Here is a 115343-nt window from a genome sequence, read left to right as displayed (position 1 = left end):
GAGCGGCGACGCGGTGTCGCGGTTGCAGTGACCAAATGTCGCAGCTGAATCAATCGGGCTGATTTTATGGGTAAACCCAGTGCAAGTAAAATTTCTGTGGCAAATTTATTCGTAGGATTAAGAACAAAAAATGTTCGTAAATGGCTGAAACCCTTGAGTTTCGGGCATTCCCGCCGCTTTTGTTAATTATGTTTCTTGCGTGGCGTAACGACACCCTGTTTATGTAATGATAATTACTATCATTTGAGGTGTTCTGCCATTTTTAACTTGGCCTGGTGCTTGCTAAGTTCATTTCAGCGGCGCCCCATCTTGCCAATGCGAAAGGGTCTCGTTCTAGCAGGCGTGCGCAGCCTTTGTACCGCTCTAGGTCAATACTTTATCGATTGAGCGGACGGCACCTGTGTGGTCTGTCCGCGCTGTGTATATAGAAGGTAGCGTAGCGCGGGCGTTCCGGGGGAAATCTTGTGGGCTGTGTGGTATGGCGACAGTCCTTTGTTGCCCTTCCGAGCGAGCGCCGCCCGCGCGGCGCATCGCGAGCTGCGCTCGCTCCTACGTTTGTTTACGGCCAGTAACGCCTGTGACAGGCGCGCGCGACCGCCTGGTGCGTACGTCACAATATCGCGTCATGCTCCAAGGCGTCCGCGCGAAAATCCCACAGGCATAATTGGCCCGAAACAAACGTAGGAGCGAGCGCAGCTCGCGATGCGCCGCGCGGGCGGCGCTCGGTTTCCCATACGGCGCCCATGGGCCGTTATGCGCCTCATCAGCCAGCAGCCCCACGGCAATGAAAAAAGCCTGAGATCCTTTCGAATCCCAGGCTTCTATTGGCCTCATTGCGCTATCAGTGGAACTGCTCTTCCTCGGTCGAGCCGGTCAGCGCGGTCACCGAAGACGCACCACCCTGGATCACGGTGGTCATGTCATCGAAGTAGCCGGTACCGACTTCCTGCTGGTGCGCCACGAAGGTATAGCCTTTGCTCGCGTCGGCGAACTCCTGCTCCTGCAGCTTCACGTAGGCGGTCATGTCGTTGCGGGCGTAGTCGTGCGCCAGGTTGAACATGCCGTGCCACATGTTGTGAATGCCTGCCAGGGTGATGAACTGGTGCTTGTAGCCCATGGCCGACAGCTCGCGCTGGAACTTGGCGATGGTGGCGTCGTCCAGGTTCTTCTTCCAGTTGAAGGACGGCGAGCAGTTGTACGACAGGATCTGGTCCGGGTATTCCTTCTTGATCGCCTCGGCGAAGCGGCGCGCTTCGTCCAGGTCCGGCTTGGCGGTTTCACACCAGATCAAATCGGCGTATGGGGCATAGGCCAGGCCGCGGGCGATGGCCTGGTCGAGGCCGGCGCGTACCTTGTAGAAGCCTTCGCGGGTGCGTTCGCCCACCACGAACGGCTGGTCGTACGGGTCGCAGTCGCTGGTCAGCAGGTCGGCGGCGTTGGCGTCGGTACGGGCCAGGATGATGGTCGGTACGCCAGCGACGTCGGCTGCCAGGCGTGCGGCAACCAGCTTCTGTACCGCTTCCTGGGTCGGCACCAGGACCTTGCCGCCCATGTGGCCGCATTTTTTCACCGAAGCCAGCTGGTCTTCGAAGTGCACGCCGGCGGCGCCTGCCTCGATCATGTTCTTCATCAGTTCGTAGGCGTTCAGTACGCCGCCGAAACCAGCCTCGGCGTCTGCCACGATCGGCGCGAAGTAATCGATGTAGCCATCGTCGCCTGGGTTCTTGCCGGCTTTCCACTGAATCTGGTCGGCGCGGCGGAAGGCGTTGTTGATGCGCTTGACCACGGTCGGCACCGAGTCGACCGGGTACAGCGACTGGTCAGGGTACATGGACTCGGCCGAGTTGTTGTCGGCGGCCACCTGCCAGCCAGACAGGTAGATGGCCTGGATGCCGGCCTTCACCTGCTGGACTGCCTGGCCGCCGGTCAGGGCGCCCATGCAGTTGACGAAATCTTTCTCGGGGCGGAAGGACGGGTGGGCACCTTCGGTGACCAGCTTCCACAGTTTTTCTGCACCCTGGCGGGCGAAGGTGTGTTCCGGCTGCAGGGAACCACGCAGGCGGACGACATCGGCGGCGGTATAGGTACGGGTCACGCCTTTCCAGCGCGGGTTCTCGGCCCAGTCTTTCTCAAGGGCTGCAATTTGCTGTTCGCGTGTCAGTGCCATGGAAATAAAACCTCGTCGCATCAGTCTTGTGAAGTAGGTGCTTGTGCTCGGCGCGGTCAGGGATCTGGCGGCTGTCTGCCCGGCGGGAAGCGCTTGCGAACGAGAGGCTCGAAGGGGGAAGGGGGAGCAGGCGGGCAGGGTGTGACTACAGGTCGGCTCGTGGTTGCCTTGCTGCGGTACGACAGGACTGCCGGTTGCTGCGGTGATGCGCTTCCGTCCCTCGGGACAACTTCTTCGTCGCAGTCGCAATCCCGTCGAACCGCCTTGTGGGCCGTATGGACACGAGACGCCTCCAAGGGGTAGGGAGGAGCGCATCTCGAAGGCCCTTGCCAGGGCCTCTGATTAGCGGGAGCGAGGCCATCATGCCCTTGGGAAAAAGTGCCTGTCAAATGTTTTGTAGTGCTTTTTTTCGCTTACTACATCTTTGGTCTAATGAGACTCTTCGGTCAGTTTCAAGGCCTTTGGTCGAGGCCTTGAATTGCCTGGGATCACTCTAGAAGGTCGACTTTGACCCGTAATGTCATGTTTTCACCCCGCTGGGTGCTGTAGGTGATGGCCGAGGCGCTTTGTCCGGCCTGGCTCTGCTGGTTGTGTCCGGCCAGGGTGATCCACTCGCCGAGCTTGCCGGTGACCGTCGTGTCGGTACTCTGGACTTTTACTACATCCTGTCGTTCGCTGCTCATTCGGTCATTATTGGTGCTTATTTGCAGACGAACCGTATCGCCGCTCAGGCTCGGGGTAACGTAGAAACCCTGGGTGACATTGCGGTATTCGGTGTCGCTCTGGAGGCGGCCGTAGCTGTCGGTGCTGGTACTTGTGATGGGGATGCTCTGGCCCACCTGGATCAGCGCCGGCTGACCTTCGCTGGCCTGTATCTGCTGCAGGCCGCCTTCGCGGTTGCTGGTGCCATATTGGATGACCCTGGCATTGCCGCGGTTGTCCTGGAAGTTGCTGTCGTCGTTGTCGACGCTGATCAGCAGGCGCTTGGGCGCGGTGTCGAGTTGCTGCAGCAGGGTGCGCAGGTCGTCGATGCGCTCAGGGCTGGCATTGACGATCAGTTTGTTCTCGAAGGCGCTGACGGTGCCATCCTTGCCCAGGAACGACTGGGCCGTCGGCAGCAGTTCGGCGCTGGTGCGGTGCTGCAGCGGCAGGACTTCGGTGGCGGCCAGCGCATTGAGGCTGGCGGCCAGCAGCAGGGAGGCGATGAGAGGGCGTAGCGGCATGTCCATGATCTCCGCGGGTGGAATGATCATGATGGCAAATTTGACGCAGATGTGCCGGGCCTGGATCACGGTGCCGGGCATTTTTGCCTGCCTGAGGCCATTCGCGGGTAAAACCATTCCCACAAGATTCTGTGGGAGCGGGCTTGCCCCGCGATAGGGCCCGCGCAGGCCACATGAACCTTTGCTCCGATCCGGCAGTCGCAGGCAGGGGAAGCCAACGGATTGTCACCTATGAAACCGGTTCTCGCGTTGCTGCTCTGCCTATTCGCATCCATCGCCAATGCCACCCAGGAGCCCCTGCGCATCAAGCAGCTGCAGCGTTGCGCCGACCTGCTCAGCGATGCTCCACAGCAATGGTGCCTGCGCGCCCAGGGCCTGGGGCAAGGCAAGCCGGCGGTATGGCTCGATGGCGTGCAGCTTTCCGAAACCCAGGTCCTTCGTGATGGCGACATGCTCAAGCTGACCCTCGATCGGCCTCGCCAGCGCAGTGCCCCGCTCTGGCTCCAGGCCCATGGCCAGCAGAGCAACCCGGTGTGGCTTACCCAACGGCGCAGCCACGTGATGGCAGCCGGCCCCGATCAGGTGGCGAAGAACATGGACGGCCTGACTACCTACCTGGACCTGGTCAGCCTGCTGATCGAGGAAAAGCACGACGGCCTGCCTGAGGCGCAGCGCATTGCCGCGAAGTACGGTGCCCAGGTGGTCGGTGCCATCCCGCCGTTGAACGTCTACCAGTTGCGCCTGCCGGTGCGCAACCTGGTGCAGCGCGATGCGCTGATCCTGCGTATGGGCAGCGAGACCAGTGTCGATGCCGTGATCATCGAGGAGTCCGCCGCGGAGCGGGGGGAGGAAAGCACCGAACACACGGCCAAGGCCATCGACCAGCAAGACGAGTGGGCGGCCAACCGCTTCCTGGATGCGCTGTATTTCTACCAGAGGCGCATCCCACTGTCGTCCATACCCGTCCAGCCGCTGCGCGTCGGTGTCATCGAGCGGGAGGTGGACTTCGATGCGCCGGCATTCAAAGCCTACCGCGGCAGTTGTGGCCAAGCGCCAGTGTGCCTCTACGCCCGCGATGGCGACCAGGCGGACAGCCATGGCAGCCATGTGGCCGGCATCCTGGCCGGGCGCGGGGAGGGTCTGCAGGGCGGTTTCTTCAGCGGCCTGGGCAAGGCCAGCCCGGGCTTCGAAGTGATCGTCGAGCGTAACGCGGATGCTGGCATCACGGCCAACATCGCCGCCTCGGTGAACCTGGTGGAAGATGGCGTGCGGGTGTTGAACTGGAGCTGGGGCATCCACCGCGTCGGCGCGAAAAATGTGCAAGGCGACGAGGTCGATTCCCTGGTGCGCTCGGGCCTGGCCATGAGCGGCTACGAAGAACTGCTGGAAGAATTCTTCCTCTGGCTGCGCAAGGCGCACCCTGATGTGGTGGTGGTCAACTCGGCAGGCAACGGGGCGTCCTGGTCCGGCACCGACGAGTACCGCTTGCCCTCATCGTTCGTCACCGAGCAGTTGCTGGTGGTCGGCGGCCACCAGCGCAGCGATCGCGCCGTTCCTGTGGAAGCCCCGGAACATGTGGTCAAGCGGCGCAGCTCCAACATCGACATGCGCGTGGATGTCAGTGCCGCGGCCTGCATTCGCCCGTCCCAGGCCGGCGACCCGCACTGTGGCACCTCCTACGCCACGCCGCTGGTGACCGCGACCGTGGCGGCCATGGTGTCGATCAATCCGCAACTGACCCCCGAGCAGGTGCGAATGCTGCTGCGCCGCAGTGCCCTGACCCTGGGCCCGCGGCAGGATTTCGAGGCCATGGATGCCGAGGACCTGACGGCGCCGATCCTGCCGTCGGAGCGCAACGGTCAGTTGCAGCACCCTGATCTGGGCCGCTCGGCACGCCTGGACATGCAGCGAGCCCTCGACCTCGCGATACAGAGCCGTGAGCGGGTGCGCTGAGGTCGCCGCGGTGGCTGCTCGAAGACAAATTTCGTAACATCGCGCCCCTCGATGTTCAGCCCGGGGGCCGTCGTCACATCCCCGGAAACCATAGGAAACCCATGAAACCCGCCCGACTCCGCGCCGACGTGCTCGCCGGCCTCACCACCTCGTTCGCCCTGGTGCCCGAGTGCATCGCCTTCGCCTTGGTGGCGCACCTCAACCCGCTCATGGGCCTGTATGGCGCCTTCATCATCTGTACCCTGACTGCGCTGTTCGGCGGCCGCCCGGGCATGATTTCCGGCGCTGCGGGCTCCATGGCCGTGGTCATCGTCGCGCTGGTGGTACAACACGGTGCCCAGTACCTGCTGGCCACGGTCCTGCTCGGTGGCGTGGTGATGATCCTGTTCGGTGTGCTGCGCCTGGGCAAGCTGGTGCGCCTGGTGCCGTACCCGGTGATGCTTGGCTTCGTCAACGGCCTGGCCATCGTCATCGCCCTGGCCCAGCTCGAGCACTTCAAGGACGGCGAGCACTGGCTCAGCGGCTCGCCCCTGTACCTGATGATCGGCCTGGTGGCCCTGACCATGCTGGTGGTCTACGTCCTGCCGCGCCTGACCCGTGCCGTGCCCCCGGCCCTGGTCGCGATCCTGGGGGTGGGCTTGCTGGTCTACCTGCTCGACCTGCCGACCCGCACCCTCGGCGACATGGCCCACATCGCCGGCGGCCTGCCGCAGCTGGCGTTGCCGCAGGTGCCCTGGAACCTGGAGACCCTGACGATCATCTGGCCCTATGCGGTGTTGATGGCCATGGTCGGCCTGCTGGAAACGCTGCTGACCCTGAACCTCACCGACGAGATCACCGAGAGCCGTGGCTATCCAGATCGCGAATGCGTAGCCCTGGGTGCGGCCAACATGGTTTCGGGGCTGTGCGGCGGCATGGGCGGCTGCGCGATGATCGGCCAGACCGTGATCAACCTCAGCTCCAATGGCCGAGGTCGGCTGTCGGGCGTGGTGGCCGGGGTGATGATCCTGTTGTTCGTGCTGTTCCTGTCGCCGCTGATCGAGCGCATCCCGCTGGCGGCGCTGGTGGGCGTGATGTTCGTGGTGGCCCAGCAGACCTTCGCCTGGGCGTCGCTGCGGGTGTTGAACAAGGTACCGGCGAGCGATGTGCTGGCGATCATCGCGGTGACCGTGGTCACGATCTTCACCGACCTGGCCGCCGCGGTGCTGTTCGGCATCGTCATCGCGGCGATCAATTTCGCCTGGCAGCACGCCCGCGAGCTGTATGCCGACAGCCATATCGATGACGAAGGCGGCAAGGTCTACCAGGTGCACGGCACCCTGTTTTTCGCCTCGACCACGCCGTTTCTCAACCAGTTCGACCCGGCGCAGGACCCGGCCAGCGTGACCCTGGACTGCAAGCACCTGAGCTTCGTGGACTATTCGGCAATCGCGGCATTGAAGACCTTGCGCGAACGTTATGCCAAGGCGGGCAAGCACCTGCGGGTGGTGCATCTTTCTGAACGCTGCAAGAAGCTGCTCAAGCGGGCGGGTGAGCAGCACTGACAAGCAGCCCTGTCTGACCTGATGCATTCGCGGGTAAACCCGCTCCCACAGGATTTCGCGATCCCTGTGGGAGATTACCCAGTCCTTCGGGCTGCGCTGTCGCGCACAGAACAAGCGGCCAATGCTGCCCCTGTGGGAGCGGCGGTGCGGCGGTCCGACTTGTCCCGCGATCAAGGGCGAAGCCCTTGTCAGGCGACGGTGATATCGGGTCCGGCCTAATCGCGGGACAAGCCCGCACAGGGATTTCGCAAATTTTGAGCGCGGCGCAATCTTGGTGGGAGCTGGCGACAGCCTGCGATGGGCTGCAAAGCAGCCCCAAGCCCTCAAACGGTGGAGCCCCTCCAGACTCAAGGGGGCCGCTTTGCGGCCCATCGCAGGCTCCGCCAGCTCCCACCAAGCACGCGGAGCCTGGGCCGTATTTGCACGGCTGGCTTGTTTAGCACCATAGAATCTCCCACAGGGTGCCGCAAATCAAATGGTCCTGCGTTGTTCTGTGGGAGCGGAGTTACCCGCGAATCGAGCGCGTAGCGCTCGCCTTATGACTCCCCGCGATTCTTCTTCACGATGGCATCGGCGATGCTCGCCGGCGCTTCGGCATAGCGGGTGAACTCCATCGAGAAACTGGCCCGACCCTGGGTCATCGAGCGCATCGAGGTGGCGTAGCCAAACATCTCGCCCAGCGGCACTTCGGCGCGGATCACCTTGCCCGCCGGGGTCTCGTCGCCGTCCTGGATCATCCCCCGGCGCCGGCTCAGGTCGCCGAGGATATCGCCCTGGTACTCTTCAGGGGTCACCACCTCGACCTTCATCACCGGCTCCAGCAGCACCGCTCCACCTTTTTGCGACAGCTGCTTGGTGGCCATCGATGCGGCGATCTTGTAGGCCATCTCGTTGGAGTCGACGTCGTGGTACGAGCCGTCGTACACAGCAGCCTTCAGGCTGATCAGCGGGTAGCCGGCTAGCACCCCGTTCTTCATCTGTTCCTCGATGCCTTTCTGGATCGCCGGGATGTACTCGCGTGGCACCACGCCCCCGACGATCTCGTTGACGAACTCCAGGCCTTCCTTGCCCTCGTCGCCTGGGGCGAAGCGGATCCAGCAGTGGCCATACTGGCCGCGCCCGCCGGACTGGCGCACGAACCGGCCCTCGATCTCGCAGGTGTTGCGGATCTTCTCACGGTAGGCCACCTGCGGCTTGCCGATATTCGCCTCGACGTTGAACTCGCGTTTCATGCGGTCGACGATGATGTCCAAGTGCAGCTCGCCCATGCCGGAGATGATCGTCTGGCCGGTTTCTTCATCGGTCTTGACCCGGAACGACGGGTCTTCCTGGGCCAGCTTGCCCAGGGCGATGCCCATCTTCTCCTGGTCGGCTTTGGTCTTGGGCTCGACGGCCACGGAGATCACCGGGTCGGGGAAGTCCATGCGTTCGAGGATGATCGGCTTGTCCATATCGCACAGCGTATCGCCGGTGGTCACGTCCTTCATGCCGATCAGTGCGGCGATATCGCCGGCGCACACGTCCTTGATCTCGGCGCGCTGGTTGGCATGCATCTGCACCATGCGGCCGATGCGCTCCTTCTTGCCCTTGACCGAGTTGAGCACGGCGTTGCCTGAACTGAGCACGCCGGAGTACACCCGGGCGAACGTCAAGGTGCCGACGAACGGGTCGGTGGCGATCTTGAAGGCCAGGGCCGAGAACGGCTCGTTGTCGTCGGCGTGGCGCTCCAGGTGCTTGCTCTCATCGTCCGGGTCGGTACCCTTGATCGCCGGAATTTCGCTGGGGGCGGGGAGATAGTCGATCACCGCGTCGAGCATCAGTGGTACGCCCTTGTTCTTGAACGACGAGCCGAGGATGGTCGGCACGATTTCGTTGTTCAGGGTGCGCTTGCGCAGACCGGCCTTGATCTCTTCGGTGCTCAGTTCTTCGCCTTCGAGAAACTTGCCGAGCAGCTCATCATCGGCCTCGGCTGCCGCCTCGACCATGTGCGCCCGCCATTCATCGGCCAGCGCCTGCAGTTCGGCAGGGATGGCTTCTTCGCGATAACTGGTGCCCTGGTCGGCGTCGTTCCAGTAGATGGCCTTCATCTTTACCAGGTCGATCTGGCCCTGGAAATTTTCCTCGCTGCCGATGGCCAGCTGGATCGGCACCGGATGGTGGCCCAGGCGCTGGTCGATCTGCCTGACCACGCGCAGGAAGTCAGCGCCCTGGCGGTCCATCTTGTTGACGTAGGCCAGGCGCGGGACATGGTACTTGTTGGCCTGGCGCCAGACCGTCTCGGACTGCGGTTCGACCCCGTCGGCGCCGCTGAACACCACCACCGCGCCGTCGAGCACGCGCAGCGAGCGTTCCACCTCGATGGTGAAGTCCACGTGGCCTGGGGTGTCGATGATGTTGAAGCGGTACTTGTTGGCGAACTGCTTGGTCGAGCCTTGCCAGAAGGCTGTGGTGGCCGCCGAAGTGATGGTGATGCCGCGCTCCTGTTCCTGGGCCATCCAGTCCATGGTGGCGGCGCCGTCATGGACCTCGCCCATCTTGTGGTTGACCCCGGTGTAGAACAGGATGCGTTCGGTGGTGGTGGTCTTGCCGGCGTCGACATGGGCGACGATGCCGATATTGCGGTACAGCTCGATGGGAGTCGTGCGGGCCATGGTCAGTCACCTGTGGGTGAACGGGTTCTCCCAAGGTAGCAGACGATGACGAACCTGACGGGGCCGTGGATGAGTATCCGACGGTTGCCAAGGCAAGGGCATGTGCCGCCTAATCCAAGGCTCGTTCGCTGACCTCCTGGAGTCGCCCATGGCCCTTGCCGTCCCGCTGGAAACCTGGTGCCAGCAGCACCCATTGATTGCCGACCTGGTGCGTCATGCGCAGGTTGCCTGGTTCAATCCGGGCGTCGTGCCCTGCGCCCAAGCGCTTGGCGATGTGCCGCTGGGCGCCGCCGATATCGCCCAGGCCAGCGCCCGACTTGAGCGTTTCGCGCCGTTCATCGCCTCGGCGTTCCCGCAGACGGCAGCGTCCGGTGGCCTGATCGAGTCGCCCTTGAGGCCCTTGCCCACGCTGCAGGCAGCGCTGTGCGACGAGCTGGGTATCGCACCCAGCGGCCGGCTATGGCTCAAGGCCGACAACCAGTTGCCCATTTCCGGTTCGATCAAGGCCCGCGGCGGTATCTACGAGGTGCTCAAGCATGCCGAGGACCTCGCCCTGGCCCACGGCCTGCTCAAGCCGGGCGATGACTACGCGGTGCTCGACAGCGACGCAGCGCGGGCTTTCTTCGGTCAATACAGCATCGCCGTCGGCTCGACCGGCAACCTGGGGCTGTCCATTGGCGTGATGGGGGCCCGGCTTGGGTTCCGTACCACAGTGCATATGTCCGCCGATGCCCGCCAGTGGAAGAAGGAGCGCCTACGCGCTTGTGGCGTGGAGGTGCGCGAGTACGAGGCCGACTACGGCGTTGCCGTGGCCCAGGGGCGGCGCGAAGCGGATGCCGACCCCAACTGCCATTTCGTCGATGATGAAAACTCCACCGACCTGTTCCTCGGCTATGCCGTGGCCGCCGAGCGCCTGTGCGGGCAGTTGCAGGGCGCAGGCATCCAGGTCGATGCCGATCACCCTCTGTTCGTCTACCTGCCGTGTGGCGTGGGCGGTGGGCCTGGCGGCGTGGCCTTTGGCCTGAAGCAGGCGTTCGGCGATGCGGTGCATTGCCTGTTCGCCGAGCCCACCCATTCGCCCTGCATGCTGCTGGGGGTCTATACCGGGTTGCATGAGCAGGTGTCGGTCTACGATTTCGGCCTGGATAACCATACCGCCGCCGACGGGCTGGCGGTCGGGCGGCCCTCAGGGTTCGTCGGGCGCAGCATGCAACGCCTGGTAGAGGGTTATTACACCGTCAGTGACGCAGAGCTGTTCCGCCTGCTGGCGCTGATGGACCGGCTCGAAGGCGAGCGGTTGGAGCCCTCGGCATTGGCGGGCGTGCCGGGCATGGGCCAGGTAGTGCTGGAAAAACAGGGGTTTCGCCAGCGCATGGGGCTGGACGAGCGGCGCATGGCCAATGCCACCCATCTGGTATGGGCGACGGGCGGCAGCATGGTGCCGGAGCAGGAGATGGAGGCGTACCTGGAGAAGGGGCGCGCCATCCTGCATGGCCGCCAGGGGCATTGAGCCCGAGCGGCCATCGGCGTGTGTCAGTCGGCCAGGGCCTGCAAATGCCACTGGCCGTCGCTTTCCCGGGCCAGGCCGCTGGCGGGCAGCAGGGCCAGCAGGCGCTCGTGCAGGGCAGCCTCGGTGAACGCCTTGACGGTGCCCAGGTCCAGCTCGCCCACTGGTTGCAGGTCGGTCTTGGTGTAGGACAGCCAGGCTTTCTTCAGCACCTGCAGCACATCGCTGGCGGCAGTGTTGGCGAAGCGCCGATGCAGCGTGCGGCCTTCCAGGGCGAAGGTGTGGCGGTGGGCGTAGCCGGTCTCGTCGCCGCTCAGGTCTATGCAGCGGTGGCAGCGGCAGGTGCCTTCAGCGAAGGCGTTGCGCAGGTAGCTGTTGAAATCCACGACGGGCTTGAGGGTCAGGCGTTTGTCGACCTCGAACAGGTCGGCGATCAGGGGTTCTTCGGCGCTCACTCGGAATCCTCGTGTGGTGTGGCGTGCATCGGCGGGCACCCTAACAGATTGAGGCGGGGGAGGCCATGTAGTAGGCAGAAGGATGTTGTCCTGCAATGCTGACCCAATCGCCGGCAAGCCGGCTCCCACAGGTTCGACGGTGTCTACAACTGCAGCACAATACAGGTGGGAATAACTGTCTTGAATTGCTTGCCTCCGACTCTATCGCCGGCGAGCCGGCTCTCACAGGTATGGCGGAGTCTTTGAAACAGCGCAGGACAGGTGGGAGCCGGCTTGCCGGCGATTGGGCCAATGCTGCCGGTGCAAATATTCCCGGCACCACTCGCGCCTGGTCGTCACCTGCCGTACCCTAGGCACCCCTGGCGCTTGCTGCGCCGTCCCAGTTCCCACGAGGCACCCTGATTGAGCAAATACCCGTACATCGCCACCGTAACCGTCAGCGCCGAAGACCGTGGGGGTGACGCCGAGGCGATGGAAAACCCAAACATGCGTGTCGGCCTGGAAGCGGTTACCGAGACCCTGAAGAAAGTGCATTTCGTCGGCACCCTGGCAGCGCCGGAAAAGCCCGCCACACATATCTGCGTGACCCTGGAAAACGGCCTGACCTACTACGGCCCAATCGTCAACGGCCACGCCGAGCTCGAAGGCGGCTGGATCGCCTTCGAGTCCGACATGCTCACGCCCGAGGAGCTGGGGCTTTAAGCGCAGCCCAGTTCGGCCAGGCACTGTTCGAGGATATCCAGGCCTTCCTCGAGCACATCAGGTTCGATCGTCAACGGGGCCAACAGGCGAATGATGTGTCGCGCCTTGCCGCTGGGCATCAGCAACAGCCCCTTGGCTCGCGCAGCCTCCATCACCTTGGCCAATTGCGCAGGTGCCGGGCTGCCGTCGGCATTGACGAACTCCAGGCCGCGCATGGCCCCGGTGCCTGTCAGGCGGCCCAGCGCCGAAGTCAGCCCGGACGCCTTCCAGCGTTCGTAGCGTGCGACGATGGCCTGTTCCTGGCGCTCGCCCCAGGTGGCCAGGTTCTCGTCGCTCATCTGCGCCAGGCTGGCCAGTGCCGCCGCGCAGGCGATCGGGTTGCCGGAATAGGTGCCGCCCAGGCCGCCCTTGGGCAGCGAGTCCATGATCGCCTTGCGCCCGACCACGGCCCCCAACGGCATGCCGCCGGCAATGCTCTTGGCCAGCAGCAACAGGTCTGGCTCGATCCCCAGGCGCGGGAAGGCGAAGCGCTGGCCGGTGCGGCCGAACCCGGACTGGATCTCATCGATGATGATCAGGATCCCATGCGCGTCGCAGAAACGGCGTAGCGCCTGGGCGAATGCCGGGTCCAGCGCCAGGAAGCCGCCTTCGCCCTGCACCGGCTCGAAGATGAATGCCGCCACGTCCTCCACGGCCAGCTCGACGCTGAATAGCCGGTCCATGGCCTTGAGCGCCTGTTCGCAGGTCACCCCGGTATCGGCGCTGGGGTAGGGCAGGTGGTAGACCGGTCCTGGCAGCTCGCCCACGCGTTGCTTGTAGGGCACCACCTTGCCGTTGAGGTTGAGGGTGGCCAAGGTACGGCCATGGAACCCTCCATCGAAGGCGACGATGGCGCGTTTGCCGGTCGCGCCACGCGCCACTTTCAGGGCATTTTCAGCCGCTTCCGCACCGCTGTTGGTGAGCATGCCCGCCAACGGGTAGCTGACCGGCACGAAGTGTCGCAGGCGTTCCATTAGCTCCAGGTACGGGCCATGGGGCGCTGCATTGAACGCGTAATGGGTCAGGCGGGTGGCTTGGGCCTGGATCGCCTCTACCACGGCAGGGTTGCAATGGCCCAGGTTGAGTACGCCGATACCCCCGACGAAATCGATATAACGCTTGCCATCGGTATCCCAGACTTCGGCATTGCGGCCATGGGAAAGTGTAATCGGGTGAACGATGGCAATGGAGTGGCTGATACTGTCCTGTTGCATAGGCACGCAAACCTTTTGTTTGGGTTTCTTATTATCGAAGCGTGCGGGCTCGGATTCGTGCAAACGAATTATTCGATTGCGGTCATTCCTTTAATTCTTGAATGAAGCAGGCCAGGTCGAACGGCTCCAGCGCGTTGAGGATATCTGGGTGCATGCATGGGTTATGTTCACCGGCCCCCTAAGCAAAAAAGGGAAGGAATTCATTCCGTAACGGAATTATGTGCTTCGAAAAGGTCGTTTGTTGACCTTGCCTTATAGATTAATACTGACCCGCGTCAACGATTACAACCCGCTGTCGATGTAGGAGAAAAACATGAAGGTTGTCGATCTGCCCGCGCCTGTTTCCGAATAAAACAACAACTCAGCAACTACGACTTACTCGCATCCTGCTCCATTTTTCAGCCGCCCCTTGCGGCGGCCGACCCATTCGAGGGTTCCCCATGGCATCGCAACAACAAAAGAAACAGCGTTCGCTGCAGCACGGCCTGACCTCACGTCAGGTATCCATGATTTCCATCGCCGGCATCATCGGCGCGGGCCTGTTCATCGGCTCCTCCAACGCCATCGCCACCGCCGGCCCGGCCATCCTCATCTCCTACGCCATGACCGGCCTGCTGGTGCTGCTGGTGATGCGCATGTTGGGTGAAATGGCCATCGCCAACCCCAACAGCGGTTCGTTCTCCACCTATGCCGCCGAGGCCATCGGCCCTTGGGCAGGCTTCACCATCGGCTGGCTGTACTGGTGGTTCTGGGTGTTGATCATCCCGGTCGAGGCCATTGCCGGCGCGGACATTCTCCACGCCTACTTCCCGGTGGTGCCGTCCTGGCTGTTCGCCTTCCTGATCATGATCGTGCTGTCGGGCACCAACCTCATCAGCGTGAAGAACTTCGGTGAGTTCGAATACTGGTTCGCCCTGGTCAAGGTGATCGCCATCCTGGCCTTCATCGGTATCTGCAGCTTGGCTGTGTTCGGTGTCTGGCCCCTGGCCGAGACCTCCGGCGTCAGCCAGCTGTGGGCCAACGGCGGTTTCATGCCCAATGGTTTTGGTACCGTGCTTGGGGGTGTGCTGATCACCATCTTCTCGTTCTTCGGCGCGGAAATCGTCACCATCGCGGCTGACGAGACCGCCAACCCCAAGGAGAAGATCCGCCGCGCGACCAACCTGGTGGTGTACCGCATCGCCATCTTCTACCTGGCGTCCATCTTCCTGGTGGTGTCGCTGGTGGCCTGGAACGACCCGGGCCTGAAAGCCGTCGGCTCGTTCCAGCGCGTGCTCGAGGTACTGAACGTGCCGGGTGCCAAGCTGATGGTCGACCTGGTGGTGCTGGTGGCGGTGACCAGTTGCATGAACTCGGGGCTCTACACCGCATCGCGCATGCTCTACTCCCTGGGCGCGCGGGGCGAGGCGCCGCGGATGATCAAGCGCATCTCAGGCAATGGCGTACCCACTGTGGCGGTGGTGCTGTCGACCCTGGCGGGTTTCGTCGGCTGCTTCGTCAACTACGTGTTCCCAGGCAAGGTGTTCGGCTTCCTGCTGTCGACTACCGGCGCCATCGCCTTGCTGGTGTACCTGGTGATCGCCGTGTCGCAGCTGCGCATGCGGGCCCGCGCCGAGCGCGAAGGCACGGAGCTGGCACTGAAGATGTGGCTTTTCCCCTGGCTGACCTGGCTGGTGATCGGCCTGATCGTCATGGTGCTGGGCTACATGCTGTTCAGCGATGCGTATCGCTACGAGACGTTGATGACCGCCGCAGTGACCTGCTTCATCCTGTTGATCGCCTTGACCCGTCGTCGTACGGCTGCAAGGGCCGCGCAGCCTGCCTGACTAGGTTCGTGAAGCAAGGCCCAGCTGCTGCAGGGCCTTGCCCGCGATCTGCCGGGTCAGCTCGCCCGCATCCAGGTGCTGCCCCAGGCGCAACGCCTGGCCTGCCCATAGGTTGCTGAAGTCGCTGTTGCCTTGGGGGTCGCGGATCGCCCGCAGTGGCATCAGCGCGCCCCCGGCAAGGGGGAAGCGCGGCGCCAGCGGGCTCATCGGCCCGAGCTCGCGCATGATGCGGTTGTTGATGCCCCGCGCCGGGCGGCCGGTGAACAGGTTGGTCAGTGCTGTGTCGCTGGCCGGGGCGCTGTCCAGCGCGCGGCGGTGGGCCGGCGATACCTTGGCCTGCGGGCAGAACAGATAGGCGGTGCCCACCTGTACCGCCGAGGCGCCCAGGGCCAGGGCGGCGACCAGGCCGCGGTGGTCGCCGATACCGCCGGCGGCGATCACTGGTACCCGCACCGCATCCACCACCTGGGGTACCAGTGCAAAGGTACCGACCTGGCTGGTGATGTCTTCGCTCAGGAACATGCCGCGGTGCCCACCCGCCTCGTAGCCCATGGCGATGACCGCGTCACAGCCATTGGCCTCCAGCCACACGGCTTCTTCCACCGTGGTGGCGCTGGACAGCACCTTGGCGCCACTGGCCTTGACTCGACGCAGCAGGTCGGCCTGGGGCAGGCCGAAGTGAAAGCTCACCACCTCGGGGCGCAGTTGCTCCACCAGCTGGCAGCTCTGCTCGTCGAACGGGGCACGGTTGGAGACCGGCGTCGGGGCGTCGAAGTCCGCGCCCACTTCCTCGTAATACGGCTTGAGCGCCTGCTTCCAGCGTCGGTCGCGCTCGGCATCGGGTGCCGGTGGCTGGTGGCAGAAGAAGTTCAGGTTGAGCGGGCCTTGGCAGCCGGCACGAAACGCCTCGATCTCGGCACGCACCTGCTCGGCACTGAGCATGGCGCAGGGCAGGGCGCCGAGCCCGCCGGCGTTACCTACGGCGATGGCCATGGCTGAGCCGGTGGCTCCCGCCATCGGGGCCTGGAGGATGGGCAACTGGATGTCCAGCAGATCGAGAATGCGTCGGTCGGGCCAGTTGCTCATGCGCTACTCCTTGTGGCGGGTTGTGGCGGGGTGGGCGAGGGATTACAGGGCCTTGCTGACCTGGATGTCGCTGATTTTCTCGGCGTCCTCGCCATGGATCTTGCGCAGCGCTTCCAGGGCCTGTTCCTGGGAGGCGTCGGGCATCAAGGCGAAGTCCCAGCGGCGCTCGCCGTCGAGCTTGTACTTGATCACGTATTTGATGGTCTGGGTCATGGCGGGGCCTTATCCGAGTCTGGAGGACGAACGGCGAATGATCTTGATCTTGTGGGTGAAGGTCGGCTTGCGCGTCACCGAGATCGGGCGCGGGCTCACGGTATCGATGGTGATGTTCCAGAAGCCGGTGCTGGGCACGGTGATCTTGGCCGGGAACTTGATGAAGTGCCCACCATGGTAGGTATGCCGGCCGCCGTTCTTGAAGCTGCGGAAGTTGGCGTCGTTCATCAGGCGGATATTACAGCGCTGGGAGCATTCGATGACGACCACGTCGTCCTCGTTCAGGTGCTCGCGCTGGTGTACGAATTTCATGGGGTGCTCCGCAAGGGTTGGTTCAGCAAAGGCAAACGATACCACGATGTCAGGATGGACTCGCGCCCGGATGGTCGGGCCGAAGATAAATCTGCCAAACCAGGGAGCAAATCCGCCCGGCTGTTGTCCAACCGTTTCTTGTCGATTCCGAGGGTGGTGCGAATGAAGTGGTTGGTGGCGGCGATGTCGGTGGTGGTGCTGGGCGGCTGTGTCAGTGTTTCGGAACTCGAACAATCCCGGGAGACCCTGGACGTGATGTCCGGCAAAACGCCTCGCCAGTATGCCGACTGCGTCAAGAACAAGCTGGCCGAAACCCGCGACCCTCTGGTCGAAGAGCCTCTCGGTGACGACGGCCTGCGCCTGATCGTGCCGCAGAAGCTCTCCGCAGGTGCCGGCCCTGCAGCCCTGGTGGATATCGACAAGCGTGGCAGCGGCAGCAGCATCAAGTTGCACGAGCGGCTGAACAACTTCCCGCTGCGCCTGGGTGACGTGCGCACCGCGGCGACCCAGTGCATCTCAGGATCTTGATCCAGCTCAGCCAATGAGCGATTAGCGGGCAAATTGCCATTTTCTTGTCCGGTGGGCGTTGTTCCCCATCGGGGATAGGCCTACTCTTTCTAGGCTTATATCGAATAAGCCTAAGCTTATAACAAGGAAAATGGAGCGTCCCTGATGAAACCGTTGAGTCGCGTCGTGATCGGCAGCCTGCTGATCCTGGCCTGGCCCACGGCGCATGCCGTCGATGGCCAGAAGATCTTCACCCAGGGTGGGCAAAACCCTGCCGCTATGGCTTGCTTGGGCTGCCATGGCCCGGACGGCAAAGGCATCGCTGCCGCCGGTTTCCCCCGCCTGGCTGGCCTGTCGGCCGGCTACCTGAGCAAACAGCTGGCCGATTTCCGCAATGGCAGCCGCAAACAGGCCGTCATGGAGCCGCTCGCCAAGGCCCTGGGCGAGGACGAAATCAAGGCCGTTAGCGCCTACCTCGCCAGCCTGCCTGCCGACCCCGCGCCAACCTTGCGCCGCCAGCAGATCGCCAAGGACCCGGTGTCGCGCCTGGCCTTGTATGGCGACTGGAGCCGCCAGATACCCGGCTGCGTGCAGTGCCACGGCCCGGGCGGTGGTGGTGTCGGTGAGCACTTCCCGCCGCTGGCCGGGCAGCCGGCCAGCTACCTGGTGGCGCAACTCAATGCCTGGCGCGACGGCAGCCGCAGCAACGACCCCAACCAGCTGATGGTCGGGGTGGCCAAGGCCATGACCGATGACGAGGTCAAGGCCATCGCCGCCTTCTTCGCCCAGCCCAGCAGCCAGGAGGCCCAGCCATGAAGCCGATTTACCCCGCCCTGTTGCTCCTGGCCCTGGGCACCGCCCAGGCGGCGCCGATCGCCATGGAAGACCAGTCGCAACTCAAGGTACCTGGCAGCCAGGCTGCACCAGTGTTCAGCCCGCCGGCCGAAAGCGACCTGCCCGACAATGCCTTCGGCCAGATGGTGCGCCAGGGGCATGCCCTGTTCGTCGACACCCGCCGGTTGATGCCCGAGGCGGTGGGCAATGGCATGAACTGCAGCAACTGCCACCTGGACCAGGGGCGGCTGGCCCATTCCGCGCCGTTGTGGGGCGCCTACCCGATGTACCCGGCGTATCGCAAGAAGAACGATAAGGTCAACACCTTCGCCGAGCGTATCCAGGGGTGCTTCCAGTTCAGCATGAACGGCAAGCCGCCGGCGGCCGACAGCCCGCAGATGACGGCGCTCAGTGTCTATGCCTACTGGCTGTCGACCCAGGCGCCTACGGGGGTCGAAACACCAGGGCGCGGCTACCCGGAGGTGGCGCAGCCGGCCGCCGGCTATGACTTCAAGCGCGGCGAGCAGGTCTATCGCGAGCAGTGCGCGCTCTGCCACGGTGACCAGGGCGAAGGCCAGAAGGTGGCCGGCGAGTACGTGATGCCGCCATTGTGGGGCAAGGATTCCTACAACTGGGGCGCCGGCATGCACCGGATCAACACCGCGGCCTCGTTCATCAAGCACAACATGCCCCTGGGACGCGCCGGCAGCCTGAGCGACCAGCAGGCCTGGGACGTGGCTGCCTGGATCAACCGCCATGAACGGCCCCAGGACCCGCGCCTGGTGGACGGCTCGATCGAGAAGACCCGGGTGAAGTACCACGCCAATGACGGCGTCAACCTGTACGGGCAGAAGGTCGATGGCGTGCTGATCGGGCAGGGCACCGGCAGCTGACGTGTCACACCCTTGACCCCGGCTTGTCACGGCCCTGCAATGGCCCCTGGGGTGCAATGGCCGCAATCTTCGAAAGGGAGTGCGGCCATGGAACTCTGTGTGATCGGGGCAGGGTATGTGGGGTTGGTCACGGCAGCCTGCTTCGCCGAAATGGGCAACCGTGTGGTATGCCTGGAGCGCGACCAGGCGCGCCTTGCGCAGTTGCGCCAAGGGCAGTGCCCGATCTACGAACCCGGGTTGCAAGCGTTGCTGCAGGCGGGCCTGGGTTCCGGCCAGCTGAGTTTCAGCGACCAGTGGGGCCAGGCCCTGGCACGTGCCGAGGTGGTGTTCATCGCCGTCGGCACGCCGAGCCAGGAGGATGGCTCGGCTGACCTGCAGCACGTGCTGGCCGTGGCCGACAGCCTTGGCCGTCACCTGGGCAGGGCATGCCTGGTGGTGAACAAGTCCACCGTGCCGGTAGGCACGGCCGAGCGCGTCGCCCGGCATATCGCCAATGGCCTGCGTGAACGGGGCGTGCGCTATGCCGTGGACGTGGCGAGCAACCCTGAGTTTCTCAAGGAAGGCAGCGCCGTGGACGACTTCATGCGACCCGACCGGGTCATCATCGGCAGCGACAGTGAGCTGGCCAGCCAGAGCCTGCAGCGCCTCTATGCGCCGTTCGTGCGCAACCGCGAGCGGGTGCTGCTGATGTCCACGCGCGCCGCCGAGTTCACCAAGTACGCGGCCAACGCCTTCCTCGCCACGCGCATCTCCTTCGTCAATGAACTGGCCGGGCTTTGCGCGCGCCTGGGCGTGGATATCGAACAGGTGCGCCGGGGTATCGGCAGCGACCGGCGTATCGGCAGCCATTTCATCTATGCCGGCTGTGGCTACGGCGGCTCCTGCTTCCCCAAGGACGTCCGTGCGTTGATCCATTGCGCCGAGCACCAGGGCTACCAGCCGGCCATTCTCCAGGCCGTACAGGCGCGCAACGAAACGCAGAAGACCTTGCTGTTCGAAGCCCTGCGCCAGCACTTCGGCGGTTTCCTGCGCGGGCGCAACGTGGCGATCTGGGGGCTGGCCTTCAAGCCCGGCACCGACGACCTGCGCGAGGCGCCCAGCCTGGTGTTGCTCGATGCCCTGCTGGCAGCCGGGGCGCGGGTGCAGGCCTGCGACCCGGCCGCCCTGGGCGGCGTCGCCGCGCGTTATCCGCAGGCGGTGGCCAGCGCCCAGTTGCGCCTGACACAGGACCCCTATGCCTGTGTCGAAGGCGCCGATGCGCTGGTGTTGGTGACCGAATGAAAGCAGTTCCGCCAACCGGATTTCTTGCGCGTACGGGGCCTTATGCGCATGCCGGTGCTGTTCGATGGTCGCAATATTTATGACCCATCGGAACTATCGGCACTGGGTTATCTCTATCATGGCATCGGTCGGCCAGGGGCAGGGCATTGTAAGGTGAGTGCCGCCTGATTAGACTGCGCCGAACTCCACAGGCCCAGCCTTTGTTTAAGGATGTATATGATCAAGAAATGCTTGTTCCCGGCAGCCGGCTACGGCACCCGCTTCCTGCCTGCTACCAAAGCCATGCCCAAGGAAATGCTGCCGGTGGTCAACAAGCCACTGATCCAGTATGGCGTCGAGGAGGCCCTGGATGCCGGCCTAAGCGAGATCTCCATCGTGACCGGCCGCGGCAAGCGCGCCCTGGAAGACCATTTCGACATCAGCTACGAGCTGGAAACTCAGATCAAGGGCACCGACAAGGAAAAATACCTGGTCGGTATCCGCCGTCTGCTGGACGAATGTTCCTTCTCCTACACCCGCCAGACCGAGATGAAAGGCCTGGGCCACGCCATCCTCACCGGCCGTCCGCTGATCGGCGACGAACCGTTCGCCGTGGTGCTGGCGGACGACCTGTGCGTCAACCCCGAAGGCGACGGCATCCTCACCCAGATGGTCAAGCTGTACAACCAGTTCCGTTGCTCGATCGTCGCCATCCAGGAAGTCGACCCGCAGGAAACCAACAAGTACGGCGTGATCGCCGGTGACATGATCCGCGATGACATCTACCGGGTGACCAACATGGTCGAGAAGCCCAAGCCCGAAGATGCCCCGTCGAACCTGGCGATCATCGGCCGCTATATCCTGACCCCGGATATCTTCGACATCATCCAGAACACCGAGCCAGGCAAGGGCGGCGAGATCCAGATTACCGACGCGCTGATGAAACAGGCCCAGGACGGCTGCGTGCTGGCGTATAAGTTCAAGGGCAAGCGTTTCGACTGCGGTGGCGCCGAAGGCTACATCGAGGCGACCAACTTCTGCTTCGAGAATTACTACAAGACCGGCAAGGCGTACTGATCCGTCCTGCGCTGGTACGAAAGCCACCCCTCGGGGTAATGCCTGTCAGTTAAGGCCTCATCGCCGGCAAGCCGGCTCCCACCTGTCCTGCGCTGCTGTTGTAGACACCGCGGAACCTGTGGGAGCCGGCTTGCCGGCGATGGACTGCGAAGCAGTCCAAATGCAGCCAATAAGGCTTAACTGACCGGCATTATCCTTCGGGGTGGCTTTTTTGTCCCCGGCGCGCAACGGCGGTATGCTGGGCGCCAGCCAAGGAGACTGAATGCATGGCCTACGATTTTGATCTGTTCGTGATTGGCGCCGGTTCCGGCGGTGTGCGTGCGGCGCGCTTCGCCGCGGGGTTCGGCGCCAAGGTGGCGGTGGCCGAGAGCCGCTACCTGGGAGGCACCTGCGTCAACGTCGGTTGCGTGCCCAAGAAGCTGCTGGTGTACGGGGCCCATGTGGCCGATGAACTCGAGCAGGCGGCAGGCTTCGGCTGGACCCTCGAGGAGGGGCACTTCGACTGGGCCACGCTGATCGCCAACAAGAACCGTGAAATCGAGCGCCTCAACGGTATCTACCGCAACCTGCTGGTCAACAGCGGTGTGACCCTGCTCCAGGGCCATGCGCGCATCACCGGCGCCCATGAGGTGGAGGTCGAAGGCCAGCGCTACAGCGCCCGGCATATCCTCATCGCCACCGGCGGCTGGCCGCAAATACCGGACATCCCGGGCAAGGAGCTGGCCATCACCTCCAACGAAGCGTTCTACCTCAAGGCATTGCCGCGACGCGTGCTGGTGGTCGGCGGCGGCTACATCGCCGTGGAGTTCGCCGGGATCTTCCAGGGCCTGGGCGCCGATACCACGCTGCTGTACCGCGGCGACCTGTTCCTGCGCGGCTTCGACGGCTCGGTGCGTACCCACCTCAAGGAAGAGCTGGAAAAGCGCGGCCTGAACCTGCAGTTCAACAGCGACATCCAGCGCATCGACCAGCAGGACGACGGCAGCCTCAAGGCCACCCTCAAGGACGGCCGCGAGCTGGTCGCCGACTGCGTGTTCTACGCCACCGGGCGCCGTCCGATGCTGGACAACCTGGGCCTGGAGAATACCGGTGTCGAACTCGATGCTCGCGGTTTCATCCGTGTCGATGAGCAGTACCAGACCACCGAGCCTTCGATCATCGCCATCGGCGACGTGATCGGCCGCGTCCAGCTCACCCCGGTGGCCCTGGCCGAAGGCATGGCTGTGGCGCGCCGTCTGTTCAAGCCCGAGCACTACCGGCCGGTCGACTACCAGAATATCCCCACCGCGGTGTTCAGCCAGCCGCCGATCGGCACCGTGGGCCTGACCGAGGAGCAGGCGCTGGAGGCCGGGCACAAGGTGCAGATCTTCGAGAGCCGCTTCCGTGCGATGAAGCTCACCCTGACCGATATCCAGGAGAAGACCCTGATGAAGCTGGTGGTCGATGCCGACACCGACAAGGTCCTGGGGTGCCACATGGTCGGGCCGGATGCCGGGGAGATCATCCAGGGCCTGGGTATCGCTCTCAAGGCCGGCGCCACCAAGCAGCAGTTCGACGAGACCATCGGTGTGCACCCGACGGCGGCCGAAGAGTTCGTCACCATGCGCACGGCCACGCGCTGACGCAAGGCCGCTCCCAGCAGATCCTGAGGGAGATTACCCAGCCCTTCGGGCTGCGCAGTCACGCGGAGAACCATTGATTAGCGCAGCCCTGTGGGAGCGGGCTTGTCCCGCGATCAAGGGCGAAGCCCTTGCCAGGCGACGGTGATATCGGGCCCGGCCTAATCGCGGGACAAGCCCGCCCCCACAGGGGGGCTACATTGGCCGCTTGTTCTCTACGCGACAGCGCAGCCCGAGGGCTGGGTAATCTCCCACAAGGACGCATCCCGTCGTGAATACCCGCAATCCTTTGCTCAGCCCAATCCCTTCTATTAATTATCCTCGCTTATAGCCAAAACCAATCACGAGCATGAGGTTTGCCAATGAGCGTTTATCGATCTCGTTGGTTAGGATTCTCTCCGTCAACTGATTTCAACCCCATGAAGGAGTGTCTCTCATGCCAATCATCAACAGCCAGGTCAAACCGTTCAACGCTACCGCCTACCACAAGGGCGAGTTCGTCCAGGTCAGCGAAGCCGACCTGAAGGGCAAGTGGTCCGTCGTGTTCTTCTACCCAGCCGACTTCACCTTCGTCTGCCCGACCGAACTGGGTGACCTGGCCGACAACTACGCCGAGTTCCAGAAGCTGGGCGTGGAAATCTACGGCGTGTCCACCGACACCCACTTCACCCACAAGGCCTGGCACGACACCTCGGAAACCATCGGCAAGATCCAGTACCCGCTGATCGGTGACCCGACCCACGTCATCGCCCGCAACTTCGACGTGCTGATCGAAGAAGCCGGCCTGGCCGATCGCGGTACCTTCGTGATCAACCCTGAAGGCCAGATCAAGATCGTCGAAATCAACGACGGTGGCGTAGGCCGCGATGCCAGCGAGCTGCTGCGCAAGGTCAAGGCTGCCCAGTACGTTGCCGCCCACCCGGGTGAAGTCTGCCCGGCCAAGTGGAAAGAAGGCGAGGCCACCCTGGCGCCGTCCCTGGACCTGGTCGGCAAGATCTGAGGCCATGCGTCAATCGCGGGCGGTAGCCAGCCGCCAAAGCTGAAGTAGCTGCCGCCCCGTCAAACGCCCGGGCGACCTCGCCTGGGCGTTTTTGTATCCGAGTTTTGAAAAAGGAATCGCCCGTATGTTGGACGCCACGCTTAAATCGCAACTGAAAACCTACCTGGAGCGGGTCACCCAGCCGATCGAGATCGTTGCTTCCCTCGACGACGGCGCGAAGTCCCGCGAATTGCACGACCTGCTGGTGGAGATCGCCGGCCTGTCGAACCTCATCACCCTGCGCGAGGACGGCAGCGACGCCCGTCGCCCTTCGTTCTCGCTCAACCGCCCGGGTGCCGACATCAGCCTGCGCTTCGCCGGCATCCCCATGGGCCATGAATTCACCTCCCTGGTGCTGGCGCTGCTGCAGGTCGGCGGCCACCCGTCCAAGGCCAGTGCCGACGTGATCGAGCAGATCCAGGCCCTGGAAGGCGAGTTCACCTTCGAAACCTATTTCTCGCTGTCGTGCCAGAACTGCCCAGACGTGGTCCAGGCGCTGAACCTGATGGCGGTGCTCAACCCCAACGTACGCCACGTGGCCATCGACGGTGCGCTGTTCCAGGATGAAGTCGAGGCGCGCAAGGTCATGGCGGTACCGAGCATCTACCTGAACGGTGAAGTCTTCGGCCAGGGCCGCATGGGCCTGGAGGAGATCCTCGGCAAGATCGACACCAACGCCGGCAGCCGCCAGGCCGAGAAGATCAACGCCAAGGACGCCTTCGACGTGCTGGTGGTCGGTGGTGGCCCGGCAGGCGCCTCGGCGGCCATCTACGCAGCGCGCAAAGGCATCCGTACCGGTGTCGCGGCCGAGCGTTTCGGTGGCCAGGTGCTCGACACCCTGGCGATCGAGAACTTCATCTCGGTGCAGGAAACCGAAGGCCCGAAACTGGCCACGGCGCTGGAAGAGCACGTCAAGCAGTACGACGTGGACATCATGAACCTGCAGCGCGGTGAAGCGCTGGTTCCAGCCACCGACGGCGGCCTGCACGAAGTGCGCCTGGCCAGTGGTGCGTCGCTCAAGGCCAAGACCGTGATCCTGGCCACCGGCGCCCGCTGGCGCGAGATGAACGTGCCCGGCGAGCAGCAATACCGCGCCCGTGGCGTAGCCTATTGCCCGCACTGTGACGGCCCGCTGTTCAAGGGCAAGCGCGTGGCGGTGATCGGTGGTGGCAACTCCGGCGTGGAAGCGGCCATCGACCTGGCAGGCATCGTCGCCCAGGTGACCCTGATCGAATTCGACAGCCAACTGCGTGCCGACGCCGTGCTGCAACGCAAGCTGCACAGCCTGGCGAACGTCAAGGTCATCACCAGCGCCTTGACCACCGAAGTGCTGGGCGATGGGGAAAAGGTCACCGGCCTGCGCTACAAGGACCGCAGCAACGACCAGGTGCATGACGTGGCGCTCGAGGGGATCTTCGTGCAGATCGGCTTGCTGCCGAACACCGATTGGCTCAAGGGCACCGTCGAGCTGTCGCCGCGTGGCGAGATCATCGTCGATGCCAAAGGCCAGACCAATATCCCGGGTGTGTTCGCCGCCGGTGATGTGACCACGGTGCCGTACAAGCAGATCGTCATCGCCGTGGGCGAGGGCGCCAAGGCCTCCCTGGCCGCCTTCGATCACCTGATCCGTACCTCGGCGCCGGCTTGAGGAGCCTGGGGCCGCCTTGCGGCCCTTTCGCGGGACAAGCCCGCTCCTACAAGAGGTGTAGGAGCGGGCTTGTCCCGCGAAAGAGCCTCGAGGCGTATCTGTCTATAGTGTTAGACAGACCCGCTGACGGACCACGCCCATGACCCTCATCAGCCGCGAACCCTGGTGGCTAGTGCCGCCCAAGCCCGGGCAGCAGGAGCAGGACCTGCACTGGGGCTATCTGGAAATCTATTCCGACGGCCGTACCGTGTTCGTCGACCAGCGCCCCAGCGATCGGGAGCTGGCCGAGCGCAAGAGCTGCCGCAACTTCCCCGACCCCGAACAGCCCTGACTCAGCCCTCGAGCTCGGCCAGGCGTGCCTCCAGCGCGGCGACCCGCGCCTCCAAGGCGTCGATCCGCTCTTGCGACACACTGCTGCCAGCGCTGCGCTCGCCGCCACCTTGCTGACGTGCGGCCAGGATCGCCTCGATGTCCGCCGGGTCGCCCAGGGCATGGGTGTAGCGGTCTTCACGCTGGCCGGCCTGGCGTGGCAGATGCAAGGCCAGGCCACGGGCGATCAGGCGCTCGAGCTGATGCTGGATCTGTTCCACATCGTCGAAGTCGTGCAGGCGGTTGCTGCGGGTCAGCAGTTCGCCGAGCGTCTGTGGCCCGCGCAGGAACATCAGCCCCATCAGCACCAGTTGCGCCGGCACCAGTTCCAGGGCCTTGTCTACCCGATGCTCCCAACGGTCGGCGCGGCTGCCCATCTGCAGGCGGGTCATGTCCTGGCCTTCCAGGATACGCAAGGCCTGGCCGACCTGGCCGGGCGAGAGGTTCATCACCGGCTCACGGCTGGTTTTCTGGTTGCAGGCCAGAACCAGGGCGTTGAGGGTCAGCGGGTAGGTTTCCGGGTTGGTGGCCTGTTTTTCGATCAGCGAGCCGAGTACACGGATTTCGATGCTGTTGAAGCGGCCTGCGCTTGCGGTTTCGTGTTCTGACATGGCCCTGTCTCATGGCGAGGAAAGGCCCCTAGCCTAGGTAATGCAGCTGCGTTAGGCAATCAGCTTGCCGTCTCGGCAGCCGGTTGCGGCGCACGATCGAGGGGAAAGCCCGCGCACGGCGCTAGCCGGCGCGGGAGGGGCGATCAGAAGCGATAGGCCACGCTCGCTTCCAGGGTCCGCGGCGCACCTGGGGTGATCAGGTCCACCGAACCGTGGGCGGAGGCGTAGTAGTCGCGGTCGAAGGCGTTCTTCAGGCGCAGCGCCATGTCCCAGTGTTGTTCGCTGTACAGCAGCGCGGCGTCGAAGGTGGTGTAGCCGGGCATCACCACCTGGTTGTCCAGGGCGGTGTAGCGCTCGTCCACGTAGTTGGCACCGGCGGCCACACGCCATTGCGGGGTGAGGGTGCGCACCAGCCACAGGTTCGCGCTGTTGCGTGGCGTCAGGGTCGGGGTCTGGCCCTCGTTGGAGACGCCGTTGGTCTTGGCGTTGGACTTGACGATCTCGGCATCCAGGAAGGCGTAGCCAGCGTAGACCTGCCACTTGTCCGAGAGCTGGCCGCTGATGGTGGCTTCGAAGCCGTCGGTGCGCTGCTCGCCGGCCAGGATGGTCAGGCCAGGGGTCACCGGGTCCGGAGTACGCATGTTGGTGCGTTCCAGGCGGAAGATCGCCGCGGTCACCGACAGCTTGCTGTCGAGCAGGTCCCACTTGGCGCCCAACTCGTAGTTGGTGGTTTTTTCAGGTTCCAGGTCGGCGTTGCCTGCGTTGACCGCGAACATTTCGCCCGAAGGCTGGTAGCTGCGGCTGACGGAGACGTAGTACGACTGGATCTGGTCCGGCTGGTAGACCAGGCCGACACGTGGGCTCCAGGTTTTGTCGGTGCGATCCAGATCGACGTCGGCTGCGCGGATGTCGTCGTATTCCTGGCCGAAGATGTCGTAGCGCACGCCGAGCAGGGCTTTCCATTGGTCGTTCAGCTCGATCAGGTCCTGCACATAGAAGCCCGCGGTCTGCTGATAGTTGGTGCCTTTGGACGACAGGTTGGCCGCATGTTCCGGTACCGGTACCAAGGCATCGCGATAGACCGGAACCTGGGCCACGTTGTTCTGGTTGAACACCCGCTGGTACTTGTCCTGGTAGCCCACTTCCACACCATAGAGCAGGTTGTGCTGCATGCCGGCCAGTTGTGCTTGCTGCTTGAGTTCGGTCTGGTTGAACACGCCGTACTCGTCGCGGGCTACGTTGCCGCGGTTGAGCTTGACCAGCAGTTCGCCGTTCGGCGCGGTGACGAAGCGAGTAGAGCTGCTGTCGGCCAGGGTGTTGTTACGGTCCAGGTCGTAGTGGTAGTAGCGGCTGGTATTGGTCAGCGTGAAATCGTCGTTGATGCGGTAGTCCAGGCTCGCGGTGAACGAGAACACCTCGCTGCGGGCATAGTCCTGGTCCGCATCGCCGGAGCCGAAGCGCTTGTCACGGTCGACGTCCACCGGGCGGTTGCCCAGGGCCGGGATGCCGAAGTCGATCAGGCGCTTGTCGTACAGGTAGGTGGCGCCGAGGTTCAGTTCCAGGTCGTCGGAGAGGCGGAAGTAGGCCGACGGAGCGATGGCCTTGCGGTCGATGTAGCCATCGTCGCGGAAGGTGTCGCTGTCTTCGAAGGCGCCGGTCAGGCGGTAGGCCTGGTTGCCTTGCGGGTCGGCCCAGCCGGTGTCGAACTGGGTACGGCGCTTGCCCTCGGTGTCCAGGGTCATGCCCACTTCATGCTTGGGGGCGAAGCCTGGCTTCTTGCTGACGCTGTTGATCAGGCCGCCGGACGAGCCACGGCCATAGAGCACGGCTGCCGGGCCCTTGATGACCTCGACGCGCTCGATGTTGGACAGGTCGCGGAAATACAGGGCGTCGTCGCGCACGCCATCGATGTACATGTCGCCAATGGCGTTGAAGCCACGGATGGTGACCTGGTCGCGCTGGCCGTCGCCGTTGGACAGGCCGACGCCAGGTACGTTCTTGAGTACGTCCTCCATGGACTGGGCACCCTGGTCCTTGATCACGCTTTCAGGGACGACATTGACGGTCTGGGGGATGTCGCGCAGGGGCGCGTCGATCTTCAGCGCGCTCTTGCTTTCGGTGGCCTTGTAGCTCTGCTGCTCGTAGGCACCGGTCACCGAAGTCGCCGGCAGGGCCAGCGTGTCCTGGGTTTCAGCGTGAACAGCAGGCACTGCCAGCAGGCCCAGCATCGACAGGGATGCTGGGGCGACGTACTTTTTTGCCATTGAGAATCACTCGCGTTGTTTTTATTGGGTGCGAATACTATCGATTCACAAATGTAAATCAAGTGTAAAGATGAACATTCGAACGAATACCCGGGCAATGGCGGGCACAAGCAAAACGGTGTCTTGAACAGTCAAGTCCGTGCGGGACAGGCACGCTGACCGCCTAGTCCGAATGGAGGGTGCGGGGTGGTTTTTGGAGGGGGTAGTGTCGGGCCCACAATCACCCGTCAAGGAAGGTGAACGCAGTGGACCTGGAACAACGCATCGACCGCCTGGAAGCCCTGGAGGCTATCCGCCAGCTCAAGCATCGCTACCTGAACGCCTGCGACCTGAAGGACGTGGCGGCCATCCGTGACTGCTTCGCCGGGGGCGAGGTGCTGATCGACTATGGGTCGCTGGGCCTCTTCCGCGACCGAGAGCCGTTCCTGGCGTTGTTCCGCGAGTTGGCCTGCGTGCCCAGGGTGATCGACCTGCACCATGCCGCCAACCCGGAGATCGACTTCCAGGACGCCGACAACGCCAGGGCCCGTTGGGCCCTGCATTACCAGAACCGCGACGGCGAGACCGGGGCGACCCGCCAGTTGGGCGGGTTCTACCAAGACCGCTACCAACGGGTGGAAGGGCAATGGCGCATTGTCGAAACGGTGTTTCGCGGTCACTTCGAAGTGGCTCGTCCAGGGATCGGTTGATCACTCCCTGGCCTTGTGGCCACCCTGGTCGCGGCCCACCTGGTTCGAGGCTTCCGGCAGCGAGGTCACCTTGATCGCCCGCGCCGGCACGGCGAATTTCGCGCCGATGCCGGCGAACTGTTCCAGCAGCTGGAAGTTGATCGCCTGCTGGATATCCATGTACAGGTTGTACCCCGGGTCGAGCACGATGTAGACGCATTCGAACTCCAGCGACTCCTTGCCGAAACCGCGCAGGTGGGCACGGTCGAAGCGCACCTTGTCCTGCTTCTGGATCACTTGCGCGACGATGCCCGGCGCCTTCTTCACCGCTTCGGTGGGGGTGTCGTAGGAAAGGCCGAACTCGAAGACGATGCGCCGCTCCTGCAGGCGCTTGTAGTTCTGGATGGTGCTGCTGATCATGCCGGCGTTGGCCATGACGATCTGCTCGCCGCCGAGGCTGCGGATGCGTGTGGTCTTCAGCCCGATGTGCTCCACCGTCCCGGCCAGCGGGCCGATGACGATGAAATCGCCCACTTCGAACGGCTTGTCCACGGCGATGGAAAGCGAGGCGAACAGGTCGCCGAGAATGTTCTGCACCGCCAGCGCCACGGCGATACCGCCCACGCCCAGGCTCGCGACGAAGGCGGTGATGTTCACCCCGAGGTTGGAGAGCATGGCCAGCAGCACCATCGACCAGAGCAGCACCCTGGCGCCCCAGGCGGACAGCGTGGCCAGGGCACTGCCCTGGTAGAGGCCGGCGCTGCTGTGCCGGGCGAAATAGCGGGACAGGCCAAGGGCGATGGCGCGGTTGGCCCACAGGCCGATCTGCAACGCTGCCACCACGAACCATAGGCTGCCGACCCGGTCCAGCCAGCGCTCCGGCAGGTCCAGCACGCTCAGGCCGATGAGCAGGGCGGCGAGGAACAACAAGACATTGCTGGTGCCTTCGAGCACCTTGGCCAGCACCTGGGCGAAGTGACCATCATGGGCGGACCAGCCCTGCACCCTGCGCTTGACGAAGCTGATGGCCCAGCGGGCGACCAGGAAGGTGACCAGGCTGACTCCCAGGGCCAGCAATCCGTTAAGGACAGAGATGCCAAAGATGGTCGAGTTCGTCAGCGAGTCCAACAAGCGTTCGTTCATTGTCGATTGCCCCTCCAAGGCGGTGATGCGCACATGGTCGTTAGAAGGGCGTGGGCTGCGGGGGTTGGGCTGGGTGGGTGGGAAGCTCGACGAATGGTCGAGTGTCGATCATGGGCTGTGCGGGCCGACAACCTGGCGCTGTTCGTGCCGCCTCGATCGCCGGCGAGCCGGCTCCCACGTGTATTGCGCTGCGGTCGTAGACGCCGCCGAACCTGTGGGAGCCGGCTTGCCGGCGATGGGGGCACGGGGCCCGCTAGGCTTCGCGCTTGGGCGCAAAGCGCAGGATGGCGCAGGCGATCAGTGCCGACAGCAGCGAGCCGAGGAGGATGCCGATCTTCGCTTCGTCGATACGCTCCGGCTGCCCCGGGAAGGCCAGTTCGCCAATGAACAGGCTCATGGTGAAGCCAATGCCGCAGAGCATGGCCACGCCATAGATCTGCAGCCAGCTGGCGCCGCGCGGTTTGGCCGCCAGGCCCGTCTTGACCGCCAGCAGCACCCCGGCGAACACCCCCAGTTGCTTGCCCAGCAGCAGGCCCAGGGCGATGCTCAGCGGCAGGGGGGCGAGTACGTCGCTCCAGCTCAGGTGGCTGAAGGACACACCGGCATTGGCGAAGCCGAAGGCCGGCACGATCAGGAAACCGACCCAAGGTGCCAGGCCATGCTCGAGCTTGAGCAACGGGCTGGCGTCGTCACCTTTGCCGGCCCCGGCGCTGTAGGGAATCAGCAGCGCGCCGACCACGCCGGCGATGGTGGCATGCACGCCGGAGAGCAGGGTCACGTACCACAGCGCGACGATGCCCAGCAGGTAGGGCCACAGCGGCACCACGCGCAAGCGGTTGAACGCCAGCAGGACAATGACGATCCCGGCTGCCGCCGCCAGGGCCATCAGGTTGATCGACGAGGTGTAGAACAAGGCGATGATCGCCACTGCGCCCATGTCGTCGATGATCGCCACCGAGACCAGCATCACCTTCAACGACAGCGGCGCATGCCGCCCCAGCAGCGCCAGGGCGCCGACGGCGAAGGCGATGTCAGTGGCGGCAGGGATCGCCCAGCCACCGGCAAGCCCCGGTTCGCTGCGCGAAAACGCCAGGTAGATCAGCGCCGGCACGGCCATGCCCATCAGTGCCGGCAAGGCCGGCAGGCGCCGTTGTTCCCAGGTGGCGAGCCGGCCGTCGACCAGCTCGCGCTTGATCTCCAGGCCCACCAGCAGGAAGAACACCGCCATCAGGCCGTCGTTGATCCACAGGTGCACGGTCATCGGCCCGAGCTTGTCGCTGAGCGTCGGCCCCACGGGCAGGTGCAGCAGGTGTTGGTAGGCCTCGGCCCAGGGGCTGTTGGCGATCACGATGGCCAGGGCTGCGGTGAACATCAACAACACGCCGCCTGCGGCTTCGCTGGCCAGCAAGCGGCGCAGCACCGATTGCGAGGTGAGGATGGGAAGGGGAGCATTCATCAAGGAGTCCTCGTTCATGGCGTCGCCTGCGCAAAAGCAGCGGTGCGTCGGAACGTGGACACAGCGAAACGATGGCGCCGGATGATCCGGACCACTGCAGCGAAAGGCGAGAAGAAGGGAAGGGTGTGGCGCATGGCCGTGCCGACCGCATGAAGGCGGAACAGCAAATGCCAGGAATGTGTGGAGGCTGCATGCAACATGGACTGACTCTCGGAAAACAAATGAATGTTCTCCGTATTCGGGAAGGCTCCCGGGCGCACGCAGCACACGCCAGGCAGCAATTCTACGGAGGCAGGTGGCGATTCGCCTGCGAAGTTTGCATCAAAATGTTGCCATTGCTATGCGGGTGGGGCGCTGCAGGGGTCATGCCGCTGTCATGCGCCCTTGGTAAGGTCCTGGCGCTTTTGCGTCCAACAACAAGAAGGTGGCCTTGATGGTGAGTACCGGCACGCTCCGCAAACAGATCATTCTCCGCTCCCGGGACATGCGCAGCGAGGCGTTCGGTGCTCTGTTCTCGCGCATGTTCGACAACCTCTACGCCGATTCGCTGGTGCTGTCGGACGACCTGCTCATCGGTGGCGTCTACGGTCGTCATGAGGGCGTCAGCTTTCGCCGCATGCACTACCAGGGCGATTGTTGCGTAACCTTCACCGACCCGCAGGACGAGATCACTTTCGTGTTGCCCAGCGCGGGCAAGGTGGTCTTCGGCCATCAGGGCGAAACCGTCGGGCTGCCTGGCATGGGCCTGGCCATCGAGAAAAGGGCGTTGCGTACCTTGCGCGTGAGCGACGGCCACGCCCAATGCGGCATGTCGATCCGCCGAAGCCTGATCACCGAGCGCTTGGCGACATTACTGGGCAAACCGGTGTTGCAGCCGATTCGCTTCGAGCCGGTGGTGTCGCTGGAGGTTGCTGCCTGTCATGGCATTCGCGCCTTGCTCGAGCTGGCCACCGGCAACGAGTTCGACCAGCTGATCCATGCCGGTGCGCTGATGCCGGTGCGTTTGCAGGAAATGCTGGTCGACGCGGTGCTCGAGGCTTGGCCGCACAACCATAGCCAAGCCTTGCGCCGGCCCGTGCCGCAGATCGCGCCACGGCATGTGAAGCTGGCCATGGACTGGATCCGTGCCCACCCATCGAGCGCGACCAGCGGCACGGACTTGGCGGCCCTCGCCAACGTCAGCTTGCGTGCGTTGCAGCAGGGGTTTCGCAGGTTCCTGGGGTGTTCGATCGTGGATTACCAACGGCAGGTGCGCTTGGAGCAGGCCTACGAGTCATTGGTGCATGGGGAGCCTGTTTCGGTGTCTCAGGTGGCGTTGCGTCATGGCTTCAGCAATGCGGGGCGGTTCGCGCAGTATTTCCAGCAGGCCTATGGCGTGAGCCCGGCGCAGGTTCGGCGCAGAGGGTAGGCCGTTGGGGGGCTGCTACGCAGCCCCGAACCGTCAAAACGCGTAGCTGGCCTTCAGGCTACCGCTCACCCCATGGCTGTCACCGCCACCGCCAGCCGCCACTTCAGCCCCCACGCTGAACGCTCCGAGGGAGGCCATCGCATTGACCCCGGCATTGAACAGGTCGCGGTTGTCGTACGCCGCGCGCTGTTCGATATCCAGCCCCAGCAGGTGGCCTTCGCTGTCGACCTGATGGTCGCCCAACACATGCTCGTACCCCAGCGTGAACCCCGGCACCAGCTGCCAGCCACCGCTCAGGTCCACCGGCGCCAGGCTGGCCTGGAGGTTGGCTACCGCGCTGCGCCGGGTTTCCTGGAGGCTGTCTACCTCCAGCGCCAGCTCGCTGCCTTTTTCCGTGAAGCCCGAACGGTCCACGTGGCTGACGCGTATGCCTAGGCTTGGCTCCAGCGTCAGGGTGCCCGCCTGCATCCGATAGCCCAGCGCCAAGCCGGCCCCGGCCAGGTTGCCATGGCTGTCGCCCTTGGCCCGGCCCAAGCCGTTACCCAGGTCGCGTTTGCTCTGGTAGTCGAACCAGCCGGCATGGGCATCGGCCTCGATGAACAGCCCTTGCTCAAGGCTGCCCGGCGCGAAGCGTGCGCCTGCGCTGAGGAAGGTCAGGTCGGTGTCCGCCTCGCCGCCGGCACCGCCGATGTTGCCGCGGCTGTAGCCGAAGCCTGCATGGGCGCTGAGCTGTTCGGAAAAGCGCTGGGTCAGGCCGATCATCAGGCCTTGGCTGTGCTCGTTGCTGCTGCGTGCGTGGGACGAGCCGTCGGTGCCCAGGTAGCTGGCCAGGGCTGTGCTCCACAACCGCGTCTGGCCGACCTTGAGGTCCGTGCCGCTGGCGAAGGGCGCGCTGGCCTGTTCGATCATCGTGCCCTGGCGCAGCAGGTAGCTGGCAGCGTCGGCATGCACCTGGCCACCGACGGTGGCCTCGACGCCGCCCAGGCTGCCGGCATCGATGGCCGATTGCAGGTAGTAGTTGTAGGCGCTGTAGGTGCCCGACAGGCGGCTGTCCTGTAGGCCCTGCAACAGCCGCGCGCCTGCCGCGGCGTTGCCTTGCAGGCCAGCCTGGCCGGGCAGGCTGTTGAAGCGGACCATCTTGCCACGCAGCACATAGAGGGTTTCCTGGGACAACCCCAGGCCTTGCTTGAGGTAGTTGTCCATGCTGCCGTAGCGTGCCTTCACCTCGTCCAGCCCTGCCTGCAGGTAGCTGGCCTCCACACCGATCAACGGCCCATAGATCTCGGCAAGGTTCGGCGGCAGCGAATCGAGGATCGCCGCCATGCGCTCGGCGGTGTAGGCGTTGGTGGCCAGGTAGTCCTGCATGATGGTGGCGTCGTCGACACCGGCGATGCTCTGCAGCAGCGCAGCGGTCCAGCCGGTGCGGTCCTTGCCGGCGGTGCAATGGAACAGCGCCGCGTCCTCGGTGCGGGCCAGCTCGTTGAACAGCACGGTGTACTGGCTGCGCATGCCGGCATCGTAGACGAAGGCACGGTTGGTCTCCTTCATCATCGCTTCGGCTTCGGCGGCGCTGTGGAACACCATGTCGGTGATGTTGGCCCCGGAGGTATTGTTGCCGATGATGTCGATGTTCCGGTAGGCCGCACCGGCCGGCAGGGTGTCGGGGGTGGCGGCGATCTCGCTGGGGGTTCGCAGGTCGAACACCGTGCCGATGCCCAGAGGGGCCAGGGCAGCCAGGTCCGAGGCGGTCGGGGTCACGGCGTTGGAGCGGTAGAACATCCCTGCGCGCAGGGTGCCGTCATGGGCGGTGCTGTAGGCGGTGGTGGTGCCGGCGATGTCACGGAAGTTGTCCATGCCCACCAGGCGCGGGGTATCGAGCGGCTCGGCGCCATGGGCGGCGGAAATGGCGAGGGTCAACAGGGACAGGGAGCAAAGGACACGTGGGTACACGGAGCTAGCCTCGTTGGTGTGTGATAGGCCAGCAACTATTAGCGTGATCGTCGACCGGTGTTAGCGCCTTGATCGCTGATGGCAACGATGAGTGCGCGATCGGTCCGCAGGGTGCGTGATTTGTCTCTCCAGACCCGGTTCGTGGGGTGTTTTTCGGGCCCTATCGCAGGCTGTCGCCAGCTCCCACGAAGTCTGTGGGAGTGAGCTTGCCCCGCGATAGGGCGCGTGCAATTACAGGCAGGCGTACACCACCAGCTCCACCAGCATTTCCTCGCGCGCCAAACCGGCCACCACGACGGCGGCGCGGTTGGGGTAGGGCGCCTGGAAATACTGGCCGTACAGGCTGTTGACCGTGGCCAGGTAGCTGCGGTCGGTGACGTAGATCAGCACTTGGGTCACGGCGTCCAGCGAGCTGCCTGCGGCGTCCAGGGTGTGGCGCAGGTTGTCCAGGGTCTGGCGGGTCTGTGCTTCGATGCCGCCGGTGACCACCTGGCCCTGGGCATCGATGGGGATCTGTGCGGTATAGAGCGTGCCGTTGCCGACGACCGCCCATTCCAGCGGGGCCTTTGAGGCGAACAGGTCGGTCTTGATGGCGTATTTCATGGGGACGGTTCCTGAAAAAAGTGGACGCGGGTCAGTCGGCATCGCTGCCGCCGCCGGCGCCATGTCGGCGTGAGGCTTCGGTGCTTTCGACCAGGATGTGCTCGGCCAGCTGCTTGAGCCGCTGCCAGGTCTGCTCGCTGACGGTGAAGCCGTCCGTGGGTAGGGCCAGGGGAACGGCTACGGGCCCGGTGTGCCGGGCAGGCCGGTTGAACAGCACTGTGATGCACTGTTCGGGCGTGGTGGAGGCGGCCTGTTCATCGCTGTGCAGCTCAGGGCGGACGGCACCGGCGGCGAAGGTCGCCACGTGTTGTTGGCGGGCATCGCCCCAGCGGGCCTGCACGTCGAGCCCCAGCTCTGCGGCCCGGCTCAAGTAGCCCAGCAGCAACAGGCGGTTGTGGCACCGGTGGATGCGCAACAGCGCCTGGCCAGTGCGCAAGGCCTTGCCCAGCGCCAGCTCCACCGCGGTCGCGGCACAGCGCAGCACGCTCTGGCCCTGGGCGTCGACCACCAGCACGGCGCTGTCCTCGTAGCGCAAGGCGTAGGGGCGGTCGGCTTCCCGTTGCAGGTAGTCCAGGGCTTTGGCCACGGTGCCGAGGCCATCGAGGCCTTGCAGGTGCAGCCAGCCGACCAGGTCGGCGGCATCCTCGCAATCGCCGGCGGCAAAGCCCATGCCTTCGAAGGCCTTGCGGCACATCACCTGGATTTCATTGAGCGATACACGCATGGTCACAGGTCTCCTTGCGGCATGACTGCGAAGTTCCAGTCGTCCGCGAACGGTTGGCCGATCTCGCTGACCAGCGGCGCGCCCTGGAACAGCGTGATGCGGACCCAACGGCTGGACTTGGGGTCGAACTTGCCGGCACCGAAGAACGCCAGCTTGCAGCGCAGCAGGTGGATCGGCAGCATGTCATGGGCCAGCAGGTTGGCGCGTATCTCGCCATAACGGGACTGCGCCATGCCTTGCAGGCGGCGCACCGTGCCCTTGAACGCCGGCTGGGCGATCAGGAAGTGCGCGGTCAGCGCCTGGGGCTGGGTGCGCAGGTGCTCGAGCACGGCGGCGTGGCAGTGCTGGAGATTGCGCGCGATGCCCAGCTGCATCTCCTTCTCGGCTCCCGGCTCCTCGGCGCGCATGCCGAGGCGAGGCTCTTCTTTTTCAGCCGAGCGATACCAGAAGAAGTGTTCGGCCTCCACGTCGCTGAAGTCATAGGCCAGGGCCCAGCCGTACTGCTGCTCGATCAGTGCCCGCAACTGCGTCAGGGGCATCTGCGCATCCAGGCGCCAGCCTTCGACCACGCCCATCTGGTCGGCCAGAGGGGTGACCTGTTCGGGGTACAGCTCCAGCAGCAGGCTGACCAACAGCTCCTGGCAACCCAGGCCCCCGTGGGCCTCGCTCCATGCCAGCAGACGAGGCCAGAGGTCGGCGCTCGCCGGTTGGCGTTCGAGCCATTCGGCCAGCGCGGCAAGCTCGGCCAGGGTGCACTGGTTTTGCCCATGCTGGCGCGGGTCTTCGGTCAAGGTCTGGGCGAGGTGCTGGTGGGCGCGCTGCAGCAGCGTATGCAGGCGTGCCAGGTGGACGGGCTCGGCCGCTTGCGACAGCACCTGGGCCAGTGCGGTTTCGCGCACGCTGACCCAACGTTCCACCAGTTGCGGGTGGTTGACCAGAAAAGGCGCCATGCCCAGCCCTGTGGCGTTGCCGACGCCCAGGTAGCGTTGCAGCGCCGGGGCCAGCTTCACCGCCCGTTGCGGGTCGAGCGCCCGGGCCATGTGCTCGATCTGCTCGATGCTGAAATGGCGCAGCAGGTACACGGTGAACATTTGCGCCGCGAATGGCTGGTCGAAGTCCGGGTTGCCTTGCAAGCAGGCAAAATCGGCGATGCCGAACTTGCCGTTGCCGTAGACGGCGGTGGTGCGGTAGAGGTAGCCGACCTCCGCCAGCTGGCGCGGGTCCGGCTGTCTGCCTTCGGCCAGCGCCGTCAGGAAGCGGTCGAAGTTGCGCAGGCTGCGGTTGGCCCGCGACAGCACCAGCACCCGGGCATCGAAGCGCCCGGCCTCCTGCAGCGGTACGTTGCGTGCAAGGTCGGCCTGTTGCGCCTCGTCCACATCCCCGGCCACCAGCACGAAGGTCACGTCCCACTGGTCGGCGATCACCCGGTCGCTGCGTTTCTCCGGCGGCAAGTAGGCCGAGAACAGCACGCAATGGTAGTGGGCGTTCGGTGTGTCGATACGATAGATGGCGGTGCCGAAGCCCTCACTGTCGAGGTCGAAGCGGCTGCGTTGGACCTGCCAGCGCTGGTTCATCATCCGCCGCATGCTGCTGCGCACGAAGCTCAGTGGGCTTTGGAAGTGGCTGCCCAGCCGGGCCAGGTCCATGACCTGGCTGGCGGGGCGCAGCGTGGGCGTTGCAAGCACGGTGTTGGACATTGTCGTTGTACCTGGATGCCTCATGTTCAGATGCCTTGTTCGCGGGCCATGTGCCGGGCGATGCGTACCGCATCCCACAGCGCTGGCAGGATCACCAGCGAAACCGGCACCGCGGTGATGACAATGAAGGACTGCAGGGCCGTCACACCGCCCGCGCCGATGGTGATCAGCACCACTGCCGCCAGGCCCATGCCGATGGCCCAGAAGCCGCACAGCCACTTCTTCGGTTTGTCGGTGCTGGACATCGCCAGCGCCACGGTGAACGCCATGGCATCGCCATTGGTGGCCACCGAGATGAAGCTCAGGAACAGGAACAGCGCGCTGACCAGGCCACCGAGCGGCAGGTTCTGGGTCACGCCCAGCAGCAGGTCTTCAGGCTGTGAGCCGTGGGCAGTGACGATACCTGGGGTCTGCAGTTCCAGGCCGATGCCCGCGCCGCCGACCACGGTGAACCAGAACATGGTCACCAGCGGGGCGATGATCGACAACGTCATGATGATCTCGCGAATGGTGCGGCCCCGTGAGATGCGCGCGACGTACAGCGCCACCATGGGCGCGTAGCCGATGAACCAGCCCCAGTAGAACACTGTCCACCAGTCCAGCCACTTAGGGTCGGCGCGGAACATCGTCATTGGGATGAAGTGCTCGATGTGCAGGGCGAACGCTGCCGGGAAGCCGCCGAGGATGAACAGCGTCGGGCCGAACACCACCATGAACACGGCGAGGCCAAGCATCAGCCACACGTTGATCTCGCTGACGAAGCGGATGCCCTTGAGCCCCACCAGGCACGAGACGGTGTACATCAGCGTGACCAGGATGATGGTGACCGACTGGGTGACGATGCCGTTGGGCACGCCCCAGACGGCATGCAGTGCGCTGCTGATCTGCAGGCCGAGAAAGCCGATAGGGCCGATGGTGCCGGCCACCACGGCGACGATCGAGGCGGCATCGGCCAGGGTGCCGATAGGGCCCTTGAGTGCCCGCTCGCCGAACAGCGGGTAGAGCAGGGTGCGCGGTGCCAGCGGCAGGCCCTTGTCGTAGTGCAGGTGCATCAGCACGATCGCCAGCAGGCTGCCGAGCACCGCCCAGGCCAGAAAGCCCCAGTGCACGAACGACTGCGCCAAGGCTGCGGTGGCCGCTGCTTCGCTGTGAGGCTGCAGGCCTGGGAACAGCGGGGGTGGGCTGGCGAAATGCATCAGCGGTTCGGCGGCGGCCCAGAAGGCGCCGCCACCGGCCAGCAGTGCGCACATGATCACCGCGATCCAGTTGAAGGTGCTGATATCCGGGCGTTGGGTCACGCCGCCCAGGCGTACGCGCCCGCACTTGGAAAAGCCAATGGCCAGACTGACCACGAAGGTCGCCAGCATCAACACCTGCCAGTACAGGCCAAAGGCCTTGGTCGACCAGGTGAACAGCGTGTTGACCAGGGCCGACACCCCATCGATGTCGATCAGGGCCGCCAACAGGAATGCGCCGAGGAAACCGCCGCTGATCAGAAACAGCGGCCAGTCGATGTCCCGCGACAGCGGCAGGCGCAGGGTCTGGTCGTCAGCCGGCAGGGTGGTTGGGTTTTTCATTTAGCCTCCGGAACCTGTGATTGTTGTTTTTGTAAGGCTGTCCGTGCGGGGGCTCAGGCCTGCGCCGTGGTGGCAGTTTCCAGCAGGCGCAACCAGTTCAGCCCCATGATCCTGCGCACGTCTTCCTCGGCAAAGCCTCGGGCGCGCAGGCCCTGGGCGATGTTGGGGAAGTCGCGGCTGTCGCGGAACCATTGCAACGGCGCTGGCCAGTTGGCGTTGTCCTTGGAGCCTTCGCCGTAGTCTTTCTCCTTGCTCCAGCGGCCGTTACGCATCCATTCGAGCACCGACAGCGGCTGTCCCTGGCACAGGTCGGTGCCGATGCCGATGTGCTCGACGCCCATCAGGTCGGCGGTACGCGCGACCATGTCGCAGAAGCTCTCCAGGGAGCACTCCGAAGCGCCCTTGAGGTGGAACGGGTAGGTGCTGAAGCCCAGCAGCCCGCCGGACTCGGCGATGGCACGCAGCACCGCGTCGGACTTGTTGCGCTTGGCGGCATGGAAGCTCGACGGGTTGGCGTGGGAAATGATCACCGGCCGGCTGGACAGTTCGATGGCCTCCAGGGTGCTGCGCTCGGCACTGTGGGACATGTCGATCAGCATGCCGACCCGGTTCATTTCGGCGATCACCTGGCGGCCGAAGCGGCTGATGCCGTTGTCTTCACGCTCGTAGCAGCCGCTGGCCAGCAGGCTCTGGTTGTTGTAGGTGAGCTGCATGACGAACACGCCCAGCTGGCGGAAGACCTCCACCAGGGCGATGTCGTCCTCGATGGGCGAGCAGTTCTGGAAACCGAAGAAGATCCCCACCCGGCCTTCCTCCTGGGCCAGGCGGATGTCGCTGGCCGTGCGCACCGGGCGGATCAGCTCGGGCCAGGTTTCGAAACGGCGGTTCCACTCGCCCAGGCGCGACAGGGTCTCGCGGGCGTTCTCGTGGTAGGCGATGGTGGCGTGTACCGCGCTCAGGCCACCGGCCTGCATCTGCTGGAATATCTCTGGGCTCCAGTTGGAATACTGCAGGCCGTCGATCATCAAGAGGTCGTGCATGGCGGGTATTCCTTTCAGGGGCGCAGGTAGGTGGTCTTGACCACGGTGTAGAAGTCGCGGGCGTACTGCCCCTGTTCGCGTGGGCCAAAGCTCGAGGCCTTGCGGCCGCCGAACGGCACGTGGTAGTCGGTGCCGGCGGTGGGCAGGTTGACCATCACGCAGCCGGTCTGGGCGCGGCGCTTGAACTCACTGGCGTGGCGCAGCGACTGGGTGATGATGCCGGCGGTGAGGCCGTAGCGGGTGTCGTTGAGCGTGGCCAGGGCCTCTTCGAAGTCCTGCACGCGGATTACGCAGGCGATGGGGCCGAAGACTTCCTCGCGGTTGATGCGCATGTCATTGCGGCTGTCGATGAACAGCGCCGGGCGCATGTAGTAGCCGTCGGTCTCCAGTTGCAGGCGCTCGCCACCCTCGACCAGGGTGGCGCCTTCGGCCTGGGCCAGGCGCAGGTATTCCAGGTTCTGTTCCAGTTGGCGGGCTTCGGCTACCGGGCCGATCTGCACGCCGGCGTGCAAGGCATGGCCGACCTTGAGCTGGCGCATGCGCAGGCGCAGGGCTTCGACGAAGCGGTCATGGATCGCGTCGCAGACGATCAGCCGCGAAGACGCCGTGCACTTCTGCCCGGTGCCGAAGAAGGCGCCGTTGAGCGCGCATTCCACCGCCAGGTCAAGGTCGGCGTCGTCCATCACCACCAGCGCGTTCTTGCTGCCCATCTCCAGCTGGCAGCGCACCAGGTTGCCGGCAGTGGCCATCGCCACGTGGCGACCGGTCTCCAGGGAGCCTGTGAAAGTCAGGGCGTCGATGTCGGCCGACTGCACGAGGGTTTCGCCGACGCTGGCGCCACTGCCCATGACCAGGTTGAAGGTACCCTCCGGCAGGCCCTGGCGGCTGATGATCTCGGTCAGCGCCCAGGCGCTGGCCGGTACCAGGTTGGCCGGCTTGAACACCACGGTATTGCCGAAGGCCAGGGCCGGGGCGATCTTCCAGGCCGCCGTGGCCATGGGGAAGTTCCATGGGGTGATGATGCCCACCACGCCCACCGGCTCGCGGTGCACTTCGATGTCGATGCCCGGGCGCACGGATGCGGCGGTCTCGCCCATCTGGCGCAGCACCTCGGCGGCGTAGTAGTGGAAAAACTGGCCGCTGCGGTGGACCTCGCCGATGCCTTCGGCCAGCGGCTTGCCTTCTTCTCGTGAGAGCAGTTCGCCAAGCTCTGCCTTGCGGGCGATCAGCTCGTCGCCGATGGCCATCAACACCTGCTGGCGAGCCTCCAGGCCGGTAGCGGCCCAGCGTGGCTGCGCGGCGCGGGCGGCCTGGATGGCCTGCCGGGTCTGTTCGGCGCTGGCCTGGTGATAGCGGCCGATCAGGTCGCCGGTGTCCGAAGGGCTGTGGTTGTCGACGGTGGCGTAGCCTTCGCACCACTGGCCATCGATGTAGTTCTTGTAGGTGTTGAGTGACATGGATGAAAGCCTCCGTTTGCCTGGCTTCCATCATGCGAGCATTATGGTGCAAATAAAAATTAATAAAAAAAATGCTTTGATAAGGATCGCTAACCATGTTGCCCGAGCTGAAGATCGCCCAGCTGCGCTATTTCGTGCTGGTGGCCGAGCTCAAGAGCTTCCACGCCGCTGCACGCCAGGCCTACCGTACCCAGCCCGCGATATCGCTGGCGGTGCGCGAACTCGAACAGAAACTGGGCCAGCCCTTGGTGGAGAAAGGCGGCGGCCGGGTCGAGCTGACGCCCTTCGGCGAGCATTGCCTGCCGCTGTTTCGCGGTTTGCTCGAACACCACGACCGCATCGCCCGTGAAGCCACGTTGCTGGCCCGGCACGAAATCGGCCAGGTCAGCATCGCCACCGTGCCGTCGGTGGCCAGCCGGCTGCTGCCTGGGCCATTGGCGCGTTTCGTTGCCGAGCACCCGAACGTTCAGGTGAGCATCCAGGACGGCACTGCCGAAAACGTCCAGCAGCTCCTGACCCAGGGGCGGGTGGATTTCGCGATCAGCAGCCTGTGGGTGACCGACGAGCAGATCGACTTCGCGCCGATCCTGCACGACCAGGTGGGCGTGGTCTGTCGGGCCGACCACCCGCTGGTGCAGGTGAACCAGGCGCTGCACTGGTCACAGCTGCGCGGCGTGGCAATGATCGGCAACGGTACCTCGCGCCTGCTCGAGGGCACCGAGGCCGAGTGCTTGCTGGAACACAGCCGGTTGTTCGTCTCGAACATGATTTCGTTGATCGCGATGCTGGAGGAGGGCGCGGGCGTCAGCACCTTGCCCTACTTGGCGTTCCCATTGGAGAACGAAAAACTCGCGTTCCTGCCCTTGGCTGAACCGAAGGTCGAGCGCCAGATCGGCATGCTGACCCGCAAGGGGCGCAGCCTGTCGCCGGCGGCGGGGGCGTTGATGGCGTTCTTGCGGGCCCACTTGCCTGGCGCCGAATGAAGCCAGGGCTACGCTGCCGTCAGCGAGCAAGTGGCTAACACTTCAGCCGGGCATATACGGCCCAGGCTCCGCTTGCTTCGTGGGAGATTACCCAGCCCTTCGGGCTGCGCTGTCGCGTAGGCCTCTGTGGGAGCGGGCTTGTCCCGCGATCAAGGGCGAAGCCCTTGCCCGGCGGCGGTGATATCGGGCCGGGCCTAATCGCGGGACAAGTCGGACCGCCGCACCGCCGCTCCCACAGGGTGCCGCAAATCAAATGGTCATGCGTTGTTCTATGAGAGCTGGCGGAACCTGCGATGGGCCGCAAAGCGGCCCCTTGGATCTGGCTCCACCGTTTGAGGGCTTGGGGCTGCTTTGCAGCCCATCGCAGGCTGTCGCCAGCTCCTACAGAGGGGGCTACAAATCCTGATCCGGATGGGTCAACGCGAGGTCTCGATGCGCAGTACCTCGGTATAGATCGCATCGACCGTCTGGCCGATCTGGAGGTTCTTCATGCGGGCCTGCAGGTCCGGGTCCTCGACCTTGACCACCTGCACCTTGCCCTCAGGCGGCAGCAAGGTCACCTCGTGCTTGTCCAGGTCGATCTTGCTGATCTTGGACGTCACCTTGACCTGGCGGAACGCCTCGCCGCCGGGGTTGGGGTTGTCCTTGGTGGCGCGGATGGTGCCGGCTTCCTCGCTCATCTTCGGTGCGCCACCGACGTCGGTATTGAGCTGGTAGGCCACCGCGCGGGTCACGTAGATGTCCACCTTGTCGCCGACTTTGAGGTTGGGCAGGGCCTTGGCCTTTTCGGTGAGCTGGAACGTCACCGGGTTCTTGTTGGCCCCTTCGACCGTCACCAGGTAGTTCGGTGCATCCACCGCCAGCACCTGGGTGGACACATGGCTTTCCAGGGCCTCGCTGCCCAGCGGCAGGTTGGCGGCGAAGGCCGTGGCGCAGGCCACGGACATCAGGGAGGCGAGGGCGACGGAGCGAATAGCGTTCATTGGGCTTCTTTCCATGTGATCGGTTCCAGTTAGGCGTGCGTTGCGCACGCCCACCAAGCATAGCCAGCCAATGGCGATATGCCCGCAGCGGTGCACCTGGGATTTTAACGAGGAATTATTTAGCGCCCCGTTGTATCTGATGCCATAGAACTCGCACAGCTACAGGGACTGGCCATGAAACCACGGAAAAAAACCGTCAAGCCGATCGGCTTGAAAGACATCACCATCGTCGACGATGCCAAGATGCGCAAGGCGATCACCGCCGCCGCGCTGGGCAACGCCATGGAGTGGTTCGACTTCGGCGTCTATGGGTTCGTCGCCTATGCCTTGGGCAAGGTGTTCTTTCCCAATGCCAGCCCAGGCGTACAGATGATTGCCGCCCTGGCGACTTTCTCGGTGCCGTTCCTGATACGCCCGCTGGGCGGACTGTTCTTCGGCGCCCTGGGCGATCGCTACGGTCGGCAGAAGATCCTGGCCGCGACCATCGTGATCATGTCCTTGAGTACCTTCGCCATCGGCCTGATTCCGTCCTACGCCTCGATCGGCATCTGGGCGCCCATTCTGCTGTTGCTGGCCAAGATGGCCCAGGGCTTCTCGGTAGGCGGGGAATACACCGGGGCGTCGATCTTCGTCGCCGAATACGCGCCCGATCGCAAGCGGGGCTTCCTGGGCAGTTGGCTGGACTTCGGCTCGATCGCAGGTTTCGTGCTCGGCGCAGGCCTGGTGGTGCTGATCTCCACCATACTCGGTGAAGCGCGGTTCCTCGACTGGGGGTGGCGCCTGCCGTTCTTCCTGGCCTTGCCATTGGGGCTCATCGGCCTGTATCTGCGCCACGCGCTCGAAGAAACCCCGGCCTTCCAGCAGCACGTCGACAAGCTCGAGCAGGGCGACCGCGAAGGCCTGGCCTCGGGCCCGAAGGTCTCGTTCAAGGAAGTCGCCACCCAGCACTGGCGCAGCCTGCTGACCTGCATCGGTGTGGTGATCGCCACCAACGTCACCTACTACATGCTGCTGACCTACATGCCCAGCTACCTGTCCCACAACCTGCACTATAGCGAAGACCACGGTGTGCTGATCATCATCGCGATCATGGTCGGCATGCTGTTCGTTCAGCCCATGATCGGCCTGCTCAGCGACAAGTTCGGCCGCCGGCCCTTCATCATCGCCGGCAGCGTGGGGCTGTTCGTCCTCGCCATCCCTGCCTTCATGCTGATCAACAGTGGCGTGCTGGGGGTGATCTTCGCAGGCTTGCTGATCCTGGCGGTGCTGCTCAATTTCTTCATTGGTGTCATGGCCTCGACGCTGCCGGCGATGTTCCCCACCCACATTCGCTACAGCGCCTTGGCCAGCGCCTTCAACATCTCGGTGCTGATCGCCGGCCTGACCCCGACCATCGCCGCCTGGTTGGTGGAGGGTACCCACAACCTGTACATGCCGGCCTACTACCTGATGGTGATCGCCGTGGTGGGCCTGGCCACGGGCCTGTCGATGAAGGAGACGGCCAACAAGCCTTTGCGCGGTGCGGCGCCGGCGGCCTCGGATATCGAAGAGGCGCGCGAACTGCTGCAGGAGCACCACGACACCATCGAGCAGAAGATCGAGGACATCGACGCGCAGATCGCCGAGCTCGAAGCCAAGCGCAAGCTGCTGGTGCAGCAGCACCCTCGCATCGAATAGCGGCTGGCACGAGGGTGCCGGGCTGCAGTGGGCTCGCCCGACACCCACCGTCACGGGGACATCCACTATGAAATCCAGGTGTGGCGAGGCTATGCATTAAAGGTCTCAAGTCTGTCGAATTATGACTTGGACGGTCTTGGTGGGCTGGGCTTAGGATTGCAGCCACTGGAGTTCACAACGACTCCCCACCAAAGGAAAACACTGCAATGAACCTCAAGTCCCTCATCGCCAACCCACTGGGCTTCGGTACCGCACCGCTGGGCAACATGTTCCGCAACGTGCCGGAAAGCGAAGTACAAGCCACCGTCGACGCTGCCTGGAACAACGGCGTGCGCTACTTCGACAGCGCCCCGTTCTACGGTGCCGGCCTGTCCGAAAGCCGCCTGGGCAATGCCCTGGTCGGCCGCCCTCGTGATGAGTACGTGCTCAGCACCAAGGTCGGTCGCATCATCCTCGACGAACTGGAAGATCCTACCAGCCGCGAGCTGGGCGAGAAGAGCGGCCTGTTCGAACACGGCAACCGCAACCGCATCGTCAACGACTACAGCGCCGACGCCACGCTGCGCTCTATCGAGGACAGCCTGCGCCGCCTGAAGACCGACCGCCTGGACATCGTCTGGATCCATGACATCGCCCAGGACTTCTACGGCGACGAATGGCTGAGCCAGTTCGAAACCGCCCGTACCGGTGCCTTCCGCGTACTGACCCGTCTGCGTGAAGAGGGCGTGATCAAGGCCTGGGGCCTGGGCGTCAACCGCGTCGAGCCGATCGAGCTGACCCTCGACCTGGAAGAAGCCCGTCCGGACGGCTTCCTGTTGGCCGGCCGCTACTCGCTGCTCGACCACGACCGCGCCCTGCAACGCGTCATGCCGCAAGCGGTGGAGCAGGGTGTAGGCATCGTCGTGGGTGGCCCGTACAGCTCGGGTGTCACCGCCGGCGGCGAGCACTTCGAGTACCAGAAAGCCACCCAGCCGGTGCTGGCCAAGCTCGAGCGCATCCGTGCCGTGGCCCGTGCCCATGGTGTGGATGTGAAGGCGGCTGCCCTGCAGTTTGCCCTGGCCCATCCGGCCGTGGTCTCGGTGATCCCGGGTGCCACCCGCCCGGCACACGCCAACGAAGACCTCGCGGCACTGAGCGACGTGATCCCGGCAGCCTTCTGGAACGAGCTGCGCCAACAAGGGTTGATCAATGCCCTGGCGCCCGTCCCGGCTGCTTGATGATGACAGGCAGGGCCGATTCGCGGCCCTGCCTGCGGTCGAACCATTCCTCACCGCGCCATACAGGGCGCGGTCCGCTTTCAAGGCCACTATGCTGGATTTCAGACAACTCCGTTATTTCGTCGCCGTGGCCGAGTTCGAGCACGTGGGCAAGGCGGCGGAGCACTTGCATATTTCCCAGTCACCCTTGAGCCGGCAGATCGCCCAGCTCGAAGAGCGCCTGGGTTTGCAACTGTTCGAACGCAGTCAGCAACGGCTGCGCATCACCTCGGACGGTCGCACCTTCCTTCACGAAGCCAAGGCCCTGCTCAAGCACGCTGAACGCCTGGAGTCGCTTGGCCGACGCTTGGGCCGGGGCGAGTCGGGCGGGCTGTGCATCGGCTATGTCAGCCACGCGATCCATGCCGGGGTGCTGCCCAAGGCGTTGCGCCAGGTACGCGAGGAGCGCCCGGGCATTCATATCGCTTTGTACAACCTCACCGCCCAGGAGCAGTTCGAGGGCTTGCGTCAACGCAGCCTCGACATCGCCCTGGTCTGCGAACCGATGCCGACAGACGATCCGGACCTGTTGGCAACGCCGGTATTCAAGGACCCGCTCTACCTGGCGCTGCCGCTGGGGCACCCCTTGGCGGGCAAGGCAAAGATCGACCCCGCCGACCTGCATGAGCAGGACTGGATCATGGTCGAGGGCCAGACCAACCCCAACCGCCGCGAGCGCTTCCTGGCCCGCTGCGTGGAGGCAGGCTTCACGCCGCAGATACGCCTGGAGGCGGCCGAGCCGCTGAGCGCGCTCGGGCTGGTGTCCGCGGGCCTGGGGTTGGCGTTGATCCAAGAGAGCATCGGCTGCGACACCAACCCGAACGTGGTGCTGCGCGAGCTGCCCTGGTTGCAGCAAAGCATCGGCCTGTGGGCGGCCTGGCACCGAGTTGACCTGCGGCCGATAGTAGGCGAGTTTCGTCAGATCGTATTGGCTGGCGCGGAGCATTGAGAGCCCCATGATTCCATCCCTGGACAGTATTTTCGCAAGGCTGCGCCTGCGTCAGTTGCGCCTGCTCATCGAGCTGGACCGCTGCGGCTCGCTGCACAAGGCTGCAGAAGCCATGGCCATCTCCCAACCCGGTGCGACCAAGGCGCTGCGCGAAGTCGAGGAAATCCTCGGCGTGCCGCTGTTCGTGCGCCAGCCCAGCGGCCTGATGGCCAACGATGCCGGGCGCTGCGTGGTGCGCTACGCGCGGCTGATCCACAGCGACCTGGGGCATCTGCGCGAGGAAGTGCTGGGGATCGTACAGGGAGAGGGCGGGCGCCTGGCGGTAGGCAGTATCATGGGCGCCATGCCGACCTTGGTGTGTGCGTTGGGGCGCTTGCGGCGCAAGCAGGCGCAGCTTGCGGTGGAAATCGCCGAAAACACCAGCGCCAACCTGCTGGCGCAACTGGATGAAGGGCGCCTGGACCTGGCGATCTGCCGCCCGAGCGTGGGACGCAACGCGGCGGACTACGGCTTCGTGGAGCTGGCCCAGGAACCCCTGGCGGTGGTTGCCCATCCCAAGCATCCACTGGCCGGGGCGCAGGCATTGGAAGTCGGTGACCTGAGCCACTTTCGCTGGATCGTGTACCCGGCCAACACCCCCATGCGCCAAGCCCTGGAGCGCGAGCTGAGCGAGGCGGGGGTGGAGGTGCCGCGCTATCCGCTGGAAACCTCATCCACCTTCGCCACCTTCATGCTGCTGGAGGAAGACCACAGCCTGGTGGCGGTAATCCCCAGCGCTGTGGCGGCGTTCGCCGAACAGCGTGGGTTGCTGGTGTCGCTGGCGGTGCGGCTTCGGGCCCTGAGCGAGCCGTTCGGGGTGGTGCACCGAGTGGCATCGCCGCTGTCCCATGCGGCGCAGCTGCTGGTCGATGAGCTGACCGCGCCTTAGGCGCAAGGCCTTGAATATCCTGTTGTGGGGGCGGCGGCACGAGGCCGCTCCCAGAGAACAACGCATGACCATTTGATCTGCGGCATCCTGTGGGAGCGGCGGTGCGGCGGTCCGACTTGTCCCGCGATTAGGCCGGGCCCGATATCACCGTCGCCTGGCAAGGGCTTCGCCCTTGATCGCGGGACAAGCCCGCTCCCATAGAGGCTGCGCAGCAGCCCGGAACATCCTCAGAACTGCCGTTCGCGGTAGTCGATCAGGCTCGAGAACAGCGCGATCAGCAATGCCGCCACCACGAAGAAGATCAACGCGTAGAAGTATTCGCCGGTGAACTGCACGATCAGGCCGATGGCGATGGGTACCAGCACCCCGGCCATGTTGCCGCAGAAGTTCATGGTCCCGCCCAATACACCGGTACGCGACGGGCCGCCGATGATTGCCGGCAGGCACCAATACATGCCGCACCAGCGGATGAAGAACATCGCCACGCACAGCAACGTGATCACCGGGCCCGTGCTGGCGACGAAGGCCGCTGCCAGGATGCACACCGCAGCGATCAGGGCCGAGCCGCTGAACATCGTGCGCATCACCAGATTCGGCGAGGCGCCGCTGGCCCGCCATTTGTCTCCGATCCAGCCACCGACCAGCTCGCCGATGAAACCGCACATGAAGATCAGGAAGGTCGCCCCGCCCATGGCCGAGATATCCAGGCCGTGGGCCTTGTGCAAATAGCTGGGCATCCAGGTCAGCAGACCGTAGAACACTGCCAGGATGCAGCTGTAGCCGGCGAACATGGCGAAGATCGAGCGGTCCTTGAGCAGCACGCGCAAGGGGATGCGGGCCTTGGTCGCCGCCGCATGGGCGCTGGCGTTGCCCTCGGTGATGTGCTGAAGCTCTGCCTCGTTGACGCCCGGGTGCTCACTGGGGTGGTTGCGGATGTACTTCCACGCCAGGATACCGGCCAGGATGGTGCCCACGCCTGCGACCACGAAGGCCAGGCGCCAGGAGCCGAGCCAGGCGATCAGCCCGGAGATCAGGATCGCACCCAAGGCACTGCCGAGCGGTGCGCCGCCGTCCACCAGGACCGCACCACGGCCCCGTTCGTTGGGCGTGAGCCAGGAACTGTTGAGCTTGGCGCCGGCGGGCATGATCGGTGACTCGGCCACGCCCAGGCCGATGCGTGTGAGCAGCAGCACCACCCAGTGGTGCGACGCTGCGCCCAGGGCCTGGAAGGCGCCCCAGGCGATGGTCGCGGCGCCGATGATGCCCCGGGTGTGGAAGCGATCGAGCAGCAGGCCGCCGGGGATCTGCATCAGCGCATAGGACCAGAAGAACGCACTGAGCATCAGCCCTTCCATGGCCGGTGTCAGGTTGAATTCCGGTGCGATCAACGGCAAGGCCACCGACAGCGAGGCGCGGTCGATGTAGTTGATCGCGGTGAGCAGCAACAGGATCAGGAAGATGCGCCAGCGCACCGTAGTCATGGGGGCGTTGGCGTCCAGCGCCAGGGCAGCCGGGGAGGAGGTCGTCTTCATCGCAGGTGCTCGTTCTTGTGATTATCGGGAGTTGCACCGGCTGGAGCCTGCGACGTGGGCATTGCCCGTGGCCATCGGCGGTCCGGCCCGTGTGCGCTCCGATTGTTGGAGGCCTGGGTAGACGCCAGGTAATGAAAAGAGCTGATCCGGGGATAACGCCTGCTTATCGATAAGCCACGGTTATTCCCGGATCAGCTCTTTTCATTATCTGGCGCCGGCCGGCGCCGCCTAGATTGCCCAGGCACGGCCCGCTGCGACTCACGGCGGGTTCAACAAGAACAACGCGGCTCCACGTGCCCGAGGACCTTCCATGAGCAATTTCCAGTTCCATTTCCCCACCCTCACCCGATGCGGTGAAGGCCTGGCCAACCAGGCCGGTGCGCTGCTCAAGCCCTATGTACAGGGCGCTCTGCTGGTGGTCACCGACCAGGGTTTGATCGACGCGGGTATCCTCGGCGGGTTCTTCGCCTCCCTGGAGCAGGCCGGTATCGACTACCACCTGTTCTCGGCGGTGCAGGCCAACCCCAGCACCGACGTGCTCGATGCCGCCGTGCGCCTGTTGCGCGAACATGATTGTCGGGCGGTGATCGGCGTGGGGGGTGGCAGCAGCATCGACACAGCCAAGGGCGTGGCGGCGATGGCCACCAACCCGGGCAACATCCTCGACTACGAGGGCTACGACAAGCTGGTCAACCCACCGCTGCCGATCTTCGCCATCCCCACCACCGCCGGCACCGGCAGCGAATGCACCGCCTCGACCGTGTTCACCAACACGCAGACGCTGTTCAAGACTGTCATCATCAGCCCGCAGCTGTTCCCGCGCCTGGCCATTCTGGACCCGGCGCTGACCTTGAAACTGCCGGCATCGATCACCGCCGCTACCGGCATGGATGCGCTGACCCATGCCATCGAGTCCTACGTTTCGCGCCAGGCCAACCCGATCAGCCAGTCCATGGCGCTGCAGGCGATCCGCATGATCGCGGGCAGCCTGGAGAAGTGCTATTTCGTCGGCACTGACATGGCCGCTCGCGAGCAGATGCTGCTGGGCTCGTTCCTGGCCGGCGTGGCGTTCTCCCAGTCCAAGCTGGGCAACGTGCATGCCATCTCGCACACCTTCGGTGGCGTGTTCAACATCCCCCACGGCATCGCCAACGCCGCGTTGCTGCCCTATGTGATCAAGTTCAACGTCCCGGCCTGCCCGGAGCGTTTCCGTGACATCGCCATTGCCCTGGGGGCCGATGTTACTGGCCTTGACCTGATGCAGGCGGCGGCCTGCACCGTGGAGCGTGTAGTGGCGCTCAACCGTGCCATCGGCATCCCGGCCACCATCCGCGAGCTGGGCGTGGACCTGGAGTTCCTGCCGCAGATGGTCAGCGATTCGATGCGCAGCGGCAACGTGCTGGTCAACCCACGCTTGACCACAGCCCGCGATGTCGAGCGGCTGATCACCGACGCCTACCACGGCCACCTCTGACCCCCCATTACCCTCCGCGTGCCCGGCTGCGGGCACGCCTGCCTAGGAAGCCTTGACCATGTTCTATGAAATGCGCACCTACACCCTGCACATCGGCAAGATGAAGGAATACCTGGAGCACTTCGAGAAAGAAGGCCTGCCGGTGATCTCGCGCTACGCCACCCTGGTGGGCTGGTGGTACACCGAGATCGGCGAACTCAACCAGGTGGTGCACATCTGGGCCTATGAAAGCCTGGATGACCGTATCCGCCGCCGCGCCGCACTCTATGAAGACCGCGACTGGCTCGAACGCTTCATTCCAAAGGCCTTCCCCATGCTGGTGCGCATGGAGTCGAAGCTGTTGATGCCGGCGGCCTTCTCGCCGATCAAGTGACCTTTGTTTTCTCGTGAGCGTATTTCCATGTCCGACGGATACAACTACATCGGTGGGCGCCGTAGCGGCTTGGGCACGGTGCTGTTGAGCAGCATCGATGCCCACAGCGGCGAGCGCCTGCCCGGCTTCTTCCATCAAGCCACCGAGCAAGAGGTGGATGCCGCGGCCCAGGCTGCGGCGAACGCCTACCCGGCCTACCGTGCCCTGGCGCCAGAGCGCCGAGCGTGTTTTCTGGAGGCCATCGCCGATGAACTGGACGCCTTGGGTGGAGACTTCATCGCCCTGGTCGGACGCGAGACTGCCTTGCCGGCCGCGCGGGTCAGCGGCGAATGCGCCCGCACCAGCGGCCAGCTGCGGTTGTTCGCCCAGGTGCTGCGTCGGGGCGATTTCCTCGGCGCGCGCATCGACCGCGCCTTGCCCGAGCGCCAACCGCTGCCGCGCCCGGACCTGCGCCAATACCGGCTGGGCGTCGGCCCTGTGGCGGTGTTCGGTGCCAGCAATTTCCCGTTGGCCTTCTCCACGGCAGGTGGCGACACCGCCGCCGCACTGGCCGCTGGCTGCCCCGTGGTGGTCAAGGCGCACAGTGGGCATATGGGGACGGCACAGCAAGTGGCCGATGCCATCGAGCGGGCCGCGCGCCGCACGCAGATGCCGGCAGGGGTCTTCAACATGATCTTCGGCAGCGGTGTCGGCGAGCGCCTGGTGCGTCACCCGGCGATCCAGGCGGTGGGCTTCACCGGGTCGCTCAAGGGCGGGCGTGCCCTTTGCGACTTGGCGGCGGCACGGCCACAGCCGATTCCGGTGTTCGCCGAAATGAGCAGCATCAACCCGGTGCTGGTGCTGCCCGAGGCCCTGGTGCAGCGCGGCGAGACCATCGCCCGGGACTTGAGCGCCTCGGTGGTGCAGGGGGCAGGGCAGTTCTGCACCAACCCTGGCCTGGTGATCGGGCTGCGTTCAGCCGCGTTCAGCGCCTTCGTCGAGGCCTTGGGCCGGCAGTTGGATGACCAGCCGGCGCAGACCATGCTCAACCCTGGCACCCTGGCCAGTTACGCCGCGGGGCTGCGCGCCTTGGAAGCGCACCCCCACGTGCAGCGCCTGAGCACCAGCCGCCACGACGGCCCGCAGGCGTCGGCGCAGCTGTTCAGGGCCGATGCCCGGTTGCTGCTGGAGGGCGACGAGCTGTTGCAGGAAGAGGTGTTCGGCCCGGCCACGGTGGTGGTCGAGGTGGATGATCGGCAGATGCTGCTGCAGGCCCTGGCCGGGCTGCGCGGGCAGCTGACTGCGACCTTGATCGGCGAACCTTCGGAGCTTGCCGAGGCAGGCGACTTGCTGGCGGTGCTGGAGCAGAAGGTCGGGCGGGTGCTGGTCAACGGCTACCCGACCGGTGTCGAGGTCTGTGACGCGATGGTCCACGGTGGCCCTTACCCGGCCACCTCCGATGCCCGGGGAACCTCGGTCGGCACCCTGGCCATCGACCGCTTCCTGCGGCCAGTGTGCTACCAGAACCTGCCGGACGCGTTGCTGCCCGATGCCCTGAAGAACGCCAACCCGCTGGGGATCGATCGACTTGTGGATGGGGTGTTCAACCGCAGCGCGTTGTAGCACCATCGGGGGCGAGTGGGGACAGCGACCGTTGTGGCAGTGGGCCGGCCCTGCGATCGGGCCCGCCCAGCCAAGGGCGTTGCCCGTTGATCGCTGGGCCAGCCCGCTCCCACAGCGCCGTACAACGTATTGGTAATTGGGAGTCAACATGGATCTGGGTATCAACGGCCGCTGGGCCATCGTCTGCGCCGCCAGCCAGGGGCTGGGCAAGGGGTGTGCCCAAGCCCTGGGCGGCGAAGGCGTCAACCTGGTGATCAACGCCCGCACCGCCACCACCCTGGCGCAGACAGCCGCTGAGTTGCGTGGCCTGTTCCCGGCCATCGAGGTGCGTACGGTGGTAGGCGACGTAGCCGAGCCAGCTGTGCGAAAGGCCCTGCTCGCGGCCTGCCCGCAGGTCGATATTCTGGTCAACAATGCCGGCGGCCCACCCCCGGGTGATTTTCGCGACTGGGGCCGGGACGACTGGCTCAAGGCGCTGGATGCCAACATGCTCACGCCCATCGAACTGATCAAGGCGGTGGTCGATGGCATGGCCGAGCGTGGTTTCGGGCGGGTGGTGAACATCACCTCCGGTGCGGTCAAGGCACCGATCGATATCCTTGGCCTGTCCAATGGCGCGCGTAGCGGCCTGACCGGCTTCATCGCCGGGCTTGCTCGTCAGCAACGTCTGGCCGGGCGCAACGTCACGCTGAACAACCTCCTGCCAGGCGCCTTCGACACCGCTCGCCTGCAAAAGACCCTGCAGGCTGCGAGCCAGGCCAGCGGTGACCTGCAGGCGACCACCCAGGCCCGTCGTCAGGCGATCCCGGCGGCGCGTTTCGGCAAGGCCGAAGAGTTCGGGGCGTATTGCGCGTTCCTGTGCAGCGCCCAGGGTGGCTATATCACCGGGCAGAACCTGCTGATCGACGGCGGGGCGTATCCAGGGACGTTCTGACGGGCTTCGGGCATCAAGATGCCCGAAGCCGAAATGAGAGGGGTATCAACGACGATAGTAGCGGCGGTCGTAATCGCGGTAGTCGCGGTCGTAGCGATGGTGCATCGCGCGATAGTGGTGACGCTCCCAGTCGCGGCGGCGCTCGGCTGCGCGGCGGGCCTGCTCGCGGCGCCAATGGTCGCGACGCCAATCACCTCGGCGGTCGTGCCAGCGGCCGTCGTGGTCGTGCCAGTAGCGGTCGTCATGGGCAAGCAGCGGTGCCGATTGCTGGTCGGCGGTGCTGGCCAGGTTGGCCCAGGGGTTGTCGGCGGCCTGGCGCGGAGCCTGGGGGGCTGCGACGTGCGGGGCAGCCGCAGGGGTGGACGCCTTCATTTGCGTTGCTGATGCCGAGCCCATTGCCGCGAACGCGAACAGGCCGAGCAGCACTATCCGTGGGACATGGAATTTCATGAGCGAAGACAACCTCTGGTGGACAATGGGATGTAGCCGGCTGGCAAATGGTTTGCCGAGCTTCGTGCCTATCCACATAGACCGATAAATAGAAAAAAGTTCTAGGCAGGCGCGTACAAATAGCTGCCGGGGCTTTTGTGAATGCAACCATGAACAGAAACGCCACCCGTTCGGGTGGCGTTCTGGCGACGCTCGGCGTCAGGCGATAATGGCCTGTGGGGGGGTATCGACGAAGAACTGGCGATACCACTTCCTCAATTCGAACAGTTGGCCATCCTCCTTGCACAGCAGCGGAGCCTCGCGGTACACCTTGTTCTCCCAGATCTCGACATCCTCGTAGAACGCTTTGTGGGCGAAACCTGCATATTCCTCGGCGATGGCGTCGATGTCGGTGATGGCCGGGTCGTGGCGCAGTTTCAGCCCATAGCACAAGTCCAGGCTCTGGTGGTCCACCGGCGTATGGAAGTTGACCTGCCGGCTTTCGTGGGTGCCTTGCATCTCGACGTGCATCAGGCCCGGCCCGAAGTAGGTCGCCACGGTCTCCAGCTGGTTGCCCAGCGTGGGGTGTCGGCCGATCAGCGAGATCTGCCGGGCGATGTGTCCGTCGTATTCGACGGTGATCTTGTCGATCGGCGACTGGTGGACGATGGCGAAGTGCGGGGTATCCACCAGGTTCTCGATGATCTCCTTGCCTTGGGTCTTGATCCGCCAGCGCTTGAAGTACCAGCGTGTCCAGCCGTCATCATCGTTCATCTCGGTGGAGCGCGGCACCTCCCATTCGGGCTCGCCCCCCTGCGGATCGAACCAGAGGTGGATCATCTGGTTCAGTTCGCACACCGGGTGCCACTTCAAGGCGCCTTCCTTTGCCTTGGGCGGAATGCGCTCGGCATAGGGGATGGCAGTGCATTTACCTTGCCGGTCGAACTGCCAGCCATGGAAAGGGCAACGAATGGTGTTGCCTACGCACTGGCCGCCGCCCAGGTGGGCGCCAAGGTGAGGGCAATGGGCATCGAGGATCGCGACCTCACCGTTTTCGCCTCGAAAGGCGACGTAGTCCCGATTGAAATACTTGAGCGACTTGACCTGCCCGATGGCCAGCTCATTCGAAAAGAGCACGCCAAACCAGCCCTTGGGAAAGCGTTCGGCAAAGAAATCTTTGTTCACGGCTGAATCTCCAGGTGTTTATTGTTTTTTTTCGCCCATCCACCCTAGGCGTCAGAAGGTGCCAGCTGGGCTTCCTGCTGCCTGACCGGCTGGCCGTCCAAGCCCACGCCGTGAACGTCCATCAGCCACTGCGCCGTGTCTGCACGTTCCCGCGAGATGAACACGCGTTTCTCGGCGGTCTTGGCAGGGACTTGGTCGCGGTCGAGATAGAACTGCTCATACCATTCGCGCAGCTGATAGACCGGCCCGTCGCCGCCACACAGGATGGGGTTGTCCACGCGTTTCTTGTTGTCCCAGATGCGCAGGTCCTGGAAGAACGTTTCCTGGCCGTTGGCAATATAGGCGGCGATGAGTTTCTGGTTTTCGGAGAACGACAAATTATCCAGCGCTCGTACTTTCATGCCGAAGTGCATCATGAAACGATCCTGGGTGATCGGCACGTTGCCGATCATCATGATGCATTCAAGTTTATGGCCCCACATTTCCGCTTCCATGTCGGCAATGACATAGGACGGGCCATAGTAGTAAGCAATGCTGCGCAGTGAATCGCCGGTGCCGATCAACTGGTTGCCGCCGGTCAACATCTGGCAATAGGTATGCCCCTGGGAGACATTGAGGTAACTGCTGACGGGGGAGCCATGCACCGGTTCGAAGTGGTAGACATCGGCCAGGTTATCGATAAGTTCGCGGCAATTGGTATTGGCCGGTTTGCTCAACACCACCCAGTCCGACCAGTTTTCTTCCTGGCAGCAGCGGTGCGGTGGAATGCGTTGCTCGGCCATGGGTGGCAAGCCTTCGTGGTCATGCCAGATGAACAACAATTCGTTTTCCACCATGCATTCCCATTGGCGAATTCGCGCCTTGGGCGGGATCTTCTCGCAGTAGGGGATCTTCTCGCAGTAGCCGCCATCGCCCCATTGCCATGAATGGAAGGGACACTCCAGGGTATTGCCCTTGACCGTACCGTTCGCCAGGTTGGCGCCCATGTGTGGGCAATAGGCATCGAAAACCCGAATGACACCGTCTTCGCCGCGAAAGGCCACCAGTTCCGTCCCGAACACTTCGAACGCGGTCACTTCGCCTTGCTTGATCGTGCGTTCCAAGCCAAAACAATGCCAGCCACGCGCATAACGACTGGGTGTCTTGGAAATGATCCGTGCAAACTCCACCATCGTCCTTCTTCCCCTTTTTTATATATTTCCAGGCTCCGCCGTTAGACGGTTCGGCGGGAAGAAAACTAGTGGCGCAGGCCAGGCCTGTAAATGTTCAAATTTGCACGCGTGTGTGCAATCGTGCACCGCTGGGCCAATCGCTGGCACTTTATTTTTCTCGGGGGAAACCCCGGCCAAATAGCGGTTTACAAGGCGATGCCACGCGGTTGACCCTGGCACGGGTGCGTGCTTTTATGCACCCCGTTCGCGCCCAATTGAATACTGTGGCCATGGTTGCCAAGGTGGGGCAGGCTACCCGGCGCGGCCCGATATCGTCGGCACCACATGGAGGGGCGCGAAGTGTTGGACTGGGATGATCTACGTTATTTTCTCGCCGCCGTGGAAGCGGGCTCCTACTTGGGGGGCGCCAAAGCGTTGGGCGTGAATCGGACTACCGTAGGTCGTCGTGTCGAAGCCTTGGAAAAGTGCATCGGCAGCCCGTTGTTCAAACAAACCGCCTCGGGTTACCACCCCACCGAAGTGGGGATCAAAGTCCTGAAGTGTGCCAAGCAGCTGGAAAAGCACGTGGCGCAACTGTCCACGGCCCTGGTCAACCATCAAGGCGCACTGCAAGGGCATGTACGCGTTGCCGTCGCCGCGGAGCTTGGCAGCGACTTGCTCGCCGAAATATTGCGATTCCAGCGCAACCACGGCGAGGTCACCGTGGAAGTCTCGAGTGTGCGTGATCCCGTCACCGCCTTGACCCAACGCAAGGCCGACATCGCCCTGGGCGCCTTGCGTGCCAAGCCTGAGTACCTGGCAGGGCAGTGCCTGGGGCGATTGTCGCTCGGCGTCTATGGTGCCGCGCAGGTGTCGCGCCATGGCATGGGCGCGCAGGACACCGCCTGGGTGGGATGGTCCGAAGACATGCAGGGCTGCCTGCTGGCCAGCCTGATGGCCAGCCACGTCGGCGAAGATGCCCGTACCGTCAGCTGGGTGGACTGCTGGGCGGTCCTCAAGGCAGCGACCTTGGCGGGTAGCAGCGTTGCCCTGATGTGGCAGGCCTTCGCCGAAACCGATCCAGGCCTGGTTCGCCTCCCGGGTTTGCTGCCCGGCCAAGGGCAGGGGGCCGATCTGTGGCTGTTGTCGCTCGAGGCGATCCCGCTGGATGCCTGCAAGAAGGCGATGTGCGACTTTCTATTCGCAAGCCTCCGGCAAACATTGGCCGCCGGGCCGGGTTTCACCGCCGCCGGTTGCTAGGGCGCCTACCCACGAGCGTTGGGCCATAGTCCCAATGGCCGATGCCTGCTCGGTGATCGCTGCCGAGAATGCTTTAGCACTCGTCCAACCAGACGTAGCGAGGAAAGGGTGATGATCGATCTGGGCGCGAACGTGACAATCGTGACCTGCGCCGCAACGGCCATTGGCCGTCGGGCTGCCTTGCACGTCGCCAAGGCAGGTACACTGCCTGGCAAGCCTCGTGCAATCGGCCAGAGGGCCTGATGGCAGTGCTTCCAACACCGTGTCAACGTCAACAAGAAAGCGGTTTTTCAATGCACAACCTCAGCGTCGAGTTGTTCAGTGACCTAGTCGGCAAACTCTATCAAGGGCCACGGGAGACCATTCCCTGGGCGACATTCCTCAACCAGCTCAATGTGCAAATGCGCAGCAAGTACGTCACCTTCATGCTGCGCCCGCCAAGCCACCTGGACGTCGGCCTGATGATCAATACCACCGGCTCCACGGCGGAGATCACCAGCTCGTACAACCAGTATTTCTTCGCCCTCGACCCCTTCGTCGATTTACCTAACCGCCAGGTGGTCACCAACTCGGAGTTCATCACCGACAACAACTGGCTGAATTCGGAGTTCTACAAGAGCTTCCTCGAGCCGTTGGACGTGTTCCATATCCTGGGGGCCGACATCACCACCTGTGACGGTGTCAATTGCCGGATCCGTATCAGCCGCAGCCGTAGCGCGCCCGCCTTTGGCGACGAAGAAAAGGCGCTGTTGGCGCAGTTCATCCCTCACCTCGAACGCTCGGTCGAGATCCACACCCAGCTCAATCGCATCGCCACCGAACGCAACCTGTATGCCGAGGCGGTGGACCAGCTCGAGGTCGGCACGATCCTGCTCGATGAGGCCGGCCGTGTCCTGCAGACCAACGAGGTCGCCAATGGCCTGATCCAGGCCAAGGATGGCATCAGGTTGGTCCAGGACTCGCTGGTGGTCGGCAGCAGCCGCGAGACCCAGGAGTTCCGCCGCCTGGTCAAGCGTTCCTTGCTCTCGCACAAGAGCAATACCCCGTCGGTGGTCGAGGCCCTGCGGGTCAAGCGTACATCCGGGCGCGCGGACCTGGGCATCATCGTGCGCTCGGTCCCGCCGCTGGAATGGAGCGAAGGCAAGCAGTGCCCGGCGGTGGTGATCTTCATCAGTGACCCGGAGCGGCATTCCAGCGCGCCGAAGGAAATCGTCAGCGCGCTGTTCAGCCTCACGCCTGCAGAAACCAGCCTGGCCATGTTGCTGGCCAACGGCTTGACCAAGGACGAAGCCTCCAAAGAGCTGGGCATCAGCACCAATACGGCACGTGCCCACCTGCGATCGATCTTCTCCAAGACCGGCGTGACGCGCCAGACGATGTTGGTACGGCTGATCCTGCGCAGTGTCGCGACCTTGGGTTGATGCGCACGACTGCCTGGCCGAGGCTACCCTCTGTATTATCCGAACCGACGACAGACCTCATCGGCGTTCGCCGCGTTGGACGAGGCGCTTCGTTACAGACGTTGACACACCTAGGCCGTGGAGCATGCCGTGAACCCTGGAGAAGCCAACGCCAACAATAGGCGCCATGCGGGCCAGGACCTGATCAAGTGGATCGCCCTGGTGACCATGGTGCTCGATCACATGCGCCTGGCCTGGCCGGCGCTCAGTGGCCTGTTCGTGCTTGGCCGGCTTTCGTTCCCCTTGTTCTGCCTGGCCATTGCGATCAATGTTTCGCGCACCCGGCCAGGCGAGCTGTTCACCCGGAGCAACGGCCGCTACCTTGCGCTGTTGGTGCTGTTCGCTGCGCTTTCAGAGGTGCCGTATCGCCTGATTGGCACCTCGGACACATTCAATGTGCTGGTGACCCTGGCCCTGGGCCTGCTGGTTGCCTGGGGGGCGCACCACCGAAGCGTCGAAAGCCTGGCTATGGCGGCCGCGGCGATGGCAGTCGCCTGTCTGCTGAACGCGCCGCTCATGTATGGTTTCTTTGGCGTGCTTCTTCCTTCGGCGTTGTTGCTGGCGATCAAGCGCCCGATGTGCTTTGCACTCGTGCCCGTTGCGCTGTGCGTCATCATCAACACGCGCACCGGGCTGTTCACGCGTGCCCTGCAGCTGGAACCCTATGCCATGCTGGCGTTGCTGGTTGCCGCGCTTGCGCCTGTACTTGGGCTGGCGCTGTTCGGATGCAGGTTACCCTTGCGGGTCATACCGGTCACGCGATGGAGCTATTGGTTCTACCCAGGCCACCTCGCTGTGCTACTCGGTATACGCGCTGTGCTCTAGCGCTTTTTCCACATGGCGTTGCTGCCGTTGGCCAATGGCAACAGGGCATTGTTCCACTTGCCGGTAGCTGCCACACTAGCGCCGGAGAGGACATGCACGGATGCTAGGCCTGAACAGTGGCACAGGTCCGTCTTTCGCTCTCGGGGCAGCGGTCGATCGACCCGCACCGACTATTCAAGGACTACAAGGAGTTGTGAATGAGCGTCACCGAAGGAACCCAGGAAACCGCGAGCTACAACGCAAAATGGCAGGAGCGATTTGCGTTCTTCGATGCCCACGGCGCGCCTAATTCGCCGGCCTACAAGCCTGCACTCAAGCAATTGCCTTTCAAGAAGAAGATCTTGGTCAACGCCAATATCATCGCTTTCTTCTTCGGCCCCATCTACCTCTTCATCCTCGGGCTCTGGAAAAAGAACCTGGCCTTGCTCGGGATCATGGTGGTCGCCTCCATCGTGATCGACCTGCTCTTCGGCCTGGCTGGCATGGAGGCGCCCAAAGCCGTCGATTTCGGCTTCGGTTTCGCCTTCAACTTGCTGTACGCCCTGGCCACCAACTATGCCTATTACCTGAAGGAGCGTAAGGGCGAGCAGGGGTGGAATCCGTTCAAAGGGATGCGCTGGTAAGTCATCGGGCCGGCTGGCCGCGGGCCTTGGCACCGACGGGCAGCCCGGCCTACTTGTGGAGTAGCGCGATGTTCAGACTCATCCAACGCGTGCGGGCGCTCCTGGGCAACGGAGCGTGCACGGGTGAGGCCCCGGCAAGCGCGCAGGGCGACGCTCGTACCCTTTCCAGGGTTGAGCAGAACCTGGCTCCAGGTGCCCGACCGACAGTCGATCGTTCTGCCCTGCGCTTTTGCGATGAGGCCGAGCTGTGGGAATACCCCGACCCCGAACTTGCCGACATCGATGAATTGCTGCGCTACCACGCGTTGCTCTACCCGAGCGGAGTCGCCATCAAAGCCTACGAGGTTCGCAAAAACACGCACTGGCCCGACTACTACGCCGTGGTCGAGCAGTTCTACGAACTGGCAGGCAAAGCCTGTTGGGTCGATGTGCATTACCTCCGGCACGGTGCCGAAGCCATGTTGGAAGATCCGTCATGCATCGCTCAAGCTGACCTGGCGCAGCTCAAGAGCCTGCTGACCTATTGCACGCGGGGAGAGCGCTTCTGCGACGGTCATTGGGGGACGATGATCGAGCAAGGCCATGTGCTGGCCATATTGCAGCGCCTGGCTGTGCTACGGAAACAGATGTAGCGTCGGACTTCGCTATCCCTCGCCCCTGTGTGCGGGCTTGTCCCGCGATCAAGGGCGAAGCGCTTGCCAGGCGGCTTGTCCGAAAGGTCCGGCAGGCGCCAGGGCAGTCACCCACCCCGGCGCCGCTCAATGGCAATCAGCGATTCTTGTCCCACTGCTGAGTGTCGCTTTGCGATCGCTGCCCACCCATGCGATCCCTGTCGGTGGGGTTCTGCTTGTCGGTCATGTCCTGGCCGCCCTGGCTTCCGGATTCCCGAGACCGATCCCAGTCCTTGTTCATCTTGTCCTCAGGCTTGCGGTCCGATTGCTGCCCACCTTTTTGCTGGTTAGGCATGCCGCTTCCCGGGCCCTGGCCACCTTGCTGGCCTGGGCCTGTGTTGTTGCCCATGCCGGTGTTGCTGTCGCCTTGGTTACCCTTGTCTTGATTGTTAGCCATGATCGCTTACCTCAAGTCAAACACAGGAAGATCTGTGTCCAATTTGGAGTGACCGGCTCCGTCTCGGTATGCATTTATCGCAACCTTTTCGGACCAAGCGCGTTAACAACCAGTGGGCCGGCATTTAAAGCGCCAAGCACAGGTTCGAACCGGCAAGACGAACGCTACACCTTCATCAGACGCTACGCGTCACCCCACCATCGACCCTGATGTTCTGCCCGGTGATATAGGCCGCGCCATCGCTGGCGAGGAAGGCGATGGTCGCGGCGACTTCCTCGCTGGTGCCGTATCGCTTGAGCGGCACGCTGTCGCGACGCTGTTCGGTGGCGGGCAGGCTGTCGATCCAGCCGGGGAGTACGTTGTTGATGCGCACGTTATCGGCGGCGAAGTTGTCCGCGAAGATCTTGCTGAATGCCGCCAGGCCAGAGCGGAACACCGCCGAGGTGGGGAACAGTTCACTCGGCTCGAAGGCCCAGGCCGTGGAGATGTTGATGATCACGCCGCCTTTTTGCCGCTGCATGATCGGCGTCACCAGGCGCGTAGGGCGGATGACGTTGAGCAAGTAGGTCTCCATGCCTTTGTGCCAGTCCTCGTCACTGATCTCGAGGATGGGCGCGCGAGGGCCGTGGCCGGCGCTGTTGACCAGCACGTCGATGCGGCCCCACTTCTCGACGACGGCATCGACCAGCCGCTGCAGGTCTTGCACCGACTGGTTGCTGCCGGTGACGCCGATACCGCCGAGCTCGGCGGCCAGCGCCTCACCCTTGCCCGAAGACGAAAGGATGCCGACCTTGAAGCCATCGGCCGCGAGACGGCGCGCCGCGGCTGCACCCATGCCACTGCCGCCGGCGGTGATGATCGCTACTTTTTCTACAGACATGCTACCTCCTGGGAATTGAAAACACGCTGTTGCAGTGGGTTCCACACTAGCAGTCGCAGGAGTAGCGAGGAAGGCAGCCCAGCTATGCCGAGCCAGTAGATTGACTTTCGTCTGCCTGGGCGTTGAGCCAGTGCCTGACGATATCCAGGGCGGCAGGCTGTTGCGCCTTGCGTGGCCATACAAGGTAGAACGCCTTGTCCAGACGCAAGTACTGGGGGAAAACCTGCACCAGCTTGCCTGCGGCGATATCGTCCTTGACGAAGGCATGGCTGGCCAGCGCAATGCCTTGCCTGCCAACGGCAGCTTCGATCGCTAGGGACGTCTGGTTGAAACGGACATGCCTGGCTGTCGTTGCGCGGTGGCCGGGAAATACGGTGGCGATGAACTGCGGCCAGTAGTCATGGGCATCGTGAAGCGCGACGTACCCTTGAAGGGCTTCGAAGCGATCAGGGTGGCCGCGTTCAGCCAGCAAGGCGGGGCTTGCCACCGCAACGATCCGTTGCTCCATCAACAGCTCTGTGTTCAGGCCGGGCCCGAAGGGTGGGTGGCCGTAGCGCACGGCGATATCGACGCCATCGGTATGGAAATGCGAAAGCCGCTCGGTGGCCAGCACCCGCAGGTCGATGTCCGGATGCGCCTGGGCGAAATGCCCCAGCTTCGGGATCAGCCATTTAGCGGCGAAGGTCGGTGTTACGCTGACGGTGAGGTGGGAAGGTTCTGGGCGCAATAGGCGGGTGGCCTCCTCGAGCATCGTCAGCGCACTGCGAACGTTCGCACTGTAGGCACGCCCGGCATCGGTCAGGCCAAGGCCGCGGGGCAGGCGGTCGAACAGGCGAACCTGCAGGCTCGCTTCCAGCCCACGGACCTGTTGAGCTACTGCAGCCTGGGTCACGCCGAGCTCCTCGGCGGCAAGACGAAAGTTCAGGTGACGCGCTGCCACTTCGAACACGCGCAGTGCGTTGAGCGAAGGCAAACCAGGAAAACCTGCGGGCATGGCAATGGGAATTCTATTGGGTAACGAGGGCTGAGTGTGGCACGTGCCTGTCTGCCAAGGGAAGCCGGGCCAATTGCGGGACAAGCCCGTCCGCAGGGGATTCGCAAGTCTTGAGAACAGCGCAATCTCGGTGGGCGCTGGCCGGGCATATTGCGCGGTGCCTGTGGGAGCGGGCTTGCCCCGCGATAGGGCCAGCCCAGGCAACGACCTCCCATATGGCACCGCAGCGTCGTGGTGTCAGAAGGTATATTTGGCGGTCAACATCAGGTTGCGCGGATCACCGAAGGTATCGCCGCCGTAGTCCACCGATTCGGAAATGGACGAGTAGTATTTCTTGTCGAATACATTATTGGCGTTGAGCTGCAGATCGAGATGCCGGTTCACCTGGTAGCCGGCCATCAGGTCGGTGACCGCATAGCTGCCCTGGATCAGTCGGTACTCACCGCCCTCGGTCGGGATGTCGTTGTACATGCGGCTCTGCCAGGTCACGCCACCCCCGATGCGCAGCTTCTCCAGCGGGCCCTGGAAACGGTACGTGGTGTACAGCTTGAATTGGTGTTCGGGGGTGTCGGTTTCAAGCGGCTTGTTGACCTTGGCGGGGGCATTGTCATCCTTGATGGTATGCACGCGGGCGTAGGTGTAGCCCGCACCGATCTGCCACTGGTCGGTCAGCGCACCTTGCAGTTCAAGATCGATACCTTGGCTGCGCACTTCGCCGGAGGCCTGGTAGCAGGTCAGTTGCGGGCAGCTCGGCAGCTTGACTTCGACCTGGCGGTTTTCCTGGTCGATCCGGAACAGCGCCAGGCTGGCATTCAGCGCGCCATCGAAGTACTCGCCCTTGATCCCGACCTCGTAGTTCTTGCCCACGATGGGCGTCACCGGCTGGCCGGTGCCATCCCGGCCACTTTGCGGGGTGAAGATATCGGTGTAGCTGGCGTAGACAGAATGGTGCTCGTCCAGGTCGTAGATCAGGCCACCATAGCGAGTGACCTTGCGCGTCACTTTGTAGTCGCCCGCGTCATTGTCTCGCTGGTCGTAGTCGTACCAGTCCAGTCGTCCGCCCAGGATCAGCTTGAGCGGGTCGGCCAGGCTCAGGCGGGTAGTGGTGTAGACACCTTCCTGGTTGATCAGGTAGCGGTTGTTGCCGGTATGCACGAAGTTGGGCTTGCCGCCGTCGAGAGGGTAGTCGGTGTCGTACGGGCTGTAGTTGTGCTCGTTCATGTCGTACAGGCGCTTGCTGGCGCCGACCACCAGCTCGTGGGTGCGGCCCAGGGCTTGGAACGGGCCGCTGGCGAAGGCATCCAGGCCCAGTTGGTTCTCGTCGTGCTTGGCCTGGTAGACGGTACGGCTCAAGGTCTTGGCCGTGTTCCAGCGCGATTGGTACGAGCCCCGGAACAGGGCGTTCTGCTCGCTGTAGTTGGCGTTGACCTGCAACTTCCAGTCATTGGCCAGCAGATGACGCAGTTCGGCGAACAGGGTATTGATTTCCTGGTCCTTGTTTTCCCAATCCGTGCCTGGGTTGTACGAGCGCGACACGTCCAGGTGGTGGCCGCTGAGATCGGTGGGGATGGCGCCCCAGAAGAAATTGGTCTTGTCCTTCTGGTGGGAGAAGCCGAGGGTGAGGGTGGTGTCCTCGCTCAGGTCGGCTTCGGTGATCGCATAGAACAGACCGTGATCTTCCTTCTGCCCATCTCGGAAGCTGTTGGCGTCACGGTACGAGGTGACCACCCGCCCACGCAACGTGCCGCTTTCGTTGAGCGGGCTGGAGGCGTCCAGTTCGCCCCGGTAGTTGTCCCAGCTGCCGGCAGCACCCGTCAGGGTGATCTTCCGTTCGGCCAGCGGGCGCTTGCGCACCAGGTTGATCGCCGCCGATGGCGTACCGGCCCCGGTGACCAGGCCGGTAGCGCCGCGCACCACTTCCACGCGATCGAACATCGCCAGGTTCGGTTGGGCGCCTACCACCCAGCCGGTGTACGAGCTGGGGATGCCGTCGTACATGATGCTGTCCACGTCGAAGCCACGGGCCGTATAGGACTGCCGGCCAGGGCCGCTGGATTGATTGAGGAACAGGCCGGGGGTGTACCTGGCCACATCGTTGATGCTGGTCATGTTCTGGTCATCCATGCGCTGGCGGGTGATGACGGTCACCGCCTGGGGTGTTTCGCGCATGGTCAGGGGGAGCTTGGTGGCGGTGGACATGCTGCCGGTGGTGTACGACTGCGACCCTTCGGTGGTGCTGCCCAGGCCCGTGTCCGTGATGGCCGTGGCGCCTAGCTCGAGCACCGCGGGCGCTGCGGGTTGCTCGCTGGCGACCGTGGGTGTGAGCGGCGCCACGCAGATGGCGATTGCCAACAGGCTGCGTGTGGGCGTGAAGCGTTGGGGCGAAGGGGCCTGGGACATGCTGTCATCCTTGTTGCTGATGATTATGATAATGATTAGCAATAAGCTTGTCAGAATGTGTCTCTTGCTGACAATGCATTCGAATGGGCGGAAGTGCGCTTGGGGTATTCAGGTGGAGGGTGAAACGCTGGTTAGGGGCGTCGCAGCCGATGCGGACCCTGTTCGATCATCGGCAACGCATATCAACAGAATGGACGACAAAAAAGCTCAACCCCCAGCACGATCAGGAACAGCATGAAGCACTGCCGAAAGCGCTTGGGGCTGATCCGCCTGCGTACAACCTGACCGGCCCACATCCCGGCCAATGCCGGAACGATGGCCAGCGTGGACGTGCCCAATTGCGCGACCTGAAACGCGCCGTGGGCGAGCAGCCCTGTCGCGAGCGCGAGGGTGGAAACGGTGAACGACAAGCCAAGCGCCTGCACCAACTCCTCGCGGCTCATGTGCAACGACCCAAGATAGGGAACCGCCGGCATCACGAACACGCCCGTAGCGCCGGTGACCATACCCGTGGTCAAACCGATCATCGGCGACAGCCATCGCTCGAGCTGCGCGGGCACGGAAAAGGCAGGCGTGATGAGCGCATACATGGCGTACACGATGAGCGCTACGCCAAGGGCGAACCCAGACCAGGCAGGATTCACCTTGACCAGCCATGCTGAACCGGCAACCGTTGCGAGCGTGATGCACAGCATCATGGGCCATAGGCGGCGCATCAGCCGCGCCACTGCTGGGCCGCAAAACAGCTGCCACACATTGGTCACCAAGGACGGAATGACCAGGATCGCGGCGGCACTGGCTGGGGGCATCATCGTTCCCAGCAGCCCCATGGCTACGGTAGGAAGCCCCATGCCTGTCACGCCTTTCACCATCCCTGCGACCAGGAAGGTGCCGATCAGCAGCAGGATGTTCAAAGCAGCGTCGTGCATCGCAGGCCTCTATAGCAATGTGTTTGAGCCAATTGAAGCCACGTGCGAGTCTGGGCACAATGCGGAAACATCAGCTGATGCTTCGGACATTCCGAAGGCAGGAGTAGGGTTCACATGCGCCTCGACTTGGCAGATCTGCAGCTGTTCCTGTGCATCGTGGATGCCGGCAGCATCACCGCCGGGGCCGCGAGCGCGAATCTCGCCCTGGCCTCGGCAAGCGAGCGTCTGCGCAACATCGAAAGCGCAGCCGGGGTGGCGTTGCTCGAGCGACGCCCCAGAGGCGTCGTCACCACGGAAGCCGGCGAGGCGCTGGCCCATCACGCCCGCCTGATACTCAGGCAGCAAGAGATGCTCAAGGGCGAGCTTCAAGACTTCGCCGCAGGCGCCCGGGGAACGCTGCACCTCTATGCCAATACCGCCGCGCTCATCGAGTTCCTGCCCAGCCGTCTTGCGCCATGGCTGGCCGCCCGGCCTCGTTTGCGTATCGAACTCAAGGAGCGCACCAGCACCGAGATCGTTCGCGCCGTTGCCGCGGGGTTGATCGAGGCGGGTGTGATTTCAGATGCCATTGCGGCGGATGGGCTGCAAGTGCAGGCCGTGGCACGGGACCACTTGGTCGTGATCACGGCTGCACAGAACACCTACGCCCTCGGCAAGCAGGTGACGTTCGCGGACGTGCTGGGGCTGCCCTTCGTGGGCCTGTCCCAAGGAAGCGCATTGCAAGACCACATCGACGAGCATGCCCGTGCAGCGGGTAGGCCGCTCGACCTTCGAATCCGCATGAAGACATTCGAAGGGTTATGCGAAATGGTCGCGCATGGCGTTGGCATCGGGATCGTGCCGCAGAGCATTGCCAAGCGCTATCGGCGGCGCTATTCCCTTCACGTGGTTGCATTGCAAGACAGTTGGGCGCAGCGTCAGCTGTGCTTGTGCTTCAAGGCGTGGGGCGAACTGAGCGGGCCCATGCAAAGCTTGCTTGCCCACTTGGGCGGGAGCCCTGGGGTTGTATGAGGGGCCGCTTTAGGAGCGCAACGGATCATTGCGCGGTAAAGGCGATGATGATCGGTCCGCAGACAGCCAGCAGGACGTTGGAAATGGCATAACACACGGTAAAGCCGATCACGGGTGTGTTGCTACCCGATTGTTCAATGATTTTGTTCATCGAGGCGGCTTCGGTCTGCGCACCTGCCAGGGCGCCAAGCAGGATCATCGGATGCAAGCGCAGCACGTAATGGCCAAAATACAAGGCTACAAGGGGAGGAAGCAGGGTCACTGCTACCCCAGAAATCAGTATCGCCAAACCTTGCTCCTGCAACGCGGCGAGGGCAGCGGGACCGGCCAGCAGGCCCACCACCGCACCAAACGCAGTCAGTCCGAATTCGGAGAAAGCCCATTGCGCTGCCGGTGGCAGCGTACCGACATCCGGATGTCGAGAGTTGTACCAGCCAATGACAAGGCCGGCTACCAGCACCCCGCCGCCGATCCCCAGCTCGACGGGGATCAACCCAACATGGGTGGACATCATGCCAGCCAGCGAGCCCAGCACCATGCCGAGCGCATGGATGGCGATGTCACTTTTGTAGTTTCCCTGGCGAACCCGGCCGATTTGCTGGGCCAGTGCTTCAACGCTGGTTGTACGGCCCACCAAGGTAATGACATCCCCTTTGCGCAACACCGTCTGTGGCAACAACGGGAGTTCCAGACCCTGGCGGGTGATTGTCTTGATATAGCAGCCCATGCGCTCAGCGCCCACCAGGTCATGCTTTATCTGTTGAACCGTTCTATTCGCCAGAGTCCGTGAAGTCAGGGCGATCTCGGCGGTCAAGGTCGGGAAGGACATCGATTCGGGGTGATCCAGCTCTGGCCCGATCCATTCGCTCAGGTGGGGTACGGCCTCGCGCAACGCGAACACGCCAAGAACATCCTCTTTTTCCAGGCGCAGGCTGGGATCTCGGTCGAGGACTTGGCTGCCACGCACGACCCGCTCCACGCTCATGGATGGGTGCAATGCCTCGACATCGCTGACAGTCAAACCATGCATCGACGGGGACGCAAGCCGATAGGCGCGCACCACGATGCGGGTGTACGGGATGCTCAGAGCATCTTCTTCGCGCTCGACGCCGAGTTCTTGTTCCAACGCTCGCGCCGATTCGACGAGATCGATACGCAAGAGGCGGGGTGCAACGCTTCCTACGAAAACGACCAGGCCAATGGTGCCAAACAAATAGGTGATCGCGTAGGCCACGGCCATATGGCTGTTCAGCTGAGCCTTGGCGGCCTCGCCCAACGGGAGCTGGGCGATGGCACTGCTGGCGGTCCCCATGATGGCAGTGTCGGTCAAGGCACCGGCCCCAAGCCCTGCGGTGAGGCCTGCATCAAAACCATAGAATCGGCACAAAACAAGGATAGTGGCCAAGGCCGTGGCGCAAAGCACGATCGATAGCAATACCAGTTTGAACGTCCCACGGTTCAGGCTGCCGAAAAACTCCGGCCCGCTTTTGAAGCCGACGGCATAGATGAACAAAGCGAAAAATACCGACTTCAGCTCATGGGGTACCGTCAGCCCGATCTGTCCGATCAGAAGGCCAACCAACAAGGCGCCGGCGACCGAGCCCAAGTGAAAACTACCCAGACGAATACGTCCGATCAGGATGCCCAATGCGATGGTCAAGAACACCGCGATTTCTGGATTGGTGCGTAGGGCGTTGAGCAAGAAGCTTGTCATTTGCAGCAAGTCCTTGGTGCGAGGTCTCAATCAAAAGGCACAGGCGTTGCCCGCTGGCAAAAGCTCCTTTGGGCCGATAGCGGCCGGTCCTGCATGGCCGCTATCGATCCAACACTGATGTTTCGTTCAAGCAGTCCCCCGTGCGGGGTAGCACCAATAGCCTGCGCAGCCTATTTTTTTAAAGCCTGGAAGGACCTAACCATGTCCTGTGCCCAAGCATCGAGCACCGCTCGGGCATCCTTGGCCTGCATCACCTGCGAGGAATTCTCCAGCTCCGCTCCGGCGCCCTTGCGCACCACTTCAGCCACCAACTCGTTACTGGTCCCATCGATGAACGCCGCCTCGGTAGCGACGCTGGTGTCCTGGTCGCGAATACCGGTGGCGGTGCTGATGCCGGCCGCCACCAGGGCGATCGGGATCACCTCGTAGGGGCGCAGACCCTTGGTGGAGGCGCTTACGGCGGTAATCGCCGGGCGTACCACCAGCACGCCAGGGCCAGGGCTGGTGGCCAGCGGCAGCACTTTGGAGAACTGCGTCTTCAGGGCCTGGTCGTAGTACTGGGTGATGCCCTGCAGGGTGGTCTGTGGGATCTTCTCGGTCGGCTGCGGGCGTGGGTAGAGCTGGCTGGGCTCGATATAGACGCTGGTGTAATCGTTGGCGTTCACGCCAGGCTTGATCCAGCGCATCACTGGGGCGCCGGTGGGGGACTTTTCTTCCTTGAGGATGCTGTAGTCCTTCAGAAAGCCTGAATACTGATCGGATTCCACGTACTTGCTCGCACAACCGCTGAGCAATAACGAGGAAAGGCACACGGTAGTAGCGAACGACTTGAGTTTCATGCAGTTTCTCCTTGGGACATTCGGCGATGCGTTGCGACCTTGCAGTTCGGTGCGCGAGAGTCGGGTCAGAAGCGCCAGGTCGCGCCTCCTCCAATGATGTGCAGGGCACTGTTATCGAAGCTGCCGGACAAGGTATTGCCCGAGCGCGCCTTGGTCTGGTCCACGTCCATGTCACCCAGCCACACGAGGGTGTAGGCCAGGTGCAGGTCGAGGCCGTCGTCGACCGCGTAGTTCACACTGGTGGCCAGGCGCCAGCTCTCGCCCATGGGGTTGTCGACAGTGCGGTCCTCGTCGTCCACCGCCGAGCTGTCGTAGCCCAGCCCCATGCTCCAGCGCACACGGGGCGTGGCCTGGTATTGGGCGCCGATGGAGGCGTGCCAGGTATCCTTGTACTTGCGGTCGACGGAGCGGCTGACACCGCCGTTGTTGGCGTCGACATCCACGCCGACATCGCCGAAGTCGCTCCAGTCTTGCCAGCCGAGGCTGCCCAGCAGCGTCCATTGCTCGTCCAGCTCGTGGGCCACGCTGAGTGTCACCGTCTGTGGCACATTCAGGTCCAGCTCCAGTGAGTCGACGTCCAGACGGCGCAAGCCTGCGTTGATGATTGGGTTGCTGATATCGCTCAGGTGGGGGCTGTCCTCGAACTCCAGCTTGATCTTGCTGGTGTAGGCCAGGCCCAGCTTGGTGCGAGGGGAGAGTTGGTAGAGCACACCCAGGTTGACGCCGGTGCCGACGTCGGTGTCTTTGTATTCCAGCTGGCCGTCGGGCCGATCGCGCAGGCCCAGCAGGTTGTTGTCGATGGCCATTTCGGTGCGGTAGTAGCCGTACATGATGCGCGGGCCGATGCCCACGGAGAGGTCATCGGTGAACTTGTACGCCAACGTGGGCTGGAAGGAGACGCCGATGATCGCGGCCTCCTGGGTGAAGTAGCGCCCGGCCCAGTCGTCATCGTAGTCCAGTGCCAGGCCGAAGTTGCCGTACATGCCGAAGCCGATGGCCGCGCGATCGTCGATCTGGTGGCTGATGAACAGGCTGGCGCCGGGCAGGTACTGGAGGGCGTTGCCCCCTTCGTTGCCGTCGAACTGGTTGTTGCGGTCTCGCGAAAAACGCAGGTCGCCCAGGATCACTTGGGCATTGGCGCTGACCTGGGTGCCGTGCAATTGGGTAAGGCCTGCCGGGTTGCTCATCAGCACACTGGGGTCTCTGGCCAGCGCTGCCGAGCCGGCGTTGGCCAGGCCGTTGCCTTCCTGGCCGGCCTCGTAGATCAGGATCCCGCCGGCATTTGCGGCGCTGCAGCCCAGCAGCAAGGCGCACGCGGCGGCCTTGGCCCGCCGGTGACTCTTTTGTTGATGCACTGCTTCAACTCGATCACTCGTCATGTGCGTCAGTCCGTACAGAACAATGTTGAAGAGGTCGCGCTCTTGATGGTGTGTTACTCGCAAACACAGGCCGTCATTAACCACGTCGAAGCGGTGGTTTTGTTCCGGGCCAGGTTATCGGTGCAACGTGTGTGTGCGCTTTGATCATTGGTGATAACGAGCACGTGGTAGGGGACTTGCACGGCCGCTGCCCCGCACAAGGGGCGAATAGCATCAAGGCGCATTCAGGCATCATCGACGCGTCGTGATCGTGTGCTCTGACCACGTGCTCGAACAGGGAAGCGCGACAGGGGGAGGCATGAGAACGAATTGGCAACGACCTTCATTACAAGCTCCTTTTGAATGGCTGCATTGCCCCAACTAGAGAGGACAGATCAATTGAGCATAGCGAGCTTTGAACGCTTTCTCGGCGGTGTGGCTGTACTCTTTTGGCGACAAGGAGTCAACGCAAGTACTGGTATGTTTGCCGAGCCTTTTCCAGGGAAGGCCTGCCAGGTGCCCGAGTAAGCTGTCATCAAATGGGTATATCGTCGTGTGTGGCTACATCAACTGCTTTCGCGCTTATCGAATTTCTGGCGATGCTCCAACGGCGTGCACTCATACCAGCGATAATGCGCACGGCAGAATGAAGCCGGTCGCCGGTAACCCAGCTCCTGGGCGATCTGGGCAACCCCCAGGGAGGTGTGATGCAGCAACTGCCTGGCCTGTTGGCAGCGCACCTGCTCGACCAACTGTTCGAACTCCACGCCGTTGCTGGCCAGGCGCCGCTGCAGTGTCCTGACGTGGACTCCCAGTAACAGTGCCACCTGCTCCAGGCTGCAACGCTGCTTGGGCAGCAGTATCTGTATTTGCTGTTTCACCTTCTCGAGCAGTTCGGTCTCGGCCCCGTATTGGTTCTCCAGATAGAACCGCACGATATCGTGCAAGGCGGGGTCGTACTGGACGCAGCGGTATTGCAGGTCTTCGGCATCCATGACGAGTGCATCGTGTTCTTGCCCGAACAGTACCGGGCAACCGAAATAGCGTTGATACACGGCCATGTGCGCCAGGGGCAGGTGCCTGAACAGCACGGTCTTGGGTACGAACGAGCCACCTTGGAGTTCATTGATCAACAGGCCGCCTTGCAGTACCGATTTCTCGATGATCTGTGGTGTCTCCCGGCTGTCGGGCAGCGAGTTCTGGAAGTACAGCAGCGCACGGCCGGGTCGACGTTCCAGGCTGTAGTGGATCGACGGGCTGTACACGCGCATGTAGCGGATCACCGCGATCAGGGCATCGCCGACCGTGGGCGCCGAGCGCGCCAGGTGCTGGAGCGGGCCGAGCAGGGTGAGCCCCTGGCGCGTCGCCAGCTCCAGGCCGAAATTCGGTAGGTGCAGGGCCCGTGCGCTGCCTTCGAAGATCTGCACCAGGCTCTTGTAGGCGAAGCGTTTTTCGTAGTTGCCGACCACGTCCAGGCCGATGCGGTGGGGCGCCAGGTAATCACGCAGGTTGGCGCCATGGGCGGCGAGCAGCTCGCCGTATTGGAGGAAGGCGGTACCACGGATGCTGTCCATATCGTTCCCTTGCGTTCAGGTGGCACGGGTACAAGCGCAACGCTTTCGAGTATGGCTGCTGCGCCGATGCCGCGTACGGTGAACCGATGACCGTTCACTCGATCATGTGGTGGGTGTATTAAAGGCCAGGCGAGCGCGTATCTCCAGTATCCACCGGATGAATTGCGGCAGGGTTCGCAGTCGGCGGCGGGTCAGAAGCCGCTTTCACGCATGAATACCGCCGCCAGGTGCATCAGGCCCTCGGCCAGTAGGCTACGACGCTGGCCCTCGATCTGCAGGTGGCCCCGGGTTTCACGCAAGGAGGGCGGTGCCGTGTCGAGCTGAACCAGCAAGTGGAACAGCGGCGAGCTGGGAACCCGCGCCTCACCTTCGCCAACGACCTCCAACGGCCCGCCGTGCCGGGAGGCCAGCGCTTGTTGGGGGAGTTGGCTGATGCGGGTGGTGCCGATTTGCATGACCTTGCCGGCGATGGCCTGGGGCACGCCTTCGGGGTAGAAGCGTACCGGGCTACCCTCGCGCAGCCGCTGGACCTCGTCTGGCCCCACATAGGCATCCACCTGCCAGCTGCGCGGGTCGATGAGCACGCCCAGCGGTTCGCGGGTCCCGACCCACTGGCCGCTGCGCCAGTCCGGGTTGAGGTCCAGCCATTGCCCGGTGAAGGGGGCCTGCAGGTTCAGGCGGGCGATCTCCGAGCGGGCGGCGCGCACTTCTTGGTACTGCACGCCATAGCGCTGGCGGGTCGCGGCCGCTTCGGCCAGGCCTGCAGGGTCGGCCAGCAAACCGGCCAGGCGCTCGTTGTAGCCGCGCATGCCGGCTTCGCTGCCCGCCAGGCGGGTGGCGATATCGGGTTGGGCGAGCTCCACCAGGGTTTGCCCGGCCTGTACCGGACCGGCTTGATGCACACGTTGCAGCAGGGCTGGGAAGGGGGCGTACAGGCGTATCTGGTGCTCTGCGCGGGCAAGGCCCACCGCATGGATCTGGCTGCGCCAAGGCACCGCCACCAGCAGCAGGGCCAGCGCCAGCAGGCTCCAGAACACCTGGCGACGGCCAGGCAGCACGGCGCTTCGGTGGTGCCACCAGTGTTTGAGTTCGCGCCCGATCGGTTGCAGGATGAACCAGGTGATTTCCACGGCGAAGAGAAAGATCCCGAGCAGTTTGAAGAAGAACAGGTACACCGTGACCGCGATGCCGAGGAACAGCACCAGGCGGTATACCCAGGTCAGCATGGCGAATGCCACCAGCAGCCTGCGCTGCGCGGGTGGGAACGGCTCCGGCCAAGGTTCGTCCAGGCCCAGCAGGGTGCGCCGCAGGGTCACCTTGGCCAGGGCGGTGGCGCGTTCGTGCAGGTTGGGGAAATCCAACAGGTCAGAGAGGATGAAGTAGCCGTCGAAGCGCATGAACGGGCTGGCATTGAGCGCCAGCGACAGCGCCCAACTGGTGGTGGCCAGGTACAGCAGTGCATTGCGCAGCGCCCCCGGGTCGCACAGCGCCCAGCCCAGGGTGGCCAGCCCCGCCAGCCCCAGCTCGGTAACGATGCCGGCGCTGGAGATCGCCAGGCGCTGGCGGGGGCTGCGCAGTTTCCAGCTTTCGCCGGTGTCGGTGTAGAGCATCGGCCACATCACCACGAAAGCGATGCCCATGTGGGCTACCTTCAGCCCCAGGCGGGTGGCCACCAGGGCGTGGCCCAGTTCATGCAGCGTTTTGGCCACCACCAGGGCGAGGGCGAAGCTGAGCAGCCCTTCGGCGGAGAACGACTCCACCACGTCGTGGCGGAAAGTGTCCCACTGGTGCGCCACCAGTACGATGCCCAGCAAGCCAAGGCCGGCGACCAGCGCACCCGTCAAGGGATGGAACAGCCAGCCCAGCCGGTGCGCGAGGCGCCGCAGATGGCGTTGCGGATGCATCAGAGGCACACGGAAGAACAGGTAGTGGTGCAGCCACCATTTCCAGGTCAGCCATTGCCGGCCCTCGCTGGCCTGGCGAAGGCGCTCCAGTGCCTGGGCACCGGGGTGTACCAGTTGATGGCGCTCGAGAAAGGCGCGAAAACCCAGTACTTGCTCCGGGTCAGGCTTGAGTGCGGTCTGTTCGGCGATCTGCTCGGCGATACGTCGCGGTGTCTGCTCCCAGCGCAGCAGGCATTCGAACTCCAGCCAGCCGATGCGGAAAAAGCGGTTGGTGACGCTGTCGTGGATCACCCATGCAGGTTCGCCTTCGCGGTTGCTGTGGGCTTCGGCGATGTCGAGGTCATCGCGCAATGGCGGCGTCGGCAGGTCTTCGGCGCTCGTGTTCATCACCATCCCGTCCAGGCTCGGGCAGCCGCCAGCGGGCGACGCAGCAGGTAATAGCCCAGGGGCACGCGTTCGCCATACAGCTTGGCGGTACCGTGCAAGCCCAGGCGGGCGTGTTCAGGCGAGCCTTCGACGCTGGCCAGCAGGCGGTAGGCGGCCACGCCATCATCGCCGGGGCGGGCTTCGTAGCTGGTCTCCAGGACCGCTCCGTGCAGCGGCGAGAGAGGGTAGGCGGTGAGGAACAGGGTGACCGGCGCGCCGCTGTCCAGGGCGATCGCATCAGCCACCGGCAGATGGATACGCAGGCCGGGCTGGCTTGGGTCGGCGACCTGCAGGATACGCTCGCCGATGACCACCGGCTTGCCCAGCCAGTCGTTGGGGTCGCTGTACACGGCCACCCCGGCGCGTGGCGAGAGCACGGTGGTACGTGCCAGCTGCGCCTGCACCGCGGCAAGCTCGGCGCGGCGTTGGCGTAGCGTGCCGTTGAGCACGGCCAGTTCGCCTTTGCTCTGGGGGTTGTCGAAGGCGCGCTGGTTGGCCGCCAGCAGCTCGGCGTCGGCCACGGCGACTTCCTTGGCCAGCACTTGGGCACGGCTGCGCAGGGTGGTTTCGTCGAGCGCGAACAGGGGCGTGCCGACGTCCACCGGTTGGTTGGGCCGGACCAGCATGCGGGCGATCACCCCATCGATCGGCGAGCTGATCACCTGGGCGTTGCGCGACACGACTTCCGCCGGTGCCAAGGCGGTCTGGCGCACCGGTACCAGCAGCAAGGCGGCCAGCACGGCGGCGCCGACCAGCAACTGGCGCCGGCTCGGGCGCCAGAAACGCAGCGACCGGGGCTTGCCGAACGCGGCCCAGCAGTGCGCCCAGGTCTGGAACACGCCCTGCAAGAGGCTCACCATCGAGGGCGCCGGCGCCTCGTCGAGCAAAAATACCAACAGCCCCAGGCGCTGGCCATGGCGGTCGTGCAGCGGGACGCACCACAGGCCGCTGGGCCACCATTCGGCCCAGCCATCGGCGATATCGTCGGGCAGCTGCAGACCCTCGCGCGCCAGCCAGGTGGGCGAGGGCTCGCTGAGCTGGGCGTTGAGCCAGCGGCAGGCGCGGCGCAACCACACCAGGTAGGGGGAGTCTTCGGTGGGCCGCGCCAGGCCAGAGAGGCACAGCAACTCCAGTTGGTCGCTGTGTCGGGCCAGCACCAATGCCTGGCGAAAGCGCAGCAGGGCATAGAGGTCGTTGGCCATTGAGAAGGCCAGAGCGTTGAGGCTCTCGGCCGCCAGGGCACGATCACGCAGGTTGGCCAGGCTCAGCAGCAGTTGCGGCGGCGGCAACAGTTCGCTCATGGCCGCTTACTCGTGCGCATCGGGGAAGCGTGCAACGCCACTCATGCCCGCGATCAGCTCCGGGTAGGCGGCGTCCAGGCGGGCCTCCAGCTCCACGGTTTGCGCCACGGCATCGACCCGGGCGTTGATCGCGCTGACTTTCGCCGGGTAGTGCTTGCCGGTTTCGTGAATCTGTACCTCCAGGGGCATGTCCGGTTTGAGCCGGGGGAGCAGGGTGGAGGGCACGTTCAGGCGAACCTTCAGTGCACTGTCGCTGACCAGGTCGAACAGCGGCGCGCCGGCCTGCACGGTCTGGTAGGGCTTGACGTAGACCTTGACCACCCGCCCTTCGAACGGTGCCTGCACCTGGCAGTAGCCGGCCTGGGCTTTGGCCAGCGTGAGGGCGCCTTCGGCCTTGCTCACCTCGGTGTTGGCCATGGCCACCTCCAGGTCGCCGGCGGCGTCGAGCTTGCGCAGGTTGCGCTTGGCCTCGAGGTTCTGCCGTGCCATGTTCAGCTCGGCACCGGCCACCTTGGCCCGGGCTTGTACCTCCACGCATTGCAGCTTGGCCAGGGTGGCGTGCTTGGCGACCTGTTGGCCGAGGCTGGCATCGAGCGCGCCCAGGGTGCCGTTCATCTGGCTGGACAACGTGGTCTCCAGGTCGGACGCCAGCAGGACGCGAATGGCGTTGGCATCGTCCTCGGCCGCTTCGCTGGCCAAGGCCAATGGCGCGCAGGCCAGGCACAGCGACAGCAGGGACCATGACAGGGACTTATGGCTTGGCGACATTGGTGCTTCCTTGGTTGCTGGCGGTGAGCAGGTGGCTGCTGGTCTGTTGTTCCAGGGTGCGCTGGATCTCCTGGGCCAGGGTCTTGACGTCGTGGTCCTGGACCTTGTCGGGCAGCACGGCGAAGCCTACCGAGTTGTACAGCCGGCCCCAGGCCGCCTGCGCGTCGGAGTAGGCGGCCTCGCGCTGGTAGCGCGAGAGCAGGTAGCGGCCTTCGGCGCGGATCAACTCGAGTTCGGTGCCCAAGGCCGCGCTACGGGCTTTTTGTGCATAGTCGAGCAGGCTCTTGTCCACGCGCAGGCTGTCGTCGGCGAACTGTACTTCCTGGCTGGCCAGCTGGTAGCGCAACAGGCCCACCCGTACCTGGGTGAGGATCGCCATGGACAGGGCGGTGCGGCGCATGTCGTCGGTCTTGGCCTGGCTCTGCTCGGCGGTCTTGAGGGCCGGGTACTGCAGCAGGCGCAGCAGGTTCACCGACACCTGCAGGCCGGTGTCGTTCCAGTGGTTGTTGTACAGGTACTTGTTGGAGTCGTAGGTGTAGCTGTAGTTGACGCTGACGTTGGGCCAGAGCTGGGCCTTGGCAATCTTCAGGTCGTTCTGGTCGACGCGCTTGCGGTACCACTCCTCCATGATCTCCGGGCGGTTGCGCAAGGACAGCTGTTCCAGCGCATCGACGTTCTGGGTCACCTGCGGCAGCGGTGCTTCAAGGTTGTCAGCCAGTTCCATGCGGGAGTTGGGCGGCAACGACATCAAGGCCGCCAGCTCGGCGCGGGCGAACTCCAGGTCCTGGCGGCGCACGGTGAGCATGTACACCGAGTCGAGCAGGGCGCGTTGGTAGGCGAGGATGTCCTGGCGCGGCAGCAAGCCCTTGGTCTCGGCCTCACGCGCGGCGGTCAGGGCGCGGTGGGTGCGCATCAGCAGGCTATCGACCTCCGGCAGCAGGCGTTGGGCGCCAAGGGCGCGCCAATAGGCGTTGCGCACATCCTGCAGGACGTTCTGCGCCACGCGCTCGCGGCGCTCTTCGGCCATGAGGATCTGGTCGGCCTTCTGCTGGGTGCGGTAGTAGGCTACGCCGAAGTCGAGCAGGCTCCAGCTCAGCCCCAGGCTGTCGATGGTGCGGTAACGCTCCTCGGAGGTAGAGGGGCGCAAGCTGACCTGGCGGTCCTGGATGCCGATGGAGGTGCCGCCGGAGTCATTGTTGCGCCCGGCGTAGCCGGCCGAGGCCACCAGGCGCGGGAGCATCTCGTGGGCGGTGACATCCCGCAGGTCGGAGGCCAGCGCGCTTTCCAGCAGCTTGAGGCGGTAATCGAGGTTGTACTTCAACGCCCTGGCGGCAGCTTCGTAGAAGGTGATGGGCGTGGTGACCGGCTCCTGTTCACGGTACATGCGCGCCTGGTCGTCGATGACGCGCTGGCGCATCTCCTGTTCGTCGTAGGGCTCGGCCTCCTTCAGGGCCGAGCAGGCGCCCATCAGGAGGCTGGCGGCGATGATTGCACTCAAGGCTGTGACACGGTGTCCAGGCATATACGGTCCTTGATTTACGCGTGGTCTTTTCAGGTTGTTCATGGGCGCGGCCCTCGGCGTTGTGCGGCGTCCTGCAACTGGGCGCGCAGACCGGGGGCGGTCTGTGGGCGGTCGGCGGCAGGCACCATGTCCGCAGGCAGCGGCGCCCACAGCGACGGGTCGCTGAGCAGGCCGTCGGCGCTCAGGCCGGTGACGCCGTTGCGGCCCTGCACCCACAGGGTGTCGAGTTCGCTCCTCTGGCGGCTTTCGGCCACCGCCTGGGCGACGAACTGTCCGGGTACCAGGTCCAGGTCGGGGGCGATCCTGGCGCGGATCTCGGGCGCGGCGAACAGGCTGGCGGCATCGCCGTTGGCGCCCCGAATGATCTGCTGGCGGGCAATGTCGATACGGCGGATCTCCGGCTCCACGTACAGCGCCGGTTCAAAATCCAGAGGTGGTTCGGCGAAGGCGTTGCGCCCGGCATCGCGATCCAGGTAGGGCCCTGGTGGGATATAGGGCGAGGCGATGTCCAGGTTGATGGTCAACTGCGCCTGGTCGGTGGCCCCGGCGAGGTCGGCGATGGTGTAGGTGAATACATCCTGCAGCACCTGGCCGAGCCCCGCCGCGGCGAGCACCTCGGGGTTGCTCTGGTCGATGGTGTAGGTGTAGCTGCCATCGGCGTTGAGGGTCAGGAAACCGTAGCGGCCGGCCAGCACCTGGCCGACGCTGCCCTGGGTGCCGCCCGCTTGTTCGGCGCCGGTGCGCACGCCCACCACGGTGAGGCGATCGCCGCCGTCGACATCGCTGTCGTTGGGCAGCACGTTGCCGCTGCTTTGCGGTGCCTGGACCTGGTCGCTGGCGACATTGCTGTCGTCGCGGGCCACCGGGTTGTCGTCCGCGCCCTGGACGGTCACGTTCAATTGAGCGGTGGAGGTCGCCCCGGCAGCATCGCGCATCTGGTAGGTGAACACCTCGCGCAGGGTTTCGCCGGCGCTGCGCAAGGCCTGCACGCGCGGGTCGGCATTGTTCACTTCGTAGCGGTAGCTGCCGTCGGCGTTGAGCCGAAGGGTGCCGTAGCGCCCCTGCAGGAGCATGCCTGCGGCCGCCGATTGCCCGGTTTCGCTGGTGACGGTGAGCACCTGGCGGGTTTCGCCATTGGCCAGGCTGTCCACGTCGGTATCGTTGGTCAGCACGTTGCCGGTCGGGTCGACGCCGGGGCGGGTGTTGTTCACACCGCCCGCTTCGACGGCGATGGCCGTGTCATCCTGGGCGACGGGCGTGTCGTTGGCGCCACGGATGACGATCACCAGTTGCGTGCTGCCAGTCGAGGTCCAGCGGTCCTGGACCACGTAGGTGAACACGTCGGTCAAGGTCTGGGAGGCGGTACGCAGGGCCTGCACGGCTGGGTTGTCGTTGTCCAGCTGGTAGTGCCAGGTGCCATCGGCATCGAGCACCAGCGTGCCGTACTGGCCTTTGAGCGGTTGCCCCGGCACGCCGTCGGGCGCGCCGCTCGGGTCGGTGCCGGTACGGACTTCCACCACCGTCATCGCATCGCCTTCGGCATCGCGGTCGTTGCCCAGCACGTTGCCGCTGGGGTCCACCCCCGGGGTTGTGTTGTTCAGGCCGCCGGCCTCGACAGCCTCGGCAGTGTCCGGGTTGGCGTCCGGCGGCGAGTTGCGAGCGAAGACCACGATGTGGATCTGCGCCTGGTCGACCAGGCCGCCTGCGTCGCGCACTTCATAAGTGAAGTAGTCGCTGAGGGTTTCCAGCAGGCCCAGGGCCAGGACCGCCGGGTTGCTGTTGTCGACGCGATAGGTGAAGGTGCCGTCGGCACCGATGATCAGTTGCCCGTAGCGTCCATCGATGAGGGTGCCGTTGCTGTTGTCGGTGCCGGCGTTGACTCCGGTCAGCGTGCCGCCGGCCGATTCCTGGCCGGTACGGATACCGTTGACGCGCTTGCTGTCGCCGGCATCCACGTCGGTGTCGTTGCCCAGCACGTTGCCGCTGGGGTCGAAACCGTTGTTGATGTTGGGCTTGGCCGCCAGGGCCAGGGCAAGGTCGTCGTTGGCCACGGGGGCGTCGTAGGCCCCCTGCAGGGTGATGGTGAGCTGGGCGATATCGCTGGCCCCGGCGGTGTCGTGCATCCGGTAGGTGAATGTCTCGACCAGCGTCTGCCCGGCCTTGAGCGCCTGGACCCGGGCGTCGTTGTTGTTCACCCGGTAGCTGTAGCGGCCATTGGCGTCGATGGTCAGTACGCCGTACACGCCATTGACCACCTGGTTGCCGCTGACCGTGACGAACGTGCCGCCAGCAGCCTCGCTGCCGGTACGGATGCCATCGACCTGCTTGCTGTCGCCGGCGTCCACGTCGGTGTCGTTGGCCAGCACGTTGCCGCTGGGGTCCAGCCCCGAGGTACCGTTGGCAGTACCGCCGCGTTCGATGGCCGTGGCCTGGTCGTCGCTCGCCACGGGGTTGTCATTGCGGCCTTGGATGGTGATGGTCAGGATCGATGTGGTGGTGGCGCCGGCAAGGTCGCGAACGGTGTAGACGAAGCGCTCCTGCAGGGTTTCGCCGGAGGTCCGCAGGGCCTGCACCAGCGGGTTGCTGTCATCTACCACGTAGGTGAAGCTGCCATCGGCGCGCAGGGTCAGGGTGCCGTAGGCGGCCGTGAAGGCGCTGCCCACCTTGCCGGTGGCCAGGCCCTGGTGGACCCCGATCACGCCCATCAGGTCGCGGCTGTCGACATCACTGTCATTGCCCAGGACATTGCCGGTGGCATTGCGCCCGGGCGTGGTGTTGGCCACGCCGCCTGCCTCCACGGCCGTCGCATTATCGGGGCGGGCCACCGGGGTATCGTTGGCACCGGTGATGGTGATGCGCAGGGCGGCCTGGTCGGTGGCGCCGGCAGTGTCGATCACGGTATAGGTGAAGGTATCGACCAAGGTATTGCCGCTGGTGCGCAGCGCCTGCACCGCGGCGTTGTCGTTGTCCAGGCGGTAGCGGTAGGTGCCGTCGGCATTGAGGGTCAGCCAGCCATAGGTGCCGCGCAGCTCGGTACCGAGGCTGCCGGTGCTGCCGCTGGCGTTCTCGGCCCCGGTACGTACGGCGTTGACGGACTTGGTCTCCTCGTTGAGCACCGAGTCGACGTCACGGTCGTTGGTCAGCACGTTACCGGTCGGGTCGCGCCCTGGCTGGTTGTTGCCCACGCCACCGGCCTCGATCGCCGTGGCACCGTCGTCGGCAGCCACCGGGTTGTCGTTCTGGCCTTCGATGAGGATGAACAGGAACGCAGGGTCGGAGAAGCCGCCCTTGCCGTCGGTGACTTCGTAGCTGAAGGTATCGATCAACCGGTCGGCATCGGTGCGCAAGCCCTGGACGGTGGGGTTGCTGTTGTCCAGCACATAGGTATAGGTGCCATCGGGGTTGATGGTCAGGGTGCCGTACTGGCCGATCAGCGTGGTACTGCCGTTGACGGGCGTGGTGGTGGTCGTGCCGGTGCCGATGGCGGACACGGTGATCGGGTCGCCGTCCGGGTCGTGGGAGGTGCGGGTCACGTCGCCGCTGGGGTTGATGCCCGGCAGCTGGTTGTTCACGCCACCTTGCTCGACCGCACGGCCAACCACGATCTGGGCCACGGGTGGGTCGTTGACGCCATGGATGGTGATGACCAGCTGGGCGCGGTCGGTGAGGCCTTCGGTGTCGGTGATTTCGTAGGTATAGATCACCTGCACGGTCTGCCCGGCGGCCAGGCCTTGGATGGTCGCGTTGGCACTGTTGACGTCGAAGACGAACGACCCGTTGGCACCGATGGTCAGGGTGCCGAAGGCGGCCGGGTCGATGACCTGCACACCGTTCTGCTCGGCGTAGACGGCGTCGATCACCCGGCCATTGCCGGCGTTGCTGCCGACCGGGACCGAGGTCATGCCAGGGTTGGAGAGCTCGGTCGCCGAGCTGATGCCGGTGACGTTCAGGCGCGTGCTGGGGCGGTCGGCGCGATCGACGTCGAGGTCGACGCCGTTGCCGCCGGGTTGGTTAAGGCCGCCCCCGCGGCTGGGGAAGAGGATCACGTTGCCGACGGGGTTGCTTTCTTCGCCCGGGGTGTTGGTCGCGGCCGCCTGGGCCACGGCGCGGTCGTCACTGGCCACCGGGTTGTCATAGGCGCCCTTGATGGTGATGCGCAGTTCGGCCAGGTCGCTGAGGTTGCCGGCATCGGTCACCCGGTAGGTGAAGTACTCGATCAACTGGTCGTTGGCGCCAAGGCGCTGCACGGCGGTGTTGCTGTTGTCCACCACATAGGTGTAGGCGCCGTTGGCGCTGATGGTCAGGGTGCCGTAGGTGCCGTTGATCACCACCGGCGCGTTGGTGACCGGCACGATGGCGCCGGAGGCGCTCTCGCGCAGGTTGCGCACCCCGGTGACGGTCTTGGTCTCGCCGTTCTGGTCCACGTCGGTGTCGTTGCTCAGCACGTTGCCGACGGCATTGCTGCCGGGCGTGCCGTTGTTGACGCCGCCAGCCTCGAGCGCCTGGCCGTCGTCGTTCACGGCCACCGGGGTGTCGTTGGCCCCCTGGATGGTGACGGTGAGCGTCGAGGCACTGGTAGCGCCGGCCAGGTCGCTGATGGTGTAGGTGAAGACCTCTTGCAGGGTGTTGCCGGACAGGCGCAGTGCCTGCACCGCAGGGTCGTCGTTGTCGACGATATAGGTGCTGCCGCCGGCCGAGGAAATGACCAGCTTCCCGTACAGGCCGACGATCTCCACCGTACCGTTGACCGGTACGCCCAGCTGCGTGCCGCCTTGCAGCCCGGCGCGGATCACCCGGATGGCATCGCCATTGGTGGCGATATCGACGTCGCTGTCGTTGGCCAGCACATTGCCGCTGGGGTCGCTGCCCGGGGTCTGGTTGCGGGTGCCACCGGCTTCGACGGCGATGGCGCTGTCGGGCCGGGCCACCGGGGTATCGTTGACCGGGTCGACGATCAGCTGCACGGTATCGGTGTCGCTCAGCGCATCCTGCGGGTTCTGCCCGGGGATGCCGTCGTGGTTGGCATCACCGAAATTGCCCCGGTCGTTGGTGACCATGGTCAGGGTTTCGCTGGTGCCGGCGGTGTTGAAGTCCTGGTTACCCTTGTAGTAGAGCTGCGAGAGCAGGGCGTTGAGCTGCGACAGGGTGCCGGTCAAAGTCAGGGTGCCGCTGGCCCCCGCGGGTGGGGTGGCGCCGGGCGCGGGCGGCGTGGCGCTTTGCCAGAGCACGCCGTGGCGCACGGTCAAGGTGACGGACATCACCCCGCTGCCAGCGTCCGAGTCGCTGACGGCCAGGCCGTTCAGGTGCAATACAGTGTCTTCCTGGCCGCGTTGGCCGGGGAGGGTGTTGACCGGTGCTTCGTTCAGGTGCACGTAGCCGGCGTTGGCGGTGCCGGTGCCGCCCTCGGCCAGTGTCACGCTGACATTGCCCAGGCCGCTGACACTGGTGCCGGTGTCGGTATCGATGCGCACCGCGAAGCGATTGCTGGCCGACAGCTGCAGCGACTGGGGCACGGCCACCAGGTAGTTGCCTGCCGGCAGCAGGGCGAACTGGTAGCGCCCGTTGCTGTCGGTCTGGGTGGAGAACACGCGGTCATCGGCGTTGCCGAACACCCCGTCAGCGCCGGCCCAAGTGACCTGTACACGCTGCCCGGCCAGGCCCGGGCCATCGGGAGTGGTGCTGCTGGTCGCCGAGTTTGTGTCGTTCCACAGCGTGCCCTGCACGACGCCGAGGCCGGCGCCTTCGCTGAGGATGTAGTTGTTCAGCCCGCTCGTGCCGTCCTGCCCGGTACGTTCGCCATCAGCGGTGCCGCCGGTGCCGGGGCGCGAGCCGCCCCAGCCACCGGTCTCGAAGCTGGTCGGCAGGCTGCTCCAGGTGAGCACTGCGGCACTGGCGGCGTTGTCCGGCACCACGGCATTGGGCACGGTGACGCGGTAGACCACCTGCACCCGGTCACCCACCACCAGGCGGTCGAAGTCCACCGACAGAGCGCCGCTGGAGGTGACCCTTACCCCGGCGGGCAGGTTCGCCAGGTCTAGTGCGCTGCCGTTGACCAGGATGCTTTGCACCTGGTAGTTGCTGCCATTGGGAAACTGGTCCTGCAAATGGACGTTGTAGGCGGGGATGTCGCCGTTCTGGGTGAAGCCCACCGACACCGTGGCAGTGGTGCTGCCGGTGCCCGGCAGGATGTCGATGACGTGTTTGTCCAGGCCGGTGAAGCTCGGTTCCACCACTCGCTCGAAGAGCTGTTCGCTCTTGCCCCGGTCTACATCCTGGCCCGGCAGGCCGACATGCTCGAACGCCTGCACGCCCAGTGAAGCACCGCTCTGGTTGCTCGCCACGTTGGTGACGCGCACGTTGAACTCGAGGATCACGCCTTCGGCATTGGTGTCGGAGGTTTCGCTGTTGCGCACGTTCCCCAGGTTGAAGGTGACCGTCTGGCTGCCGTTGGCATTGGTGACGATACTGAGGTTGCTGGCATTGCCGTCGAATACGCCGTTGGGCCTGACCCCGCTGAGGTCGGCATTGATCGGTTGGGACACCGCGCTGTCCTGGTCGCCGGGCATCCACAGGGTGCCGCCCTTGATCAGGTCGGCATCGGTGGTCAGACCGTTGAAGGTGTTGGACACCATGGCGATGAGGATGTTGTTGAGGTCGGCAGGGATGAACGACAACCCCGCACCCAGTTCGATGCGAATCTGGTAGTTGGGGTTGTCGCCCACCGGCACCAGTACCGACACGCGGTAGCGGATCACTTCGCCCACGGCAACGTTCTCGCTGATGCCGGCGGTATCGACGTTGCCGGATGCATCCCGGGGTGGGGGCGTATCGGGCAGGCCGCCGACGTGGGAGATACGGACCCCGTTGGTGACCGGGAATACCAGGGCGGAGTCGAGCCGGTAGTCGTTCAGCGTACCGCCGTTGAGCACGCCGTCGGCGCCGGTGCGTTCAGCGGTGTGGTTGCCGTCCAGGCTGGTCCAGCGAACCTGGGCGTTGTTGGTGAAGGCGGCCAGGCCGGCGGCGGTCGCATTCACCGTACCGCGCAGGTGCAGGACGATGCTGCCGCCCTTGGCGATGTCGATATTGGCACCCGTGGCCGTGCGCAGCTGGCCACCCTGGATGACAAAGTCCACGCCACCATTGTTGGTGGCTCCTTGGTAGACCACGCCGGTGATGGTCACGCCGTCGAGCTGGCTGGGCAGGTTGTCCAGCAGGCTGATGTCGAAGGCATCGAAATCGCTCGAGGCCGTGCCGTTGCGCAGGGTGAGGGTGAAATCGATGATGTCGCCTTGGTCGAAGCCGCCGAAATCGGGGGTGGTGTCGATGTTCTGGATGATCTGCAAGGTCGGCTCGCGCAGGGTGACTGTGGGCGCGCCGCCGCTGAGGTTTACCTGGCGATCGAGCGCGACCGTGCCGTTGGGGGTGTTGCCGTCGATGTCCTGGTAACGCAGGGTGGCGCTGTTCTGCAGCGAGCGGTTGGCTTGGTTGCCGCTGACGTTGCTGGCTACCAGGCGCACACGGATCACGAAGGCATTGTTGCCGGTGTTGTTGTCGGCGCTGGTGGCCGAAACACTGAAGGTAAAGCGCGCGTCGACCCCATCGCTACCTAATGTGCCCCCGACGCCGCCGACTGCGCTGATGACTACGCTGCCAGCGAAGTCCTGGCTCAGGCTGCCGCCGCTGCCCAGTGCCGTGAGGATCTGCTGGTAGCCCAGGTTGTTGTTGAAGGTGGTATCCAGGCGCATGCCTGGCGGGATCAGGTCGTCGATGCTGAGGTTGCGTGTGGTGCCTTCCGGCAGACGCACGATGATGTCATAGAGCATGCTTTCGCCGACCACCAGGTTGCTGCCGGTGGTGTGACCGGCGCTGGAGTCGCCGTTGTCCAAGCTGCCGCCGGCGAAGGTCTTGCTGATCACTGGGGCGGCGACTTGTTGGTTGGCGACCTCGGTCAGGTCCACGGGGGTGAAGTCGGTGCCGCCTTCGACACTGGCGTAGTGGCTCAGGGTGGCCGTGCTGCGCAGGGTACGGCTGGCGGCCACGCTGTTATTGACGGTGACGTCATAGGTGATGACGACGATGTTCTGGCCGCTGCTGTCGGCGGTTGTCCCGGCGCGCCCCGGCAGCAGGGTGGGCTGGGCGCCGGCATCGAGGAAGGTGATCTGGTTGCCGCTGACGCGGTAGTCCACGCCCGCGCGCAGCTGGGTGCCATCACCGCGGTAGATCTGCAGGTTGGCCGCGGCCAGGCTGCCGCCGATGAAGGTCAGCTCCGGGGGCAGGGTGATGCTGGTCACTACGTCATAGGCGCCACCGCCGCCGCTGTTCTCGATGGCCGTGGCCAGGCGCAGCCTGTCGCCGCCATCGATGCCCGAGACATCGCCGTTGATCGCGGACAGCTCGGTGACGCTACCGGTGAACGGGCGCCCGCCAGTGCCGGGCTGGGTCCAGCTGCCGGTGGTGCCGGTGACGCTGCCGTTGCTGCTGGAGACCACACCGTGGCGGATGTCCAGCACCGGTTCTGCGACTGACACCACCACGGCCACGTCCGAGCTCAGCAACGGGTCTTTGTTGATCGTGGTGGTCTGGCTGGACTGCGCCAGCACGTCCAGCGAGCGCTGGTCGGCGAAGGGCTGGTCGCCTACGCGCAGGGTGAAGGTGAGCTCGATGCGCCCACCGGCGGCCTGGTTGACGCTGTACTGGCCGAAGTCGAACACTACCGAGTTGCCGGGCCCGCTGGACACGGTGACCGCCCGCGACGGGTCGCTCTCGCCAGGGCCGAAGCTCCATTGGCCGACACCGTTGCCGACAGTCCATGTCACGCCACTGACGTCGAGTAGCGGCAAGGGCAGGTAGGCGGTGAGCTGGAAGTTTTCGTAGTCGCCGGTGACCAGGTCATAGGAGAGTTGGAACGTTATCAGGTCGCCGGGGCGGATCTCGCCGCTGGTCGGAGGCGTGCCGTTGTTCACTTTGAGGATGTCGATGTCGACCTGGCTGGTCGGCACGGTGCTGACGGTGCTGGAGCCGTCGGTCTGGAGGCCTGTCCCCAGGTTCACGGCATCGAGCAGCACGGTAGCGCTCAGGGTGGCATTGTTGCCGACGCTGTCGCCTTCGTTGATGTCCTTGTGCGGTGGGTAGTTGCTGACATAGGCCTGGCTGATCACCGCGTTGTAGCTGATCACTGCCAGGGTGGCTGACGTGCGGGTGTCGTCGAAGGCCAGGTCGCCGAACAGGGCGCCGAGCGTGCCCGATGCCCGGCGCAGCGACTCGGCCATGTCGATCACCAGGGTGGTGGTGCCATCGGCGTTCGGGGTTTGCGTATAGACCAGCTGGATCGTGCCACTGGCTCCGTCCTGGCTCACGGTCATGGTCAGCGGCCCGCTTATGGTCTGGCCGTCGGCCAGGGTGTCGACGATACGGAACTGACCGTTCTGCAGGATATTGCTGCCGAAGGCGAAATAGTCCGACAGCGCCACGTTGAGCACATAGCGCAGGGTATCGCCCGGGCTCAGGCCGGTGCTGCCGAGGTCGGTCTGCAGCACGGCTTGCTTCTGCAGGGTGATGGACTTGGCGACGAACTGCGCGCCGGTACCGTCGCCGGTGGTGCTGAAATCCACCTCGGTGGCCGGCGGGTTGAGGTCGCGTGGGTCCAGGGGTGTCCATTCGCCAGTGGCAGTGGGGGTACCGAAGGCGATGGTCACCGGGTTACCGGTGCTGGGGTCGAGCACGGCGTTGCCCGCGCCGCCCACCTCTGGCACATAGAACGTCACCCGGGAGGTGGCGGGGGCACTGAGGCTGTCATAGGTGATGCTGTAGGCGGTGATGAACACGCTGTCACTGTTGATCGCCGCGGCGATCAGCGCAGGGTTGGTCAGCACCGTGCCATTGCGCAGGGTGACGGAGGTGAGGGTGCCCCCCGCGCCGGGGGTGATGGCCGTGACCTGGACTTGGTCCGGCACGTTCTGGGTGACCACTACGTTGTGCAGGGTCTGCCCGCTCGCCGGGGTGACGGTGACGGTCTGGTTGTGGGTGAAGTTCGGGCCGGTGGCGGTTTCGCCTTCGGTCATGTCCAGGTTCTGGGTCAGTTCCACCAGGGTGGGGTTGACCACCAGCGCGTGCAGGCTGGCTTCCACCAGGCTCGGGTCGACGGTGGGGTTGTTCAGCGAGTCGTTGCCGTATTCGAAACCGGCACGGGTATTGATGGTCAGGGCCGGGCTGCCATTGGTGTTGCTGGTGTCGGCCAGGTTGCTCAGGCGCGCGGTGACCTGCACGGTGATGTCCGGCTGGTCCTGGGAAACACTGGCATAGGGCACCTGCAGCACCACGAACTGATCGCCCGGGCGCATGCCCACACTGGCGGCGGTGACCACCAACGGCTTGCCGTCGGCCCCTTTGGCCAGCGGGTGGGTGGCGTTGCCGGCGGCGTCGAAGGTGACCACGTAGCTGGTCAGGGCCTGGCCCAGGTAGGAGGCGCCGACGAAGCTGATACCGTCGTCGCCGTCCTTGCCGGTGGTGGGCAAGAACAGGTCGATGTACGGGGCATAGCCGACCTGGCTTGCACCGTTGCGCAGGTCCACCTCGAAGGTGAAGGTGTTGCCGATCAGCACGTCGTTGCTGGGCATGCTGATGCTGGTGGTTGGCGCGGCATTGGCCAGCAGGCCTTGGAACCGTTCCAGGCTGGCGGCCGAAAGGGCGATGCCCTGGTCGATCACGCCGTTGCGTACCTCTAGCGCCCAGTCGCCACCTGCGGCGCGGCTGCCGGTGGCGTTGCTGGAGGCGCCCACGTCGGCGCCGGTCCAGCGCGCCAGGCGGTCCACCAGTGCCTGGCCGGCCGCCCCGGCACCGATGTCACAGCCATAGAGCTGGATATCGGCTCCGGCGCTGAGCTCGGCCTGCCACTGGCCCAAGGTGCTACCGAACTGGTCGAGGTTGGCGGCGGTGAAGGTCTGGTTGCCCAAGGTGAACTGCCCGGCAGCGCCGTGGGAGAATACTTGGATCGAATCGACCGTGCCCATCTGGGCGAGGGCGGCGCTGATGGCCGCCAGGGCATCCTGGCCGGCATCGACCACCAGGGTGAGGGTGTCCGCGCCGAGGCCGGTGGTCAGTTGCTCGCGATTCTCCACGCGGCTGTCGAGTACCACCAGGGTTTTCGGCACCGTCGATGTTGGGCCTGTGGCTGTGCGTTGGTCCGGGGTGGACGGATGAGCGTCGGCCTGTGCGGCGTCGCCTGTATCCTGGTGATGCTGGTCAGCCGCGGCGCTCGCGGCGGCGCCATCGAACAGGATTCTCGGTTCAAGGGCCAGGGTCTGGCTCTGCGGGCGGAAAACCTTTGCGTTGTGTCCCATATCCATTTGCAATCCATCCTGAGAAAGGGGCGCACCCCGGTACTTCGCGCGGATCAACGCTCGCTTGGGTGGGTATCGGCCAGCTCGTCGTCGGGCAGGGTGTCGGCCTTTCCAGGCGCGGCCGAGGCCTGGCCGACCCAGGAATTGAACAGCTCATAGCCGATGGCCAGGATCACCGGCCCGATGAACAGGCCGATGAAGCCGTGGCTGATCATCCCGCCGAGGGCGCCGATCAGCACCACGGGCATCGGTACCGACACCCCGCGGCCGAGCATCAAGGGCTTGAGCACGTTGTCCGAGAGCCCGGCGGCGATGGTCCAGATGGCGAACACGATGGTCGCGGCATTGGCGCCTTGCTGGCTGAACACATAGATGACGATGGGCAAGGTGACCAGCAGCACCGGCAGTTGCATGATCCCCAGCAACAGCACCAGCAGGGCCAGCAGCCCGGCGGCGGGGATGCCCATCACCACCAGGCCGATGCCGACCAGCAGCATTTGGATGAAGGCGATGCCCACCACGCCCTGCGCCACCGCACGGATGGTGGCGGCGCATAGGCTGGCCAGTTCGGCGCCCCGTTCGGGGTTGAAGATTCGCTGGGAAATAGCCACGGCCCGGCGTGCGCTGCGTTCGCCATTGGCCAGGAACAGCCCGGCGATGATCAGCGCCAGGATGAACACCAGGACACCACTGCCCACACCGGCCAGCTTGAGCAACACCAGGCGGCTCACGTCCTTGAGGTGCGGTGCGGCTTGCTGGAAGGCCCAGGAAAGGTCTTCGGAGGCATGTAGCCAGATGCGGTACAGCGGCTCGCCGATCAGTGGCCAGCCTTGCACGGCCTCCGAGGGCGCGGGGATGGCGAGGTTCCATTCATGGACCGACTGCAGGGCAGCCTGGATCGAGCCGGCCATGGACTCACCGAGAAAGCCCAGCGGCACCATGAGGCAGAGCAGGATCAACAGCACCAGCAGGGTGGCGGCCTTGCCCACGGAAACGCCCAGCCATTGAGCGATGCGCAGGTTGAGTGGGTTCAAGGTCACCGCCAGGATCACGGCCCAGATCATGACACCGAGGAAGGGATAGAAGATCTGGTAGCAGAACAACGCCAGGACGGTGATCAACCCCGCCCGTATCAATACATCCAGCAGCTCTTTGGGGCTGGTCGTAGCGGGGGTCTTGTTGCTTGCCATGGTCCGTTCGCGTCCTTTGCCGTTCCGTTTGACGCAACAGTCTGGATCAGACTTGCACGGGGCATCGGCCCAGTACTCTCCGATCACGACAGCTTTTTCGGCGTAAGCCACCTTGGCGGGCCGGTATTGCGTGGGTGACCTGAATGCCTGCCGAGCATGGGCCGGCCTGCAGGGCTTGGTGGCGTGGGGACGAGGAGCGAACGCGGGGTGCGCCGGGCTTGCGCGGCGTGGTGTCATGCATTGGTTATCGGTCCGACGCAGTCAACCGAAATTTGACTACGCTAAAGTCCATTCGGTCGGTAGAACGTGAAGCGGATCATCCGAGGGGACAAGGAGCGTGGGAATGAGGTGCTGGATCAGCATGAAGTCGCTGCTGTTGCTCGGTGCGTTGTTGTCGCTGTTCATGTTTGCTTCATCCCCTGCGATGGCCGAGGACAGCACCTCGGTGGAGGGCGTGCTGGGGGAGCCGGCCCAATTGAAGATCGCCAACCGACCCATCATGACGTTCCATGCCACCTTGCTGGGCGAAACACCCGCGGCCCGTGCCAAGCGCGCCGCAGCGGTGGTCGACGAGGCCTTGCAAGGGGCGGACGACACGCTCGAAGTGCGCGTCGAGCCGGTCCTCAACAGCTACCTGATACTGCTCGGTGATCGCCGGGCCTTCATCATCGCGCCGCTGGACGTGCTGCCCGGCAGCGTGTCGGTGCGTGAAGCGGCAGAGCAGGCAGCCAGCAACCTGCGCACCGTGGTGACCGAGACCGGCCAGGCACGCAGCCTGCATTTCCTGTTGAAGGCCGCAGGCTATTCGGCATTGGCGACCTTCATCTACCTGCTGCTGCTCAAGGGCACTCGAGCGATCCGGCGCAAGCTGCTCGGCCTGCTGCTGCCCCTGATGGGCAAGCATTCGCAGGTGTTCCGGGTAGGGCAGATGCCCTTGTTCGACCTGCAGAACCTCTATTACCTGGTCGATCGCCTGCTGTGGTTGCTGTACTGGCTGCTGCTGTTGCTGTTCAGCTACCAGTGGATGAGCTTCGTGCTGTCGCAGTTCCCCTATACCCGACCATGGGGAGAGAGCCTGAACGTGTATCTGCTGCGGCTGGTCGACTACCTGCTGTCGGGGATACTCGACGCGATCCCGGGCGTGGCCGTGGCGCTGTCGATCTTCTTCATCGCCCGGGGTGTCAGCGGGTTCTGCAAGCGCGCCCTGGAGCGCATGTCGCGCCCCGGGACCCTGCGCTGGCTGACGGCCGAAACCTTGCAACCCACCACGCGCCTGGTGTCGCTGGCCATCTGGCTGTTCGCCCTGGTCATGGCCTACCCGTACCTGCCGGGGTCGGACAGCGACGCCTTCAAGGGCCTGTCGGTGCTGCTGGGCCTGATGATTTCGCTGGGCGCGACCAGTGTGGTAGGCCAGGGCGTGGCCGGCCTGATCCTCACCTACACCCGTACCCTGCGGGTGGGGGAATTCGTGCGGGTAGGCGAGTACGAGGGCACAGTGATGGAAGTGGGGATGTTCACCACTACCATCCGCACCGGCCTGGGCGAGGTGCTGACCATCCCCAACTCGATGATCACCGGGTCCGTCACGAAGAACTACTCGCGCATCGTCGTCGGCCAAGGGTACATCGTCGATACGGTGGTAACCATCGGCTATGACACGCCATGGCGCCAGGTGCACGCCATGCTGGTCGAGGCGGCGCGGCGTACCCACGGCATCCTCGAACAGCCCGCGCCCCAGGTGTTCCAGACTGCGTTGAGCGACTTCTACCCCGAATACCGCCTGGTCGCCCAGGCCGTCCCCAGCGAGCCGCGCCCGCGCGCGGAACTGCTGAGCATGCTGCACGCCAACATCCAGGACGTGTTCAACGAATATGGTGTGCAGATCATGTCGCCTCACTACCTGGCAGACCCACAAGAGGCCAAGTTCGTCCCGCCGGAGCGTTGGCACACGGCCCCGGCAGTGCCGGAGCAGGACGGGTGAAACCCGCCATCGAAGGCATCCCTGCCGATTCATCACCCTCATCGCGCATGAGTAAGGAAACCGAGTGTATCGTCACCCCCTGTTGATGCTGTTGTGCCTGTTGCTGTTCGCGCCCATGGCCACCTGGGCGCAGCAGGCCGGGACCTCCCCGGGCCAGGCGAAGGACCGGGAGGGCTATGCCGACGCCTCCAGCTGCAAGGGGTGCCACCAGGCGCAGGCCGCGCAATGGAAGGATTCGGACCATGCCTGGGCCATGCGCGTGGCCAGCGCCCAGAGCGTGCTGGGCGCCTTCGATGGCCGTAGCTTCGAGGAGGACGGGGTCAAGGCGCGGTTCCAGCGCAAGGGCGAGGGCTATTACGTGCGTACCGAGGGCCCCGATGGCAAGCCCGCAGACTTCAAGGTGCGCTACACCTTCGGCTACCACCCGTTGCAGCAATACCTGGTGGAACTGCCCGGCGGGCGCCTGCAGGCGCTGACCATCGCCTGGGACACCCGACCCAAGGCACAGGGCGGGCAACGCTGGTTCTCCCTGTACCCCGGGCAGCGCTTCGCTCCCGACGATGCGCTGCACTGGACCGGGCGCTACCAGAACTGGAATGCCATGTGCGCCGATTGCCACTCCACGCGGTTGCTCAAGCACTACGATGACAAGCAGGACAGCTATGCCACCACCTGGCAGGAGCAAACCGTGGGTTGCCAGGGCTGCCATGGCCCCTCCCAGGCCCATGTGGACTGGGCCAAACAGGCCAAAGACGAGGCCAAGGGCGGCGTCACGCCGGCCCAGATGGGGCTGGCGGTGGACTTCAAGGGCCTCGACGGTAAGGGCCTGATCGAGCAATGCGCCTTTTGCCACAGCCGCCGGCAATCCCTGGGCATGGGCCAGCAGCCGGGCAAGCCCCAGCTCGATGCCTCGCTGCCGGCGACCTTGCGCGAGGGCCTGTACCACGCCGACGGGCAGATCGATGGCGAGGTGTACGTGTATGGCTCCTTCACCCAGAGCAAGATGTACGCCGCCGGGGTGAGCTGCACCGACTGTCACGATCCGCATACCACCCGGGTGAAGATCGAGGGCAATGGCCTCTGTCAGCAATGCCACAACACCCACCCACCCACCAGCCGCTTTCCCAGCCTGCAGGCCAAGGACTACGACAGCCCGGCGCACCATCACCACGCCCAGGGCTCACCGGGTGCGCAATGCGTCAACTGCCATATGCCGAGCAAGACCTACATGGTGGTCGACCCTCGGCGTGACCACAGCCTGCGGATACCACGACCGGACCTGGCGGACAAGACCGCCAGCCCCGATGCCTGCACCGCCTGCCACACCGACAGGCAACCTGCATGGGCCGCCACGGCGATCGAGGGTTGGTTCGGCACACCCCAGCGCCCGCCCCATTACGGAGAGACCTTGCATGCTGTGCGCACCGGCCAGGGCGACCGCCTGAGCTTGTTGACGGCGGTCATCGCCGATATCGGCAAGCCAGCGCTCGTGCGGGCGACGGCAGCTCAGCAACTGACAGAGCTGGGCGCACCGGCCATCACCCCGTTGAGCTGGGCGCTCAACTCCAAGGAGGGCGTGGTGCGCGCCTATGCCGCTGCGGGCTTCGCCCGGGTTCCGCCCGAAGCCCGCGTCAAGCAGTTGCTGCCATTGCTCGACGACCCGCTGCTGGCGGTGCGCGACGAAGCCGTGCGCGCTCTGGCCGATGTGCCGGCGCAAGCGCTGCCGGCCGAGCGCCGGGAGGGCTACGCGGCACAGCTGGCCGACTACGAGCGGCGCCTGCGCGACAACGCCGACCTGCCCGGCGGCCGGCTCAACCTGGCCGTGCTGCTGCAGCGTCTGGGCCGCCAGGCTGAGGCCATCGAGCAGTATCACCAGGCGCTGCGCCTGGACGCCCACTTCTCACCCGCCAGGGTCAACCTGGTCACCCTGTACAGTGGCGCGGGGCAACTCGACCAGGCACAGACGGTGCTGCGCCAAGGCCTGGCACTCAAGGACATGCCGGCGGGCGATCACGGCAACCTCGCCTACATGCTGGCGTTGCTGCTGGTCGAGCAGGGCAAGGCGCAGGAGAGCCTACCCTGGCTGGACGTTGCCGCCCGGGAGATGCCGGGCAACGCGCGGGTCTATTACAACCAAGGGCTGCTGCTGGCCCAGCTGAACCGGCGCGACGAGGCGCTGCGGACCTTGCACAAGGGCCTGGAGGCGGCGCCTGAAGACCCGGACCTGCTCTACGCCCTGGTCTACCTGCATGCCACGGCCGGTGAAACCCGCCAGGCCGACGCGTACGCACAGCGCATGCGCAAGGTTGCGCCGCAGGACCCACGCCTGCCACCGGCACAGCCATAGTTGCAGCCGATAAGGATTGACTGGCGAGGGATGTTCTTTACACGACAGCCGCCTGAGTATTTTTCGATGGCGAACAAGGACATGTGAACTAGATTTACCAAGCATCTTCATCTGCACGGTGGCTGGGCCGTGTGCCCGGGCGGTTCACCCCGGGCACGTCACCGCAGGGAAGTCGACTCATCGCGCAGTTGACGCAAGCCAAGGACAAACGACAGTGACCATTCGTGAAGAGATCACCAGCCTGGAGGCCCAGGTGGGGCTTCAGGTACTGGGCCAGGAACGGACCATCCGCCATATCATGTTGGGCCTGCTGGCCAACGGGCATGTGCTGCTCGAAAGCCTGCCCGGTCTGGCCAAGACCCGCACGGTCAAGGCCCTGGCAACCCACCTGGACGCACGCATGAGCCGCATCCAGTTCACCCCCGACCTGCTGCCGTCGGACATTACCGGTGGCGAGATCCTCCAGCAGACCGATACCGGCAACCAGCTCAAGTTCCAGCCCGGCCCGCTGTTCGGCAACGTGATCCTCGCCGACGAGATCAACCGCGCACCGGCCAAGGTCCAGGCGGCACTGCTCGAGGCCATGGAGGAGCGACAGATCACCGTGTCGGGGGAAACCCACCCGATGTCCGGGCTGTTCATGGTGCTGGCCACGCAGAACCCTATCGAACAGGAGGGGACCTACCCGTTGCCCGAAGCGCAGATGGACCGCTTCCTGATGAAGCTGCTGATCGACTACCCCAAGGTCGAGGACGAGACGCAGGTGTTGCGGCTGGTACGTGGAGAGGAACAGCGCCAGCAGGCCGGTGGCCATGGCGAAACCGCAACGCCCGTGGCGCAGGAGACGATCTTCGCGGCGCGCCGCGAAGTCGGGGCGGTGCATGTGTCCGAAGCCATCGACCGCTACCTGATCGACCTGATCAACGCCACCCGCCACCCGGCGGACTACGACGCCGACCTGCAGCGCTGGATCAAGGTCGGAGCCAGCCCCCGTGGCGGCATCAGCCTGGACCGGGTCGCCCGGGCTCATGCCTGGTTGGCAGGCAGCGACTATGTGACGCCAGACGATGTGCGCGCGGTGTTGCACCCGGTGTTGCGCCACCGTCTGCTGTTGTCCTATGACGCCGTGGCCGATGGCATCGGCGCCGACCAAGTGCTGGACCGCCTGCTCGACACCGTCGCGGTCCCGGCCTGAGGGGGCGCCATGCACAAGCCCGTGGTCGCCGACGGCGCCGTCTACGCCTCGCTGGAGCAGCTGATGCTGCTGGAGCATCGCGTGCGCGGCCTGAGCTTCCTGTCACGCCAACCGCTGTCCAGCGTGCTCTCCGGTAGCCATGCCGCGCGCCTGCGCGGCCGTGGGCTGAGCTTCGACGAACTGCGCCAGTACACCCCCGGGGACGACCTGCGTCACCTGGACTGGCGGGCATCGCTGCGCTACAGCAAACCGTTCGTGCGCAGCTACACCGAGGAGCGCGACCGCCCGACGCTGCTGCTGGTGGACCAGCGCATGAGCATGTATTTCGGTTCGCAGCGCAGCTTCAAGTCGGTCACCGCTGCCGAACTGGGGGCGATCGGGGCCTGGATGGCGCTGCATGCCGGCGATCGGGTGGGCGGGCTGGTGTTCGGTGACCAGACCATCGAGACGATCCGCCCGCTGCGCAGCCGGGCGCGGGTGGAGGCATTGTGCGCGGCGATCGTGCGCCACAACCAGGCACTGCATGCCTCGCAAACCGACGAGGAACAGCCGGGTCAGCTCGACAGGGTGTTGCGCCAGTGCCTGGGCATCGCCGGGCACGATCACTTGATCGTCATCGTCAGCGACTTCGCCGGCGTGTCGCCGCAGACCCTGCAACTGCTGCGTCAGCTGGGCGCGCACAACGATGTCCTGGCCCTGCAGGTGTTCGATCCGATCGCCCTGCAGTTGCCCGACCGTGGGCGGGTGACTGTGACCCAGGGCCAGGTCCAGGTGGAGTTGGAGATTGAGCGGCGCCAGGTGCACCGCCCGCTTGGGGACTTCCTCTCGGGGCGGCTCAAGGACGTCGCCACGCTGCTTCGGCGCAGCCAGGTACCGCTGATGATGTTCAGCACCGGGCGCGACAGCCTGGAGCAGCTGCGTGCGGAACTGGGCCGGCTTTCGGCGGTGACGCGATGAGCCAGGTGAGCACGCCGAGCATCGACCAGTTGCGCGAACTGCCGCTGCCGGCGATCGACGTCAGCTATTGGCCGCAGACCTGGGGGTGGTTGGTGCTGCTGGTGGCGGTGTTGGCTCTGGCCGGAGGCCTGGCCACTTGGCGCTACCTGCGCTGGCGGCGCAATCTCTATCGCCGCGAGGCCCTGGCTCGCCTGGAGGTGCTGGCCCAAGCGCTGAACGATCCTGTGCAACGCCTGGCGGCCCTGCGCGAAGTGCCGCAACTGCTCAAGCGCGTGGCGCTCTCGATGCCCGGTCAGGGGCCGGTCGCGACCTTGGGCGGCGATGACTGGCAAGCCTTCCTGCAACGCCATAGTCGAGTACAGCTGCCCGGGCAGCTGGCGCGACGGCTGGCACTGCTGGCCTATGCCCCGGCGGACCAGGTAGTGGCAATGGCCGACAGCGACATTCAGACACTGATCGCGACCTGCCGGCAATGGATCGAGGTGCACCATGTGGCAACTTGAGTACCCCTGGCTGCTGTTGCTGCTGCCCTTGCCCTGGCTGGCCTGGCGTTACCTGGCCACCTACCGCGAGTCGCGCAGCGCCTTGCGCGTGCCGTTCTTCGCTGCCATGAGCCGTGCCGTGGGCCAGGAGCCGGGCACCGCCCGTGCGGGCGGCGGGCGCTGGCAACTGCTGCTGAACCTGTCGGTGTGGGTGCTGCTGCTGGTGGCCTGCGCACGGCCGGTGCTGGTGGAAAAGCCCATCGAGCGCGAGCGGCCGGTGCGCGACCTGATGTTGGCGATCGACATATCCCAATCCATGGCCACCACCGACTACACCGACCCATCCGGCCAACGCGTGGACCGGCTGCAGGCGGTCAAAGGGGTTGTGCGGGATTTCATCGCCCGGCGCAAGGACGACCGTATCGGCCTGATCGTGTTCGGCACCGGTGCCTACCCACAGGCGCCGCTGACCCTGGACCACGCCAGCCTGGGCATCCTGCTCGATGAGGTCGGTATCGGCATGGCCGGCCCCAATACTGCCCTGGGTGACGCGATTGGGCTGACCATCAAGCTGCTGGACAAGGCCAAGGAGCAGGAGAAGGTGCTGATCCTGCTGACCGACGGCAACGACACCGGCAGCGCCATCACACCGGACCACGCCGCCCGCATGGCCCGGGATCGCGGCATCGTGGTGCACACCATCGGCATTGGTGACCCCGAAGCCAGCGGCGAGGCGAAGGTCGACCTGCAGGCACTGCAGGACATCGCCCAGGCCACTGGCGGCCGGTTCTTCCGTGCCGGTGACCGGGACGCGCTGCAGCAGGTCTATGCCACGCTCGACCACATCACGCCGCACCGGGTGAAGACCTTCAGCCACCAACCCAGGCGCGACCTGTTCTGGTGGCCGCTGGGTGCTGCGCTGCTGGCCCTGTTGCTGGGCCATGGCGTGGCTGCCCTGGCCACTGCGCGCCGGGCGAGCCCTGCACACCTGACCAGGACCGAGCGTTGATATGGACATCGATCTGAGTGCCTTTCATTTCCTGCGGCCGCTCTGGTTGCTGCTGATCGTCCCGGGCCTGCTGCTGCCCTGGTTGTGGGCACGCCGCCACAACCTGCTGCGACGCCTGGAGGGCATCATCGCCCCGCACCTGGTCGAGCATCTGCTGATCACGCCCGGGGAGCAGCAGCGTTTTCGCCCGGTGCACCTGCTGGGAGCGATGCTGGCCCTGGGTGCGGTCGCCATGGCCGGGCCGACCTGGGAGCAGGACAAACCGGCCTTCCTGGACAATCGGGCAGCGATGATCCTGGCCCTGGATCTTTCGCCCTCGATGGACGCCGACGATGTCCCGCCTTCACGCTTGGCTGCCGCGCGCAACAAGCTGCATGACCTGATCCAGCGGCGCGCCGGCAGCCGCACGGCGCTCATCGCATATGCCGGCAGCGCCCACCTGGTGCTGCCACCGACCGACGACCCAGCCTTGCTCGACAGCTTCCTCCAGGCCTTGTCCACCACGCTGATCGACAAACCCGGCAAGGATGCCCTCGGCGCGGTGGTTCTGGCCAAGCGCCTGCTGGTGGCCGAGAACGCCCCCGGCACGCTGGTGCTGGTCACCGATGGTGCCGACGCCAGCCAGTTCGACGCGATCGGCAAGCAGGTGCGCGGCAGTGGTTTGCAGGTGCTGGTGCTTGCCGTCGGTACCCCTCAGGCCGGGGTGGTGCATGACGCCCAGGGCCGCCCCAGCACCGACGCCAGTGGCCGGACCCAGCGCGCCACCTTCGATGCCGAGGGTTTGAAGCAGCTCGCCGAGGCCGCGGACGCGCCCCTGGGCAGCCTGACCCTGGACGATGACGACCTCGACTGGATCGAGCTGCATGCCCAGCAGCATTTCCAGGCCGCCCAGGACGACGGGCAGCCACTGCACTGGAAAGACGCAGGCTACTGGCTGTGCTGGCCGCTGCTGGCGTTGGCGTTGCTGGGCATGCGCCGTGGCTGGCGCGTGCACTGGCTGGGAGCCTGGCTGGTCGCGTTGGGCGTTGCTTCAGGCCCGCAGCCGGCCCACGCCGGCGCGCTGGCCGACGCCTTCTTTACGCCCGACCAACAGGGGCGCTGGGCATACGAGCAGCAGCACTACCCCGAGGCGGCCGAGCACTTTGCCAACCCTTACTGGAAGGGCGTGGCGGCCTACCACGCGGCCGACTACGACACGGCCCTGGACACCTTGGCGCAGCTGGACACGGCCATTGCGTACTTCTACCAAGGCAATGCCTACGTGCGCTTGTCGAAGTTCGACCAGGCGATCGCGGCCTATCAGCAGGCTTTGCAGCGCCAGGCGCAGTTCCCCGAGGCCAGCGCCAACCTGGCCCTGGCCCAGGCGCTGCTAAAGGACCGCGAAGCCCAGCAGGAGGCGGGGCCGCCAGACGAGAAGGCCGACAAGGTGCTGCTCGACAACGCCTCCGGGAAAGGCAAGGACGTCCAGCGCACCGCGGCCGGGCAGGGCTCAGACCAGGCGTGGCTGGACAACCTCAACACCTCGCCGGCCCAGTTCCTCAAGCGCAAGTTCCTGCTCCAGGACGCCGCTCGCCCAACCGCCACGGAGGCTATGCCATGAAACGCCTGTTGTGGATACTGCTGGTGCCACTGTTGGTGCAGGCCGCAGAGCCCGAGGTGCGCGTGCGCAGCCAACTGCTGCCGGCCGATACGGTGCTGGTCGGCGGCACGGTGAGCTTGCAGGTCGACCTGCTGGTCGATACCTGGTTCGATGCCGCGCCGCAGCTGCCGGCCTTGAAACTGGACGGAGCCGTCGTGGCCGCGCCCAGCAGTGAAGCCACGCACCTGAACGAGCGGATCGATGGCAAGGCGTTCTTCGGTTTGCGCCTGAGCTACCAGATCACGCCGCAGCAGGCCAAACCGTTCGATATCCCGGCGTTGGCCATCCAGGTCACACCAGGGCAGGGCAGTGGGCCGGTGATGGTGAAGAGCCCGCCACAACACTTCGTCGCCCGGCAGCCCGCCGGGGCCGGGCAGGGGCGGCATCTGGTCGCCCGCGCGCTGCAGTTCACGCAGCAACTGGAACATTCCCATCAGCCGCTGCGCGTGGGCGACAGTGTCACCCGGCGGCTGCAGGTACGGGCCGAAGGTGCCCAGGCAATGTTGATTCCTGCGCCGGCCTTCAGCGAGATCGACGGGCTGCGACGCTATGTGCAGCCTCCGGTGGTCGCGCCGTTGAGCGATGGCCGTGGCGGTATCAGCGGCGGCCAGCGCGAGGATGCCGTCACCTATGTGGTGACCGAGGCCGGGCACTACCGCCTGCCGCCCATCGAACTGCAGTGGTGGGATGCCGACAGCGGCGAAGCCCACTCGGCGAGCGTGCCCGCGCTGGAACTAGAGGCTTCGGACGCCGCGGTATACCAGGCACCGTTTTCCATAAGCGACGACTTGCGTGCGCTGGGCCGGACAGCTCGGGTTCATATCGCCAGCCATTGGCTGCTGGCGGCCTGTGCGTTGGTGCTGCTGGGCGGCCTGGTCTATTTCGGGCGGGGTTGGTATCTGACGTTGCGGGACGCTTGGGGGCGCTGGCGGCAACGGCGCAAGGCGGCCTGGTTGGCCAGCGCTGAGCATGCCTGGCGGCAGATACCCGGCCAGTTGCGCCAGGAACCGCCACAACTGAGCGCCCTGTACCTATGGATCAGGCGCACGACAGGGTGTCGCGAAATGAGTACAGGTCTTCCTTCGTTACCCGCTGCTGTTTCCAAATGTTTGCTAGCTTTCTTGGGAGCCCGTTACGGCGCTTCGCTTCGGCAGGCCGCCACAGCAGCCCAGGTGGTAGACACGTTGCCGGTGCTGCGACGGACGGTTACCGAGCAAAACCGGCCATCATCCGGCCGACATGGCCTGAAGAAGCTCAACCCCTGAATTCGGCGTCATGCCTGCTGCATCGATCAAGGAAGTTACATGCACTTGAATTTCGCTTCGCGCCCGGCGCGCTGGTTGTTCACCCTCTGCCTGCTGCTGCCCTTGGCGGCCCACGCGGCCGAGCCTCTGCCCTCGTGGAACGACGGCGCCTCGCGCGAGGCGATCGTGGCGTTCGTCGAGGCGGTGACCGATGAGCAGGGCAAGGACTATGTCCCGAGCGCCGAGCGTATCGCCGTGTTCGACAACGATGGCACGCTGTGGAGCGAGCAGCCCCTGTACTTCCAGGTGCTGTTCGCCCTGGCCGAGGTCAAGCGCCTGGCCCCGCAGCACCCGGAGTGGAAGACCCAGCAGCCGTTCAAGGCGGTGCTCGAAGACGATCGCAAGACCCTGGCCGAAAGCGGTATGCGTGGCCTGATGCAGATCGTCACCGCCACCCACACCGGCATCAGCAACGACACCTTCGAGCAGAACGCACGTCGCTGGCTGGCCAGCAGCGTGCACCCGCGCAGCCAAAAGCCCTATACCGAGATGGTCTTCCAACCGATGTTGGAGCTGTTGGCCTACCTGCGCGCCAACGGTTTCAAGACCTACATCGTCTCCGGCGGCGAAGTGGCGTTCATGCGCACCTTCGCCGAGGAAGTCTACGGCATCCCGCCGGAGCAGGTGATCGGCACCACCTTCGCCACCCGCTTCCAGGACCAGGAGGGGCAGCTCTCCATACAGCGCCTGGCCAAGCTCACCCACAACGACGATGGCGCCGGCAAGCCGGAAAGTATCGACGCCTATATCGGCCGTCGGCCGATCCTCGCCTTCGGCAACTCCGACGGCGACCTGCAAATGCTGCAGTGGACCATGGCCGGCCCTGGCCGCCGGTTCGCAGGCCTGGTGCACCACACCGATGCCAAGCGCGAATGGGCTTATGACCGTCAGAGCCAGGTCGGCCGGCTGGACAAGGCACTGGACGAAGCCAGGAACAAAGACTGGGTGATCGTGGACATGGCCAGGGAGTGGAACCGGGTCTATCCCTTCGATCAGGACGTCAACCAGCACTGATAACCACAGCGACATCGAGAGAGCGCCAGTGTGCGGTCGGGCCTCTCGACTGACGTGCAGTCGTGGATCACGACAAGTCACTGGAACGGAGAAGCACCAATGAAACGCAGAGGAAGGTGGTTATCGCAGTTCGCACTCGCGGCGACGGCGATAGTGGGGTGTTCGATGGCGGTGGCCGCGGACAAGCCGAACATTCTGGTGATATTCGGCGATGACATCGGCCAGACCAACATCAGTGCGTATTCGCATGGGGTGGTCGGCTACAAGACGCCGAACATCGATCGTATCGCCAAGGAAGGCATGATGTTCACCGACTATTATGCCGAGAACAGCTGCACGGCTGGGCGCTCGACCTTCATCACCGGCCAGACGGCCTTGCGCACCGGCTTGTCCAAGGTCGGCATGCCCGGGGTCAAGGTCGGCCTGCAGGATCGCGACGTGACCATCGCCCAGGCGCTCAAGGCCCTGGGCTATGCCACCGGCCAGTTCGGCAAGAACCACCTGGGCGACCGTGACGAGTACCTGCCGACCAACCATGGCTTCGACGAGTTCTTCGGCAACCTCTATCACCTCAACGCCGAAGAGGAGCCTGAGCGCCCCTACTGGCCGAAAGACCCCAACGATCCCTTCGTCAAGTCCACCACGCCTCGTGGGGTGATCCACTCCACCGCCGACGGCAAGATCGAGGATACCGGTGCGCTGAACAGCAAGCGCATGGAAACCATCGACGATGACACCACCCAGGCCGCGATCAACTTCATCGACAAGCAGGCCAAGGCCGACAAACCGTTCTTCGTATGGATGAACACCACACGCATGCACGCCTTCACCCACGTGCGTGAGTCGATGCAGGGCCAGAGTGGCATGCCGGGCAACGAATATGCCGATGGCATGCTCGAGCACGATGGCGATGTGGGCAAGCTGCTCAAGAAACTCGATGACCTCAAGCTCACCGACAACACCATCGTGGTCTATACCACCGACAACGGCCCGAACCAGTGGTCGTGGCCGGATGCGGCCACCACGCCGTTCCGCAACGAGAAGAACTCCAACTGGGAAGGCGCCTACCGGGTGCCGGCCATGGTGCGCTGGCCAGGCAAGATCAAGCCGGGCGAAGTGACCACCGAGATGTTCTCCGGCCTGGACTGGTTCCCGACCTTGCTGGCCGCAGCGGGTGATACCACCATCAAGGATCGTCTGCTCAAAGGCACCGACGTCGGTGGCAAGAACTTCAAGGTGCACCTGGATGGCTTCAACCAGCTCGACTTCCTGACCGGCAAGGCCGACAAGAGCGCGCGTACCGAGTTCTACTATTTCAACGACGACGGCGAACTGGTGTCGATGCGCTTCGGCGACTGGAAGATCGTGTTCTGCGAGCAGCGTGCCCCGGGTGGCTTCGCTGTCTGGAGCGAGCCGTTCACCTGCTTGCGCGCACCGAAACTGTTCAACCTGCGCATGGATCCTTACGAGCGGGCCGACGTGGTCTCGGACCAGTACTACGACTGGCTGACCAAGAACGACTACCTGCTGTTCCAGGGGACTCAAAAGGCGGCCGCCTTCCTGCAGACGTTCGTCGACTACCCACCCAGCCAGCGTCCGGCGAGCTTCAGCATCGACCAGATCCGTGCCGACGTGGACAAGCAGATCGAGGCCAAGATGAACAAAGGCGCCAAGTAAGCGCCGACCTGGACCGGGCGCAGGCCATGCCTGCGTTCGCCTTCTGGCCTGCGGCGGTGTACCGGCGCAGGCCTCTTTCGCACGATAAGGCGTCCCAATGTCTTCAGCCGCCAGTCAATCCCGTTCACGCCCTCGTGGCGCGGCAGTTCAGGAAACCTCGACCATGGCGCGACCCCAGCTGGCGATAGCCGCCTTGCTGATGTTCCTTTCCGGCGCCGCGGCCCTGGTCTACCAGGTGCTGTGGGTCAAACAACTTTCCCTGGTGGTGGGGGTGGAGGTGTACGCCGTCACGACCGCCATCAGTGCCTTTTTCGCGGGCCTTGCGCTGGGCGGCCTGGCGTTCGGCCGCTGGGCCGACCGCCTGCGTCGCCCCGTATTGCTCTATGCCGGGCTGGAAGTGCTGGTGGCGATCCTCGGGGTAGCCGCCACCTTGGCGCTCGGCGTCGCGGCAGGCCCCTTTGCCCGGCTGGAGGACAGCCTCGGGCCGCTGGCCTGGGGGCTGCCGTTGCTGTTGGTGGGCCTGCCGGCTTTCTTCATGGGCGGCACCTTGCCTGTGCTGGTACGTGCCCTGGCCCCGGTGCAGGGGCAGGTGGGGCGTGCCGGCGGCGGGTTGTATGCGGCCAACACCGCTGGTGCCATCGCTGGCACCCTGGCTGCCGCATTCATGCTGTTGCCATCGCTTGGCGTGCTGGCCAGTGCCTGCGCCGCCGCGCTGCTCAATGTGCTAGCCGCCGGGGCGGCATTGCCGCTGGCCCGCACTACCGCCGAACCGTTGCAAGGCACTGCCGTCGGCCCGGTCTCGCGCAGCCCGTCGGCCCGGCTGGCCATCGCCCTGTATTGTCTGGCCGGTGGCGTGGCGCTGGGCTATGAGGTGGTCTGGACGCAATCGATCGTACAGTTCATGAGCACCCGGGCGTTCGCCTTCGCCGTGGTGCTGGCCACCTACCTCTGCGGCCTGGTGCTGGGCAGTGCGCTCCATGCCCGGCATGCCGACCGTATCCGTGACCCTTGGGGGGCGTTCGGCCTGCTGATCGCCTCGGCCGGGCTGCTGGCGATCCTCCAGGTGGCCGGGCTGGGCCAATGGTTGGTTGGCGCGCAGAGCCAGGCCGAGCGCTGGGTGCTGGCCCTGGGCGGCAGTGAACTGACCGGGATGTCGGCGCGTTTCGCGGTTGCCGGGCTGAGCGTGGTGTTCCTGCCGACCACCCTGCTGGGCGCGGCGTTCCCTCTGGCCCTGCGCCTGGCGGTGGACAGCGCCCATGTGGGGCGTGACGTCGGCGCGGTGGTCGCGCTCAATACCCTGGGCGGGATCCTGGGCGTGATGCTCACAGGGTTCGTGCTGGTCCCCGAACTGGGGCTGGTGCGCAGCCTGGCCGTGCTCGCCGTGCTTGCGGCGGCCATCGGCGCCTTGGCTGCCTGGCGCGGTGTCCAGGTGAGCCGGCGCCTGCGCGTGGGTGTCGCGCTCGCCGGTGGCGCCACCCTGGCCTGCGGGCTGCTGGTCTCGCCCGAGCACCTGGCGCAGTTGATGCCGGCGACTCGCAGTGGGCAGTTGAGCTTCTACGAGGAAGGCCGGGGCGGCACCGTGGCCGTGGTGGAGCAGGGGGCAGGGCAAAAGCGGTTCAGCCGCCTGTACATCCAGGGGGTATCCAATACCGGCGATGCCATGCCGTCGCTGCGCTACATGCGCCTGCAGGCGCTGCTGCCGCTGCTGGTACACCGGGGCGAGCCACGCTCGGCGCTGGTGATCGGCTTCGGCACCGGCATCACTGCCGGTGCCATGCTCCGATATCATGGCCTGCAGCACCCGGTGGTGGCCGAGCTGCTGCCGGAAGTGCTACGGGCGGCGCCGCATTTTCGTGGTACCTTCGACGCGATCGCTGATCCGCGCCTGGACATCCGCCTGCGCGACGGTCGTCGCGAGCTGCTGCGCAGCGCCACCCGCTACGACATGATCACCCTGGAGCCGCCGCCTCCCTCGGCCGCCGGCGTGGTCAACCTCTACTCCCGCGACTTCTATGCCCTGGCCGCCAGCCGCCTGGGCGAGCATGGTCTGGTGGCCCAGTGGCTGCCGTTGCCGACACAGAACGACGAGGACAGCCGCTCGCTGGTGCGCAGCTTCATCGATGTATTCCCCCACGCCGCGTTGTGGACCACCGAGTTCCACGAAATGCTGATGATCGGTTCGTTGCAGCCGCTGGAGCTGGATGCCGTGCGGATCCAGGAACGCTTCGCGCAGCCGGAGGTGGCCGCGGCACTGGCCGAGGTGGGTGTCGACTCCCCTGCGGCCCTGCTGGCGACCTGGATCACCGATCGCCAGGGCCTGGAGCGCTATGCCGGCGATGCGCGCCCGGTGACGGACGACCAGCCGCGCATCGAATACGCACCGTGGGTGCGCAGCCGCGAGATCACCCGCGTGTTGCCGGTGCTGCTGGCACTGCGCCGCGAGCCGCCTTTGCTGAACGCCAGCCCGGCCTTCCTGGGCGAGGTCGATGACCAGTGGCGCAGCCTGCGCCGGTTCTATGGCGTGAGCCTGCTGGCCTACCGCGGCGACCGCCAGGGCTGGGCCCGGGAGGTGAGGGCGGTGATGCGGGAGGATGGCGATAATCCGTACTACCGCTGGTTCCTGCCCAGCCAGCCATAACGCCGCATGCCATACGGGCAATCCTTGGCTAGCCTTGCAAGCGAGCACCACGAGCGATGGAGAGGATGGTGAAGCAGGACGTGATCATCTGTGAATACTGCGACGCGGTGTACCAGCGCAATGCACTGGGCAAGCACCAACGGGCAGTGTGCCTGCGCTGCGCCGGCGTGCTCGACCGGCACACCGCCCTGAGCGTGCAGCAACGCCTGGCCCTGGGGGTGACTGGCGCGATCCTGCTGGCCTTCGCCAACCTCTACCCGGTGATGACCATCAGCATGCAAGGCCTGAGCAACAGCGCCACGCTGTGGGACTCGGTGCTGATCCTCAGCCATGGCACCATCACCTTCATCGCCCTGGTGGTGGCGCTGGCGGTGATCCTCGCCCCGACGTTGCAGGTCGGTTTGTTGATCTGGGTGCTCGTCTTTGCCGTGGCGGGCAGGCGTGCGCCGGCATTCGCCTTGTGCATGCGCGGCCTGGAGGCATTGCGACCTTGGAGCATGCTGGAAGTGTGCCTGTTGGGGGCCCTGGTGGCGGTGATCAAGCTGGCCGGCCTGCTGGACGTGATCCCGGGCATCGGCCTGCTGGCGATGGCGGCGCTCAGCGTGTTGCTGATCGCTATCGCCGGCCGCGACATCCGTGACCTGTGGAGGCTGGTATGAGCCGGCCGCCGCGGGCATCCGAGCTGGGCCTGTGCCTGTGCCATGGCTGCGGTCATGCCTGCGACCTCGGCCTGCGCCTGCACCATTGCGAGCGCTGCGGCGCGCCGTTGCATGCGCGCAAGACCCAGGCCGTCACCCGGGCCTGGGCCTACCTGCTGACAGCCCTGGTGTTCTACGTGCCGGCCAACCTGTTGCCGGTGATGCATACCGAGATGCTGGGGCAGGGCAGCGACAGCACCATCGGCGGTGGCGTGCTGGAGTTCTGGGAAAGCGGGGCTTGGGACATTGCCCTGATCATCTTCATCGCCAGCATCGGCGTACCGGCGATCAAGTTCATCGCCATGCTGATGCTGCTGGTCACTGTGCAGCGCCACAGCGCCTGGGCGTGTCGGCAGCGTACCAAGCTGTATCGTTTCGTGGAGCTGATCGGCTACTGGTCGATGCTCGATGTGCTGGTGGTGGCGTTGGTCGCGGCGCTGGTGCAGATGCGCGAGCTAGGCACCATCGAGCCGCGTGCCGGCATCCTGTTCTTCGGCTTGGTGGTGGTATTCACCATGCTTTCGGCCATGAGTTTCGACCCGCGACTGATCTGGGACAATGCTTCACACACGGAGGACTCCTGATGGAGCAAGGCAGCGAACGGCAGCCCACGGCGGGGCCGGCAGATATCCATACCCGGCGCTGGAATGTCTCGTTGGTATGGATCGTGCCGATCATCGCGCTGTTGATCGGCGCGTCCCTGGTCGTGCGCAGCTGGATGCAGGAGGGGCCGGTGATCACCCTGTCCTTCAAGACCGGCGAAGGCCTGGTGGCACACAAGACGCCGGTCAAGTACCGCAGCGTGGTGATCGGCGAAGTGACCTCGGTCGAGCTGGCCAAGGACAAGAAGAGCGTGGTCGCCAAGGTGCAGCTGTCCAAGGAGGCCGAGTCGTTCGCCACCGAGGGCGCGCAGTTCTGGGTGGTCAGACCGCGCATCGGTGCTGGCGGCGTCACGGGGGTCGATACCTTGTTGTCGGGCAACTTCATCGGCGCCGACGCTGGCCAGTCGACCAAGCCGGCCAAGGTGTTCACTGGGCTCGAGTCGCCGCCGCCGATCACCTACGGCGAGAAGGGCAAGCGCTTCACCCTCCATGCCAAGGACCTGGGGTCGCTCGATATCGGCTCGTCGATCTACTACCGCAAGATCCCGGTGGGGCAGGTGATCTCCTACGCCTTGCAGCCGGACGGCAAAGGGGTGGACATCGGCATCTTCATCCAGGCCCCCAACGATGCCTTCGTCACCCGCAATACGCGATTCTGGAATGCCAGCGGCATCGATGTGGACCTGGGCGCCAATGGCCTCAAGGTCAACACCGAGTCCTTGTCGTCGATTCTGGTCGGTGGCCTGGTGTTCGGTGAGCCAGAGTCGGCCGGCCAGGCCGAGCCGGCCCAGGATCAGCAGGCGTTCGAGCTGTATGCCGACCGCGATACCGCGCTGGCCCCGCCGACCGGCAAGCAGCAGTTTCTACGTTTGCGTTTCGACCAGTCCATGCGTGGCCTGGCGGTGGGCGCCCCGGTGGAGTTCATGGGCGTGGAGTTCGGCAGGGTCACGGCGGTGGAGCTGGACTACGACGAGCAGAAGCAGAGCTTCCCGGTGATGGTCGATGCAGTGGTCTACCCGCAGCGGCTGGGGGCGGTCTACCAGAAAATGTTCAAAGGGCTCAAGCGTCCACCGGGCGACGAGGAGGCGGGCAATCACCTGATCGGCAGCTTCGTCGAGCATGGCCTGCGGGCACAGGCGCGTACGGGCAACCTGCTGACCGGGCAGCTGTATGTGTCCCTGGACTTCTATGCCGACGCGCCCAAGGTCACGTTCGATGCCTCGCAACGCCCGCTGCGGATCCCCACCGTGCCCGGCAGCCTGGACAAGCTGCAGGAGCAGTTGCAGCGGGTGATCGCACGCCTGGGCGAGCTGCCGATCGAGAGCATCGCCGGCAACCTGGATGCCAGCCTGCGGGAGCTGCAGGCCAGCCTCAAGCAGTTCAACAGCCAGACCCTGCCAGGCATCAGCCGTACCCTGGAAGAGGTGCGCAGCACGCTCAAGAGTGCGGACTCGGCATTCGCGCAAGGGTCGCCGCAACGCGAAAAGATGAGCGACACCCTCAACGAACTGGAACGCATGTCACGTTCGCTGCGCGACTTGTCCGACTACCTCGGCCGGCATCCCGAGTCGCTGATCCGCGGACGCCCCAAAGCCATCGACGCCACCCGACTGCGGAACTGAACCAAGGAGTGACCTGACATGCGCAAGATGCCAAAGCTGTTGTGGACCTTGATGGCCATCGCACTGCAGGGGTGCAGCAGCGCGCCGATCAACTACCACACCCTGGTGCCTGCCCAGCCGGCGGCACGCCCGGCTGGCGTGAACATCGAGATCGAGAAGGTGCTGATGCCACCGCAGGTCGATCGCGCCCAGATGGTGGTGCGCCAGGGCGACAGCGGGTTGGCGATCCTGGAGACCGAATGGTGGGGCGCCAACCTCGTCGACGAGTTCCGCAACGCTCTGGAGGACCAGTTGGGCGCGCCGACCGGCGCCTCACCTCGAACAGCGTTGCGCGTGGAGGTGCAGCGCTTCGATTCGGTGCCCGGGCGCTATGCCCTGCTGGACGCGACCTGGCGACTGAGGCCTGCGGGTACGAACACCGGGCTGACCTGTCACAGCACGCTGCAGGCACCGGCCGATGCCACGATCAGTGGCCTGGTCGCGGCCCACCAGGCCAACCTGAGGCAGCTGGCTGCGACGATCGCGCAAACGAGCCGGGCAGGTACGACACACTGCCCGGCGTCGGCTCGCTAGCGGCAGGCGCTTGCAGGTACTGGGCAGGAGCCACCGATGACGCTACGCAAAAGATTGTTCTGGCTGTTCGGGCCTCCGCTGGCCGTGGCGCTGCTGGTGGTCTACCTGCTGGCCCATGGCTTGATCCTGAACCGCCTGGACCGTGAGGACGACACCCTGCTGGTGGCCGAGGCGGAACAGGTGCGGGCGTTGTTGGACAATCTGTTCGAGCGCGACCGTGATCGGCTGCAGAACTTCGTCTCCTCGCTGGCGCCTGCCGCGACGGATATCCTGCCGGTGACGCCGCGGCTGTTGAGCCGCATGAACTTCGACTTCCTGGTCCACCTCGATGGGCAGGGCAAGGTGAGCGCGGCCCAGTGGCAGGCCCTGGAACCCTCTGCCATCGCGACCTTGGAAGGCGTGCCGCAGCCTGGCGTGCAAGCTCTGCACGACGACGTGCTGCGGTTGGTCCAGCACCTGGAACGGGCGGGCAACACCCGGCACTACACGGGCCAGCTGGTGGCCGTGCAGGGCGCGGCGATGATCCTGGTGGCGGTGGACATCGGCCAGTTGCAGCCCGGCGCGAGCGGTGCCCTGTTCGCCGGGCATTTCCTGAGCAGCACGCGCACCCTGGACCTGGAGCGCAAGCTCAACGGCAAGCTGCGCTTGCGCCCGCCTCCGGCGAGCCCTGCGCAAAGCGCGTTGTTCGAAGGCCATGAACAGATCACCATCAGCCCCCGCCAGGTCGTGGACGATAACCGCCAGCGCATCTTCCTGCAGTTCAGCAACAGCCTGGACGAGCCGCAACTGATGCTCGAGCTGCCTCGCGAGCGGCATCTATATGTGGAGGGGCGCCAGCAGATCGACCTGTTCCTCGGGGTGATCACCCTGGTTGTGGTGCTGGCCTGGTTGCTGGTCTACCTGGGGCTGGATGTGGTCCTGCTGCGGCGGGTCTCGAGGATGCACCAGGAGTTCCTGGCCATCGGACCAGAGTCGGCCGGCCGGCGCCTGAGCGACCGGGGGGCGGACGAGCTGGGGGCGCTCAGCCGTGAAGCCAACCGCATGCTCGACCGCCTGGAGCAGAGCGAAGCGCGGGACCGGGCGATTCTGCAGGCCATGCAGGAAGGCTATTTCGAGCTGGACAGCGCCGGGCTGCTGTTGACCGTCAACCCGGCATTCTCCAGGCGCCTGGGGCTGCCGGGCGAATCACTGGTCGGCCGCCCGGCCAGCGACTGGCTGGAGGGCTGCGATGAAACCCGGTTGCGCGAAGTGTTCGGTGCCCACCGGGCCCTGGGCGCGCCGGTGCTGGCGGGGCGCATGCACCGCGCCGATGGCAGCCAGGGGCACTACGAGACGCACCTGTCGCAGATCATCGACGCCCAGGACCAGCTGCGTGGCTACCGGGGCATCCTGCATGACATCAGCGACCACGTCGAATACCAGAACCAGCTGTTCGACATGGCGTACCGGGACGCCTTGACGGGGCTGGGCAACCGCAAGGCCTTCTACGAACACCTCGAGCGCTGCGTGGCTGCGAGCACAGGGCCGCTGGCACTGCTGTTCATCGACCTGGACCGCTTCAAGCAGGTGAACGACACCTTCGGCCATGACATTGGCGACAGCCTGCTGGTGCAGATGGCCAACCGCCTGCGCGAGGGCGTGCGCAAGCCTGATCGCGCCTACCGCCTGGGCGGGGACGAGTTCACTTTGATCCTGCCCGGTACCCACGCCGACGAAGCCCAGCGTCTGGCCATGCGCCTGTTGAGGGCACTGGGCGAGCCGGTGCAGGTGGGGCAGCAAACCATCGACTTCGTCACCCCCAGCATCGGCATCGCGCTGTACCCTCAGCATGCGGGCGACCTCGACGGCCTGGTCAAGGCTGCCGACCAGGCGATGTACGAGGCCAAGCAGCAACGCAACCAGGTGTGCCTGTTCAGTGCGCAAGACACGCCGATCGATGGGCGGTGAAGGCGATGATGAGGGCCCCGTAGTCGCCAGAAACCCGTTGGAGACGGCATAGCACACGCTGTTCTGGAGCCTAGGGTGGCG

At 64.7% G+C, this 115343-nt stretch carries 86 protein-coding genes and 1 pseudogene (1 of these 87 only partly in view); 47 read left to right on the top strand and 40 right to left on the bottom strand.

From position 1 onward, the window contains the following. Positions 1-841: 841 nt before the first annotated feature. Together aceA and ACXHGZ_RS13020 are read right to left on the bottom strand one after the other, a co-directional pair. Entirely contained in the window at positions 842-2167 is a 1326-nt protein-coding gene (gene aceA, locus ACXHGZ_RS13025; RefSeq protein WP_480460199.1) for an isocitrate lyase, read from the bottom strand. Between the two features lie 488 nt (positions 2168-2655). Further along, positions 2656-3390: a secretin N-terminal domain-containing protein gene (locus tag ACXHGZ_RS13020; protein ID WP_480464051.1), complete on the bottom strand. Its 735-nt coding sequence runs from the start codon at positions 3388-3390 to the stop codon at positions 2656-2658. A 231-nt stretch (positions 3391-3621) separates the two neighbouring features. On the opposite strand from ACXHGZ_RS13020, the gene ACXHGZ_RS13015 reads away from it, so the two are divergent. Together ACXHGZ_RS13015 and ACXHGZ_RS13010 are read left to right on the top strand one after the other, a co-directional pair. Then, positions 3622-5343: a S8/S53 family peptidase gene (locus ACXHGZ_RS13015; protein ID WP_480460198.1), complete on the top strand. Its 1722-nt coding sequence runs from the start codon at positions 3622-3624 to the stop codon at positions 5341-5343. Between the two features lie 101 nt (positions 5344-5444). After that, complete coding sequence (locus ACXHGZ_RS13010) at positions 5445-6887, top strand: SulP family inorganic anion transporter (RefSeq protein WP_480460197.1); 1443 nt, start codon at positions 5445-5447, stop codon at positions 6885-6887. Between the two features lie 536 nt (positions 6888-7423). Here the strand turns inward: ACXHGZ_RS13010 and fusA are convergent. After that, complete coding sequence (gene fusA / locus ACXHGZ_RS13005) at positions 7424-9538, bottom strand: elongation factor G (RefSeq protein ID WP_480460196.1); 2115 nt, start codon at positions 9536-9538, stop codon at positions 7424-7426. Positions 9539-9686: 148 nt separating this feature from the next. On the opposite strand from fusA, the gene dsdA reads away from it, so the two are divergent. Continuing rightward, entirely contained in the window at positions 9687-11048 is a 1362-nt protein-coding gene (dsdA, locus tag ACXHGZ_RS13000) for a D-serine ammonia-lyase (protein WP_480460195.1), read from the top strand. A 23-nt stretch (positions 11049-11071) separates the two neighbouring features. Here dsdA and ACXHGZ_RS12995 read toward each other — a convergent pair whose 3' ends face one another. Beyond that, positions 11072-11500 (bottom strand): hypothetical protein, encoded by a 429-nt coding sequence (locus tag ACXHGZ_RS12995; RefSeq protein ID WP_480460194.1) that lies wholly within the window; start codon positions 11498-11500, stop codon positions 11072-11074. Positions 11501-11902: 402 nt separating this feature from the next. Here ACXHGZ_RS12995 and ACXHGZ_RS12990 point away from each other — a divergent pair, with 402 nt between their 5' ends. Continuing rightward, a complete protein-coding gene (locus tag ACXHGZ_RS12990; protein WP_084859152.1) occupies positions 11903-12202 on the top strand; it encodes a hypothetical protein in 300 nt (99 codons plus the stop codon). Here the strand turns inward: ACXHGZ_RS12990 and ACXHGZ_RS12985 are convergent. Then, entirely contained in the window at positions 12199-13455 is a 1257-nt protein-coding gene (locus ACXHGZ_RS12985; RefSeq protein ID WP_084859151.1) for a 2-aminoadipate transaminase, read from the bottom strand. The two genes, ACXHGZ_RS12990 and ACXHGZ_RS12985, sit on opposite strands and share 4 nt — an antisense overlap. A 440-nt stretch (positions 13456-13895) precedes the next feature. On the opposite strand from ACXHGZ_RS12985, the gene ACXHGZ_RS12980 reads away from it, so the two are divergent. Next, positions 13896-15281 (top strand): amino acid permease, encoded by a 1386-nt coding sequence (locus tag ACXHGZ_RS12980; protein WP_084859150.1) that lies wholly within the window; start codon positions 13896-13898, stop codon positions 15279-15281. On the opposite strand, the gene ACXHGZ_RS12975 is transcribed toward ACXHGZ_RS12980, so the two are convergent. The 3 genes from ACXHGZ_RS12975 to ACXHGZ_RS12965 are packed head-to-tail and all read right to left on the bottom strand — an operon-like array spanning position 15282 to position 16892. After that, positions 15282-16367: an NAD(P)H-dependent flavin oxidoreductase gene (locus ACXHGZ_RS12975; protein WP_480460193.1), complete on the bottom strand. Its 1086-nt coding sequence runs from the start codon at positions 16365-16367 to the stop codon at positions 15282-15284. A 42-nt stretch (positions 16368-16409) separates the two neighbouring features. Continuing rightward, positions 16410-16580, bottom strand: a complete 171-nt coding sequence (locus tag ACXHGZ_RS12970; RefSeq protein ID WP_172403075.1) for a hypothetical protein — start codon at positions 16578-16580, stop codon at positions 16410-16412. 9 nt (positions 16581-16589) lie between these two features. Continuing rightward, entirely contained in the window at positions 16590-16892 is a 303-nt protein-coding gene (locus ACXHGZ_RS12965; protein ID WP_084859148.1) for a DUF1883 domain-containing protein, read from the bottom strand. A gap of 162 nt (positions 16893-17054) precedes the next feature. Here ACXHGZ_RS12965 and ACXHGZ_RS12960 point away from each other — a divergent pair, with 162 nt between their 5' ends. From ACXHGZ_RS12960 to ACXHGZ_RS12920, 9 genes and pseudogenes are all read left to right on the top strand, one after another. Continuing rightward, the gene (locus ACXHGZ_RS12960; protein WP_480460192.1) at positions 17055-17420 is read left to right on the top strand and encodes a hypothetical protein; all 366 of its coding nucleotides are present in this window, start codon (positions 17055-17057) and stop codon (positions 17418-17420) included. 144 nt (positions 17421-17564) lie between these two features. Beyond that, the gene (locus ACXHGZ_RS12955) at positions 17565-18215 is read left to right on the top strand and encodes a c-type cytochrome (RefSeq protein WP_480460191.1); all 651 of its coding nucleotides are present in this window, start codon (positions 17565-17567) and stop codon (positions 18213-18215) included. Beyond that, positions 18212-19126: a c-type cytochrome gene (locus ACXHGZ_RS12950; protein WP_480460190.1), complete on the top strand. Its 915-nt coding sequence runs from the start codon at positions 18212-18214 to the stop codon at positions 19124-19126. The genes ACXHGZ_RS12955 and ACXHGZ_RS12950 overlap by 4 nt, the downstream gene beginning before the upstream one ends. A gap of 87 nt (positions 19127-19213) precedes the next feature. Beyond that, positions 19214-20575 (top strand): annotated as a pseudogene (locus ACXHGZ_RS12945) (UDP-glucose dehydrogenase family protein). Positions 20576-20623: 48 nt separating this feature from the next. After that, positions 20624-21463 carry a UTP--glucose-1-phosphate uridylyltransferase GalU gene (gene galU / locus ACXHGZ_RS12940; protein WP_084859143.1) on the top strand — a complete coding sequence of 280 codons (840 nt, stop codon included), beginning with the start codon at positions 20624-20626 and terminating at the stop codon, positions 21461-21463. 266 nt (positions 21464-21729) lie between these two features. Beyond that, on the top strand, positions 21730-23085 hold the full coding sequence (gorA, locus tag ACXHGZ_RS12935; protein WP_480460189.1) for a glutathione-disulfide reductase: 1356 nt from the start codon (positions 21730-21732) through the stop codon (positions 23083-23085). Between the two features lie 433 nt (positions 23086-23518). Then, positions 23519-24082: an alkyl hydroperoxide reductase subunit C gene (gene ahpC, locus ACXHGZ_RS12930; protein ID WP_043211767.1), complete on the top strand. Its 564-nt coding sequence runs from the start codon at positions 23519-23521 to the stop codon at positions 24080-24082. Between the two features lie 124 nt (positions 24083-24206). Further along, entirely contained in the window at positions 24207-25769 is a 1563-nt protein-coding gene (gene ahpF / locus ACXHGZ_RS12925) for an alkyl hydroperoxide reductase subunit F (RefSeq protein ID WP_480460188.1), read from the top strand. A 139-nt stretch (positions 25770-25908) separates the two neighbouring features. Then, positions 25909-26100, top strand: a complete 192-nt coding sequence (locus tag ACXHGZ_RS12920) for a hypothetical protein (protein WP_084858909.1) — start codon at positions 25909-25911, stop codon at positions 26098-26100. Between the two features lies 1 nt (position 26101). On the opposite strand, the gene ACXHGZ_RS12915 is transcribed toward ACXHGZ_RS12920, so the two are convergent. Further along, a complete protein-coding gene (locus tag ACXHGZ_RS12915) occupies positions 26102-26749 on the bottom strand; it encodes a YceH family protein (RefSeq protein ID WP_480460187.1) in 648 nt (215 codons plus the stop codon). A gap of 143 nt (positions 26750-26892) precedes the next feature. Further along, positions 26893-29013 (bottom strand): TonB-dependent receptor, encoded by a 2121-nt coding sequence (locus tag ACXHGZ_RS12910; protein ID WP_480460186.1) that lies wholly within the window; start codon positions 29011-29013, stop codon positions 26893-26895. Positions 29014-29258: 245 nt separating this feature from the next. Between ACXHGZ_RS12910 and ACXHGZ_RS12905 the strand changes: the two genes are divergently transcribed. Beyond that, positions 29259-29702 carry a nuclear transport factor 2 family protein gene (locus tag ACXHGZ_RS12905; RefSeq protein WP_480460184.1) on the top strand — a complete coding sequence of 148 codons (444 nt, stop codon included), beginning with the start codon at positions 29259-29261 and terminating at the stop codon, positions 29700-29702. Here ACXHGZ_RS12905 and ACXHGZ_RS12900 read toward each other — a convergent pair whose 3' ends face one another. After that, the gene (locus tag ACXHGZ_RS12900) at positions 29703-30824 is read right to left on the bottom strand and encodes a mechanosensitive ion channel family protein (protein WP_480460183.1); all 1122 of its coding nucleotides are present in this window, start codon (positions 30822-30824) and stop codon (positions 29703-29705) included. A 253-nt stretch (positions 30825-31077) separates the two neighbouring features. Further along, positions 31078-32280 (bottom strand): Na+/H+ antiporter NhaA, encoded by a 1203-nt coding sequence (gene nhaA, locus ACXHGZ_RS12895; RefSeq protein ID WP_480460182.1) that lies wholly within the window; start codon positions 32278-32280, stop codon positions 31078-31080. Between the two features lie 433 nt (positions 32281-32713). Between nhaA and ACXHGZ_RS12890 the strand changes: the two genes are divergently transcribed. After that, the gene (locus tag ACXHGZ_RS12890) at positions 32714-33688 is read left to right on the top strand and encodes an AraC family transcriptional regulator (RefSeq protein ID WP_480460181.1); all 975 of its coding nucleotides are present in this window, start codon (positions 32714-32716) and stop codon (positions 33686-33688) included. Positions 33689-33721: 33 nt separating this feature from the next. Here the strand turns inward: ACXHGZ_RS12890 and ACXHGZ_RS12885 are convergent, their stop codons facing one another. The 7 genes from ACXHGZ_RS12885 to ACXHGZ_RS12855 form a co-directional block, all read right to left on the bottom strand. Further along, positions 33722-35638: a tyrosine-protein phosphatase gene (locus ACXHGZ_RS12885; RefSeq protein WP_480460180.1), complete on the bottom strand. Its 1917-nt coding sequence runs from the start codon at positions 35636-35638 to the stop codon at positions 33722-33724. 231 nt (positions 35639-35869) lie between these two features. After that, the gene (locus tag ACXHGZ_RS12880; RefSeq protein ID WP_480460179.1) at positions 35870-36241 is read right to left on the bottom strand and encodes a RidA family protein; all 372 of its coding nucleotides are present in this window, start codon (positions 36239-36241) and stop codon (positions 35870-35872) included. Positions 36242-36272: 31 nt separating this feature from the next. Further along, on the bottom strand, positions 36273-36965 hold the full coding sequence (locus ACXHGZ_RS12875; protein ID WP_480460178.1) for a DUF3726 domain-containing protein: 693 nt from the start codon (positions 36963-36965) through the stop codon (positions 36273-36275). Between the two features lie 2 nt (positions 36966-36967). Then, positions 36968-38662, bottom strand: coding sequence for a hypothetical protein (locus tag ACXHGZ_RS12870; RefSeq protein WP_480460177.1), 1695 nt, complete (start codon positions 38660-38662; stop codon positions 36968-36970). Positions 38663-38688: 26 nt separating this feature from the next. Then, positions 38689-40239: a BCCT family transporter gene (locus ACXHGZ_RS12865; protein ID WP_480460176.1), complete on the bottom strand. Its 1551-nt coding sequence runs from the start codon at positions 40237-40239 to the stop codon at positions 38689-38691. Positions 40240-40292: 53 nt separating this feature from the next. Continuing rightward, on the bottom strand, positions 40293-41279 hold the full coding sequence (locus ACXHGZ_RS12860; protein WP_480460175.1) for a dipeptidase: 987 nt from the start codon (positions 41277-41279) through the stop codon (positions 40293-40295). A gap of 14 nt (positions 41280-41293) precedes the next feature. Continuing rightward, a complete protein-coding gene (locus ACXHGZ_RS12855) occupies positions 41294-42736 on the bottom strand; it encodes an aldehyde dehydrogenase family protein (RefSeq protein ID WP_480460174.1) in 1443 nt (480 codons plus the stop codon). Between the two features lie 95 nt (positions 42737-42831). On the opposite strand from ACXHGZ_RS12855, the gene ACXHGZ_RS12850 reads away from it, so the two are divergent. Continuing rightward, positions 42832-43719: a LysR family transcriptional regulator gene (locus ACXHGZ_RS12850; RefSeq protein ID WP_480460173.1), complete on the top strand. Its 888-nt coding sequence runs from the start codon at positions 42832-42834 to the stop codon at positions 43717-43719. Positions 43720-44135: 416 nt separating this feature from the next. On the opposite strand, the gene ACXHGZ_RS12845 is transcribed toward ACXHGZ_RS12850, so the two are convergent. Further along, a complete protein-coding gene (locus ACXHGZ_RS12845; RefSeq protein ID WP_224456215.1) occupies positions 44136-44702 on the bottom strand; it encodes a hypothetical protein in 567 nt (188 codons plus the stop codon). Between the two features lie 174 nt (positions 44703-44876). Here ACXHGZ_RS12845 and proP point away from each other — a divergent pair, with 174 nt between their 5' ends. The 4 genes from proP (at position 44877) to ACXHGZ_RS12825 (ending at position 49512) form a co-directional block, all read left to right on the top strand. Then, the gene (proP, locus tag ACXHGZ_RS12840; RefSeq protein ID WP_224456214.1) at positions 44877-46379 is read left to right on the top strand and encodes a glycine betaine/L-proline transporter ProP; all 1503 of its coding nucleotides are present in this window, start codon (positions 44877-44879) and stop codon (positions 46377-46379) included. Positions 46380-46585: 206 nt separating this feature from the next. Beyond that, positions 46586-47596 carry an aldo/keto reductase gene (locus ACXHGZ_RS12835; RefSeq protein WP_480460172.1) on the top strand — a complete coding sequence of 337 codons (1011 nt, stop codon included), beginning with the start codon at positions 46586-46588 and terminating at the stop codon, positions 47594-47596. 91 nt (positions 47597-47687) lie between these two features. After that, a complete protein-coding gene (locus tag ACXHGZ_RS12830; RefSeq protein ID WP_084858893.1) occupies positions 47688-48584 on the top strand; it encodes a LysR substrate-binding domain-containing protein in 897 nt (298 codons plus the stop codon). Between the two features lie 7 nt (positions 48585-48591). After that, positions 48592-49512 carry a LysR family transcriptional regulator gene (locus ACXHGZ_RS12825; protein ID WP_480460171.1) on the top strand — a complete coding sequence of 307 codons (921 nt, stop codon included), beginning with the start codon at positions 48592-48594 and terminating at the stop codon, positions 49510-49512. 227 nt (positions 49513-49739) lie between these two features. On the opposite strand, the gene ACXHGZ_RS12820 is transcribed toward ACXHGZ_RS12825, so the two are convergent. Then, the gene (locus tag ACXHGZ_RS12820) at positions 49740-51044 is read right to left on the bottom strand and encodes an MFS transporter (RefSeq protein ID WP_480460170.1); all 1305 of its coding nucleotides are present in this window, start codon (positions 51042-51044) and stop codon (positions 49740-49742) included. 310 nt (positions 51045-51354) lie between these two features. Between ACXHGZ_RS12820 and ACXHGZ_RS12815 the strand changes: the two genes are divergently transcribed. From ACXHGZ_RS12815 to ACXHGZ_RS12800, 4 genes are all read left to right on the top strand, one after another. Beyond that, positions 51355-52518: an iron-containing alcohol dehydrogenase gene (locus tag ACXHGZ_RS12815; protein ID WP_324812989.1), complete on the top strand. Its 1164-nt coding sequence runs from the start codon at positions 51355-51357 to the stop codon at positions 52516-52518. 58 nt (positions 52519-52576) lie between these two features. Next, positions 52577-52891, top strand: coding sequence for an NIPSNAP family protein (locus ACXHGZ_RS12810; RefSeq protein WP_324812986.1), 315 nt, complete (start codon positions 52577-52579; stop codon positions 52889-52891). Between the two features lie 27 nt (positions 52892-52918). After that, on the top strand, positions 52919-54493 hold the full coding sequence (locus tag ACXHGZ_RS12805) for an aldehyde dehydrogenase (NADP(+)) (protein ID WP_480460169.1): 1575 nt from the start codon (positions 52919-52921) through the stop codon (positions 54491-54493). Positions 54494-54641: 148 nt separating this feature from the next. Then, on the top strand, positions 54642-55427 hold the full coding sequence (locus ACXHGZ_RS12800) for an SDR family oxidoreductase (RefSeq protein WP_480460168.1): 786 nt from the start codon (positions 54642-54644) through the stop codon (positions 55425-55427). A 45-nt stretch (positions 55428-55472) separates the two neighbouring features. On the opposite strand, the gene ACXHGZ_RS12795 is transcribed toward ACXHGZ_RS12800, so the two are convergent. The 3 genes from ACXHGZ_RS12795 to ACXHGZ_RS12785 all read right to left on the bottom strand — a co-directional run bounded on the left by ACXHGZ_RS12795 (position 55473) and on the right by ACXHGZ_RS12785 (position 58144). Continuing rightward, positions 55473-55877 carry a hypothetical protein gene (locus tag ACXHGZ_RS12795; RefSeq protein ID WP_480460167.1) on the bottom strand — a complete coding sequence of 135 codons (405 nt, stop codon included), beginning with the start codon at positions 55875-55877 and terminating at the stop codon, positions 55473-55475. A 198-nt stretch (positions 55878-56075) separates the two neighbouring features. Further along, on the bottom strand, positions 56076-57041 hold the full coding sequence (locus tag ACXHGZ_RS12790) for a 3-ketosteroid-9-alpha-monooxygenase, oxygenase component (RefSeq protein WP_480460166.1): 966 nt from the start codon (positions 57039-57041) through the stop codon (positions 56076-56078). A gap of 44 nt (positions 57042-57085) precedes the next feature. Further along, the gene (locus tag ACXHGZ_RS12785; protein WP_480460165.1) at positions 57086-58144 is read right to left on the bottom strand and encodes a 3-ketosteroid-9-alpha-monooxygenase, oxygenase component; all 1059 of its coding nucleotides are present in this window, start codon (positions 58142-58144) and stop codon (positions 57086-57088) included. A gap of 393 nt (positions 58145-58537) precedes the next feature. Here ACXHGZ_RS12785 and ACXHGZ_RS12780 point away from each other — a divergent pair, with 393 nt between their 5' ends. The 5 genes from ACXHGZ_RS12780 to ACXHGZ_RS12760 all read left to right on the top strand — a co-directional run bounded on the left by ACXHGZ_RS12780 (position 58538) and on the right by ACXHGZ_RS12760 (position 62992). Further along, a complete protein-coding gene (locus ACXHGZ_RS12780; RefSeq protein ID WP_480460164.1) occupies positions 58538-59452 on the top strand; it encodes a LysR family transcriptional regulator in 915 nt (304 codons plus the stop codon). Between the two features lie 293 nt (positions 59453-59745). Beyond that, on the top strand, positions 59746-60873 hold the full coding sequence (locus ACXHGZ_RS12775) for a helix-turn-helix transcriptional regulator (RefSeq protein ID WP_480460163.1): 1128 nt from the start codon (positions 59746-59748) through the stop codon (positions 60871-60873). 207 nt (positions 60874-61080) lie between these two features. Next, positions 61081-61737, top strand: a complete 657-nt coding sequence (locus ACXHGZ_RS12770) for a TraX family protein (protein WP_480464050.1) — start codon at positions 61081-61083, stop codon at positions 61735-61737. 197 nt (positions 61738-61934) lie between these two features. Beyond that, positions 61935-62360 carry a DUF2628 domain-containing protein gene (locus ACXHGZ_RS12765; protein ID WP_480460162.1) on the top strand — a complete coding sequence of 142 codons (426 nt, stop codon included), beginning with the start codon at positions 61935-61937 and terminating at the stop codon, positions 62358-62360. A 68-nt stretch (positions 62361-62428) separates the two neighbouring features. Continuing rightward, positions 62429-62992, top strand: coding sequence for a DUF6508 domain-containing protein (locus ACXHGZ_RS12760; protein WP_480460161.1), 564 nt, complete (start codon positions 62429-62431; stop codon positions 62990-62992). A 136-nt stretch (positions 62993-63128) separates the two neighbouring features. On the opposite strand, the gene ACXHGZ_RS12755 is transcribed toward ACXHGZ_RS12760, so the two are convergent. From ACXHGZ_RS12755 to ACXHGZ_RS12735, 5 genes are all read right to left on the bottom strand, one after another. Beyond that, a complete protein-coding gene (locus ACXHGZ_RS12755; protein WP_480460160.1) occupies positions 63129-63428 on the bottom strand; it encodes a hypothetical protein in 300 nt (99 codons plus the stop codon). 175 nt (positions 63429-63603) lie between these two features. Next, on the bottom strand, positions 63604-64308 hold the full coding sequence (locus ACXHGZ_RS12750; RefSeq protein ID WP_480460159.1) for an SDR family oxidoreductase: 705 nt from the start codon (positions 64306-64308) through the stop codon (positions 63604-63606). Between the two features lie 82 nt (positions 64309-64390). Continuing rightward, the gene (locus ACXHGZ_RS12745) at positions 64391-65302 is read right to left on the bottom strand and encodes a LysR substrate-binding domain-containing protein (protein ID WP_480460158.1); all 912 of its coding nucleotides are present in this window, start codon (positions 65300-65302) and stop codon (positions 64391-64393) included. A 237-nt stretch (positions 65303-65539) separates the two neighbouring features. Further along, the gene (locus ACXHGZ_RS12740) at positions 65540-67702 is read right to left on the bottom strand and encodes a TonB-dependent siderophore receptor (RefSeq protein ID WP_480460157.1); all 2163 of its coding nucleotides are present in this window, start codon (positions 67700-67702) and stop codon (positions 65540-65542) included. A gap of 182 nt (positions 67703-67884) precedes the next feature. Next, positions 67885-68631: a sulfite exporter TauE/SafE family protein gene (locus ACXHGZ_RS12735; RefSeq protein WP_480460156.1), complete on the bottom strand. Its 747-nt coding sequence runs from the start codon at positions 68629-68631 to the stop codon at positions 67885-67887. Positions 68632-68745: 114 nt separating this feature from the next. Between ACXHGZ_RS12735 and ACXHGZ_RS12730 the strand changes: the two genes are divergently transcribed. Continuing rightward, on the top strand, positions 68746-69642 hold the full coding sequence (locus tag ACXHGZ_RS12730; RefSeq protein ID WP_480460155.1) for a LysR family transcriptional regulator: 897 nt from the start codon (positions 68746-68748) through the stop codon (positions 69640-69642). A gap of 25 nt (positions 69643-69667) precedes the next feature. Here the strand turns inward: ACXHGZ_RS12730 and aspT are convergent, their stop codons facing one another. From aspT to ACXHGZ_RS12680, 10 genes are all read right to left on the bottom strand, one after another. Continuing rightward, positions 69668-71356 (bottom strand): aspartate-alanine antiporter, encoded by a 1689-nt coding sequence (gene aspT / locus ACXHGZ_RS12725; RefSeq protein WP_480460154.1) that lies wholly within the window; start codon positions 71354-71356, stop codon positions 69668-69670. A 170-nt stretch (positions 71357-71526) separates the two neighbouring features. Continuing rightward, the gene (locus ACXHGZ_RS12720; RefSeq protein WP_324812912.1) at positions 71527-72195 is read right to left on the bottom strand and encodes a DUF3313 domain-containing protein; all 669 of its coding nucleotides are present in this window, start codon (positions 72193-72195) and stop codon (positions 71527-71529) included. A gap of 65 nt (positions 72196-72260) precedes the next feature. After that, entirely contained in the window at positions 72261-73574 is a 1314-nt protein-coding gene (locus ACXHGZ_RS12715) for an OmpP1/FadL family transporter (protein WP_480460153.1), read from the bottom strand. A gap of 545 nt (positions 73575-74119) precedes the next feature. Continuing rightward, positions 74120-75127 (bottom strand): AraC family transcriptional regulator, encoded by a 1008-nt coding sequence (locus ACXHGZ_RS12710; RefSeq protein WP_480460152.1) that lies wholly within the window; start codon positions 75125-75127, stop codon positions 74120-74122. Positions 75128-75318: 191 nt separating this feature from the next. Further along, the gene (locus tag ACXHGZ_RS12705) at positions 75319-77418 is read right to left on the bottom strand and encodes a site-2 protease family protein (protein ID WP_480460150.1); all 2100 of its coding nucleotides are present in this window, start codon (positions 77416-77418) and stop codon (positions 75319-75321) included. Next, entirely contained in the window at positions 77418-78758 is a 1341-nt protein-coding gene (locus ACXHGZ_RS12700) for an efflux RND transporter periplasmic adaptor subunit (RefSeq protein WP_480460149.1), read from the bottom strand. Before ACXHGZ_RS12700 ends, ACXHGZ_RS12705 begins: the two co-directional genes overlap by 1 nt. A gap of 6 nt (positions 78759-78764) precedes the next feature. Then, a complete protein-coding gene (locus ACXHGZ_RS12695; RefSeq protein WP_480460148.1) occupies positions 78765-79526 on the bottom strand; it encodes an efflux RND transporter periplasmic adaptor subunit in 762 nt (253 codons plus the stop codon). Beyond that, on the bottom strand, positions 79510-81048 hold the full coding sequence (locus ACXHGZ_RS12690; RefSeq protein WP_480460147.1) for a TolC family protein: 1539 nt from the start codon (positions 81046-81048) through the stop codon (positions 79510-79512). The genes ACXHGZ_RS12695 and ACXHGZ_RS12690 overlap by 17 nt, the downstream gene beginning before the upstream one ends. A 38-nt stretch (positions 81049-81086) precedes the next feature. Further along, entirely contained in the window at positions 81087-92393 is an 11307-nt protein-coding gene (locus ACXHGZ_RS12685; protein ID WP_480460146.1) for a cadherin-like domain-containing protein, read from the bottom strand. A 47-nt stretch (positions 92394-92440) separates the two neighbouring features. Further along, positions 92441-93577, bottom strand: coding sequence for an AI-2E family transporter (locus ACXHGZ_RS12680; RefSeq protein ID WP_324812892.1), 1137 nt, complete (start codon positions 93575-93577; stop codon positions 92441-92443). A 343-nt stretch (positions 93578-93920) separates the two neighbouring features. Here ACXHGZ_RS12680 and ACXHGZ_RS12675 point away from each other — a divergent pair, with 343 nt between their 5' ends. The 16 genes from ACXHGZ_RS12675 (at position 93921) to ACXHGZ_RS12600 (ending at position 115262) form a co-directional block, all read left to right on the top strand. Next, positions 93921-95558: a mechanosensitive ion channel family protein gene (locus tag ACXHGZ_RS12675; RefSeq protein ID WP_480460145.1), complete on the top strand. Its 1638-nt coding sequence runs from the start codon at positions 93921-93923 to the stop codon at positions 95556-95558. Between the two features lie 64 nt (positions 95559-95622). Beyond that, positions 95623-97905: a tetratricopeptide repeat protein gene (locus tag ACXHGZ_RS12670; protein ID WP_480460144.1), complete on the top strand. Its 2283-nt coding sequence runs from the start codon at positions 95623-95625 to the stop codon at positions 97903-97905. A 214-nt stretch (positions 97906-98119) separates the two neighbouring features. After that, the gene (locus tag ACXHGZ_RS12665; RefSeq protein WP_480460143.1) at positions 98120-99100 is read left to right on the top strand and encodes an AAA family ATPase; all 981 of its coding nucleotides are present in this window, start codon (positions 98120-98122) and stop codon (positions 99098-99100) included. A 9-nt stretch (positions 99101-99109) separates the two neighbouring features. Next, positions 99110-100057, top strand: a complete 948-nt coding sequence (locus ACXHGZ_RS12660) for a DUF58 domain-containing protein (protein WP_480460142.1) — start codon at positions 99110-99112, stop codon at positions 100055-100057. Then, entirely contained in the window at positions 100054-100560 is a 507-nt protein-coding gene (locus ACXHGZ_RS12655; RefSeq protein ID WP_480460141.1) for a DUF4381 domain-containing protein, read from the top strand. Before ACXHGZ_RS12660 ends, ACXHGZ_RS12655 begins: the two co-directional genes overlap by 4 nt. Continuing rightward, a complete protein-coding gene (locus ACXHGZ_RS12650) occupies positions 100547-101548 on the top strand; it encodes a vWA domain-containing protein (RefSeq protein ID WP_324812483.1) in 1002 nt (333 codons plus the stop codon). The genes ACXHGZ_RS12655 and ACXHGZ_RS12650 overlap by 14 nt, the downstream gene beginning before the upstream one ends. Before the next feature lies 1 nt (position 101549). Beyond that, the gene (locus ACXHGZ_RS12645; RefSeq protein ID WP_480460140.1) at positions 101550-103148 is read left to right on the top strand and encodes a VWA domain-containing protein; all 1599 of its coding nucleotides are present in this window, start codon (positions 101550-101552) and stop codon (positions 103146-103148) included. Further along, positions 103145-104452: a hypothetical protein gene (locus ACXHGZ_RS12640; RefSeq protein WP_480460139.1), complete on the top strand. Its 1308-nt coding sequence runs from the start codon at positions 103145-103147 to the stop codon at positions 104450-104452. The genes ACXHGZ_RS12645 and ACXHGZ_RS12640 overlap by 4 nt, the downstream gene beginning before the upstream one ends. Before the next feature lie 39 nt (positions 104453-104491). After that, on the top strand, positions 104492-105505 hold the full coding sequence (locus tag ACXHGZ_RS12635) for an HAD family hydrolase (RefSeq protein WP_480460138.1): 1014 nt from the start codon (positions 104492-104494) through the stop codon (positions 105503-105505). Positions 105506-105604: 99 nt separating this feature from the next. Next, on the top strand, positions 105605-107182 hold the full coding sequence (locus ACXHGZ_RS12630) for an arylsulfatase (protein WP_070573554.1): 1578 nt from the start codon (positions 105605-105607) through the stop codon (positions 107180-107182). A 163-nt stretch (positions 107183-107345) separates the two neighbouring features. After that, positions 107346-109820, top strand: a complete 2475-nt coding sequence (locus ACXHGZ_RS12625; protein ID WP_480460137.1) for a fused MFS/spermidine synthase — start codon at positions 107346-107348, stop codon at positions 109818-109820. Between the two features lie 65 nt (positions 109821-109885). Then, on the top strand, positions 109886-110479 hold the full coding sequence (locus ACXHGZ_RS12620) for a paraquat-inducible protein A (protein ID WP_480460136.1): 594 nt from the start codon (positions 109886-109888) through the stop codon (positions 110477-110479). Continuing rightward, positions 110476-111102: a paraquat-inducible protein A gene (locus tag ACXHGZ_RS12615; RefSeq protein ID WP_480460135.1), complete on the top strand. Its 627-nt coding sequence runs from the start codon at positions 110476-110478 to the stop codon at positions 111100-111102. Before ACXHGZ_RS12620 ends, ACXHGZ_RS12615 begins: the two co-directional genes overlap by 4 nt. Beyond that, positions 111102-112742 (top strand): PqiB family protein, encoded by a 1641-nt coding sequence (locus tag ACXHGZ_RS12610; RefSeq protein ID WP_480460134.1) that lies wholly within the window; start codon positions 111102-111104, stop codon positions 112740-112742. The genes ACXHGZ_RS12615 and ACXHGZ_RS12610 overlap by 1 nt, the downstream gene beginning before the upstream one ends. Positions 112743-112760: 18 nt before the next feature. After that, positions 112761-113315 carry a PqiC family protein gene (locus tag ACXHGZ_RS12605; protein ID WP_480460133.1) on the top strand — a complete coding sequence of 185 codons (555 nt, stop codon included), beginning with the start codon at positions 112761-112763 and terminating at the stop codon, positions 113313-113315. A gap of 36 nt (positions 113316-113351) precedes the next feature. Further along, positions 113352-115262 carry a diguanylate cyclase domain-containing protein gene (locus ACXHGZ_RS12600; protein WP_480460132.1) on the top strand — a complete coding sequence of 637 codons (1911 nt, stop codon included), beginning with the start codon at positions 113352-113354 and terminating at the stop codon, positions 115260-115262. A 70-nt stretch (positions 115263-115332) separates the two neighbouring features. On the opposite strand, the gene ACXHGZ_RS12595 is transcribed toward ACXHGZ_RS12600, so the two are convergent. Then, positions 115333-115343, bottom strand: the final stretch of a protein-coding gene (locus tag ACXHGZ_RS12595) for a MerR family transcriptional regulator (protein ID WP_084858882.1). Its footprint extends 394 nt past the window's final position; 11 of the gene's 405 nt are visible here — the last part of the coding sequence; its start codon lies off the right edge, out of view; the stop codon is at positions 115333-115335.

It is taken from the genome of Pseudomonas shiyinii (genome assembly GCF_056725765.1).
This window is presented reverse-complemented; position numbering and strand designations above follow the sequence as displayed.

Coding starts and splice junctions, on each gene's coding strand:
- ACXHGZ_RS12695 (WP_480460148.1), bottom strand. CDS start 79,526: ATGTCGCCAAGCCATAAGTCCCTGTCATGGTCCCTGCTGTCGCTGTGC.
- ACXHGZ_RS12860 (WP_480460175.1), bottom strand. CDS start 41,279: ATGCACGACCTCTTGATGATCGACGGCCTGCAGTATTCCAACTGGAGC.
- ACXHGZ_RS12630 (WP_070573554.1), top strand. CDS start 105,605: ATGAAACGCAGAGGAAGGTGGTTATCGCAGTTCGCACTCGCGGCGACG.
- ACXHGZ_RS12690 (WP_480460147.1), bottom strand. CDS start 81,048: ATGCCTGGACACCGTGTCACAGCCTTGAGTGCAATCATCGCCGCCAGC.
- ACXHGZ_RS13010 (WP_480460197.1), top strand. CDS start 5,445: ATGAAACCCGCCCGACTCCGCGCCGACGTGCTCGCCGGCCTCACCACC.
- nhaA (WP_480460182.1), bottom strand. CDS start 32,280: ATGAATGCTCCCCTTCCCATCCTCACCTCGCAATCGGTGCTGCGCCGC.
- ACXHGZ_RS12735 (WP_480460156.1), bottom strand. CDS start 68,631: ATGCACGACGCTGCTTTGAACATCCTGCTGCTGATCGGCACCTTCCTG.
- proP (WP_224456214.1), top strand. CDS start 44,877: ATGAAACCACGGAAAAAAACCGTCAAGCCGATCGGCTTGAAAGACATC.
- ACXHGZ_RS12810 (WP_324812986.1), top strand. CDS start 52,577: ATGTTCTATGAAATGCGCACCTACACCCTGCACATCGGCAAGATGAAG.
- ACXHGZ_RS12880 (WP_480460179.1), bottom strand. CDS start 36,241: ATGAAATACGCCATCAAGACCGACCTGTTCGCCTCAAAGGCCCCGCTG.
- ACXHGZ_RS12770 (WP_480464050.1), top strand. CDS start 61,081: ATGGTGCTCGATCACATGCGCCTGGCCTGGCCGGCGCTCAGTGGCCTG.
- ACXHGZ_RS12985 (WP_084859151.1), bottom strand. CDS start 13,455: ATGCAACAGGACAGTATCAGCCACTCCATTGCCATCGTTCACCCGATT.
- ACXHGZ_RS12820 (WP_480460170.1), bottom strand. CDS start 51,044: ATGAAGACGACCTCCTCCCCGGCTGCCCTGGCGCTGGACGCCAACGCC.
- ACXHGZ_RS12855 (WP_480460174.1), bottom strand. CDS start 42,736: ATGTCACTCAACACCTACAAGAACTACATCGATGGCCAGTGGTGCGAA.
- ACXHGZ_RS12640 (WP_480460139.1), top strand. CDS start 103,145: ATGAAACGCCTGTTGTGGATACTGCTGGTGCCACTGTTGGTGCAGGCC.
- gorA (WP_480460189.1), top strand. CDS start 21,730: ATGGCCTACGATTTTGATCTGTTCGTGATTGGCGCCGGTTCCGGCGGT.
- ACXHGZ_RS12815 (WP_324812989.1), top strand. CDS start 51,355: ATGAGCAATTTCCAGTTCCATTTCCCCACCCTCACCCGATGCGGTGAA.
- ahpC (WP_043211767.1), top strand. CDS start 23,519: ATGCCAATCATCAACAGCCAGGTCAAACCGTTCAACGCTACCGCCTAC.
- ACXHGZ_RS12680 (WP_324812892.1), bottom strand. CDS start 93,577: ATGGCAAGCAACAAGACCCCCGCTACGACCAGCCCCAAAGAGCTGCTG.
- ACXHGZ_RS12745 (WP_480460158.1), bottom strand. CDS start 65,302: ATGCCCGCAGGTTTTCCTGGTTTGCCTTCGCTCAACGCACTGCGCGTG.
- ACXHGZ_RS12720 (WP_324812912.1), bottom strand. CDS start 72,195: ATGAAACTCAAGTCGTTCGCTACTACCGTGTGCCTTTCCTCGTTATTG.
- ACXHGZ_RS12975 (WP_480460193.1), bottom strand. CDS start 16,367: ATGAGCAACTGGCCCGACCGACGCATTCTCGATCTGCTGGACATCCAG.
- ACXHGZ_RS12625 (WP_480460137.1), top strand. CDS start 107,346: ATGGCGCGACCCCAGCTGGCGATAGCCGCCTTGCTGATGTTCCTTTCC.
- ACXHGZ_RS12845 (WP_224456215.1), bottom strand. CDS start 44,702: ATGAACGCTATTCGCTCCGTCGCCCTCGCCTCCCTGATGTCCGTGGCC.
- ACXHGZ_RS13020 (WP_480464051.1), bottom strand. CDS start 3,390: ATGCCGCTACGCCCTCTCATCGCCTCCCTGCTGCTGGCCGCCAGCCTC.
- ACXHGZ_RS12675 (WP_480460145.1), top strand. CDS start 93,921: ATGAGGTGCTGGATCAGCATGAAGTCGCTGCTGTTGCTCGGTGCGTTG.
- ACXHGZ_RS12980 (WP_084859150.1), top strand. CDS start 13,896: ATGGCATCGCAACAACAAAAGAAACAGCGTTCGCTGCAGCACGGCCTG.
- ACXHGZ_RS12755 (WP_480460160.1), bottom strand. CDS start 63,428: ATGGCTAACAATCAAGACAAGGGTAACCAAGGCGACAGCAACACCGGC.
- ACXHGZ_RS12835 (WP_480460172.1), top strand. CDS start 46,586: ATGAACCTCAAGTCCCTCATCGCCAACCCACTGGGCTTCGGTACCGCA.
- ACXHGZ_RS12780 (WP_480460164.1), top strand. CDS start 58,538: ATGGAGGGGCGCGAAGTGTTGGACTGGGATGATCTACGTTATTTTCTC.
- ACXHGZ_RS12870 (WP_480460177.1), bottom strand. CDS start 38,662: ATGTCCAACACCGTGCTTGCAACGCCCACGCTGCGCCCCGCCAGCCAG.
- aceA (WP_480460199.1), bottom strand. CDS start 2,167: ATGGCACTGACACGCGAACAGCAAATTGCAGCCCTTGAGAAAGACTGG.
- ACXHGZ_RS12635 (WP_480460138.1), top strand. CDS start 104,492: ATGCACTTGAATTTCGCTTCGCGCCCGGCGCGCTGGTTGTTCACCCTC.
- ACXHGZ_RS12775 (WP_480460163.1), top strand. CDS start 59,746: ATGCACAACCTCAGCGTCGAGTTGTTCAGTGACCTAGTCGGCAAACTC.
- ACXHGZ_RS12600 (WP_480460132.1), top strand. CDS start 113,352: ATGACGCTACGCAAAAGATTGTTCTGGCTGTTCGGGCCTCCGCTGGCC.
- aspT (WP_480460154.1), bottom strand. CDS start 71,356: ATGACAAGCTTCTTGCTCAACGCCCTACGCACCAATCCAGAAATCGCG.
- ACXHGZ_RS13015 (WP_480460198.1), top strand. CDS start 3,622: ATGAAACCGGTTCTCGCGTTGCTGCTCTGCCTATTCGCATCCATCGCC.
- ACXHGZ_RS12710 (WP_480460152.1), bottom strand. CDS start 75,127: ATGGACAGCATCCGTGGTACCGCCTTCCTCCAATACGGCGAGCTGCTC.
- ACXHGZ_RS12800 (WP_480460168.1), top strand. CDS start 54,642: ATGGATCTGGGTATCAACGGCCGCTGGGCCATCGTCTGCGCCGCCAGC.
- ACXHGZ_RS12660 (WP_480460142.1), top strand. CDS start 99,110: ATGCACAAGCCCGTGGTCGCCGACGGCGCCGTCTACGCCTCGCTGGAG.
- ACXHGZ_RS12740 (WP_480460157.1), bottom strand. CDS start 67,702: ATGTCCCAGGCCCCTTCGCCCCAACGCTTCACGCCCACACGCAGCCTG.
- ACXHGZ_RS12920 (WP_084858909.1), top strand. CDS start 25,909: ATGACCCTCATCAGCCGCGAACCCTGGTGGCTAGTGCCGCCCAAGCCC.
- ACXHGZ_RS12650 (WP_324812483.1), top strand. CDS start 100,547: ATGTGGCAACTTGAGTACCCCTGGCTGCTGTTGCTGCTGCCCTTGCCC.
- ACXHGZ_RS12850 (WP_480460173.1), top strand. CDS start 42,832: ATGTTGCCCGAGCTGAAGATCGCCCAGCTGCGCTATTTCGTGCTGGTG.
- ACXHGZ_RS12825 (WP_480460171.1), top strand. CDS start 48,592: ATGATTCCATCCCTGGACAGTATTTTCGCAAGGCTGCGCCTGCGTCAG.
- ACXHGZ_RS12955 (WP_480460191.1), top strand. CDS start 17,565: ATGAAACCGTTGAGTCGCGTCGTGATCGGCAGCCTGCTGATCCTGGCC.
- ACXHGZ_RS12795 (WP_480460167.1), bottom strand. CDS start 55,877: ATGAAATTCCATGTCCCACGGATAGTGCTGCTCGGCCTGTTCGCGTTC.
- dsdA (WP_480460195.1), top strand. CDS start 9,687: ATGGCCCTTGCCGTCCCGCTGGAAACCTGGTGCCAGCAGCACCCATTG.
- ACXHGZ_RS12915 (WP_480460187.1), bottom strand. CDS start 26,749: ATGTCAGAACACGAAACCGCAAGCGCAGGCCGCTTCAACAGCATCGAA.
- ACXHGZ_RS12610 (WP_480460134.1), top strand. CDS start 111,102: ATGGAGCAAGGCAGCGAACGGCAGCCCACGGCGGGGCCGGCAGATATC.
- ACXHGZ_RS12910 (WP_480460186.1), bottom strand. CDS start 29,013: ATGGCAAAAAAGTACGTCGCCCCAGCATCCCTGTCGATGCTGGGCCTG.
- ACXHGZ_RS12805 (WP_480460169.1), top strand. CDS start 52,919: ATGTCCGACGGATACAACTACATCGGTGGGCGCCGTAGCGGCTTGGGC.
- ACXHGZ_RS12615 (WP_480460135.1), top strand. CDS start 110,476: ATGAGCCGGCCGCCGCGGGCATCCGAGCTGGGCCTGTGCCTGTGCCAT.
- ACXHGZ_RS12730 (WP_480460155.1), top strand. CDS start 68,746: ATGCGCCTCGACTTGGCAGATCTGCAGCTGTTCCTGTGCATCGTGGAT.
- ACXHGZ_RS12970 (WP_172403075.1), bottom strand. CDS start 16,580: ATGACCCAGACCATCAAATACGTGATCAAGTACAAGCTCGACGGCGAG.
- ahpF (WP_480460188.1), top strand. CDS start 24,207: ATGTTGGACGCCACGCTTAAATCGCAACTGAAAACCTACCTGGAGCGG.
- ACXHGZ_RS12605 (WP_480460133.1), top strand. CDS start 112,761: ATGCGCAAGATGCCAAAGCTGTTGTGGACCTTGATGGCCATCGCACTG.
- ACXHGZ_RS12645 (WP_480460140.1), top strand. CDS start 101,550: ATGGACATCGATCTGAGTGCCTTTCATTTCCTGCGGCCGCTCTGGTTG.
- ACXHGZ_RS12750 (WP_480460159.1), bottom strand. CDS start 64,308: ATGTCTGTAGAAAAAGTAGCGATCATCACCGCCGGCGGCAGTGGCATG.
- galU (WP_084859143.1), top strand. CDS start 20,624: ATGATCAAGAAATGCTTGTTCCCGGCAGCCGGCTACGGCACCCGCTTC.
- ACXHGZ_RS12655 (WP_480460141.1), top strand. CDS start 100,054: ATGAGCCAGGTGAGCACGCCGAGCATCGACCAGTTGCGCGAACTGCCG.
- ACXHGZ_RS12715 (WP_480460153.1), bottom strand. CDS start 73,574: ATGACGAGTGATCGAGTTGAAGCAGTGCATCAACAAAAGAGTCACCGG.
- ACXHGZ_RS12865 (WP_480460176.1), bottom strand. CDS start 40,239: ATGAAAAACCCAACCACCCTGCCGGCTGACGACCAGACCCTGCGCCTG.
- fusA (WP_480460196.1), bottom strand. CDS start 9,538: ATGGCCCGCACGACTCCCATCGAGCTGTACCGCAATATCGGCATCGTC.
- ACXHGZ_RS12960 (WP_480460192.1), top strand. CDS start 17,055: ATGAAGTGGTTGGTGGCGGCGATGTCGGTGGTGGTGCTGGGCGGCTGT.
- ACXHGZ_RS12965 (WP_084859148.1), bottom strand. CDS start 16,892: ATGAAATTCGTACACCAGCGCGAGCACCTGAACGAGGACGACGTGGTC.
- ACXHGZ_RS12620 (WP_480460136.1), top strand. CDS start 109,886: ATGGTGAAGCAGGACGTGATCATCTGTGAATACTGCGACGCGGTGTAC.
- ACXHGZ_RS12950 (WP_480460190.1), top strand. CDS start 18,212: ATGAAGCCGATTTACCCCGCCCTGTTGCTCCTGGCCCTGGGCACCGCC.
- ACXHGZ_RS12760 (WP_480460161.1), top strand. CDS start 62,429: ATGTTCAGACTCATCCAACGCGTGCGGGCGCTCCTGGGCAACGGAGCG.
- ACXHGZ_RS12900 (WP_480460183.1), bottom strand. CDS start 30,824: ATGAACGAACGCTTGTTGGACTCGCTGACGAACTCGACCATCTTTGGC.
- ACXHGZ_RS12765 (WP_480460162.1), top strand. CDS start 61,935: ATGAGCGTCACCGAAGGAACCCAGGAAACCGCGAGCTACAACGCAAAA.
- ACXHGZ_RS12685 (WP_480460146.1), bottom strand. CDS start 92,393: ATGGATATGGGACACAACGCAAAGGTTTTCCGCCCGCAGAGCCAGACC.
- ACXHGZ_RS12875 (WP_480460178.1), bottom strand. CDS start 36,965: ATGCGTGTATCGCTCAATGAAATCCAGGTGATGTGCCGCAAGGCCTTC.
- ACXHGZ_RS12830 (WP_084858893.1), top strand. CDS start 47,688: ATGCTGGATTTCAGACAACTCCGTTATTTCGTCGCCGTGGCCGAGTTC.
- ACXHGZ_RS12705 (WP_480460150.1), bottom strand. CDS start 77,418: ATGAACACGAGCGCCGAAGACCTGCCGACGCCGCCATTGCGCGATGAC.
- ACXHGZ_RS12700 (WP_480460149.1), bottom strand. CDS start 78,758: ATGAGCGAACTGTTGCCGCCGCCGCAACTGCTGCTGAGCCTGGCCAAC.
- ACXHGZ_RS12890 (WP_480460181.1), top strand. CDS start 32,714: ATGGTGAGTACCGGCACGCTCCGCAAACAGATCATTCTCCGCTCCCGG.